The sequence below is a fragment of the Oceanisphaera sediminis genome (genome assembly GCF_039539745.1).
Classification (GTDB): domain Bacteria; phylum Pseudomonadota; class Gammaproteobacteria; order Enterobacterales; family Aeromonadaceae; genus Oceanimonas; species Oceanimonas sediminis.
This window is the reverse complement of sequence record NZ_BAABDS010000024.1, coordinates 1-115,343: the sequence shown is the minus strand read 5'-3', so window position 1 is coordinate 115,343 and position 115,343 is coordinate 1. Positions and strand designations below refer to the sequence as shown.

The following is a 115,343-nucleotide window of genomic DNA, read 5'->3' as shown; positions in this document are numbered from 1 at the left end:
AAGCCATCCCCACCGGATCTCGTTCACATAAGGCCTTTGTCATGACCCGACTGTTTTTGCTACCGCTGATCCCGGCCCTGTTCTGGTATCTGTTTTTACTCTATAACCGTATTCCCATCAAACAGGGTGCCCGGGTGTTTTACTGGATTATAGGCCTGGGTTGGGGACTGGCGGCTTTTCTGAGTCTGATGATAGTCTTAACCCGGTAACCCCGGGGATTAGGGACTCGGGATTAGGGAATTAGCAACCCCAGTCCCTATTCCCCAGTCCCGAATCCCTTCTTTTACCAATAATTTTCCATCAGGATCTGACCGGGCTTGCGCCGCAGATGTTTCGCCAGCCCCTTGTGCTTGAGTTCGGTAACGGTGTCGCGCACCATTTGCGGGTTACCACAGAGTAACACCCGGCTGTGCTCCGGGGTGAGCGTCAGGCCGACTCTTTGTTCCAGGCTGCCATCGGCAATGGCGTGGGTGATACGGCCCGGCTCGGCACCGGCCACCGTCTCTCGGGAGACAAAGGGGACATAGTGAAAACGGGGCTGGCCTTGCGTTAGCTCGATGATCTGCTCTCGGTAGCTCAGCTCTTCGCCCAGGCGCACCCCGTGCACCAACACGATATTATCAAACTGCTGCCAGCAATGACCTTCCGCCAAAATGGATACAAACGGACCCACTCCGGTGCCGGTGGCCATCAGCCACAAATCACGGCCCGGTGGTACTTCATCCAGAGTCAGAAAGCCGGCCGCCGTGCGCTGCACCAGCAGTTCGTCCCCCACCTCGAGTCCGGCCAGATAAGGCGTGAGCTGACCTTCGGGAATGGTCACCAGATAAAACTCGCAGTCCTGCCCCGGCGGATTGACGTAGGAATAGGCCCTGGCCACTTTTTTATCTTCGCCGTGCCAGGCCAGCTTGGTGAACTGCCCGGCCTTGAATGGCTCGACGTCGGCATCCACCACCAGAGAAAACAGCGTATCCGACCATTGCTTGCGGGCCTTGACCCGGCCTGTGATCCAGTCTGCCATGCAGTGCTCTCCCCCGTTAGACCCACCCCCACTGTAGCCTTATTGCAGGCAATAAAAAACCCGCGACAAGCGCGGGTTTTTTTAACGAGCGGCCTGATTTAGGCAGCAACGACCTGAATTTTAACGATCGCTTTAACGTCGGCGTGCAGCTGCACACCCACTTCGTACTCACCAGTGTTACGCAGAACGCCGTCGTACAGGCGAACTTCGCTCTTGGCAACGGCAACACCGGCAGCGGTGATGGCGTCGGCCACGTCGCGGGCACCGATGGAGCCGAACAGCTTGCCTTCGTCACCGGACTTGGATGCGATAACCACATTTTCCAGACCAGACAGCTGGTCGGCACGGGCTTGCGCAGCAGCCAGTTGCTCGGCCAGTTTGGCTTCCAGTTCAGCGCGGCGAGCTTCAAAAGTCGCTACGTTGTCTTTGGAGGCCAGAACGGCTTTGCCCTTGGGCAGCAGGAAGTTACGAGCATAACCGGACTTAACGGTTACCTGGTCGCCCAGGTCGCCCAGTTTGGCGATTTTATCAAGCAGAATAACTTGCATTACCTTTCCTCTATAAATATTGGCGAGTTAGGCCGCTGCTTACTTGTGCAGATCGGTGTAAGGCAGCAGGGCCAGGTAACGAGCGCGTTTGATCGCACGAGCCAGCTGACGCTGAAACTTAGCGCAGGTGCCGGTGATGCGGCTCGGTACAATTTTACCGGACTCGGTAACGTAGTTTTTCAGGGTTGCGATGTCTTTGTAATCGATCTCGGTAACACCATCAGCGGTGAAACGGCAGAACTTACGACGACGGAAAAAACGTGCCATGATTCTATTCCTCAGCTAAAACGTGGATTACTCTGCAGCTTCTGCACGAGCGTCGTCACGACGGGGTTGACGCTCTTCTCTGACCTTGGCCATTTCAGAAGGCTCAGTGACCGCATGCTTGGTGCGCATAATCATGTTACGCAGCACGGCATCGTTGAAGCGGAAGTTAGTTTCCAGCTCATCGATAACAGTCTGGTCGGCTTCTACGTTCATCAGAACATAGTGAGCTTTGTGCAGCTTGTTGATCGGGTAAGCCAGCTGGCGACGGCCCCAGTCTTCCATGCGGTGAACTTGACCGCCTGAAGTGGTGATGGCGCTGGTGTAACGCTCGATCATACCGGGAACCTGTTCACTCTGGTCAGGGTGAACCATAAATACGATTTCGTAATGACGCATGGATTGCTCCTTACGGGTTAATAGCCTCTGCGTGGGCTCAGTCACACCATCGGAGGCAAGGAACTTGTAGCTAAAAACGACTGATTTTAAGGTGGCGCAGTATAAGGGATAACCAATCGGGCGGCAAGAAATTAAATGCTGGGGAATGGGGAATGGGGAATGGGGAGATTTTACCAATCCCCAATCCCGGCTTTTACCGCAGCCTGCGTTGCAGACCGATGGCGATGATCACCACGGCGGCGCCGAGGTAGACATTGAGCGCCGGAAACTCGGCAAACAGCACCATACCCATCAGGGTAACGAAGATAAGCCCCGAATATTCGCTGGCGGCAATCTTGCTGGCATCGGCCATGGCGTAGGCCAGGATGCAGATGCCCTGATAGATGATGCCGATAAGACTGGCGCCAATCAGCAGCAACCACACCTCACCCGCCACCGGCTGCCAACCGGGCAAAGCCAGGGCAAAACTCACCGGTATGGCCAGCGCCTGGGTCAGAAACAGCGTCGCCAGTACAGAGCGCCCCTGGGGCAGCCGACGTACCAGCACGTTGCTGGCCGCCATGGAAAAGGCGGTCAACAGCGCTACCCAGCCGGCCCAGTGCCATTCGGCCGGGTTCAGCACGATCAGTATGCCGCCAAAACCGAGCAGACTGATAACATAGGCCGGCAGCCGTACCTGTTCCTTGCTCAGCAGTGCGGCCAGCGGCAGTGTCATCAGCGGCGAGGCATAAAATACCGCGTTGGCGGTAGCCAGCGGCAGGTAGATCAAACTGATGAAGACACAGGCCGATCCCATCAGCAGCAGGTGACCGCGCAGCAGGTGGATTTTCCACTGTCCCCAGCCCTTCTTCGCGCGCGGCAGCCGCCACCAGAACGGCAGCAGCAACACCGAGGTCATCAAAAAGCGCAGCGCCACATACTGATACGGCGTCGCCTCGGTCTGGCCCAGTAATTTGACCAGCACATCGCCGAACGAGATCATCAGATTGCCCAGCACCAGCAATAAAATAGCCAGCATCTGCCGGTCGGCCGCCAGACGGCCCATTATGCGCTGCATGTAAATTCCACCGCCCGATTAACAAATTTGTTGTGAAAAGTGAGGTGTAAGGAGGTAAGGTGTGAGATTCCCCCCTCGCCCCTCACAATCATTGCCCGCGCTGACGAACCATTTCGAACAGACAGACACCGGTGGCGACCGAGACATTCAGGCTGGATACAGACCCGCCCATGGGAATGCTGACCAGCTCGTCACAGTGCTCCCGGGTCAGGCGACGCATGCCCTTGCCTTCGGCCCCCATCACCAGCGCCAGGGCGCCGCTGAGCTTGGCCTGATACAGGCTGTGATCGGCCTCACCGGCGGTACCAACCACCCAGACGCCTTTGTCCTGCAGCTGACGCAGGGTACGCGACAGATTGGTTACCTGAAACAGCGGCACCACTTCGGCGGCACCACAGGCCACCTTGCGCACCACAGGGCCCAGGCTGGCAGACTTGTCTTTGGGGACTATGACGCCATGCACACCGGCGGCGTCGGCGGTACGCAGGCAGGCACCTAGGTTGTGCGGGTCGGTCACGCCGTCCAGCACCAGCAACAAGGGATTGCTCTGGGTGGCGAGCAGCTGGTCCAGATCCGTCTCGTTCAACACCGGCTGAGCCTTGACCTTGGCCACCACACCCTGGTGCTGACCACCCTTGGCCTTGTTATCCAGCGCCGAGCGGCTCGCCGGCTGGGCCTTGACACCTACCGCCAGCAAGCGGGCCTGCAGTGCGTTCAGCCGCTCGTCTTCACGGCCCTTGAGCAACCACACCTCCAATACCTGCTCCGGATGAGTTTCCAGCAGGGCATCGAGGGCGTGAATACCAAAAATCAGTTCATTACTCATTTAAATTCTCGGGATTGGGGATTGGGGATTAGGGAATGGTGAATCGGGACCAGGGATTAGGGATTAGGGAATGGGGCGGGATGAGTTCACCAGTCCCTATTCCCTATTCCCAGGTTTTAATCAGCGGCGCTTTCTGCCGCCTTTGGGCTTGTTACCGCTCTTGCCTTCAACCGGCTTGGCCTCGGGCTTGGCACCGCTCTTTGGCTTGGCGCCGCTTTTCGGCTTGGCACGCTGGCGTGACTTCAGGTTCTTGGCACCCTTGCCGCTTTTGGCACCGGCCGGCAGTGGTTCTTCCACGGTTTCGAAGTCGATCTTGCGATCGTCCAGGTTCACCGCCATCACCTTGACCTTGATCTTGTCACCCAGACGATAGCGGCGACGGAAGTTCTCGCCGATCAGGGTCTGACGCGCCGGATCAAACTGGTAGTAATCGTTCTGCAGGCTGGAAATATGCACCAGACCGTCGATATGGATCTCGTCCAGCCGCACGAAGAAACCGAAGCCGGTCACGTTGGCGATGGTGCCGCCAAATTCGCTGCCCACATGATCGAGCATGTATTCGCACTTGAGCCAGTCGGCCACGTCACGGGTGGCGTCATCGGCACGGCGCTCGGTGGTGGAGCAATGATCGCCCATGGGAGCGACTTCATCATACTGATAAGGCACGCCGCCGGTCTTGCTGCCGCCGTTACCCTGTATCTTGCTCAGCTGGGCCTTGATGGCACGGTGCAACACCAGATCCGGGTAACGGCGAATGGGCGAGGTAAAGTGGGCATAAGACTTCAGCGCCAGGCCGAAGTGACCCATGTTGTCGGCCTGATAAATCGCCTGCTTCATGGAACGCAGCAGCATGGTCTGGATCAGCTCCGCATCGGGTCTGTCCTTGATCTGCTCGGCCAGCAGCGCGTAATCCGCCGGCTCCGGCTCCAGGCCGCCTTTCAGCTCCAGACCCAGCTCGCCGAGGAAACTGCGAAAACCGGTCAGTTTCTCTTCACCGGGCTTGTCGTGCACTCGGAACAGGGCATGGGCATCCTGCTTTTCGATAAAGCGGGCGGCCGCCACGTTGGCCATGATCATGCATTCTTCGATGATCTTGTGGGCGTCGTTGCGCACCACCGGCACGATTTGCTCGATCTTGCGCTGAGGGTTGAACACGAAGCGGGTTTCTTCGCTCTCGAACTCTACCGCGCCGCGCTGATGGCGTGCCGCCTTCATCGCATGATACATCTCGTTCAGCGCTTCCAGATGCGGCACCAGCGGCGCATAACGCTCGCGCAGGGTTTCGTCTCCCTTCAGCATGGCCGCCACCTTGTTGTAGGTCAGACGGGCATGGGAGTTCATCACCGCTTCATAGAACGTGAAGTCGGACAACTTGCCGGAGGCAGACACTGTCATCTCGGCCACCATGCACAGTCGATCAACCTGCGGGTTGAGCGAGCACAGGCCGTTGGACAGCACCTCGGGCAGCATGGGAATCACCTGCTCGGGGAAGTAAACCGAGTTGCCGCGCAGATAGCCTTCGTTGTCCAGTGCCGTGCCGGGACGCACATAGTAGGACACATCGGCAATGGCCACCCACAGGCGCCAGCCGCCGGAAGCCTGGGGCTGACAGTAGACCGCATCATCAAAGTCGCGGGCATCTTCGCCATCGATGGTCACCAATGGCAGATCACGCAGATCCTTACGGCCCAACTTGGCTTCTTCCGGCACCTGTTCGGTCAGCTTGGCAATTTCCTGCTTCACTTCTTGTGGCCACACATGGGGAATACCGTGGGTGCGCAGGGCAATGTCGATTTCCATGCCCGGATCCATGGTTTCACCCAGCACTTCAATCACTTTACCCACGCCGGTCATGCGCTTGGTGGGGCGCTGGCTGATGGCAATCACTACCACCTGGCCCATGCGTGCACCCATGGTCTCGCCCTGCGGGATCAGAATATCCTGCGCGATACGGCTGTCGTCCGGTACCACATAGCTGACGCCGTTTTCCACGAAATAGCGGCCAACCACTTCCAGATCGCGGGACTCCAGCAGGCGCACCACCCGAGCCTCGCGTCGGCCCTTGGAGTCAAAACGCAGCGGCTGCACCAGGGCGTGGTCGCCGTGCATCAGGGCGTCCATCTCACGCTGGGAGAGGAAGAGATCGTCGCCGCCATCTTCCGGGCGCAGAAAACCGAAGCCTTCCCGGTGACCGATGACACGGCCCTTGATCAGATTCAGCTTGTCGGGCAGGGCGTAACTCTTGTTACGGGTGAATACCAGCTGGCCGTCCCGCTCCATGGCGCGCAAGCGGCGACGCAGGGCTTCGGCCTGCTCTTCGCCATCCAGCGCCAGCTCGGCAAAGATATCGTCCCGGGAAACCGGGCCTTGCTTGGTTTTAATAAGCTCGAGAATAAACTCCCGGCTGGGAATGGGGTTTTCGTATTTTTCGGCTTCCCGCTTAAGGAAGGGGTCTTGTTGTTCTGACATAAAGTGGTCCATTTGAGCACTGTAATAAGGGAAGTATATCTAAAGGATAAGAATAACAAGTGACAAAGCGCCCGGTTAAGCCAGTGCTGCTTAAACGGGCGCTTTTGTCACGAGGGGAAGCCGCTTGTCATTACAGTGATTTCAGCATCTCTTCCGGCAACGCCAGTGTCTGGTTGCTGTTCACACCGATGCCACGCTCGATAATATTGCGCGCTATGGCCTTGGCTTCGTCCAGCGAATGCATCACATAGGTGCCACACTGGTATTCGTTCAGCTCGGGGATCTGCGACTGGTTTTCTACCTTCAGCACATCTTCCATCGCCGCCTGCCAGGCCGCCGCTACGCGTTGCTCGTCGGGTTCACCTACCAGGCTCATGTAAAAACCGGTACGGCAGCCCATGGGCGACAGATCGATAATTTCGACGCCGTCACCATTGAGATGATTGCGCATAAAGCCGGCGAACAGGTGCTCCAGAGTATGGATGCCCTTCTCGGACAGGATTTCCTGGTTCGGCAGGCAGAAGCGCAGATCGAACACGGTAATGGTGTCGTTATGAGGCGTGGCCATGGTTTTGGCTACCCGCACCGCCGGTGCTTCCATTCGGGTATGGTCAACGGTAAAACTGTCCAGCAGTGGCATATGTTATTCCTTGATTCGATGTTAATAAGCAATTGTGACAAAAAAGCCGGCTGGTTGAAACCAAAGGCTGGTGATTAGGGATTGGGGACTAGGGGAGCCCTATTCTCTATTCCCTATTCCCCCCACTTTCACACCGCTTCTTCGTTCTGTTCACCGGTACGAATGCGGATCACCTGGCCCACATCGAACACGAAGATTTTGCCATCACCGATCTTGCCGGTGCGCGCCGTGTTTTCGATGGCTTCGATACAAGCTTCAACCAGATCGTCCTGCACCACCAGCTCCAGCTTCACCTTGGGCAAAAAGTCCACCATATACTCGGCACCGCGATACAGCTCGGTGTGACCTTTCTGACGGCCAAATCCTTTTACTTCCGATACCGTCATGCCGGTAATGCCGCGCTCGGCCAGGGCTTCACGCACGTCATCCAGCTTGAAAGGTTTGATGATGGCTTCAATTTTCTTCATCGGTGGCTCCTTACCAATTTATTTTGCCAAAACCCGAGGTAATGGGGTAACGCCGGTCTTTGCCGAAGTTACGCGGGGTGATCCGCGGCCCCACCGCACTCTGACGGCGTTTGTATTCGTTGATATCCACAAGCTTGATCACCCGGCGCACATCGGCTTCGTCGTAACCGGCCGCCAGCAGATCATTCAGCGATTGGTCCTGCTCCACATAGGCTTCGAGCATGGCATCCAGCACATCATACGGCGGCAGGCTGTCCTGGTCGAGCTGATCCGGCGCCAATTCGGCCGAGGGCGGCCGGTCGATGACCCGTTGCGGTATTACATAGCCCAGGGTATTGCGATAACGGGACAGCTCGAACACCAGGGTCTTGGGCACGTCCTTGATGGGAGCAAAGCCGCCGACCATGTCGCCGTACAGGGTGCAATAGCCCACCGCCACCTCGCTCTTGTTGCCGGTGGTCAGCACCAGGCGGCGGCGCTTGTTGGACAGCGCCATCAGCAACACGCCCCGGGAGCGCGCCTGCAGGTTTTCTTCGGTGGTGTCTTTTTCGGTACCCTCGAACATGGGCGCCAGCTGGCCCATGAAGGCATCGAACATCGGCTCGATGGACACAATATCGAACTCGATATCCAGCAGCTCGGCCTCCTCTTTGGCGTCTTCCACGCTGATGGAGGCGGTATAGCGAAACGGCATCATCACCGCCTGCACCTTGTCCTTGCCCAGCGCATCCACGGCAATGGCCAGGGTCAGCGCCGAGTCGATGCCGCCGGACAGCCCCAGCACGGCGCCGTTGAAGCCGTTCTTGTTGACGTAATCCCGAGTGGCCAGCACCAGCGCCTGATACACCTCGGCCAGCGGTTCGAGCGGCGGCTGAACGTCGGCAGACACGGGCGCGCCCTGCTCGAACCGCACCAGTGCCAGCTCGGTGTCGAACGCTTTCAGGCTCTGGGTCAGTTCACCTGCGGCACTGAAGACCTTGGAGCGACCGTCGAACACCAGCTCGTCCTGGCCACCCACCTGATTGAGATACACCAGCGGCAAGCCGTTATCGCGGCTGCGCTGGGCCAGTAAATCCTTGCGGATCCAGGCCTTGCCTCTGTGATAGGGCGAGGCATTGAGACTGAGCAGCAGCTCGGCCCCCGCCGCCTTGGCCGCCGCCGCCGGGCCCGCTTCCCACACGTCTTCGCAGATCAGCAGGCCCAACCGATGGCCCTTGAACTCGACCACGCAACTCTCGTCGCCGGCGCCGAAATAGCGTTTTTCGTCGAACACGCCGTAGTTGGGCAGCAGTTGCTTGAAGTAGCGGCCCTGCAGTTTTCCCTGAGAGAAGAAGGAAGCGGCGTTATACAGGTTGCCGTCTTGCCGCCAGGGGTGGCCGACCACCAGGGCGGTATTGGCGCTGGCTGCGGCCAGTTGTTCGAGGGCGGCATCGACACGCAGGTAGAGATCGTCACGAAACAGCAGGTCTTCCGGCGGATAGCCGGTGATGGCCAGCTCGGGGAACAGCACCAGCTCGGCGCCCTCTTGCTCGGCGTCACGAGCGGCGGCCAGCATGGCCTGGATATTGGCTTCGATGGCGCCGACGGTCAGATTCAACTGCGCCAGCGCCAGGGTCAGATGTGAGGACATGGATTGCCTGTAAGCTCATGGAGTTGCAAGCATGATAAAAAAAAGGCGCCGGGGTTACCAGCGCCGGTTGTCTCAGTCCGTCTTGGGGGTGCAGGTCAGGGTGCTGTAATTTGTGACGTACTTACTTACCTGCAAGACACAGGGAATATTTCCGCTAGCAATATCGGCTTCACTCAGGCTGATGGCTTTAGGATTGGTAGCTCCAACATTAAACACAAAGTTACTGTTATTTGAGTTTTCACTGAAGGTTACCGTTGCTCCCACTCCAGCCGAAACCGTGCACTGATAACTGGCAGTCGCCACATCCGCTTCTTTATTGAGAGTGCAGCTACCATTGGTGGCGGTGACCGTCGTCTTGCCGAAGTCATTTTTCGAACATGATATAGCCGTTGTAGAATTCTTATTCGCCGTGGTCAAACATTGAATTATCCCGTCAAAGGTCACTTCTGAAAGGGATCCGGCTTTGATCTCCACATCCAGGCTGGAACTGAACACATTGCTGCCATCAAAGGCGGAAATAGCGCTTTTGCCCGTTAAGCCCGCTAGCCCACTGTTATAGCGCGTCATCCTGACCGTCACCTTGGGCTTGTCCAAAGGCGTTATCAGCTCACCGGTCACATAACCTCGCGAATAGGTACCAAAATAGTTGTTGTCAGGATCGACAATGGTATTGATATCCTCGTTGGTTACATCCAAATACAGATCATCTGCTACACTCAGCCCCCAATCCGCCAACAGGGTGACATTCACCTCATTAAAAGACACCCTGGTCAGCCAGTCATCTTTGGTAAGATCGATGTTATCCAGCAAAGCCTGGGGCAGTATGTCGACATAGATAGCCCTAGCGGCAAACTGGTAAGATGATGAGACAAACAACCCGGTCAAATCATCAAAGGCTGTCAACTGCTCCGCAGTACTATTGGTGTCCAACCAGTCACGATAATTTGTCGCCGTATAATCGACGGTTTGCGTCCCCTCCTTTAGCTCTGATACATAAGCCTGCACGACATATTTTATATAAGATTGATAGAGCGTGACATTATCCACATCTGTCAGATAGCCGGGAGGAAACACGTTCAACGAAACCAGGTTCCAATCCGGCATCACCTGATAATAACCGTCGATCCGCAACATGCGACAGGACTCAAAATATGTGGTCCCGGTATGAGTATGCCCCGGATTGAATTGATTATAGTTATCGGTAAACAGGCTGCTGGAGGGCACATCGTAATGATCTTTGCAGCAGGTGGTACAATCTTCATTGCTGCTACCTCCCCAGCCTTTATCCGCCAGCTCACCGTTTTCCCAATAAATACCTTGCGACAAGGCGATGGGAGCGGCCGGCTTTCTGGTGGACTTGGTCCCGATCTGCGCATCACAGGAACAATATAGGGTCCTGCTATTACTCTTGATCAGGCTATCGCTGCTCGCATCATAGATAACGGAATCAAAGCTAACCACCACATCGTCGCCTTTCTTGCTGATTTCAGGCGCGGGCTTGGTGGTTTCCTGTTTAATGCCGGTATTGGGATCAAGTTCGATGGAAACAATATCCGGAATCGCGCCCGGAGTATGGTTCACCTCGGGGCCGCCCTGCCCCAAACCGGTATTGTCCCCGCTGCTGCCGAAGGGGCCGCCGTCGATGGAAAGATTGGGCGAGACCACCGACGCCAGGGTAAAGCTTTGCGGCGCTCCGGTGTCGTTCCAGTCGACGGTCACCGCTACTTCTTTTTTACCCGAGATAGTGGGATTCTTAACCCAGGCTGTGCCATCCCAGCCATAATCATCCACCGTCCAGCCGAGGTCGTAGGTCACCCCATCCAGAGTCGTCGATTCGGTGCCACCGGTGATATCCTGATATCCCTGCTGGTCCTTGAAGTACCTGAGCTCGTCCAGCCTGGATTCGGCCAGCCGCAGGGCCACCTCCCGGCTGCGACCGTCCCGGCTGTATTCCAGATAGACCTTGTTCAGCTGCAACAGCGAGCCCGCCGTGACCGCCACCACGATAAAGGCGAGCAATACCTCGATCAGGCCAAACCCTTGTTGCCGTTTCATCCTGCCTCCTGTTACCAGTCTTTCCAACTGCCGGGAATTGTGCTCAGGCTGATGAAGGGATTTCCCACTCCTCCGCCACTGCCATCGCAGTTGGTCAGGGTACAGAGCACGCCTGCATCATAAACTGCATCGAAGGTGCCGTTTAAATTATCGCCACCATGATTGGTTGAAATGGCGCCAAATATCTGGGCGCCGCCATTCAGTTTCACGTCAAATTCGGTGGCGTCGGTAGGGTCTGAGTCATAAGAAAACAACAAGCCATAAAATTTATCCCCGCCATTCGCCGTAACATCGGCGTCCTTGACAATAACGATGGCGGGGCTTGATGCCGAGCTGGTGATATTACCGAGATCACATCCACTCCCCCCATCAACAATAAAAAAGCCCGGTGGGGCGACATCATTACAACTGGACGCTATTCCCGTGGCCATGGCTTCGATTTTGTCCCAGTCTCCAGCGCCGTAACCGAACATATACTCCAGCATATCGGTCGGGAAATCGGGATCGTTGTCGACCACATCGGTGCCGAATACCACGGTGCCGCCACTCTTGGTACTGATGCTGGCGCTGCAGCCGGAGCCGCTGTCATAATCCCCCAAGTGACAAGTCTGCATGCTGCCACCGCCAGATATATCCTCCCCGGACCAGATCGCCACCGGTATTCCGGGCCCGCCACCATTAGGGTTGCCCACCACCGTCATATTACCGCTGATCCCCGTACTGGCCCCGCCCACCAGCAACGGCGCCGCCGGCCCGGAGTTGTTGGGGTTGAGGATGCTGCGCTCGGCCACCTGCACGCTGATGGTGGTGGTGCCACCATTGGCCAGGGTGGCAATAGATACGATCTCTTTGACCCCGGAAACTGGAACATCCTGGGCTATGGTAACTTGGTAAGAGGCCGTGGCCGCCGAGGTGCTGATCGAACCCGAAGGGATGGTAGTCGCGGCTCCGCTAACCTTGAGCGTGGCCATGGCCTCAGCTACGCCCTTTTCGGCGGCGGCATAGGCCAGCCGGTACTCGATTTCGTTGAGCGCGATGCGCTTTTCTGACACCAGTGCCTTGCCGATAAATACCGACACCGATATCAGAATCGATACCAGCATCAGCGTCACGGTCAGGGTGGTAAATCCGTTTACCTTGTGCATGGCCTAATATCCGTCGTTGCGTAGTTTTATCTGCCGCTGCAGGCTCATGGAGAGTGCAGGCCTGGTGGCATGCGAAGCGGAAATAGCCAGATCGATGGCGCGCATGCCGGTCGCACTGGCGCCGGAGGCCAGCGCAAAACTCAGACTGTCGATCAGCACTTCTTTTTCCGAAACCAGCTTGTTGCCGGTACCGCAGAGTGTATTCAGAGCTACCGTAGTGGGTTCGTTATAGTCGGTGGTTACTTTCAGCTCTTTACCGGCCTTGTCGTAACTGTATACCCGAACCACGGCACCGGTACCGCTCGGTGGATCCGGATCCCAGTATTTAATACGAATACAGTCAGGTTCGGTGGCGCCCGAAGAAGTATGCAGATCGGCTACTGTTGAAAATACGTACTTGGGCGAGCTGGCACCGGAGGGCGGTGTTCCGAGAGCTAATTCTGCCGCCGCACTGGGGTGATAGCCCGCCCGCTGAATATCCCGTACCATAATATCGGTGATACTTTGCACATCCTGATTGAGGCGAGACAGCATCAGGGTGGTATTGCCGGACACCATGACGCTGGTAAACAGGGAAATGGCGCCCGCCACCACCACCAGGCCCGCTATCAGCGAGACCAGCATTTCCACCACCGAAAAACCACCTTGCCGACCGGTATTCAGCATTTTGGCACCCCTATCAACTGATCATCGGAACAGGTGCGAATGCGGCCATAGTTGGAAGTAATGATGCTCATATGCTGAGTTCCATTAGAGGCAATAATACTACCGGGACTCAGAGTGTTACGTCTGGGCCTGAAAGTTAGCTCAGCATAGGGAAACTTAAGGCTAACGGACGGATAATGGCTTGCCTTGATTTCTTCTATGACACTACCGGAACAATCCGTAGAGTTTTTGATTTGATATTCCCAGTTAACACTTTCAGACCCACTAAAACAGACGGTAATGTCTTTATTGCGCTTGATCGCCTCGCTGCGCGCCAGCTGCAAATCCGCATAAATGGCCATGCCGGCACTGCGCACCGTATACTGCTGACGCAGAGTCTGAAAGCTGGGCACGGCAATGACCAACAATACCGCCATCACCACCAGGCCGATCAACAGCTCAATCAGAGTCAGCCCTGCCTGACGCTTTTTCATTGGCTTCCTCCCTGAAGACAAAATCCCGCGACAAGCGCATTTGCAGTGACTAAGCTTCGTTCATATCTGGCGTTTAGACAAGGATGTTCTGGATGCAAAAGAGTACCGGTTTTACCCTGATAGAGCTGATGATAGTGGTCGCCATCGTGGCCATTCTGGCCACGGTCGCCTACCCCTCCTTCACCGGCTACCTGTTGAAAAGCAAGCGGATAGAGGCGATACAGAGTCTGTACGGCATGCAATTGAAACAGGAAGACTGGCGTATTTCTCATGCCACCTATGCCACTACCAGTCAGGCGAGCGGCACCTTTCTCCCCACCCATGCCGATTACACCTTTGAAGTCAGTGGCGCCAGCGCCAGTAATTATGAGCTGATTGCCACTGCCAAGAGCGGATCCAGCCAGTTGAACGACAAGGAAGGGGCAACCAGTTGCAGCCCGCTGACGTTAAGCAGGGACAACAGCAAGGCACCGGCCATCTGCTGGCAGTAATAGCAAGGCCAGTAAACAAATGATCTATTTCATTTCTGTGTAAACGTCGGACAAAGGGCCCGGGAATAACCGCCTCATAAAACAACACTTTGAGGGATACAAGAAGGCCTCCGATATCGGAGGCCTTGTCAGTCAATCAAGTACCATGTCTGATCAGGTGTCGTGTCAGGATACCTGTTTGACCTTGAGCTCGGCCGGTACTTCAAACACGATGTTTTCTTCCCGCCCCGGATGCTCGGTGACGGTGTGGCCACCCAAAGACTGCAGGTGGCTGATCACTTCCTGCACCAGTACTTCGGGTGCCGAGGCCCCGGCGGTCACGCCGATGCGCTGTGCCCCTTCCAGCCAGTCCGCCTCGATCATTTCCACGCAGTCGATCAGATAGGCTCGAGTGCCGATCTTCTCGGCCAGTTCGCGCAAGCGGTTGGAGTTGGAGGAGTTCTTCGAGCCCACCACCAGCATCACGTCCACCTTGGCTGCCAGCTCGCGCACCGCATCCTGCCGGTTTTGCGTGGCGTAACAGATGTCGTCCTTGCGCGGCCCCTCTATGGTGGGGAAGCGCGCACGCAGGGCGTCGATCACGTCCGAGGTTTCATCCACGCTCAGGGTGGTCTGGGTCACGAAGGTCAGGTTATCGGGGTTGTTCACCACCAACTGCGCCACGTCATCCGGATTTTCCACCAGATACATGCCGCCCTCGGCGCTTTCGTACTGACCCATGGTGCCTTCCACTTCCGGATGACCCGCATGGCCGATAAGAATGGTCTCTATGCCCTTCTTGCTGGCACGGTGTACTTCCATGTGTACCTTGGTCACCAGCGGACAGGTGGCGTCAAACACCTTGAGGCCCCGGCGCTTGGCTTCTTCCCGTACCGCCTTCGACACGCCGTGGGCGGAAAAGATAACGATATTGTCGTCCGGCACCTGATCCAGCTCTTCCACAAACACGGCGCCCGCGTTCTTGAGCCTGTTGACCACATAACGGTTGTGCACCACTTCGTGGCGCACGTAGATGGGCGCCTCGAATTTTTCCAGCGCGCTCTGCACTATGCTGATGGCCCGGTCGACCCCGGCGCAAAAGCCGCGTGGGTTGGCGAGTAGAATATCCATGTCAGGCTCCTTATTTATCAACATCCTGTTGCTCGACGGCCAGGATCTCAACCTCGAAGGTGACCTGACAACCGGCCAGCGGATGGTTGAAGTCGACGGTGACCGAATCGCCGGCCACGCCGCGCACTATGCCGGGGATCTCGGCGCCATTAGGCTGGGTAAAGGACAGAATAGCCCCTTCTTCCAGACTCATGTCGGCGGCGAAGCGGCTGCGCTCCATATGATGAATATTGTCCGGATTGACCGGCCCGAAGGCATCGTCCGGCCCCAGCTCAAAGCTGTGGCTGGAGCCTTCGGTCAGGCCCAGCAAACAGGCCTCGAAACTCGGCGTCAGGCTGCCGTCGCCCATCTTCAACTTGGCGGGTTTACCGTGCAGCTGGGTGCTGTCGGCCACCGAGCCGTCTTGCAGCTTGATGGTAAAGTGAAACAGGACTTCGCTCTGCGGGCCTATCTGTTTGCTCATTGGGGGCTGTCCTTCTTGAAGCTGTCGATAATGATCATGGCGGCACCGACGAAGATGAAGCTGTCGGCCAGGTTGAACGCCGGCCAGTGCCAGTTGCCGACGTAAAAGTCGAGAAAGTCCACCACATGGCCCAACATCAACCGGTCGATCACGTTGCCGATGGCCCCGCCGATGATCAATGCATAGGCCACCGGTAACCAGCGCGCGGCTCTGGGCAGTTTGTGCATCCAGACGCTTAGCAGCACGGTCACCGCAAAGGCCAGGCCGGCAAAGAACCAGCGCTGCCAGCCGCCCTGATCGGCCAGAAAGCTGAACGCCGCGCCCGGGTTATAAACGTGCACCAGGTTGAAGAAGGGGGTAATCTCCACCCCCGGGTAGCCATAGGCCAGGTTGGATACGGTGAGCCATTTGCTCAGCTGATCCACCGCTATGGCCACTATCGCCAACCACCACCAGCGCAGGCCGGTTTCCCGCAGCATCGCCATCAGGCAAACCGGCGAACTTCGCCGTCTCCGGCCACGTTGGATACGCAGCGACCACAGATACCCTCGTGGCCCTCATGGCTGTTGACGTCATCCACATGGTGCCAGCAACGAGCACACTTTTCGGCGTCACTTTTGGCGACCTTCACCTTGAGTCCGGCCAGCTCGGTGTCGGCGGCGTCACCGGCCTCAATCAGCGGCTGCACCGTCACGCTGGAGGTCAGCATCACGAAGCGCAACTCGTCACCCAGTTGCTTGAGCTTGGCTGCCAGAGAGTCTTCCACATAAAGGGTGATGTCGGCTTCCAGTGCGGCGCCAATCACCTTGTCTTTACGGGCGGCTTCCAGCGCCTTGTTCACCGCCTGGCGCATCTTGAGCAGCTCGGCCCAGTAGCCATCGTTCAGCTGCTCGTCACCGGCCAGACCGAACAATCCGTCGTAGAACTCTTCGGTGAACACGAATTGTGACCGTTGGCCGGGCAGCAGATTCCAGATTTCGTCGGCAGTAAAGCTCATGATCGGCGCCATCCAGCGCACCAACGCTTCCACTATGTGGTAAAGCGCGGTCTGGCAGGAACGACGGGCCAGGCTGTCGGCCTTGGCGGTGTACTGCCGGTCCTTGATCACATCCAGATAGAAGGAGCCCATTTCCACCGAGCAGAACTGCATCAGCTTCTGGGTCACCAGATGGAAGTTGTACTCATCAAAGGCGGTGGTGATTTCCTGCTGAATGGCCTGAGCACGACCCACGGCCCAACGGTCGATCAACACCATGTCATCGGCGGCGACCATGTCGGTGGCCGGATTGAAACCGTTCAGGTTGGCCAGCAGGAAGCGAGCCGTGTTACGAATACGGCGGTAGGCATCGGCGCTGCGCTTGAGGATTTCGTCGGACACCGTCATCTCGCCGGAATAATCGGTGCTGGTGACCCACAGACGCAGAATATCGGCACCCAGCTTGTTCATCACCTGCTGCGGGCTGACCACGTTGCCGATGGACTTGGACATCTTGCGGCCATTGCCGTCCACGGTAAAGCCGTGGGTCAGCACCTGCCGGTAAGGGGCGTGGCCCTTCATGGCGGTGGAGATCATCAGGGATGACATGAACCAGCCGCGATGCTGATCCGAGCCTTCCAGATACATGTCGGCCGGGTGGCCCTTGAACTCGGAACGCACGTCCACCACAGAGGAATGGGTCGAGCCGGAGTCAAACCACACATCCAGGGTATCCAGCACTTTTTCGTACTGGTCGGCGTCGTCGCCCAGCAGTTCGGCCGGGTCCAGATCCCACCAGGCCTGAATGCCGGCTTCTTCCACCCGCTTGGCCACGGCTTCCATCAGCTCGGTGGCACGGGGGTGCAGCGCCTGGGTTTCCTTGTGCACGAACAGGGCGATGGGCACGCCCCAGGTGCGCTGGCGGGAGATACACCAGTCGGGACGGTTTTCTACCATGGCCTCGATACGGTTCTGGCCCCACTCGGGCACCCACTGCACCTTTTTGATCTCGGCCAGCGCCTGGGTGCGCAATCCGGCCTGATCCATGCTGATAAACCACTGGGGGGTGGCACGGAAGATAATCGGCGTCTTGTGGCGCCAGCAATGCGGGTAGGAGTGCATGATGGCCTGATGGTGCAACAGGGCGCCACGCGCTTTCAGCGCTTCTACCACCGCATCGTTGGCCTTGAACACATGCTGACCGGCAAACAGCTCGGTGTCGGGCAGGTAAACGCCGTTGCCACCCACCGGGTTGGCCACTTCCAGACCGTAATGCTGACCCACCACGAAATCTTCCTGGCCGTGGCCGGGAGCGGTATGCACGGCGCCGGTACCGGATTCGGTGGTGACGTGCTCGCCCAGTATCGCCGGCACATCGAAGTCGTAGAAGGGATGCTGGAAGCGCTTCAGCTCAAGCGCCGCGCCCTGACAATAGCCCAGGTTGTGATAATGGCTGATGCCGGCCCTGTCCATTACGTCCTTGACCAGATCGGCGGCCAGGATCAGACGTTCCGGCTTGTCCCCTTCCACCTGTACCAGAGCGTAGCTCAGCTCGGCATGCAGCGCTACCGCGCGGTTGGCGGGCAGCGTCCAGGGAGTGGTGGTCCAGATGGCGACCGACAGCGGGCCCTGACCGGTATGGCCGTCGGCACAGTCGAAGCTGGCCGCCACGGCCGCTTCGTCTACCGCCTTGAAGCGCACGTCGATGGCCGGCGAGCGTTTGTCTTCATATTCCACTTCGGCTTCGGCCAGTGCAGAGCCACAATCGGTACACCAGTGCACCGGCTTGGAGCCCTTGTGCAGATGGCCGTTGTCGATGATCTTGGCCAGCGAACGAATGATGTTGGCTTCGGTATCGAAGTTCATGGTGAGGTAGGGATTTTCCCAGTCACCCAGCACGCCGAGACGGATAAAGTCGGTTTTCTGTGCTTCAATCTGCTCTTTGGCGTAGGTCCGGCAGGCGGCGCGGAATTCGGCGGCAGACACCTTGACGCCGGGCTTGCCGACCTTGCCTTCCACTTTCAGTTCGATGGGCAGACCGTGGCAGTCCCAGCCCGGAATGTAGGGCGAGTCGTAACCCAGCAGTCCCTTGGACTTGACGATAACGTCTTTCAGGATCTTGTTGACCGAGTGACCGATATGAATGCTGCCGTTGGCGTAGGGAGGGCCGTCGTGCAGAATAAACGGCTGCTTGCCGGCCTTGGCCTGACGCACGGCGCCGTACAAGTCCTGCTCAATCCAGCGTTTCAGCATCTCCGGCTCGCGTTGAGCCAGGTTACCGCGCATGGGAAACTCCGTTTCGGGCAAATTCAGGGTATTTTTATAGTCGCTCATGAATCCTACATTCCGTTCGGTTCTGATGACGCCAGCCCGAACCATTGGCGGGCTTCGGCGGCATCGCGTTGAATTTGCTCCTTCAGCAGCGCAAAGGAAGCGAATTTTTGCTCGTTCCGCAGTTTATGGCGGAGCTCTACTTCCACTTGTTTGCCGTATAGATCACCGGAAAAATCAAACAGATGGACTTCCAACAGGGCGCGGGTGCCGCAGACCGTGGGCTTGTCACCGATATTGGCGACCCCGGGGTAACGCCGGCCGTTCAATAACAGCTCTACCACATAGACGCCGGACACCGGTATCACCTGCCGCTTGAGCGCCACATTGGCGGTGGGAAAACCGATAGTTCTCCCCAGCTTGGCGCCGTGGGCCACTCGACCACAAAGGGCGAAGGGACGCCCCAGCATATTGGCCGCATCATCCAGCCGGTCTGCCGCCAGCGCCTCGCGGATCAGGGTACTGCTGACCCGCCGGCTGTTCATGCGCCAGCTCTGGGTGCTGACCACCTCGAAGTCGAAGGCCTTGCCGGCCCGGGTCAGCAGTTCGAAGTCTCCGCCCCGGTTCTGGCCGAAGCGAAAATCGTCGCCCACCACCAAAAAGCGCACCCCCAGCTTGTCTACCAGCAGGCCACGAATAAATTCATCCGGAGACTGGGCGGCAAAGTCGGCATTGAAGCGCACGCACAACAGACGATCGATACCGAGACGCGCCAGTTGCTGATATTTCTCTCGCAGCCGGGTCAGTCGCGGAGGCGCCTCGGCACCGGTAAACAGCTCCTGCGGCTGTGGCTCGAATACCATGACACAGGCCGGTACCTTGAGCCGACGAGCCTGCTCGACCAGACGGCTTAATACGGCCTGGTGCCCCAGGTGCACCCCATCAAAATTACCAATGGTCAGCACACAGCCGCGATGCCATGGTTTGATGTTGTGAATCCCGCGAATAAGCTCCATAGACTCCGATGCCAGCCTGTGTAAATCGGCGGATTATACCCCAGCCGGCCCTCGGGATCAGCCTTTGCTATGCGGTTTTAAGATGCTTTATGCGCACGCCACTCACCAGCAACAAGGCACCGTAACACAAGGCACCGGCCCCGATATAGCTCAGCAGGTGCAAACTGCTGCTCAGCAGACTCCACTCGGCCCACACGGCCAGTGACGGTGACAGCCACCACAACAGTGCCGCCATGCCGCTACTGGCCAGCGTCACCTTGAGCGCGAACCCCAGGGTCTGCCGACTGGGATGATAGATATCGCGCCGGCTCAGGCCCCAGGCCAGCAGGCCGGCATTGAGCATACCCGACATCGCCGTGGCCAGCGCCAGCCCCACATAGCCGAGCGGAAAAATCAGCAGCGCATTGAACACCATGTTGGCCACCATGGCGATAATGCCGAAACGCACCGGCGTCCTGGTATCCTGTCGGGCGTAGTAGCCCGGTGCCAGCACCTTGATCAGCATAAAGGCCTGCAGTCCCACTGCATAGGCCACCAGGCTCTTGCCCGCCGCCGTCACTTCGATCACACCGAACTCGCCGCGCATGAACAATACCCGCAGCATGGGCTCGCTCAGTACAATCAACCCCAGCATGGCGGGAAAGCCCATCAACAAGACCATGCGCACGCCCCAGTCCATGGTGGCGGCAAAACCGTCTTTGGACTGATCCACATGGCGGCTCGACAACGCCGGCAAAATCACGGTCGCAATGGCGATGCCGAACAGGCCGAGCGGAAATTCCAGCAACCGATCGGAGTAATACAGATAACTGATGGAGCCGGTGGCCAGAAACGATGCCAGCATGGTATCGAACAACAGGTTAACCTGACTGACCGAGACCCCGAACAGGGCCGGAATCATCAGGGTGCGAATCTTCACCACCCCGGGGTGACGCCAGGCCCAGCGCGGCCGTACCAGCAGCTGCAGCTTCGCCAGAAAGGGAAACTGAAACAGAAACTGGATCAAGCCGCCGAGAAAGACACCGATGGCCAGCCCCATTTCCGGTTGCGCCAGTCGCGGCGACAGCCAGAGTGCGGCAGCAATCAAGGCTACATTGAGAAAGACCGGCGTAAAGGACGACACCGCAAACTTGCCGTAGGTATTGAGTATGGCGCCCGCCATGGCGGTAAAGCTGATAAACCACAAATAAGGAAAGGTGATCTTCAGCAATAACGAGGCCAGCTCGAATTTGTAAGCCTCGGGGCCGTCGTTAATCCACTCCATGAACCAGCCCATACCGAACAGCGCCGTGACCAGCCCGGAGCCAATCATCCCGACCAGGGTGACCAGGGTTACGATTCCTCCCAGGGTGCCGGAGACCGCCGCCAGCAGATCCTGAGTGTCCTTGAAGCTGCGGGTTTGCTTGTATTCGGTCATCACCGGCACAAAGGCCTGATTGAAGGCGCCTTCGGCAAACAGCCGGCGCAGAAAATTGGGAATACGGTTGGCAAAAAAGAACACGTCGGCCGCGGCTCCGGCCCCCAATAGGTTGGCGATCACCACGTCGCGCACCAGCCCCAGCACCCGGGATACCAGGGTCATGGCAGACACAATCAGGCCTGATCGCAAAAGCGCCTTGCTCAAAATGAAAACCTCGCGGTAAGAAAATTGCTGAATGCAGGGGAATGCTGCTAGAATCCGGCCGACAGTTTAACCCCCCGCCCTGTATCTGACCACAGGGCGGTGTTTATTTGCACAAATCAATTGACAATCTGCGGTGAAAAAGGCATATTCCTCGGCCTTTTATTAACACTCGCTAAGACAGTTTCAGGAGTTTTACCTTGGCTAATATCAAGTCTGCTAAGAAACGCGCGATTCAAGCAGAGAAACGCCGTAAGCACAACGCCAGCCGCCGTTCCATGGTTCGCACCTACGTGAAAAAAGTAGTTGCAGCCATCGCCAGCGGTGACAAGGCGAACGCACAGAAAGCTTTCGACGTCGCTCAGCCTCTGCTGGATCGTATGGCCACTAAAGGTCTGATCCACAAGAACAAAGCTGCTCGTCACAAGAGCCGCCTGAACGCCAAGATCAAGGCTCTGTAATTCAGAGACTTATCCGCAGCGTCAAAAAAACCGGCTTAATGCCGGTTTTTTATTGCCTCGATTTTAGTGTGAGGTGAAGGTGCGGAGCAGGTATTATCCTGCCCCCCCTCAGTACTCGCTCCTCACACATCACGACAATACAGTTTGTGCAGCAGGGCGATCACTTCCCGCACTTCCTCGCTTTTCAGCGAATAATATACCGTTTGCGCTTCTTTGCGGGTGCACACCAGGTCGTCGTTACGCAACAGGGCCAGGTGTTGCGACAACGCCGACTGACTCAGCCCCAGATGCTGGTTCATTTCTCCTACCGACAGCTCCTTGTCGAGCAAATAGCACAGGATAAACAGCCTTCGCTCATTGGCCAGCGCCTTCAACAGCTTGACCGCCTGACTCGCACTGGCTTCCATTGCTTCCATATTCAATGCCATCATGATGTCCACGTTCTAGGGCCTGTTAACCCTAATGTTTAACTAAATTCATCGTCAAAGGTGACGGGCGGTGTGACCGCAGAAAAATCGTCCAGACCGGAAAACAGCGAGCTGAAATCACTTTCACATAATCGCTTTACCGCCGGATGCTGGATCATCCGCTCGGCAAAAATGACGTAATACTCTTCTTTCAGCTCTTCGACCCGGCCAATCTCGACCACCGGCTGATATTGCAGAATGGCGTCGCGATAAATCGCCGGGGCCACGAAGATCCCCTGATTGAAAAAACCGAAGGCCTTCATCAGTGCCGCGTCGTCGAATTCCCCCAGGATCTGTGGCTTGAGACCCTGCACCTCCAGCCAGTGCCGCAGCTGCCGGCCCATGGCGGTGCGCCGCCCCGGGATCAGCAGCCGTCGTTCTTCCAGACACTCGGGAAAAGGCCGGGTCGGTAGCGGTTCACGGCAATAAAAGCCGATCTCGCACTCCCCCAGTTTTTTCGAGAGCAGCCCCGCATGCTGGGCCGAGTCTACCGGACAGTCCGACAGAATCATGTCCAGCTTGTGCTCACTGAGCTGCTCAAGCAGCATTTCGTGGGTCGACTCGTAGCAGCGCAGATGAATGGAGCCATCGTTGGGGATCACCGACAGCAGCACCCGGCTCGCCAGTCGCTTCGACAAGGCATCGGCAATGCCGACGTCGAAAACAAGGTGATCTTCCTTGCGGTAATGCACGATATCCAGCATCTCGTACGACAGGCTGAACATGCGGTCTGCATACTTGAACACCAGCTGCCCCAGCTCGCTGGCCTCCAGCTGGCGTCCCTTGCGCTTGAACAACTTGCCACCGAGGCGCTGTTCCAATTGACGGATCTGACCGGTGACCGTCTGAGGTGTCAGAAAAAGCGCCTCGGCCGCCTTGGTGACCGAACCTTTCTTCTGCGTCATCCAGAAATAATACAGGTGGTTGTAGTTAAGGTGTGACAAAGGCCATCTCCAATGCGTATTGGCTCCATCATAATGAAAGCGGCCGGGTTTGAATACCCGACCGCTCTGTTGAGGACCACAATTGCCATAGAGATGATCACATCGCCGACTACAGCTGCAGCACCGGCCTGGATTGCTGGCGGGGCAGAATATAATTCAGCATGCCATAACCCGCCAGCGCCGCTATTGTCGAGCCCATCAGGATGCCGAGCCGGGACAGATTAGCCAGTTCGGCATTCCCGGTGAAGGCCAGCGATGCGATGAAAATCGACATGGTGAAACCGATGCCACAGAGCACGGACACCGCAAATATCTGCTTCAGGCACACGCCGGCGGGCAGCTGCGCAATACCCAGCCGTACCGCCCCCCAGCTGAACAGGAAGATCCCCATGGGTTTACCAAACAGCAAGCCGGCCATGATGCCCAGCGGCAATGCCGACGACAGATCGGCAAACGAGAGTCCTTCCAGCGAAACGCCCGCGTTCACGAAGGCAAACAACGGCAGAATAAAAAAGGCACACCAGGGATGCAGGAAATTTTCGAGTTCACGGGCCGGTGAAAACCGGCGGCCATACAGCGGGATCAAAAAGCCCAGTATTACCCCGGCCAGGGTGGCGTGTACGCCCGACATGAGTACGGCCACCCACACTATCCAGCCCAGAATAAGATAAGGCACCAGACTGTGAACCTGGGCCCGGTTCAGCCAGTACAGGCCGGCAATACCGATAACGGCCACCGACATGGCAGGCAGCGACATGCCGTGGTTGTAGAACAGGGCGATAATGATGATAGCCCCCAGATCGTCGATGATCGCCAGCGCTAGCAGAAACACCTTGAGGCTGAGCGGCACCCGATTGCCAAGCAAGGCCATGACCCCCAGAGCGAAGGCAATATCGGTAGCGGTAGGAATAGCCCAGCCATTCAGGCTGGACACTTCACCGGCGTTGAACAGTAAAAACCACAGGGCGGGAAACAGCATGCCACCCACAGCGGCCAGGGCTGGAAACATGGCTTTTTCCCGGCAGGAAAGAGCGCCGGATACCAGCTCGCGTTTCACTTCCAGGCCGATCACCAGAAAGAACACCGCCATCATGCCGTCATTGACCCAATGGAACAGCGTCTTGTCCAGATCCAGGCTGCTGATCCGCAGCTGGATACGAATACTAAGCAGTTCCTGATAAAGATCCACCAGACCGGTGTTGGCCATCACCATGGCGACGATCGCCGCCACTATCAGTAAAATCCCGCCGGCAGATTCCATTGCCAGAAAACGTTTCAGTACGTCCGTCATACGATTGAGGCTCCCTCTCATCAACTAGATGCTCGAGTGTAATCAGGCCCTCCGCCGGCGAGTAATCGATTGTTTCTGCTTAACACCTCGGCAAAACCGAGCATTAACAGGCTAATTGGCTTATATCGTCACTCCGAAAGTAAAACTTAACACCAACGCAAAATAAAAATTACATTTTAAATGCTTTTTAAATCGCGACCGGCGCCTTGATATGCGGATGCGCCTGGTAGTTTTCCAGCACAAAATCCTCGAAGGCATAATCAAACAGAGAGTCGGGTGTACGCACCAGCCGCAGCGTCGGCAGAGCGAGTGGTTCTCTACCCAATTGTAGCCGAGCCTGCTCCAGATGGTTGCGATAAAGGTGTACATCGCCACCGGTCCAGACAAAGTCGCCCACCTCGAGTCCCGCCTGCTGGGCCAGCATATGAGTCAGCAACGCATAGCTGGCAATATTGAAGGGCAGGCCCAGAAACACATCACAGCTGCGCTGATAGAGCTGGCAAGACAACTTGCCGTCGACCACGTAGAACTGGAACAGGGCATGACAGGGCGCCAGCGCCATTTGATCCAGCTCACCCACGTTCCAGGCCGAGACGATGATACGACGGCTGTCCGGATTGGTCTTGATGGTATCCAGCGCCTGGCTTATCTGATCGATGGTGCGACCGTCCGCCCCTTGCCAGCTGCGCCACTGGTGTCCGTATACCGGGCCCAGATCACCCTTGTCGTCGGCCCATTCGTCCCAGATCCGTACCCCGTGCTGCTTCAGATAGCCGATGTTGGTGTCACCGTTCAGAAACCACAACAGCTCATGAATAATCGACTTCAAATGACACTTTTTGGTGGTGATCAGCGGAAAGCCCTCACTCAGATCGAAACGCATCTGATGGCCGAATACCGACAGGGTGCCGGTGCCGGTTCTGTCTTCTTTGACGGCACCCTTGTCCAGGATATGTTGCATCAGCTCCAGATAGGCTTTCATGCTGTTTTTTCTCCATTACCAAACCATTGGGGGCGACGACAGGCCGCCCATAACATCAGTGCACCGGCCAGCATCATCGGCATCGACAACAGCTGCCCCATGCTGAACAAATCGAGGTAGAGCCCCAGTTGGGCATCCGGCTCCCGTACAAACTCCACCATGAAACGAAACAGGCCGTAGCACAGCAGGAAGAGGCCGGAAATCACGCCGCGAGGCGGACGCGCTCGCCAGGCCAGATTCAGGATAATCAACAAGGCCACCCCTTCGAGGGCAAACTGGTACAGCTGGGAAGGGTGACGTGGCAGCATGCCCGCCGCCGGAAAAATAATGCCCCAGGGCACCTCCGTCACCCGACCCCAGAGCTCGCCGTTAATGAAGTTGCCGATGCGACCGGCCCCCAGCCCGAAGGGGATCAGCGGTGCGATAAAATCGGATACCGCAAAGAAGGTTTTGTGCTGCTTGCGGGCAAACAGCCAGAGTGCGGTGATCACCCCGACCAGGCCGCCGTGAAACGACATGCCACCGGTCCAGATCTTGACGAGGTAAAGCGGGTCGGCGAGAAAGGTGTCGAACTGGTAGAAAAATACGTACCCGAGGCGGCCACCGAGGATCACCCCGAGAAAGCCGTAGAACAGCACGTCGGAGACCTGATCCCGGGTCCAGTCCGAGCCCGGTTGTGCCGCGCGACGATTGGCCATCAGCCAGGCAAACAGAAAGCCCAGCAGATACATCAAACCATACCAGTGCACCGCGAGGGGACCGATTTGTATGGCAATGGGATCGAAACCGGGAAACACCCAGTGGCTCTGAGACATGCACTTACCCCGTCAGCAATAAAAGCGGGTATTGTGCAATTCGACAGGAATAAATACCAGAGTTTAACTCCGAGCTTAACGTCCGGCGCGCAGCAGTCCGCCCAGTCCACGCTCTTCCAGATAACGGCCGAACAGCCCCTTGAACAGGCCGGTATTCTGGTGACTCAGGGCTTCCTGCAACAATTTCTGCAGTTCGTCGCAACGGGACTGACGCACGATATATTTTATGCGCATCAGGTTGCTGTTGTTCATGCTGAAACGCCGATAGCCCATGGCCAGCAACACCAGCACCCCGATGGGATCACCAGCCAGCTCGCCACAAATGGACACGGGTTTGGCATGGCGGCGAGCCGCATCGATGATCTGCTGCAAGGCACGCAATACCGCCGGATGCAGAGCATCGTAAATATCGGCCACCCGGCCGTTATTTCTGTCTACCGCCAGCAGATACTGGGTCAGATCGTTGGTACCTACCGACCAGAAGTCCACCAGCGGGGCCATGTCCTGTAACTGGTAGAGCAGTGCCGGCACCTCTATCATCACCCCCAGGCTGGGGTAACGGATGATGCCCTGCTGATCGGCGGTTTCGGCCGACACCTCACGCCAGGCGCGATCCAGCATTCTGCGCGCGACCCGTATCTCATCCAGACTGGTGACCATCGGCAGCATGATCGACAGGTTGTCCAGCCCCTGACTGGCCCGCAGCATAGCCTTTAGCTGTACCAGAAAGATTTCGGGATGATCCAGGGTCAGGCGAATGCCTCGCCAGCCGAGAAAGGGATTTTCTTCCACGATCGGGAAGTAAGGCAGCTGCTTGTCACCGCCCACATCCAGGGTACGCATGCACACCGGCTTGCCGACATAACTGCTCATGACCCGGCGATAGCTGATCACCTGCTCCTGCTCTGAAGGGAAGCGATCGCGCATCATGAAGGGAATTTCGGTACGGAACAGCCCTACCCCATCGGCGGTGTCGTTCATGGCGATATCGGTATCCGCACTCAGACCCGCATTCAGCAGCAACGACACGGTAACGCCGTCCAGAGTAACCGAGCTTTCATTACGCACCGTGTCAAAGAGCTCGTCCATCTGCTCTTCTTCGGCCATCAGGCGGCGATATTCGCGCAACACCGAAGGCACCGGCTCCACCAGCAAGTCACCGTTGTAGCCATCGACGATCAGGGTGCGATCTTCCAGCAGTTCGAAGGAATGATCGATGCCCATCACCGCAGGAATGCCCATGGCACGAGCCAGAATGGCGGCGTGAGAGTTGATGGAGCCCTTGGCGGAAACGATGCCCTTGAGCTTGCTGCGGGGGATTTCCGCAATCAGGGTAGCGCTGATTTCGTCCGCCACCAGAATGATGGGCTCATCCAGGGTCAGCAGCCCATCATCTTCGTGGATTAGCCGGGTCAGCAATCGCTGGCCCAGATCGCGAATGTCTGCCGCCCGCTCACGCAGGTAAGGATCGGACATCACCGAAAACTGGGCTATCTGTTTTTCACAGACCCGCTTGACCGCACTGCCGGCAATCCAGCCCCGCTCGATTTGCTCCCGGATCAGCCCGATGAACACCGGATCCTTGAGGATATACTGATACACCTCGAACACCGCCACCGACTCGCTGGCCTGCGACTCCTTGAAGCGCAGCGCCATGCCGTTCAGCTCGTCTTCTACCTGTACCAGTACCCGGTCGAGGCGTTCGTGCTGTACGGCGGCGTTATCGGCCTTGCGCTCCTTCACCTGGCTCAGCTCGACGCGAGGGCGCCACACCCAGGCTCGACCAATCGCCACACCGGGAGAGCCCGCCAGGCCACGCAGCATGCCGTGCCAGTTGGGCGAGCGCAGGTTACCCTTGGCCTCGGCATGAGCGATGACGGTGGCCAGCTGAGAGGCCAGTGTCACCAGAAACGATTCTTCTCCCTCTTCAAACAGTCGCACCTGCTTCTGCTGCACCACCAGCACCCCCAGGGTTTTACGCTGATGAATGATGGGAGCACCGAGAAAGGATTTGAAAGCGTCTTCACGCGCTTCGGGCAGATACTTGAATTTGGGATGCAGCTGGGCATCGGCCAAGTTGATCAGTTCTTCCTTTTCCCCGATCAGGCCGACGATGCCCTCGCCCAGCGGAATGCGTGCGTGACCGACGGCCTTGGCAGCCAGGCCATCGGTCGCCGCCAGCAGATAATTCTGCTCATGTTCCTGGCGCAGATAAATAGAGCAGCAGTCCACTCGCATGGCATGACGGGTCTGGCGAACCAGTTCACTCATGGCACCATTGAGGTCAGAGCTGGCCGTTACCTGCTGAACGATTTCCCGCAATTCCTTTAACACTGCCGCCTACTCCTGTGTCGATGGGTTACCGATGTCGCTTGCGACCGTCTCGGCGGCCTTGCTCTGCCATCACAATGGGCGCAAATTCCCTCAGCACCCGTCGATATACTTCCCGTTTGAAAGAAACCACCTGTCGTACCGGGTACCAATAGCTGACCCAGCGCCAGTCATCAAACTCCGGATGCCCATGACAACCAAACTCGATGTGTGATTCATGATCCGATTCCAACCGCAGCAGAAACCATTTCTGCTTTTGACCGATGCAGACGGGATTACTGTCCCATCTCACCAGACGCTTGGGTAGCTTGTACTTCAGCCAGTGGCGGGTAACCGCCAGCAAGGTGACATTTTCGGGCCTGAGCCCGATTTCTTCGTACAGCTCCCGGTACATGGACTGCTCCGGCGTTTCGCCGTCGTCCACCCCGCCTTGGGGGAACTGCCAGGAATGTTGCCCGTAGCGTCTGGCCCATAACACCTGGCCTTTGCGATTGCAGATCACTATGCCTACATTGGGACGAAAACCGTCGCCATCTATCACGCAATCACCAGACTAAAAAAATAACATAAAGACGATTGTTCCATATTCCCCTATTCCCGGCAAATGATGCTGTCGGCGCCAGCTTGATAATCGATGTTGAATAACTTGTGTTCTTGTCAATAGTTATAAACAGAAAAAGGATCGTCGTGGGATCGCTTTCCCCCAATTTATGTGGATAAGCTTGTGATAAAGGCTGTATAGCTTGAGATCAGCTCTTTCTTCCAGCTTGAACAACAGGGAGATCAAAACATAAGACCGGATTAAAAACACTAAAAAATCAGACAATTAACTTATAAAAAAAGGATCGAGCTGGATCTTTTCACAGTCCGACTCAAATTGACTATCGTGTTAGTAAGTCTCGGTGCTCAAAGATCGAACAACGGCAACTTATCCACAAACGCCAGGTAAACAAAGCGTTAACGGTAAGAAAAAAAAGCCGGTTTTTGTCGTTTTGAGCGCCGTAAAATCGTCGGATGGCAGTGGTACGCAGTTATCCAGAATTTCTGTGGATAAGGCTGTGCAACAGCATGTTTATACTCGGGTAAAACCGGTATATCATGCGGCCGCTGAAAAGAGCAATAACATGCCACCGATAAGCCATTTTGAATCATGTGGTTATAACAATTACTGGCTCACTGGTCAGATTTTTTCCTACCTGTGGAGGGCGGTTATATTTTGAACAATCCTGATTGCCGTCCTGCATCGATTCCGGCGCTGCTGCTGCGCGCCGAGCAACTGGCCGGTCTGTCACTGAGAGAGCTGGCCCAATCATTTGATATTCCGGTGCCTTCCAATCTGCGGCGAGACAAGGGCTGGGTGGGCCAGCTGCTTGAACTGGCGCTGGGCGCCAGCGCCGGATCAAAGCCGGAGCAGGACTTTCCCGAGCTGGGGGTCGAGTTGAAAACGATTCCCATAGACGGTCGTGGCAAGCCACTGGAGACTACCTTTGTCAGCGTGGCGCCGCTGACGAACATCGGCGGCCTGCGCTGGGAAGACTCCAACGTGCGCAACAAGTTATCCCGGGTACTATGGATACCGGTGCTGGGTGAACGCAGTCTGGCCCCCGGCGACAGGATCATCGGTCAGCCGTTGCTGTGGAGCCCGAGCGAGCAGGAAGAGCGGTTATTACGCCAGGACTGGGAAGAGATCATGGAGCTGATAAGCCTGGGAGAGGTGCAGAACATCAGCGCCCGTCACGGCCAGGTACTGCAGCTCAGGCCCAAGGCCGCCAACGGCCGGGCATTGACCGAGGCGGTGGGTCAACAGGGTCAGCCCATCATGACCTTGCCACGCGGCTTTTATCTTAAAACCGGCTTCACCGCGGCCCTGCTGGCCCGGCATTTCATGCTGTAAGCGGCTCCGGCTCCCTTAGCCGCCAGATCAACAGTGCCACCAGCAGGATCCAGGGGATCGCAAACAGGTTAAGCCAGGCCCAGCCCAGCATCACCAACCCCTGACCGGCAAACAGACTGCCCATCGCCGCCGCCGAGAACACCATAAATTCGTTGATTCCCTGCACCTTGGCCTTTTCCGCCGGCTGATAACTGAAGGTCAGCAGGTGGGTAGCGCCGATAAAGGTAAAGTTCCAGCCGATGCCCAACCACAGCAAGCCCCACCAGTAATTCCAGAACCCCTGCCCCGACAGGTTGATCATCACACTCAGCAGCAAGGCCGAGCAGCCCCAGAGGATCACCCGTCTGGTAGAAAAGCGGCGGATCAGGGCGCCGGTGAAAAAAGCCGGCACAAACATGCCCAGCACGTGCCACTGGATCACCTGGGCAGTGGCGAAAAAATCATGCTGATGATGATTCATCGCCAACGGCGTGGCGGTCATGATCAGCACCATGATGCCGTAGCCAATCATGCCCGACGCCACCGCCGCCAGCAGTAACGGCTGGCGGAACAGTTCCCGATAACTTCTTACCCGCTCATGCCGGTTCACCGGTACCGCCCTGGGCAATGGCAACAGCAGGATCAGCAGCAAGGCCACCACATAGAGCCCGAACAGACCATAGAAGGCACCGGCATAGGGATTACCCTGGTACCATTGCTGGGACCAGATAGCCAGGTTGGGCCCGATTACCGCCGCCAGCACGCCCCCGGCCATCACCATACTGATGGCTCTGGGATGAAATTCGACGCCGCAGGACTCCAGCGCCGCAAAACGATACTGCTGACCCACGCCGATGGCGATACCGATCAGAAAGGTCCCCAGGGTGAACATCCCCAGGCTCGACTGCAGCAGCCCCTGCATCGCTACCCAGGTACCGGAGAGTCCCACCAGATTACCGATTACAAAGCCGATCTTCCTGCCCAGCTTCTGCATCAGATGTGCAGCAGGCAGTGTCGAGATAATAAGGCCGAGAAACTGGCAGGCTATCGGCAGGGTGATCAATGACGGATGCGCCGCCAGTTGCTGGCCGATCAGCGCCGAGATCGACACCAGCAGAATATTGCCCGACATCAACAGCGCCTGAGCCACGGCCAGACCCCAAACGGAAATAGGCATGAGGCCCCCGAATCAAATAGAAAACACCATGCTAGCCCCTTTCCGGTAGCCTGTCTAAAGCGGTAAAAACAAAAAGGCCCGCAAATGCGGGCCTTTTGACACAACCGGTCGGCTTATTACTTTCTGCCGCGGGGAGTAAGGCGCTCTTTGATACGAGCAGACTTACCAGCACGGTCACGCAGATAGTAAAGCTTGGCACGACGCACGGCGCCACGACGCTTCACTTCCACGCTGCCGATCAGCGGGCTGTGAGTCTGGAAGGCACGCTCAACGCCTTCACCGTTGGAGATTTTACGCACGGTGAATGCAGAGTGCAGGCCGCGGTTACGCTTGGCGATAACAACGCCTTCGTAAGCCTGCAGACGCTCTTTGCCGCCTTCGGCAACGCGTACCATTACACGCACGGTGTCACCCGGACCGAAGTCGGGGATATCGGTGCGCAATTGTTCGTCTTCAAGCTGCTTAATGATGTTGCTCATGATATTTCCTTACCTAGGGTAAACTGAAAACTCTACTGTGCTGGCTCGCGATAATCGCGAACAAATTGGGCAAGAAGCTGCTCTTGCTCGTCAGTCAGAGCTAGGTTGTTCAAGAGTTCCGGCCTTCTTAACCAGGTCCGGCCCAATGACTGCTGCATTCTCCAGCTGGCTACCTCGGCGTGGTTGCCACTCAACAACACTTTGGGAACGGCCATTCCCGCCAGTTGTTCAGGGCGTGTGTAGTGAGGATGATCCAGAAGTCCTTCGCTGAAGGAGTCCTGCTCCGCACTCGCCATGTCACCGAGAACGCCGGGCACCAAACGGGCCACCGCATCCACCAGCACCATGGCCGGCAATTCGCCGCCACTAAGCACGTAATCTCCGACCGACCACTCTTCGTCGACATCGGCCTGAATCACGCGCTCATCCACTCCTTCATACCGCCCGGCCACCAGAATCAACTTCTCGTGCTTTGCCAGTTCGGTCACGCCTTGCTGATCCAGCTTGCGGCCCTGAGGAGACAGGTAAATGACCCGTGCTCCCTCGCCGGCTGCCTGTCGCGCCGCCGCTATGGCATCGCGCAGTGGCTGAACCATCATCAGCATCCCGGGTCCGCCCCCATAGGGTCTGTCATCGACAGTGCGGTGTTTGTCCCGGGTGAAATCCCGCGGATTCCAGCATTCAAATGTCAGCAGGCCATCTTTAACGGCCCGCCCGGTTACACCAAAGTCGGATACTGCCCGGAACATCTCCGGGAAGAGGCTAACGACCCCTATCCACATGATTCTCTCCGCGCGGTTCGACTCGGGTTAAAAATCCGGATCCCAATCAATTTCGATGATGCTGTCCTGAATATTCACGGACTTTATTACCTGGTCTTCCACAAACGGAATCAACCGCTCGCGTTGACCAAAAGCATCCTTGGCATTGGCTTTTACTACCAGCACGTCGTTGGAGCCGGTTTCCATCAGCTGAGTCACCAGACCAAAATCATAGCCTTTGGTGTTCTTCACCCGACAACCGATCAAATCGCGCCAATAGAATTCGTCATCCGGCAGGGCAGAAAACAATTCTGCACTTACCGCGATGTCGGCACCGGTCAGCATTTGTGCCTGCTCGCGCTCATCAATATCGATAAGCTTGCAAATCAGACCCTTGCCATGACGTTTCCATCCAGTTACCTGAATTTCACGCCAGTTGCTGCCGTTCTTTATCAGCCAGGGCCGATATTCGAAAATGCCTTCTGGTTGGTCGGTAAAGGAGTTGACCTTCAACCAACCTTTAATGCCGTACACGGCGCCCAGTTGGCCTACTACTACAGGTTCGCTCACTTTAATTCCCTACCTGTCAAGACTTAGGCCGCTGCTTTGGCTGCGTCTTTGATCAATTTGGCTACGCGCTCGGATACGGTTGCACCCTGGCCAACCCAGTGATTAACACGCTCCAGGTCCAGACGCAGTTTTTCTGCCTGACCGGCGGCGATCGGGTTGAAGAAACCCACTTTCTCGATGAAACGACCATCACGAGCATAGCGGCTGTCTGCAACTACTACCTGGTAAAACGGACGCTTCTTAGCGCCACCACGTTGTAAACGAATGGTTACCATATCGTCCTCTATATACTGAAACAAACAAGGCCCGCAGACAATGCGAACCCTGGCTTAAAATAAGCTGCGCAATTGTACTCTGATGCGGTGAGAATGCAACCAAATTGGCATTCGTCGGCAAGGGGCATTCGCGCAGCAATCAGGCCCTTATCATCACCGCCGCAGATTCAGGGGCCCCCATTATCAGGCGGCCACCGCCGCCTACCCGTGGTCTTTGCTTCAGAAGGGACCGTGCCGGCCGCCACCGCCCATGCCACCCGGCCCCATCATGCCCTTCATCTGGCTCATCATCTTGCGCATGCCGCCCTTGCCGGACATTTTTTTCATCATTTTCTGCATCTGGGTAAACTGCTTGAGCAGCTTGTTGACTTCCTGCACCTCGGTACCGGAACCCAGCGCAATACGCCGCTTGCGTGAGCCCTTGATCAAGTCCGGATGACGACGCTCTTTCGCGGTCATGGAGCCGATAATGGCTTCCATACGAACCGTCAGCTTGTCGTTGACCTGATCCTTGACGTTGTCCGGCAGCTGGTTCATGCCGGGCAGCTTGTCCATCAGGCTCATCATGCCGCCCATGTTGCGCATCTGCGCCAGCTGATCGCGAAAGTCTTCCAGATCGAAGCCCTTGCCCTTCTTCAGCTTCTGGGTCATTTCGGCGGCTTTGTCTTTGTCGACCGAACGTTCCATCTGATCGATCAGCGACAGCATGTCCCCCATGCCCAGAATACGCGAGGCGATACGGTCCGGATGGAAGGGCTCGAGGGCGTCCACTTTTTCGCCCATACCGATAAACTTGATCGGCTTGCCGGTAATATGACGTACAGAAAGCGCGGCACCACCCCGGGCATCACCGTCGGCCTTGGTGAGGATCACCCCGGTCAGCGGCAGCGCTTCGCTGAACGCCTTGGCGGTGTTGGCCGCATCCTGACCGGTCATGGCATCCACCACGAACAGGGTTTCGACGGGATTGATGGCCTCGTGCAGTTGCTGAATTTCGGTCATCATGTCTTCATCGACATGCAGACGGCCGGCGGTATCCACCAGCACTACATCGAAGAATTGCTTGCGGCCGTACTCCAGCGCATTACGACCTATGTCTACCGGCTTCTGCTCTATGTTACTGGGGAAGCACTCAACATCCAGATCCGCCGCCAGGGTTTCGAGCTGCTTGATCGCCGCCGGACGATAAACGTCGGCACTGACCACCAGCACTTTTTTCTTGTGTCGTTCCTTGAGGAACTTGGCCAGCTTGCCAACCGAGGTGGTTTTACCCGCCCCCTGCAGGCCCGCCATCAGGATCACCGCCGGCGGGGTCACCGACAGGTTGAGTTCCTCGTTGGCCTCGCCCATCACCGACACCAGTTCGGCGTTGACGATTTTGATGAAGGCCTGGCCCGGACTCAGGGATTTTGACACTTCCTGGCCAACCGCCCGCTCCTTGACCCGGTTGACGAATTCACGCACCACCGGCAGGGCCACGTCGGCCTCCAGCAGTGCCATGCGTACTTCACGCAATGTTTCCTTGATGTTTTCTTCGGTCAGCCGACCGCGGCCACTGATGTTTTTCAGCGTACGCGACAGTCTTTCGGTGAGATTTTCAAACATGATGTGGTCCGCAGTTGGCGAAAATTACCACCAGTATACCCAAGTTATCGGCCGAACTTAAGCGAGGCCGGGTAGCGATGTGCTTTGTCTTAGGGGTATACTGGCCGTTCTTATCTATTCACCGGTTAATGGCTTAAATTCATTATGGAATTGCTTGCTGTTTTGGCGATGGCATTTTATCTGTTGGCGGCCTTCGCCTGTGTGCATAATCTGCTCAACCCCCAGAACAAAGGGCGCAGCTACGGCCTACTTGCTGCGCTGTGTGCTCTGCTGCTGCATGGCCTCTGGTTGTTCAACACCGTGGTGCAGGTGCCGGGGCAAAACCTGAGCATGCTGAATGTGGCCTCGGTGGTCAGCCTGATTATTTCAGCCTTGATGACGCTGCTGGTCACGCGCTTCAGGGTGTGGCTGTTGATGCCGCTGGTATATGGCTTTGCCGGTCTGCTGCTGGCGACAGATCTGCTGTTGCCCGGTTATTACAGCATGCACCTGGAAACCCGCCCCGAGGTATTGCTGCATATCGGCCTGGGGTTGATGTCTTATTCGTTGCTGGTGATCGCCAGCCTGCTGGCGATTCTGCTGGGTTTTCTCAATCACCGGTTGAAAACACACAAATTATCCAATCTGCCGGCCATGCCGCCACTGATGACCATAGAACGCTATCTGTTCCGGCTGATTGTGGTCGGTGTGGTATTGCTGACGCTGTCTATTTCGACCGGCCTGTTCTTTCTGCAGGAAATGTTCAGCCCCGGCAAGGCCCATAAAGCCATTCTTACCATTCTGGCCTGGTGTGTCTATGTGGGCCTGCTCTGGGGTCATCATCGCCTGGGCTGGCGTGGCCGCAAGGTAATCTGGACCAGCGTGGCCGGCAGCATACTGCTGACCCTCGCCTATTTCGGCAGTCGCTTCGTGCGCGAGGTATTGCTGGGCTAACCGACTTGACAGCACCCGGTCAAACCCTTAGTAATTGATCAGTTTCATGACACAGGACGGTCTGCTTGGACGACATATCCACGGGTACCCTTACGGGCATCCTGATAGCTTTACTCTTTATTTCCGCTTTTTTTTCGAGTTCCGAAACCGGCATGATGTCGCTGAACCGCTATCGGCTGCGTCATCTGGCTCAAGGTGGCCACACCTCGGCCACCCGGGTTGAAAAGCTGCTGTCTCGTCCCGACAGGCTGATCGGCCTGATCCTGATCGGCAACAACCTGGTCAATATTCTCGCCTCGGCCATCGCCACCCTGATCGCCATCCGCCTGTACGGTGACTATGGCGTGGCCATCGCCACCGTGGCCCTGACCGTGGTGGTACTGATTTTTGCCGAGGTCACGCCCAAGACCCTGGCGGCGCTGTATCCGGAACGGGTGGCCTTTCCGGCTTCCTTTATTCTTCGGCCCCTGATGGTGTTGCTGTATCCGGCGGTATGGACCATCAACGCCATTTCCAACGGCCTGCTGGCGCTGCTTCGCATCAATCCCCATGGCGGTGAAGACACCGCCATCAGCTCGGAAGAACTGCGCACCATCGTCAACGAAGCCGGCGCCCTGATCCCGCGCCGACATCAGGACATGCTGGTGTCCATTCTGGATCTGGAGAAAGTGACCGTCGATGACATCATGGTGCCGCGCAACGAGATTTATGGCATCGATGTGACCCAGGACTGGAAAACCATCAGCCGCCGCCTGATGCAGAGCCCGCATACCAAGGTACTGCTGTACCGGGACAATATCGACGATGCGCTGGGCTTTATCCACGCCCGTGATGCCCTGCGGCTGCTGGCCAAGGACGAACTAAGCAAGTCCAGCCTGATGCGGGCCTTGCGCGAGCTGTACTATATTCCCGAGGCGACGCCACTGAACGTGCAGCTGGTCAAGTTTCAGCGCAACAAGGAGCGTATCGGGTTAATCGTCGATGAATACGGCGATATTCAGGGGCTGGTCACGCTGGATGATATTCTGGAAGAAATAGTGGGTGACTTCACCACCACCATCAGCCCGACCCTGAGCGACGAAATCAAGCCGCAGGATGATGGCTCCTATCTGATTGAAGGCTCGGCCAGTATTCGGGACCTCAACAAGGAGCTGGGCTGGGAACTGCCGAACGACGGCCCACGCTCCCTCAACGGCCTGATCCTCGAGTATCTGGAAGACATTCCCGAGGCCAATATCGGCCTGCGCCTGGCGGGTTATCCGATTGAAATTCTGGAAGTGGAAAACAACATGGTAAAACTGGTGCGGGTGCTGCCGCACTATTACCAGGGGTAGTGATCAGGGTTGGATAGCAGAGTTGAGTACCAGGGCCCGGTCTCTGAATCCGGCTTTCAGGATGACGAGTTGCCGGCCTGTACTTCCAGCTGGCTGAAAATGACCATCAGCTCTTCCCGGTTACCGGTCAGATCCGCCAGCGTATACCCTTCCATGACCTGCAGAAAGGCATCCATCGCCAGCCTGAGCGCATCACGCAACCGACAGGCCGGCACCAGATAACAGGCCGGGCTGCCGCAGTCGACACCCTTCAGGTTGTTTTCCAGCGCACGAATGACCTTTCCAACGTTGATTTCTTCTGGCGACCTTGCCAGCCGAATTCCGCCATTCTTGCCGCGCACCGCATGAAGATAGCCTTCCCGCGCCAGCTGATTCACCACCTTGACCAGGTGATTGCGCGAGATGTCGTAAAGTCGGGATACCTGAGCCACACTGGTCAACTCCCCTTCCGGCAGGGTGGCCAGATACATCAGGGTTCTCAAGCCGAAATCGGTATAGGTGGTCAGCTTCATGCTGCGGGTATCCTGAACGCGAAAGAATATATATACATGATACACATTAGCGGCGAAAGGTGACATTAAATGTCAATCCGTCCCGCCGGTATCTGCCGTGAGCAGCAAGAGCCGGTTCGAAACACGGATGCAAAACACCGGAATTCAGAACAACAGGCGCTGATCCAGCTCCCTGACCTTGCTGGTCGGCATTCTGGCTGCCAGCGCGGTACTCAGCCGCTGCGCTTCCTGATGCAGTTGCTTATCGGCAAGCACCATCTGCTTCAGCCACAGATAGGCCTGAGGATAGTCGAGCGGACTACCGGTGCCGTCCAGCAGCCAGCGCGCCCAGATGAATTGTGCCTTTTCCAGCCCCAGGCTGGCGGCCTCCTGCATCAGCGGTGCCGCCCGCTCCCGGTTTTGCTGCACCAGGGTTCCGTCGTAGTAGTAACGCCCCAGCTGTTCCAGCGCCGCCGGCAGCCCCTGCTCCGCCGCCTTCCACATCATGCCCAGCCCTCGGCGCGATTGCTGGGGCACGCACACTCCCCAGGCCAGCATGTCGCCCCATAAAAACTGATAAGCCGGCAGACGCAGCACCTCGGCCCTGGCCTCGATATCCTGCACCAGCTGACACTGATCCCGATCGCGCACCTGTTGCAGATGACGATTGGCATTGATCCACTCGATAAGCTCGTATTCTTCATACAAAGGCACCGCCTGCAGCTCGCTGATATCCGACGGCGTCGGCGCGGCCGGCGGCTCCGGGGCAGCGATTTCCTCTTCTGCCACTACCTGCAGACTCAAGCACAACAGTAACAACCCGAACAGACGCTTCATAGGTGATCCTCCCGTGCTGTTTATCGGCACGGCAATATAAAAATTGAGCTGACAGACCCTTATACCAATTTGAATAAACATCTGATCATTTTAACCCCGAGATCAGAGGCAACACAGCCGTCTCCCACGACACGCCATAAACTCACCCCTGAGGGCTCGGGAAATGCCGTCCATGGCATTTCACGGTCGTGGGAGTCGATCTCTGTTGCCTCTTCTCGAGCACCGAGTTGCCTGTAGACGACGCCAACAGGAAACTCCCTGGCATCAGGGAGGATAAAGGGATCTGCTCCGCCGACCATCACATGACAGGGATGTCATGTGTTGAGCGTCACATGGAAGTGCTTGAAGCGTGTCGGCGAAGCTGGCCCTTTGTCCGACCTTTGCAGAGCAAGCAAATAGATCAGTTATTTAATCTGTTTGGTATTATTCGCCGGCCTTTATCTGTCGCCAGTAAGCGTCCAGCTCGTCCAGACTGCAATCCCGGCTGTCTTTGCCATCGGCCTGCAATGCCTGCTCTACGCCGCGATAACGCCGTTCGAACTTGTCGTTGGCCCGGCGCAGTACCGCCTCGGGGTCCTGCTTGAGGTGGCGCACCAGGTTGACGCAGGCGAACAACAGATCGCCCAGTTCATCGGCCACCCGATCCGGGTCCTGCTCGGGCTGGTCAAGCTCGGCCATCACTTCGTCCAGCTCTTCATGGATCTTGTCCACCACCGGCGGCAACTCGCGCCAGTCGAAGCCCACTGCCGAGCAGCGTTTCTGAATCTTGTTGGCCCGGCTCAACGCCGGTAGGTTGCGGGGAATATCATCCAGTGCGCTGGTCGCGGTCGCATCCTTGCTGCGCCGCTCGACGGCCTTGGTTTGCTCCCAGTTGGCCTTGACCTGCTCTTCGCCGTCGAGTTCGGCGTTGCCGAACACATGCGGGTGACGGCGCACCAGCTTGTGGCTGATGGACTGCACCACATCGCCGAAGTTGAACAGCGACTGTTCTTCTCCCAGCCGGGAATAAAACACCACCTGAAACAACAAATCACCCAGCTCGCCCGGCAGCTCGTTCAGGGCGCCCCGCTCTATGGTGTCGGCCACCTCATAGGCTTCTTCCAGGGTGTGCGGCACTATGCTGGCAAAGTCCTGTTTCAGATCCCAGGGGCAGCCGTTTTCCGGATCCCGCAGGGCCGCCATGATGGCCAGCAAGTCGCCGAGTGAGTAGTTATAGTGCTCCATCCGTGCTCCCGTTACAGCCGCTTGGCTTCCAGTATGTCCGGCAACTGACCTATCTTGGCCAGGGTCCGGCTCAGGGTATCGATATTGTATATTTCCAGCTGCATGTCGATGGTCGCCGTCTGCTGCTTGTGATTGGAGCGGCTGTTGACGCCCATCACATTGATTCTTTCGTTGGCCAGAATGGTGGTGATATCACGCAACAGGCCGGAGCGGTCATTGGCCACCACCCGCAGGGTCAGCCGATAACCGCCGGCGTTGTTTTCGCCCCACACCGCATCGACCACCCGTTCCGGATGCTGCACCACCAGTTCCTTCAACTGCTCGCAGTCGGAGCGATGAATCGAGATACCCCGCCCCTGAGTGATGAAGCCGACGATCTCGTCGCCCGGAATCGGCTGGCAGCAACGGGCGGTGCTGGTCAGCAGGTTGCCCACGCCCTGCACCACTATGTGCCCCTGTCCCTTGGCGTTGGGGGCCTTTTTCGCCGCCTTCAGCTCCAGCTGACGCAGCACCGCTTCGTCCTGCTCCTCGCTGGTCGGCTTCTTGTACAGTCCCTGCAGGTAGTTAAGCAGCTGATTGATGCGCAGATCACCGCCACCGATACCGGCAAGCAGGTCGTCGAGATGGCTGACGTTGAAGCGTTCCAGCACCGCCTTGTCGATCTGGGAAAAGCTCAGTCCCAGTCGGTCCAGCTCTTTATCCAGCACATCACGACCGGCGAGAATGTTCTTGTCCCTGTCCTGCTTCTTGAACCAGGTCGCCACCTTGGAGCGCGCCCGACTGGTACGCAGAAACCCCTGATGGGGGTTCATCCAGTCCCGGTTGGGGTTGGGCTGTTTCTGGGTGATGATCTCCACCTGATCGCCGGTTTGCAGCTGATAGGTGAACGGCACTATGCGACCGTCGATCTTGGCGCCGATGCAGCGATGGCCGATCTGGCTGTGCACGTAGTAGGCAAAGTCGAGCGGGGTGGCGCCCAACGGCAAGTCGACCACTTCGCCCTTGGGGGTAAACACATAGACCCGGTCTTCAAACACCTGGCTGCGCAACTCGTCGACCAGGGAGCCACTTTCGGCCATGTCTTCCTGCCAGGCCAGCAGCTTTCTGAGCCAGGCAATCTTGTCTTCAAAGCCGCTCTGTTTGGTGGCGCCGGCGCCTTCCTTGTATTTCCAGTGCGCCGCCACGCCCAGCTCCGCATCCTGATGCATCTGATCGGTACGGATCTGTATTTCGACCGTCTTGCCCTCGGGGCCGATCACCACCGTATGAATCGACTGATAGCCGTTGGGCTTGGGGTTGGCCACGTAATCGTCGAACTCACGCGGAATGTGCCGCCATTGAGTGTGCACCACACCCAGGGCGCCGTAACAGTCCTGCAGGTGCCGGGCGACCACCCGTACCGCGCGCACATCGAACAGCTCGTCGAAGTCCAGGTTCTTCTTCTGCATCTTGCGCCAGATGCTGTAGATATGTTTGGGTCGGCCATACACCTCGGCATCGACCCCGGCTTCCTGCAGCGCCGTCCTGAGCCCGGACACGAAATCGTCGATATAGAGCTCCCGCGCCCGCCGCTTTTCGTCCAGCAGCTGCGCGATGCGCTTGTAGGTATCCGGGTGCAGATAGCGGAACGACAGATCCTCCAGTTCCCATTTGAGCTGGCCGATGCCCAGTCGGTTGGCGAGCGGGGCATAGATGTTGGCGATCTCCTTGGCCACCAGCACCCGGGTTTCTTCGTCGGCGTTCTTGACCTCGCGCAGGCAGGTGATGCGCTCGGCCAGCTTGATCACCACGGCCCGCACGTCTTCCACCATCGCCAGCAGCATGCGGCGCACCCGGTCGACCTGCACTTCCGAGCTCTTGTCGCCGTGCACGTGCTGCAGCGAGCGAATGGCCTCCATATCGGCCACCCCTCGCAGCAGGCGCGCTATGGTGTCACCAAAATCCTCCCGTACCCGCTCCGCGTCCAGATGACCGAACTCGAGAAACGGATACAGCAGCGCCGCCGTCAGGGTATCCAGATCCATGCTCAGAGTGAGCAGGATCCCGACCATTTCCACCCCTTCGGCCTGCAGCCGGTGTTGCGCCTCGGGCGGAGCCTTCAACTCCAGGCAATACTCGTACACCGCTTTCAGTTGCTCCCGCTCATGAGCATCGAGCGGCAGGCCCGATGCCCACTCGGTCAGGCTGAAGCTTGTTTGAAGGTGAGTATCGCGCACGGCAACCATAAGTATCCCTTAATTTAATTCGAACAAGGCCATCGCTTCGCAATGCACCGTATGGGGGAACATATCAATCAGGCAGAGGCGGCTGAGCCGGTAACCCGCCGCCAGCAGTGCCTCGCTGTCTCTGGCAAGGGTCGCCGGATTACAGGACACATACAGCAACCGCTCGGGTGATAACTGCTGCAGGTAAGGCATTACCTGCTCGGCACCGGCCCGGCCCGGGTCCAGCAAGACCCGCTCAAAGCCCTGTCGCGCCCAGGATTCCCGAGTGAAGTCGGCGGCCAGATCGGCACGATAAAACTGCGCCAGCGGCAGAGCGTTATCTTCCGCGTTGCCCCGGGCCTGCTCGACCATCTCCATCACCCCTTCCACTCCAGCCACCGGATGCCCGGCCGCCGCCAACGGGAGCGAGAAATTGCCGACCCCGCAGAACAGATCCAGTATCGGCTGGCCCGGCTCGGCGGCCAGCCACTGCTGCGCCAGGCGCACCATTCGCTCGTTAAGCCCGGCGTTAATCTGGATAAAGTCACCGGGGGTAAAGGCCAGCCTGATATTATCTATCTGATAGTAAAGTGAAAAAGGAACATGTAAAGGTCGTCTGGCGCTATCGTCCTGCAAAAACAGGGCAAGATGTCGCGTCTGGGCAAAGGTGAGTAATAGTTCCAGATCCCGAGGCGACAGGGATCCCGTGTGCCGCAGCAGAAGAGCGACCCCTTCGGCCGCATCATAGAGCTCGATATGCCCGAGCTGTTTCACCGCCTTCAGCCGGTTCAGCAACTGGCGCAAGGGGGCAATCAGCTCGGAAAGCGCGGGGCGCAACACCCCACAATGCTCGATTTCCACCAGATCGTGCGACTGGCCACGGCGAAAGCCGAGCGATACGCCCTTGCCCCGACGACGAATCGCCAGTCGTGCCACCCGCCGATATCCCTGATGCTCGTCATCGTTCAGCCAGTGTGGCTCGGGCAGTTCATCGATGCCGTGGCGGGCAAACAGCTGCGCCACGGTACGCGCCTTCAAGGCACGCTGATGCGCAACCGGCAGGTGCTGCAACGAGCAGCCGCCACAGTCGGCACTGTAGGGACAAAACGGCTTTTGCCGTTCGGGCGATGGCGTCAGCACCTTGAGCAGGTCGGCGGTCCGGTATTTGTTGTTTTGCACCAGCAAGCGCACCCGTACCCGCTCGCCCTTGAGCGCGCCGGGCACAAACAGCGGCTTGTCCTGATACCGGGCCAGCCCCACCCCATGAGCATTCAGCTCGACAATGGTCACCTCCAGCGGCGGCTGTGCCTGAGCTTTGGGCTTGTTTTCCTTGAAGAACTGAACCATAAAACGTGGAGCCCTCGAACCGGCTATGTCATCATAAGCGTCTGTTGATTTGATGCGCGCATTGTCCCACATTAGCCCACTATGACCAAATACGGCCTGCGAGCCCGGATACTGGCTTACACCATCATCCCCACCCTGATTATCGGTATCCTGCTGGCCGGTTATTTTTCCGTGAGTCGCTATCAGCAGCTGGAAGAAGTGCTGATCCGTCAGGGCGTCAACGTGATAGAGCCACTGGCCCTGGCCAGTGAACTGGCGCTGACCAGCCGTAACCGGGAAGCGCTCAACCGCCTGCTCAGTACCATTCATCGCAACAACAGCCCGCTGGTCAAATCCATCGCCCTGTTCGATGCCCAGGGCCGGCTGCTGGTCACTTCCAACTACCATCGCGACTTCAACATCATGCGGCTGCCGGAAGCTGTGCCGATCCCTCGTACCACCCAGGTGGCCAGCAGCGACGAAGAGATTATTCTGCGCACCCCGGTACTCACCGACAATATTCAGGCCGACTCGTCCTGGGAAGACGTTTCCGCCGTGCCCATCGGCTACATCGCCATGCAACTGACCAACGACTCGGCCATGCTGGCGCATTATAAAGACAGCTTCTTTGCCGGCCTGATCGTGCTGCTCGGGGTCAGCCTCAGCACCCTGTTCGGCATTCGCCTGATCAGAGGCGTATCCCAGCCGATCACCGACATGGTCAGCGCCATCTACAAGATCCGTGAAGGCCGGCTCGATACCCGGGTCAACGGTGAATTCACCGGCGAGATGGAGATGCTCAAGAACGGCATCAATGCCATGGCCAAGTCGTTGTCCGAATACCACGACGAGATGCAGCAGAACATCGATCAGGCCACCTCGGATCTGCGCGAGACCCTGGAGCAGATTGAAATCCAGAATATCGAGCTGGACATGGCCAAGAAGCGGGCGCAGGAAGCGGCCCGGGTCAAAACCGAGTTTCTGGCCAACATGTCGCACGAGCTGCGCACGCCGCTCAACGGCGTTATCGGGTTTGCCCGCCAGCTGCAAAAAACCCGCCTGACTTCCAATCAGCTCGACTACCTCAAGACCATCGAAAAGTCGGCGCAAAACCTGCTTGGCATCATCAACGATATTCTCGACTTCTCCAAGCTCGAAGCCGGCAAGCTGAAGATGGAACAGTTGCCGTTCTCGCTGCGCGATACCCTGCAGGAAGTGATGACGCTGCTGGCCCCCAGTGCCCACGACAAGGGGCTGGAGCTGTCGATGCGGGTCGATGCGGCCGTGCACGACGCCGTGATCGGCGACCCGTTGCGACTGCAACAGGTGCTGACCAATCTGGTGGGCAACGCGGTCAAGTTTACCGAGCAGGGCAACGTGGATGTGCGGGTCGATGCCCGCCCCGCCAGTCAGCCGGATCGGGTCGCCCTGCGCATTCATGTGCAGGACACCGGCATCGGTATTTCCGACAGTCAGCGCCGCCAGCTGTTTCAGGCCTTCAACCAGGCCGACTCCAGCATTTCCCGCCGCTACGGCGGTACCGGGCTGGGCCTGGTGATCACCCAGAAACTGGTGCACCAGATGTCCGGCGATATCGAGCTCTATTCCGAGCTGGGCTCGGGCTCGGTGTTCAGCTTCACCCTGGAGCTGAATAGGGCCTCGTTGCCGTTGGCCGAATCGCTGCCGCTGGCCGAGCTGTGTGACAAGACGGTGCTGTATATGGAGGAAGACAACTTCAGCCGCCGGGCCACCACCGCCCTGCTGCGGGAATGGGGCATACAGGTGTTGCACGAACCCTATCCGGGCGTGGTCATCGATTGCGCCCTGCTCGGCTTTGGCCCCAATACCCTGCCCAGCCAGATGGAACAGGCGATTCAGCGGCAGCTGGCTTATGACAACAAGGTCGTGGTACTGCTCAGCTCCACCGATCCGACTCTGACCGATGCCCTGCAGGGGGCGGGGGCCGAGTTCTGCCTGAGTAAACCGGTACACTACCAGAAGCTGGCTCAGGCGCTGATGGGACAGGAAGTGGCCGAGCCCGAGGCCATGCTGCAGATCACCCTGGCGCCGCCTGCTCAGAAACAGCCGCTGCGGGTGCTGGCGGTGGACGACAACCCGGCCAATCTGAAGCTGATCAGTGCCATGCTGAGCGAACAGGTCAGTCAGGTGGAAACCTGCTCCAACGGCCAGGAAGCGCTCAACCTGGCCACCATCAATCGCTACGACATCATTTTCATGGATATTCAGATGCCGCTGATGGACGGCATTCAGGCCACCCGCGAAATTCGCTCCCAGGACGGTCCCAACGCCAGCACCCCCATAGTGGCGGTGACCGCCCATGCCATTGCCGGTGAGCGCGATCGGCTGATGCATCAGGGCATGGACGATTACCTGGCCAAGCCGATAGACGAGAGCATACTGGCCCGCATCATAGAGCGCTTCGCCCACCGCCCCACACCGCCGGGGCAGATAGACTGGTCGCTGGCGGTGAAGCAGGCTGCAGGCAAGGAGCCGCTGGCCAAGGAGATGCTTGCGTTGCTGTTACAGAGCTTCGACGAATTTGCCCCCTTGCTGGGGGCCGCCCTGTCCGGTGAGCTGGACGAGCAACGCCTCTACCCGGCATTGCACAAGCTGCATGGCGGCACCGCCTATTGCGGCGTGCCACAGTTGCAGGCGCTGGTGGCCCAGCTGGAAAAAGCGCTGCTGGCCAAACAGGGGGTCGACGAGCTGGAGCCCGAGCTGCTGGAGCTGGAAGAACGAATGGGGCAGGTACGGGAAGAAGCGAAATTCTATTTGTAACAATAAGCGGTAAGCTATCAGCTATAAGCCGTCAGTAAAGCAACCAGAAAACGGCCTGTTTTGGCCGTCATTCCGGTACTGAATCTTCGTCATGCTGAACTTGATTCAGTATCAGCATGACGTATAAATCATCATCAATCGTAGGGTCGAATTCATTCGACCTCTTGTAGGCCGTGCCGCTATTTTTGGTCGAATAAATTCGACCCTACAAAAAACCCCGAGCGCGTCATGGCTCGGGGCTTTGTCTGAAAGCTTACAGCTTACGGCTTACAGCTCAAACACCCTGGCGGGCTTCGCGCATCAGTCGTTTCATGTCGCGAATGGCCTTTTCCAGACCGTCGAAGGCGGCGCGGGCGATGATGGCATGGCCGATGTTCAGCTCCAGCATCTCGGGAATGGCGGCAATCGGCTTGACGTTATGGTAATGCAGACCATGGCCGCCATTGACCTTGAGGCCCTTATCGTGGGCATAAGAGGCGGACGCCGAGATACGTTTCAGCTCGGCCAATCGTTCGGCTTCATTGGGCGCATCGGCGTAATGACCGGTATGGATCTCGATATAGGGGGCACCGGTGGCGACCACCGCATCGATCTGCGCCCGATCGGCGTCGATAAACAGCGACACCTTGATACCGGCTTCGGTCAGGCGGGCCACGGCGGCTCCCACCTTGTCGAGCTGGCCGGCCACATCCAGGCCGCCTTCGGTGGTCACTTCTTCCCGCTTTTCCGGCACCAGGCACACGAAGGCCGGCTTGATGCGACAGGCGATATCCACCATTTCATCGGTGACCGCCATTTCCAGATTCATTCGGGTTTGGATGGTCTGGCTCAGAATCTCCACGTCCCGATCGATGATATGACGCCGGTCTTCACGCAGATGCACGGTAATACCGTCGGCGCCCGCCTGCTCGGCCAGGGCCGCCGCCTGCACCGGATCCGGATAGCTGGTGCCCCGGGCATTACGCAAGGTGGCAATGTGATCGATATTAACGCCTAAATACAATTCACTCACTGCGACTTCCTCTCTTTCCTTTGATAAACAGGGCGCGACTGCGCAAGGCCCGGCCGCCGAGATAAGGCCCCAGCGCCTGTCGGCTGAAACGCTTGGCAGAGACCAGCACCTCGGGACGGGTTAAATCGAGCTCGGCCAGGGCATGAAGATGGCGGCCCGAATAGGCCCCCGGCTCATCCCTTTCCAGGGCAATGAAACCGGACTCCGGCTGATAGCGATACCAGCCCTCGGGCCGAATGGCCTCGCCGCTCAGGGCGTCCAGGGTAAAATCGACGCCATAACCCAGTATGTTTAACATATAAAACTCGAAATGACGCAAGCAGGGTTCAATACCTTCGCCATTGGCCAGTTTTTTCAGGGTATTGTGATAGGCGTCAAACACTTCGTCGAAGGGGGTATGCGCTTCCAGCAGGTAGTAGATCAGCTCGTTGAGGTAGAGGCCGCTGTACAGGGCCGTTCCCGTCAACCGGATGGCCGGGGCCGTGGCTTCCGCATGGTGCAGGTTCTTCAGCTCGCCCTTGCCGGCAAAGGTGAGCCTTAACGGCACAAAGGGCTGTAACAGCCCTTTGAGAGGTGAACGCGGCTGGCGGCTGCCCTTGGCCACCAGACTCTGGCGGCCCAGTTCCCGGGTGAATACCTCAACCAGCTGACTGGTTTCCCGGTAGGGCCGGCTATGAATGACGAAGGCGGCGTGCGCCATGATCAGTCGTCACCATACCCCAGACTGCGCAAGGCCCGCTCGTCATCGGCCCAGCCGGATTTGACCTTGACCCACAACTCCAGAAACACCTTCTGCTCCAGCAAGCGCTCCAGATCCAGTCGCGCTTCGGTACCGATCACCTTGATCTTCTCGCCCTTGTTGCCGATGACCATGCGCTTCTGGCCGCTGCGCTCGACCAGGATCAGGCCGTTGATGTGCACTATGCCCTGCTCGTTAACCTTGTAGTCTTCAATTTCTACCGTCACCGAGTAGGGCAGCTCGTCACCCATGAAGCGCATCAGCTTCTCACGGATAATCTCCGCTGCCATGAAGCGTGAAGAGCGGTCGGTGATGTAATCTTCCGGAAAGTAATGCAACGACGGCTTCAATCGGGCACGGGCCAGCTTGGCGATGGTGTCGACATTGGTGCCCTTTTCCGCAGAAATCGGCACTATGTCGGCGAAGTTCAACTTGGTAGCCAGCCACTGCATGTGGGGCAGCAATTCTTCCTTGCTCTCGACGTTGTCGATCTTGTTGATCGCCAGTACCACCGGGCAGTCCATGCGGCGCAGCTTGTTCACCACCATGTCGTCGTCGGCGGTCCATTTGGTGCCTTCCACCATGAACACCACCATCTCCACGTCGCCCAGCGAGCTGCTTGCTGCCCGGTTCATCAGCCGGTTGATGACGCGCTTTTCCTCGATGTGCAGGCCCGGGGTGTCCACATAAATGGTCTGGTAGGCCCCCTCGGTGTCGATACCCATGATGCGGTGGCGCGTGGTCTGCGGCTTGCGCGAGGTAATGCTGACCTTCTGCCCCAGCAGATGGTTGATCAGGGTCGATTTACCCACATTGGGTCGGCCGACAATGGCGATAAAGCCACAATAGGTTTGTTCTTGATCTGTCATAGCAGCACTTCCAGGGCATGTTCGGCGGCAGATTGCTCGGCCTTGCGACGGCTGGTACCAATACCCACCACCGGCTCGGGTACACCATCAATCTGACAATGTACGGTAAATTTCTGATTGTGGGCTTCGCCAATCACGTCCACTACGGTGTAGGTCGGCAACGACTTGCGCTTGCCCTGCAACAACTCCTGCAACCGGGTCTTGGGATCTTTCTGATCGATACCCGGCTGAATGTCGTTGAGTCGCTCTTCATACCAGGACAACAGCATGGTGCGCATCTGCTCGATGTCCGTATCCAGATACACGGCGCCAATCAGGGCTTCCACCGCATCGGCCAGAATGGATTCTCGCCGAAAGCCGCCGCTTTTCAGCTCGCCCGGGCCCAGGATCAAATAATCGCCCAGCTCGAATTCACGCGCCAGCTCGGCCAGGGTTTTTTCTCGCACCAGGGTGGCACGCATGCGTGACATGTCGCCTTCGTTCACCTTGGGAAAACGATGAAACAGGGCATCGGCAATCACCATGCTCAGCAGGGAATCACCCAGAAATTCCAGTCGCTCGTTATGGCGAGCGCCGGCGCTTCTGTGAGTGAGCGCCCGTACCAACATGGCTTCATCGTTGAAGGTATGGCCCAGTTTTTTTTGCAGAATATTCAGTTTTTTCATTAACGAATTGCGCCTATACGGCTGAAACGCACATCGCTCGGCACCCAGGAGGGCAACCAGCTGTCGGCGTTACGTTCAAACTCAAAGCTAATCCAGATAGCCACCGCCTTGCCCACCAGGTTCTCTTCGGGCACAAAGCCCCAGAACCGGCTGTCGGTACTGTTGTCCCGGTTGTCGCCCATGGTGAAATATTGGCCTTCGGGTACGACCCATTCATTCCGCGCCGTGCCCGGCTGGCGGTAATACATGGATACCCGGTCGGGTAACAACGGGTTGCGCAGTATGTCGTGGGACTCGTCGGTCAGACGCTCGGCGTAATGCTCGAGCGGAATGCCCATCTGGGTAAACTCTCCACTTTTTTCATATTCAAGGTCCACCGGCGTAAAGTCGGGGCAGTTGTCACCGTCACAGGCCGGCTGGATAAACAGCTGCTTGTCCTGATAAACGATGCGATCGCCGGGCAGGCCGATCACCCGCTTGATGTAATCGATACGGGTATCTTCCGGGTACTTGAACACCACCACATCGCCCCGCTCGGGCTTGCCGGTCGGGATCAGGGTGGTATTGCTGACCGGCTCTTTCAGGCCGTAGGCAAACTTCTCCACCAAGATGAAATCCCCCACCAGCAGCGTCGGCATCATGGAGCCGGACGGGATCTGGAACGGCTCATAGATAAAAGAGCGCAATATCAGTACGGTCGCAATCACCGGAAAGATGGAACGGGCCTGCTCTATCCAGCCGGGCACCTTTGCCGCCCGACTCAGTACCGCCGCATCCACTTTATTGCCATGAGCCAGCTGGGCCTCGGCAATTTTACGGGCGCGTTTCGGCGCCCATATCCATTTGTCACAGGCCCAGACAATGCCGGTGACCAGGGTCACCAGCACCAGTATCAGGGCAAAGTTACTCGCCATGGTTACTTGTCCTTACCAACATGGAGGATCGCCAGGAAGGCATCCTGGGGAATATCGACCCGCCCCAGGGACTTCATGCGCTTCTTGCCTTCTTTCTGTTTGGCCAGCAGCTTTTTCTTGCGGCTGACATCGCCGCCGTAACACTTGGCGGTGACGTCCTTGCGCAGGGCCTTGACCGTGCTGCGAGAGATAATCTGGTTGCCGATAGACGCCTGAATGGCGATATCGAACATCTGCCGCGGGATCAGCTCGCGCATTTTCTCCACCAGCTGACGGCCTCGGTACAAGGCGTTGTCCTTGTGGGTGATAATGGCCAGCGCATCGACCCGGTCACCGTTGATCAGAATATCCAGTCGCACCATGTCGGCGGCGTCAAACCGCTTGAAGCCGTAATCCAGCGAGGCATAACCCCGGCTGCAGGACTTGAGACGGTCGAAGAAGTCGAGCACCACTTCCGCCATCGGAATGTCATAGCTCAGCGCCACCTGGTTGCCGTGATAGACCATGTTGGTCTGCACGCCCCGTTTCTCGATACAGAGGGTGATGACGTTGCCCAGGTATTCCTGCGGCACCAGAATATTACATTCGGCGATGGGCTCGCGCAGCTCTTCGATGTTATTGACGGCCGGCAGGTTGGACGGGCTGTCGATGTGAATGGTTTCACCGTTGGTCAGCACGATCTCGTAGACCACGGTCGGCGCCGTGGTGATCAGATCCAGATCGTATTCCCGCTCCAGACGCTCCTGAATGATTTCCATGTGCAGCATGCCGAGGAAGCCACAACGAAAGCCAAAGCCCAGCGCGTTGGAAGTTTCCGGCTCGTAGAACAGGGAAGCATCGTTCAGTGACAGCTTGTCCAGCGCATCACGGAAGGCTTCGTAGTCATCGCTGGAAATCGGGAACAGACCCGCATACACCTGCGGCTTGACCTTCTTGAAGCCGGGCAGCGCTTTTTCGGCACCGTGCTTGGCATGAGTCAGGGTATCACCCACCGGCGCACCGTGAATTTCCTTGATGCCACAGACCACCCAGCCTACTTCACCGCAGTTCAGGCCGGCGGTGTCTTTCTGCTTGGGCGTAAAGATACCGATGCGATCCACGCCCCACACCTGGCCGGTGCTCATCACCTTGATCTTGTCGTTTTTCTTCAGGTTGCCGTGCTTGATGCGCACCAGCGACACCACCCCCAGGTAGGGGTCGAACCAGGAGTCGATGATCAGCGCCTGCAGCGGTCCTTCCGGGTTGCCTACCGGCGGCGGAATCTGGCGTACTATGGTTTCCAGTACTTCATCCACACCCAGGCCGGTCTTGGCCGAGCAGCGCACCGCATCGAGGGCATCGATACCGACGATGTTTTCAATTTCTTCGGCCACCCGCTCCGGCTCGGCCTGGGGCAGGTCGATCTTGTTCAGTACCGGTACCACTTCCAGATCCATGTCCAGAGCGGTGTAACAGTTGGCCAGAGTCTGTGCCTCAACGCCCTGACCCGCATCCACTACCAGCAACGCGCCCTCACAGGCGGCAAGAGAGCGGGAAACTTCATACGAGAAGTCGACGTGCCCCGGGGTATCGATAAAGTTCAGCTGGTACTGTTCGCCGTCGTTGGCCTGGTAGTTCAGGGTCACACTCTGGGCTTTGATGGTAATGCCGCGCTCCCGCTCCAGATCCATGGAGTCGAGAACCTGCTGCTGCATTTCTCGATCGGTCAAGCCGCCGCACACCTGGATCAAACGATCGGACAGGGTGGACTTGCCGTGGTCTATATGAGCGATGACGGAAAAGTTACGAATATGCTTCATGATGCGATAAGGAGTCCGTTGTCTGAAAGCGAGAGTCAAAGGCGGGATTCTACTGGATTAGCACTACCGTGGCCAATCCTTAGTCGATATTGGCAACCGGGATCACCGGCCCGATAATGACCGGCTCTGCCAGTATCTTGCCGGAGCCTTTGGCCCAGCGGGACGCCAGTGCAAAACCGACGATACCGCCGACAGCGGCCCCCGCCAGGGTACCGCCGTCACCCAGCCCCAGTCCGGCGCTAGCCACCAGGGCACCGCCCAGCAACAGCAGCAGCGGCAGCAGATATACCAGCAGGGCGCTGGTGATCAGGCTTTGTTCGGGAATGCCGATGCGCACCTGCTGATCCACCACCAGCGGCAACTCGGTCGCAATCACGAAGCGGTGATCGCGCCCGGGCAGGGCCTTGGAGACCAGGCCGGTACCGCAGTTGCTGTTTTGCTTGCACTGGCCGCAGGCCGATTTACTGAAACAGACCACTTCAACGCCGTTTGCATGTACCGCCAGCACGGTGGCAATCTCTTCAATCATGGTGTGATCCTGGGCTCAATGGACTCGGCGATGCGACGGGCGGTATCGGCGGGAATCGCCCCCACCACGGTAATTTCGACCCGCGCCGGACTGATGAGGCTGACCAGATGGGTGGCGCCCTGGCGTACCAGCTGCTGCCGGGGCTCGGTATTGGCGCCGGCCTGGGCCACATACACGGATACGTCTACCAGGCCATTGGACAGCATCAGGTAATTCACCAGCCGCTCGGTGACCGGCAGCTTGTGTTTATCCTCCGAGCGTAACTCGAAGCCGGCGGGCAGCCAGCCGGTTTGCCAGGGCTGGGATTGTTGCGGGGTCGGGTACACATCCGCCACCGACATCGCCGGCGGCAAGGCGGCGGTTTTCAGCTCCTGGATCAGAGGGCTGGGCTGATCGCTGATCCGCAGCGCCACCCCCATGCTTTGTTCCACCACACCGGCGTCCCGATCCAGGGTATCCAGCTTGAGCAACAAACCGGTTTCCTGATCCAGCCACAGCACATAGCCGTAATAGCCTTCGGCCTTCGGCACCAGCCGAATTACCTGCGCCACCCGCCCCAGCACTCGACTGCGCCCGGCGACAACCGCATCATAGTGGCTTGTCACCGGTGCCAGTGGCATCAGCTGCAAACGATGAAACAGCCCCGGCAGGGTGGCGTCCTTGAGGGTATAGCCATCGTGGCTGGCATCGAAGAAACTGGTTTCATCGTCGCGCTGCACGAACTCGCGCGGCCGGCCATTGAGGTGAGTAAGGTGGGTAAATACCTGACCGTCGATATGCCCCCGGGTCAGACGTTTGGGTTCGAGCTGCCCCTGGCTGGAATCAACCAGCGTCAACTCGAAGTTCAACTGCTGATAGGCCTGTTGCATACGCTGCAACAAGACCTCTGCCGATTCATTCTCGGCGGCGGCCACACCAGACCATGCCCATACAATTACCAGGATAACGGCATTAAAGCCCTTTATTCTCAAAGCCGATTACCTTCAGTTCTGACGCAGACGTTGCTGCAATTCGTGATCCATCAACAGCTCATGAATATGACGCTGTTGTTCCAGCAGGGCCTGTTCCTGTGACCCCTGGCGTGGCGTTATCTGATAATTCAGGCTGACCGGAGCCGCACCACCGTTCATGGGCACCGTATTCAGCACCGGCGACGGCAGCTCGTTCTGACCGTATTGCTGCACCCCGAAGATCAACGCCGCCGATACCGACGCCGCCACCGCAAACTGGCCAACATAACGCAGCATGGGAGTAACACGACCAAACAGCGGCCGCACCACACCGGCCTGCTCTGCCTGTGCGGTATGGGTAGAAGACGCCGCCGGAGCCGCGATCATCGCCGGTTCGTCGGCCAGCGCCGCCGCGATTCTGTCGCTCATGTCCAGCTGAAGATGACTCGGCAGCTCGCGACGCAAGGCATCGCCGTACAGATGATAACGGCCAAAGATATCCGCCAGCTCGAGATCATCTCCCAGCTGTTCCAGCAAGACCTTGTCCTGAATTTCTCCGTCTACCAATGCCGAAATCTGTTCCTTGTTTGCCATAACGTTAGCCATAACAGTTATTCTCCGTTCAACCCTGAAGTAACGGCTGGACCCGCTTGTCGATCGCCTCGCGTGCCCGGAAAATCCGGGAACGAACGGTCCCTACCGGACAGTCCATCACCTTGGCAATATCTTCATAGCTCATCCCTTCCAGCTCGCGTAAGGTAATCGCCGTTTTAAGATCTTCCGGAAGGACCTCAATGGTCTCGAATACCGCCCGCCTGATCTCTTCCGACAACATGAGATGTTCCGGTGACGCCTGATCTTTCAACCCTTCGCCGCCGTCGTAAAACTCTGCATCCTCGATACCGACATCGCTGCCCGGAGGTCGCCGCCGCTGGGCGACCAGGTAGTTCTTGGCGGTGTTCACCGCAATCCGGTACAGCCAGGTAAAAAACGCACTCTCGCCACGAAACCCGGGCAAGGCACGATACGCCTTGATAAACGCCTCTTGCGTCACATCCGGTACGTCTCCTGGATTAGACACAAATCGAGACACCAGGTTCGCCACTTTGTACTGATATTTTTTTACCAGCAGGTTGTATGCGTTTTTATCGCCACGCTGCACCCGTTCAACCAGTTGCTGGTCCGTTAAATTATCGCTCATGCGAGCCGCGTAACCTCCGAATAATCCGATGCGTTGCCACACCGGCCCGTAATAAGCGCACCTTGATAGACTGCGGATGCGGACAAAAGTTCTGAACTCATTTGAGAAAGGTGATTCCAGCTGCACCTGTCGGCGGCTTGGGATAACATAGAAAGATTATCCATACTGGGCCAATGATACTTTATGAAGGATCCCGTTGAATACCTCTGCGACGTACTCATCATTGGCAGCGGTGCCGCCGGACTGTCGCTGGCGCTGAAACTGGCCGATCATGCCAGGGTTCATGTGCTCAGCAAGGGGCCGCTTGCCGAAGGCTCGACCCTCTATGCCCAGGGCGGCATTGCCGCTGTGTTCGATGAAACGGATAGCATTGAATCCCATGTTGCCGACACCCTGATTGCCGGCGCCGGACTCTGTGACGAAGCGGTGGTGGAGTTTACCGCCAGCAACGCCCCCGGCGCCATTCAATGGCTGATTGGCCAGGGCGTGCCCTTCGATACCGAAGAGTCGGCCCAGGGAGAGGCTTCCTATCACCTCACCCGGGAAGGTGGCCACAGCCACAGACGCATTTTTCATGCCGCCGATGCCACCGGCAGAGCGGTACAGCTTACCCTGAACGAACAGGTGCAGCGACATCCCAACATTCATATTCTGGAACGGGTCAACGCGCTGGATTTAATCACCAGTGCCAAGCTGGGCCTGCCCGGCAACCGGGTGCTCGGTGCCTACGTCTGGAACCGCAACAAAGAGCGGGTAGAAACGGTACGGGCCCGCTTTATCGCCATGGCCACCGGCGGTGCCTCCAAGGTGTATCAGTACACCTCCAACCCGGACGTCAGCTCCGGTGACGGTATCGCCATGGCCTGGCGCGCCGGCTGCCGGGTCGCCAACATGGAATTCAACCAGTTCCATCCCACCAGCCTGTTTCATCCGGCAGACAACAACTTTCTGCTGAGCGAAGCGCTGCGCGGTGAAGGGGCCCTGCTCAAGCGTCCCGACGGCAGCCGCTTCATGCCCGATTATGACCAGCGGGCCGAGCTGGCCCCACGCGACATAGTGGCGCGGGCCATCGACCATGAAATGAAGCGTCTCGGTGCCGAATGCATGTATCTGGACATCAGCCATCAGCCGGCCGACTTCATTCTCAAGCACTTCCCCACCATTTATGAGCGCTGCCTCAAGGTGGGCATCGACATTACCCAACAACCGATGCCGGTGGTGCCCGCGGCCCACTATACCTGCGGCGGCGTCATGGTGGATCGCAAGGGTCATACCGATATCGAGGGCCTCTATGCCATCGGCGAGGTGTCCTACACCGGCCTGCATGGCGCCAATCGCATGGCCTCCAACTCGCTGCTGGAATGTATAGTGTTTGCCCGCGCCGCCGGTGAAGACATGCTGGCCAAGCTGGCAACCACGCCGGAGCCGCCGATATTGCCGCTGTGGGACGAAAGCAAGGTCGCCGACTCGGACGAAGAGGTGGTGATCCACCACAACTGGCACGAGCTGCGACTGTTCATGTGGGATTACGTCGGCATCGTTCGCTCCGACAAGCGACTGGAACGGGCCAAACGCCGCATCGATCTGCTGCAGCAGGAAATTCAGGAGTATTACGCCAATTTCCGGGTCAGCAACAATCTGCTGGAGCTGCGCAACCTGGTACAGGTGGCCGAGTTGATCGTGCGCTCGGCGATGGAGCGCAAGGAATCCCGCGGCCTGCATTACACCCTGGATTACCCGGAGCAGCTGGCGGATCCCAAGCCGACCATCATGGTGCCGAGCAACTATATGGATGAATAGACAGCTAGCTGGCCAGCAAGACCTTCTGTGACAGGCGGCGGAACACCGACTCCGGTACTGCATCCTGAAACAGCCACAGCGGCGGCCAGGGATCGTCTTTCAGCACCAGCAACAAAAAGCCGGGCCCGGCCCGGCTATATCGCGACAAGACGCCGCTGCGCCCGTTCAGGCTGAGCACGCCGTTGTTGTATTCCCCCTCCAGACGGTAATCGCCACCGCGAATCCACAGCAATACCAACACCAGCAGCCAGCCGGGGGCAAACCAGAGCAAGCGGTCGGCGTCCAGCAACAGGCTGGCCGGCAACCACAAGGCCGTGGCCGCCGCCAGCAGATAACAGCGATGCAAACGGGACGGCTCAGCGCTGATTGCGAACCTGGTTACGCTCAAGAATATATTCCACCATAGCCTGCAGTTGTGCGTCGTCGGTGCGCTGATGGCCCATAAACCAGGCGAACAGGTCCGGATCATCGCATTCCAGCAAACGGCGGAATGCCGCCTTGTGCGCTTCGCTCAGCCCGTCGTATTCGTGTTCGACAAAGGGGGCAAGAATCACGTCCAGCTCCAGCATGCCACGGCGGCAGGCCCAGACAAGACGCGGTTTATCAGAAAGTTTGACCATGGTGGCTTCCAGAAAATAAAACAAAGCTCATGGTATAAGGTCGAATGAGTACTGACAAATGTGTTGGCCATCTTTACCATGAAGGTCACACTTAATTTATTGATAGCCAATCAAGGGAGCGTCCCGTGTTGACTCTTGCTTCTTCTCCCATGCTTTACCCCCTGACCGACAGGGCCGTGATCGGCCTGACCGGCGCAGACAGAACCAAATACCTGCAGGGTCAGGTTACCTGTGATGTAAACCAGCTTAATCCCGGTGATGCCACCGCCGGCGGCCATTGCGACAGCAAGGGCAAACTGTGGGCCTCGTTCTGGCTGGCCAACCTGGGCGAGCAACTGCTGCTGGTGCTCAACCGATCACTGGTGGCACGTCAGTTGCCGGAACTGAAAAAATTCGCCGTGTTCGCCGATACCGAGGTCGAAGACGTCAGCTCGCAATGGCAGGTGTTCGGCCTGGCCGGCGAAGGCCTGTCCCACTGGCTCAACCATCAGCTTGGTGACGGCAATCTGTTGCAGGGCGGCATAGTGATACCGGTCGCCGCCGAGCATGCGCTGCTGCTGCTGCCCCAGGGTGTTGAGTTGGCCGAACTGGCCGAACTGCCCCGCGGCAGCGAGCAGGAATGGCAGGGGCTGATGATTCATGCCGGCCTGCCGGACATGAGCGCCGAACATCAGGGCGAATATATTCCCCAGATGCTCAACCTGCAGGCCATTGGTGGTATCAGCTTCACCAAGGGCTGTTACATGGGCCAGGAAACCGTGGCCCGCGCCAAGTATCGGGGCGCCAACAAGAAGGCGATGTTCGTGCTGACCGGCACCGCTGCCGGCGATATTGGCGTCAACCAGGATCTGGAGCTGCAACTGGGCGACAACTGGCGCCGGGCCGGCACCGTGCTGAGCGTCTGGCAACAGGGTGAAAGCTGTCTGCTAACGTCGGTGTTGAACAAGGATATGGAAGCCGACGCGGTATTTCGCATCAAGGGCCAGGATGACAGCCGGCTGAGCCTGCAGCCCCTGCCCTACGAACTGGTCGATTGAGCCGCGGCAATTGCCGCCTCTTTCAACCAGGCAGCGGCCTTGCCCAGAGGCCGCTGCTTGTGCCAGATCAGTTCCAGAGCCACCGGCCAGTCCTGATCGTCAAACTCCAGCGCCGGCGAGACCAGATAACCATTAGCCAGAGCGCCGGCCACCACGTGGCCGGGCACAAAGGCCCAGCCCAGATTACGCTGTACCAGCTCGACAATGACCCAGTGGCTTTCTACCCACCAGACATCGGCGGCCAGCCTTAGCCGGACTTTTTCTTCACTGTCGTTGCGGGTTGCCACCATCAGTTGCCGGTAACGCTTGAGCTCTTCCCACCCTACCCGCTGGCGGGCCAGTTGATGCTCCGGCGCACAGACAATTTTCAGCGGCACCCAGCCAAGCGCATGAAAGTTCAGGGCCGAAGGCAGAATCTCCTGACGCCACATAATGCCCAGATCGACCCGCTCTTCCAGCACCATGCGGCTGACATCCTCCATCAGTGGAAACAGCAGCTCCAGCTCGACGCTGGGAAAACGGCGGGCAAATTCATCCATCAGGCCACCCAGTAGATCCAGCGGGTAAAGTTCATCAACCGCCAGCACCAGCCGGCTTTCCACCCCTTCACCCAGGCTTTTGGCGACCCCGCGAAAATGCTCGCAGCGCTCGAGTATCACCCGCGCTTCCGCCAGTAACCGCTCCCCGGCCGGCGTCAGGCGGGGATAACGGCCACTGCGCAAAAACAGGCTGTTGCCCAGATCGATTTCCAGATTGGACACCGCGGTACTGATCACCGACTGCGCCTTGCCCAGTCGCCGGGCGGCGGCAGAGAAAGAGCCGGTATCCACGGTCGCCACAAAAGCCTGCAACTGCTCCAATGAAAAACTCATCTATCTATTAATCCGATACATTCCAACTTTGATATAGGATATTAGCAGATAGAATCAGCCTCTAAGACGATAACATCAGCAAGGAGTTTTCATGCGTACCACCAAAGATCGTATTCGCCATACCCTGGGATTCGAGATAATAGGTCTGATTATCTTTGCCCCGCTGGCCAGCTGGATCTTCGGCTTCGAACTCCACCTGATGGGCACCATGGCGGTGGTTGGCTCCATTATCGCCACCTTGTGGAATTATGTTTACAACCTGCTGTTTGATCACGCCATGCTGAAACTGCGCGGTGATGTGCGCAAGACAGTCCCGATTCGGGTGTCTCACGCCCTGCTGTTTGAAGGGGGTTTGCTGCTGCTGTTCATGCCGATGATCGCCTGGTATCTGGGTATTAGCCTGTGGGAGGCCTTCATGATGGACATTGCCATGGCCACTTTTTATCTGGTGTATGCCTTCCTCTATAACCTGGCCTACGACAAGGTTTTTCCCATCCCACATCCAACCCGCCGGGTACCCGGCTAGGATAGCCTGAACAAAAAAACCGCCTTTCGGCGGTTTTTTTTCAATTCACTTTGTTATGACTTCTGGGTGGTTGGCGCCAGTTCGGCACCGTCTTCCAGCGCTTGTGGGTTGCCTTCCATCTTCGCCACTATGGTGTTGACGGCGGTATCGCCCACCACGTTGGACGCGGTACAGAACATGTCGTTGATGCGGTCCACCGCCATGATAATGGCCATGGCTTCAATCGGCAGGCCCATCTGATGCAGCAGTACACCGGCCATGACCACGGCACCGCCGGGTACACCGCCCACGCCCACCGACATCAGCAGCACGGTCACCCCCACGGTCAGCAGGTCACCGGCCGGAATCGGCGTGCCGGAAATGTTGGCGGCAAACATGGCCGCCAGAGTGATGTAGATGGCCGAGCCGGACATGTTGATGGTCGCACCCAGCGGCACACCAAAACCGGCGATGGCACGGGACACGCCCAGCTTCTCGGTCAGGGTACGCATGGTCACCGGAATGGTGGCGTTGGAGCTGGCGGTAGACAGCGAAAACAACAGCTGTTCACGAGTGGCCTTGCGGAACTCGCTCGGCTTGACGCCGGTAGTCAGCCATACGGCCAGCGGATACACCACCAGAATCCAGAACGCCAGCACCAGTACCACCATACCAACGTAGCCGGCAACCGACATCAGGGTGTTGGCTTCCAGGGTGGCACCCAGGCTGATCATCAGCGCAAACACACCGTAAGGAGCCAGGGTCATCACCAGACCCACCAGCTTCATCATCACCTGGTTGGCCACGCGGAAGGTGCGCATCGCGGGGGCGGCGGCGCTGCCCATGGCCTGAATGGCCAGGCCGGTAATAATGGCCATGAAGATAATCTGCAGCATGTCACCGGAGGCAAAGGCCTGCACCGGGTTGCTGGGCACTATGCCGATCAGCATGGCGCCGATATCGGGTGTTTCGGTGGTGGCCAGCTCAACGGTAGTCGAGGCACCGTGCGGCAGAGTGGCGCCCATGCCCGGCTGAAAAATAACCCCGACCAGAATGGCGGCGGCAATCGACAGCATGGTGTTGATAACGTAAAGCCCGAAGGTTTTGCTGCCGAGGCGACCGAAGCTGGCAATATCACGCAGCTCGCAGATACCGGTCACGATGGAGATATAGACCAGCGGCACCACCATCAGCTTGATCAGTGACACAAACATACCGCCCAACCCTTCGGCCAGGCCCACCACGTTGTCGTTTAAAAACGAGACTCCAGTAAAAAGATACTGGATCATGCTGCCGATAATCAGACCGGCAAAAAGGCCGGCGAAAATGCGGGTAGAGAGAGAACCTTTCATTGTGTATTCCTCAGCAAAACCTGAACGATTGATCTGCTATTGATTGTTTTTATAGATAAGTAAACTGGCTCAGTTGGCAAGTCGCAGAATTTTACATTTAAAAAACAGATCGGCAACCCCGCAAGCGGCACAACTGGTTACATCGTGAACAGAATCACAATTTTTTATCATTTATAAAATAAATTTAATATTCGAATGAGGCTGGCTTGACCTCGTTCTGCCCCATCGGCAGCCTGAACTGCGCCTCCTCTACCGATGCGATTGCCGGGAGCGGTATTCAAGCATTCAACCGTCTTGATGCAGGCGCCGGGTTCGTTGCTATGCTGAAAAAAAGGATGAGTACCACTTGAGCACCATGGGCCGCGGGCCCCTTGAGGTCATTCGCATGAAGAGAGATCGCCAGACAATCACCTTGCTTCCTGTCATCTGCGTGCGAGCCGGCATTCGCCGGTGCTACCGGTCGTTGCCGTCAACGTCGAGTATGCCTTCGGTTGATCGCTGAGCGGGGTTGTGGCGCCCCCGGCACAACCGTCCACAGATTCAATCACAACCGCCTGTCGAGGCAGGCCAAGGTCCGATCATCGGCTATCGCGAGGCGCTACATGCACAATCCACTGCCCAGCTTTTCCATCGAGGAATATCAGCAACGCCTGACCAAGGTCAGAGACGCCATGACAAGGCAGGATATCCAGACGCTGATCCTGCACGATCCCTCCAATATCGCCTGGCTGACGGGTTACGACGGCTGGTCTTTTTATACCCCTCAGGTGGTGGTGGTCGGCCCGGCCGGTGAACCCATCTGGTATGGCCGACAGATGGATTCCAACGGTGCCAGACGTACCGTCTATCTGCAGGAAGAGAACATTACCTGGTATCCGGACTATTACGTGATGAATCCACCGATGCATGCCATGGAGTACCTGGCCAACCAGTTGCTCAAGCCTCGCGACTGGGCCTACGGCAACATCGGCGTCGAAATGGATAACTACTATTTCAGCCCCACCGCCTACCTGGCCTTGCGCGACAACCTGCCCGACGCCGACCTGGTGGACGCCACCGCTCTGGTCAACTGGTGCCGGGCGATAAAATCGGAAACCGAGCTGCGTTACATGCGCATCGCCGCCCGCATCGTCGAGAACATGCACAGAGCCGCGCTGGAGATGATAGAGCCCGGCCTGCCCAAGAACCGGCTGGTGGCCGAAATCTATCGGGTGGCGATGGAAGGTCATGACGGTCATTACGGCGATTATCCGGCCGTGGTGCCCATGCTGCCCTCGGGCAAGGATGCCTCGGCGCCCCACCTGACCTGGGACGAGCGCCCCTTCAATAACAACGAAGGCACCTTCTTCGAGCTCGCCGGCTGTCATCGGCGCTATCACTGTATTCTTTCGCGCACCATCTATCTGGGCCAGCCGACCAACGACTTTCTGCGCGCCGAAGCCGCCCTTAATGCCGGGCTGGAAGCCGGCCTGGCCGCCGCCAAACCCGGTAACCGCTGCGCCGATATTGCCAATGCCCTCAACGCCACCCTGGCGGAATACGGTTTCGACCGGGAAGGCGCCCGCTGTGGTTACCCCATCGGCCTCAGTTATCCGCCAGACTGGGGCGAGCGCACCATGAGCCTGCGCAACACCGACCAGACCATACTGGAGACGGGCATGGCCTTTCACTTCATGCCCGGCCTGTGGCTGGACGACTGGGGCATGGAAACCACCGAGAGCATCGTCATCACCCACACCGGGGTAGAAACCCTGAGCAACTACCCACGGCAACTGTTTGTGAAGAGGTAACAGACATGCAGGCAACCACCATCACCGCTACCGTCGACCTTGAACAACAGGGTAAACAGCACGGCTTTCTCAAACTGCCCTACTCCAGCGATCATTCCGCCTGGGGCTGCATCATGATACCGATAACGGTGATCAAGAACGGAACCGGCCCCACCGCCCTGCTCACCGGCGGCAACCACGGCGACGAATACGAGGGCATGACCGCCCTGTACAAGCTGGCCAACAGCCTGGAGACCGGGCAGGTACAGGGCCGGGTCATCATCATACCGGCGATGAACTATCCGGCAGTACAAAACGGCAGCCGTACTTCCCCCCTCGATCGGGGCAACCTGAACCGCAGTTTTCCCGGTCATCCCGGGGGCAGCATGACGGAGCGCATCGCCGACTATTTCAGCCGTTATCTGGTGCCCTTGTGCGACTATGCTCTGGACATTCATTCCGGTGGCAAGACGCTGGACTTTATTCCCTTCTCGGCCGCACACCGGTTATCGGACCCGGCTCAGGAAGCCGCCTGCATCGAGGGCGCCATGCTGTTCGGCACCGCCAATGTGATGGTGATGTTCGAGCTGGACAGCGCCTCGCTGTATGACACGGCGGTAGAATCCCAGGGCAAGGTATTCGTCACCACCGAGCTGGGCGGCGGCGGCACCAGCACGCCCGAGACCATAGGGCTGGCCGAACGGGGAGTGCATAACTTTTTGCTGTTCGCCGGCATTACCGGAGGCGACTATCTGCACGCCGACACCCCGCCGCGGCTACTCGACATGCCCGACGGCTCCTGCTACATGATGAGTGAACACAAGGGGCTGCTGGAGCTGTGCATCTCGCTTGGCGATGAAGTAAAAAAAGGAGATCTGGTGGCGCGCATTCATCAGCTGGAGCGCACCGGGCAAGCGCCGGTGGAATACCGAGCTAAACGGCATGGCATTCTGGCGGGGCGGCGTCATCCGGCCCTGGTGGATATCGGCGACACCTTTGCGGTGCTGGCCGTCGAACCGAATGGCTGAGGCGGGGCGTTGTGTCTCTGGCCCAGGCTCTGCTACGGTAACCACACAGAAAGCCAGACTAACCCCTTGATAAAATAGGCTATCGATAACAAGAGTTCGCCTTTTGCCTACGGGATTCATCATTTTCACAGCCATCGGGCTGGAGGAAAACATGCGACTGGATCGTTACGACATCAAGATTCTGCAGATACTGCACCGGCAGGGCCGCATCACCAAGTCGGGCCTGGCCGATGCCATCAGCCTGTCGGTCAGCCCCTGCTGGGAACGGGTAAAGCGGCTGGAAGAAGCCGGCATCATCGAAGGCTATGGCGTACGCATCAACAGCGAAGCCCTGTTTCGGTATACACCGGTGCTGGTGGAAGTGAGCCTCAAACAGCACAGCGCCGAGGCGTTTCAGCGCTTCGAACAGGCCATGATCGACTGCGAACAGGTGGTGGACTGCTACGCCACCGGCGGCGGCGTGGATTACATACTGCGGGTGATGTGCGAGGGCATAGATCAATACCAACGACTGATCGACGGCTGGCTGGAGTCCAATATCGGCATCGAGCGTTACTTCACCTACATCGTCACCAAAACCATCAAGCAACAGCCGCCCGGGCTGGTATTCGACGCAGACGCACTGGCCTGATATTGCCGTTTGCGGCCCGCCAGAAGAAAACCGTTTTTTCGGCGGGCGGATCAGAAAAATCATCACCTTAATACCACCGCAACAAAAAGTATCTCGCCACCTTCCCTCCTAGAATGACCTCATGGCAACCATGCTGTGGCCCGACGCCACATTCAATAACCCATATTCAATAACCTATGTTCAATAGCCCGGGAGGTGCCGCCGATGAGCCTGTCCTTCAACACCACAACACACAGCAAGGTGACCGACGCCATCATGCCTTATCTAAAGGATGCCCGGCTGGTGCGCGAGCTGGCCTACATCAACGGCAAATGGGTGTATGGCAACGACGATATCGCCGTGTTCAACCCCGCCACCAATGATGTGATTGGTCACTGCACCCAGTTGCAGCCGCCGCAGCTTGATGACGCCATTGCCGCCGCCGCCAACGCCTTTCCCGCCTGGCGTGACTTGCTGGCCGATGAGCGCGCTGCCCGGCTGTTACGCTGGCACGACCTGATTCTTGAGCACAAGGAGGATCTGGCCACCCTGATGGTGCTGGAACAGGGCAAGTCGCTGGCCGACGCCCTGGGCGAAATCGACTACGGCGCTTCATTCGTACGCTGGTTCGCGGAAGAAGGCCGCCGCGCCTACGGCGACACCATTCCCAGCCATATTGCCAACGCCCAATTGGCGACCCTGCGCGAGCCCATCGGCGTGGCGGCGCTGATCACGCCCTGGAACTTTCCCCATGCGATGATCACCCGCAAGGCCGCCGCCGCCCTGGCCATCGGTTGCACCGTGCTGATCAAACCGGCCAGCGAAACCCCGTTTTCGGCGCTGGCGCTGGCCGAACTGGCCGAGCGTGCCGGTTTTCCGCCCGGGGTGATCAACGTGGTCACCGGCCGGGGCGCCGACATCTGTGCCGCCCTGTGCCGCGCCGATCCGGTGCGGGCGCTGTCGTTCACCGGCTCGACCCGCGTCGGCAAACTGCTGTTGGAACAGGCCGCCGGCACCGTGAAAAAGTGCTCGATGGAGTTGGGCGGCAACGCGCCCTTTATCGTGCTGCCGGATATGGATATCGCCGAAGCGGCCAGGGCGGCGGTGGCCGCCAAGTTTCAGACCGCCGGGCAGGACTGCCTGGCCGCCAACCGCATTTTCGTGCCCCGCAGCGGCTACGAGGCCTTTCTTGAGGCCTTCGCCGGCGAAATGGCACATATCAAGGTCGGCAACGGCTTTGAGCAGGGCGTGACCATGGGGCCGCTGATTTCACACCGGGCGGTGGCCAAGGCACAGGAAATTGTGGATGACGCCGTCACCAAAGGCGCGCGCCTGATCGCCGGCAGCCAGCACTCCGCACCGGGCCCCAACTTCTTTATGCCGACCCTGCTGGCCGACGTGACCCCGCAGATGAAGGTGTTTCGCGAAGAGAACTTCTGCCCGGTGGCCGGGGTGCTGGCCTACGACCACCTTGATGAGCTTATTCCCCTGGCCAACGACACCGAATATGGCCTGGCCGCCTATGTTTATGGCCACGATATTCGCCACATCTGGCAACTGCTGCGCGGGCTGGAATTCGGCATGGTGTCGGTCAACTCGGTGAAGATGACCGGCCACGGCATTCCCTTCGGCGGCATCAAGCAGTCGGGCCTGGGCCGGGAAGGCAGCCGCCACGGCTTCGACGAATACAGCCAGATCAAATATTACTGCCTGGGCAACCTGCCCGGCGGACGCTGAACTAGCACTATCAAGGAGTGACGACCATGACCATAGATACCAGAAAACTGCTCGACATCGACCGCAACACCGTGTTTCATGCCTCGACCCACCTCAAGCAATATGCCCATGGTGAAATGGGCGGCCGCATCATCACCGGCGCGCAGGGCATTCGCATTCAGGACTCGGAAGGCATAGAGCTGCTGGATGCCTTTGCCGGCCTCTATTGCGTCAACATCGGCTACGGCCGCACCGAAATGGCCGAGGCCATCTACGAGCAGGCCAAGAAGCTGGCCTACTATCACACCTATGTGGGCCACACCAACGAGGCGCTGATCGAGCTGTCGGACCGCATCATCAAGATGGCACCCGCCGGCATGAGCAAGGTGTATTACGGCATGTCGGGCAGTGATGCCAACGAAACCCAGCTCAAGCTGGTGTGGTACTACAACAACGCCCTGGGCCGCCCCGAGAAGAAGAAGATCATCTCGCGGGATCGCGGCTATCACGGCTCCAGCATCGCCTCCGGCTCCATGACCGGGCTACCGCTGTTTCATGCCCACTTCGATCTGCCGCTGGATCGCATCAAGCACACCCTGGCGCCGGTGTATTACCGCCGCCCCGACGACAACATGAGCGAGGCCGAATTCTCCCGCTACTGCGCCGCCAAGCTGGAAGAGATGATTCTGGCGGAAGGGCCGGACACCGTGGCCGCGATGATCGGCGAGCCGGTGCTGGGCACCGGTGGTATAGTGCCGCCGCCCCAAGGCTACTGGGCCGAGATCCGCAAGGTGCTCGACAAGTACGACATTCTGCTGATTGCCGACGAGGTGGTCTGTGGCTTCGGGCGCTTAGGGTCAGACTTCGGCTCCATTCACTACGACATGAAGCCGGACTTGATGACCATCGCCAAGGGCCTGACCTCGGCCTACCAGCCATTATCGGGGGTGATCGTCGGCGATAAGGTATGGAGTGTGCTGGAGCAAGGCACCGACGAATGGGGCGCCATCGGCCACGGTTACACCTATTCCGGCCACCCAATGGGCGCGGCCGCCGCGCTGTGCAACCTCGACATTATCGCCCGCGAAAACCTGACCGCCAACGCCCGCGATACCGGCGCCTACCTGCAACAGCGCATGCAGGAAACCTTTGCCGATCACCCGCTGGTGGGCGAGTCTCGCGGCGTCGGCCTGCTGCACGCGCTGGAATTCTCCAGCAACAAGGCCAAACGCACCCATTTCGATCCCAACCTCAAGGTGGGCCCGCAAATTGCCGCCGCCTGTCTGGAGCAGGGCCTGATCGCCCGCGCCATGCCCCACGGCGACATTCTGGGCTTTGCCCCGCCACTGGTGGTGACTCGCAACGATATCGACGACATAGTGGAACGCACCGCCCGCGCGGTAAACAAGGTCACCGACAAGCTGCTCAGCAGCGGCGACTGGAAAGGGTGATAGTCTGAAGTAACGGCAAGAATGGTGTTGTAGGTCGAATTTATTCGACCAAAACAGGGGCACAGCGTAAACCGGTTTAATGACGTCGGACGCTGTGCCCACTTGTGACTGTTGGAGGTATTCATAGCGAGTCGGCGGAGCGGGCCCTTTGTCCGACTTTTGCAGAGTAACCGCATAAATCATCCTGCTTCGCAGTCCCGCCAGCTACATTTAATAGCGCCAAGCGTCGAGCCAAAAGCGAGATCCTGACGTTCGTTAGGATGACGGCAAAAATATCCCGCCGAAGCGGGACTGGCTAATCTGTCGTTGGTTTTTATGTTTTGCTACGCAAAACCGGCCAGCTAAAGCGGCCTCTACACTTATCAGGAGGCGGCCTTTCAGCCGCCGGAGGGCGCCGCCTGAAGATCCACCGGGGGCAGCCGAGTGGCTCCCCAGCTGCGCGTGGTATAGCCGGTTACCCGCTCCAGCTCTTCCCGACTGATGCTCGCCAAGTCACCCCGTTCCAGGGGATCGTAGTGAAAGATATACAACCGTGATGCGAGCTGCTCGAACGGCAGTGACGCTTCGCCGAAGCGTTCCCCGTTGCCGGCGGTGCTGACCACCACACCGTCGCCCCAGTTTTGCCCACTGTCGTTATTGGGATTGTAGAAATACACCCGCATCTCATCCTGCGGATCCAGGTTAACCCTGAGCAGGGTAATGGCATGCCAACCGATGAATCGCGCCGCACTGTCGGTAACCGCAATGCCGGCAGGCTGGGGATGAACCACCGGTTGGTTGCCGTTGTAATAGGGATGGTAGCTGGCATAGAAATGGCGCTGAAAATCTTCCAGCTCGGCCAGTTTGCCGGTTAACACATCCACGTTGATACGAAAGCCACGCCCCGTCCACCAGCCGTGAAACTCGGGATTGATCCAGCGATGAGGATCGCCCTCCCGCTCGGCACAACGGCGCCCCATCTCCGCATAAATACGGTCCAGGTGCGGTACCACCAGCAACGAAACCGGGTCCAGATCGACCGGCAGTTCACGGGCCACCCCGCCAACACTGTCTCGCGATGAGATGGCCTGACCTTCAAAGTGCATGATCACTTCATCGTCACGCACGGCCCACACCACTATCTGCAGCAGGTAGTCCGGATCATTGTATGACCACATCGACAAGGCCCGGGCAGACTGGCAAGTCGGGTTGTTGCCCTGCCCGACTCCCAACGGCAGGCCCAGCATGGACAGCACCCCCGCCAGCAACCAGGCACCAGGCGATACCGCCGTGCCGAATGCCAACGCCAGACGCTGCTGCGAATAGGGCGAAAGGGGCAAGGCCAACTGACGCCAGAGCGCCGGCGCCAGGGGTGGCTGATACAAAATGCCCCGTTCCAGCGTCAGCGCCAGTCCGAGCAGAGCCTGAGCGGTTTGCGGATGAATGGCTTCGCGGATCAGGCTGTGTACCAGTTCACGGTAGCAGAGCATGCAGTCCCGCCCCGTGGTAGACAGGCCCAGCGCCTCGCCCAGCAGATGATCGTCCTGCTCCAGCAGAAAGCGCACCAGCACCGTATGGTAGGGCGACACCAGCCCGGTATCGTGCATGGCACGGGCAAAACCGGACGCTTCATACTGAAGCTGGCCTCGATCCATGGTCTCCAGACGCTGCTGATACACCTCGATGCCTGGGTCTTCCCGGCAGCCCTGAGTGGTACCGTAAAGACTACTGATCAGGCGGTCGGCCCCGGCACCGCTTGCGCCCAGGTCGATCTCCGGGTTGTTTCGATAAATGGCAATCTGGGTAATCATCTGCTTGACCTGCTCCACCTGAATGGGTCGCTGTTGCAGAATACGCCAGATCTCGTCGACCAGCTGATCGAGCACTTTCTCGTAGCCGATGACGTCACTCAGGTGACGAAACAGCTCCCGGGTCATCAACGCCAGTTTGCCCTGCTGCTCCCGCTCCGCTTCCGTCGGCGGCGTAAACAGCAACGACAGGTTGATGGCCATCACCTGAGACAGATAATGATGTGCCTGCTCCGATGAAATCAACGAATGGGTAAACTGGCCCCGGGCAACGGCCAGCAGCCGCAGCTCGCTGAGTGCCTCCATCACCACCGTATCGGGCTCGGCACTGCCCAGCGCATGCGGGGTCAGCGACGGGATCAGAATGTGCGGGTAGGCCCAGTCGGTTCCCAGAAAAATACCGGCTTCTTCCAGCGACTGGGCCCGGGTTTCCATGGCGGCACAACCACCGGACAGCAGTAGCACTCGCCGTGCCGCATCCAGCACCCGGCGTAACTTGAGATGTTTGGCATAATCGCGGGTATCGGCCATGGCCTGCACCGCGTCATCCAGGCTCGCCAAACGTTTTGTCAGGGTAGCATGGTCACTACTTGGAACGTCTTGCGCGGAACTCACTCGGATACCTCACTTTTGATTGAGCGGCCTCTGTGCGAGGCCGACTCAATTGACTCATTAATAGATGTGTTCATCGCTCCTAGACGTAGAAATCCAGGTCTTCCTGATGCTTGAGCAGATCACGCATCACGTAGGGATCGTCGCCAAAGAAGTACACCAGTCCCCAGTGCGTACCAAAGGCGGTTCGCTTGGTGACCGTCTCTTCCAGCGGCGCGGTCAGTTCATGGGATTCAAAATAGTCATGCTCTTCCGTTTCTTCCGGAATAGCCAGATGACTCACCACCCGACGTCGCGGATACACACCAAAGCAACCGGCATAGCCCTTGGCATCGACCACCTCTTTGGGGAAAAAGGCGGCAATCTCTTCATCGGTGGTTTTGGGATCGAACGCCAGCACCAGGCCCTGATAGGCGTTGAATCCATAAGCCCGCTCAAGCAGCTCGAACACCTTGAAACCGGGCGGCCGGTAGGCCACTTCGCCGAAATACATTTCACCGTCGCTGGTCACAAAATATTCCGGGTGCACAAAACCGAACTCGATATCGAAGGTCTTGATCAGCTTCTCGATCTGGGCGGTGATCTGGGGGCGATATTTCTCCAGCTCCGGCGTTGCCGGCACAAAGACCGAATAGCCTAGGGTGACATATTCCGAGATGTTCAGGAACATGATCTTGCCCTTGTGTATCCAGGCCTCAACGGCGAATTCCCAGCCGTCCAGGTGAGACTCCATCAGCACCGGAAATTCTTCATCGGGGATGGAATCCACCTCATCCGGGGTACGGATCACCCGGTGCCCCAGACAGCCGGCCTTGTCGAACGCCTTGAGATGAATAGGATCGTTGGGATCGCCGTCCAGCTTCAGCAGGGTTTGATTGACTCGTTTGAGGAAGCGAATCACGTCGTCTTTATCGTGGGCCTCCTCGAAGATACCAACCCGAATTCCCCCCAGCTGCGCCCGGCGTTTCATCAACGCCTTGTCGCGCAGCAACATGGCCTGCCCGAACAGGCGGGGGTTGCCCAGCAGTACCGAGTTGATGGCTCCGGCCCACTCAACGGTTTCTTCATACAGGGGAATCGCCACATTTACGCCCATTTCCTGTAATTTATGGGCAATTTCCAGGGAGCGATCATTGAGGCGTTCAAAGTTCCAGGGAACGTAGGGAATGTCATGCTGCTGGCAGTACTCCTCGGCCCAGTCGGGCGCGACCACCACATAACGTCGATCAAAGCGGTCCACCGCCTCAATCGCATTCAGGCTCCAGCCCAGCAAGGCCACATAGCCCTTGTCGGGATTACGGGGAGTCGGTGTTGCATCTGTCATTAAAAATATCCCTTTTCTGCCAAATGTTTATACAACGTACATCGTCTGTACGCCAATTCCAACCCTTCGGGGTTCTCTGGAATTCTCCGGGCAAGTCACCGGCAAGAACCTGCAGCACGGCTGCGCGCGCCCCGGAAGGGCCCTTGCAGACCCGCCAGCTAACGCCGGCAGCGACATTTCATAACACCGATTGCCAAGCCAAAAACAAGATTCTGACGAACGTCTGGATGACGGCAAAAACATCCCGCTGAAGCGGGACGGGCAGCTGAAGCGGGACGGGCAGCTAAAGCGCCAGCCTACAGGAATACGGTGTCTGTTTCTGGTTTGGCCACAGGCCACTCCACTATTTAAAGGAGGATGAAGGGATCTGCTCCGCCGACCATCACATGACAGGGATGTCATGTGCTGAGCGTCACAGGGAGGTGCTCGAGCGGGTCGGCGGAGCGGGCCCTTTGTCCGACTTTTACTGAGCAACGCAACAGCACGCCAGATCCCAGAAACAACAAAGCCGACCCCAGGGTCGGCTTTGTTTATGGCACTGCTCTCCCCTTGCGGGAAGCCAACTTAGCGCTGTGGGCGCAGGGTCGGGAACAGGATCACGTCGCGGATGGTGTGCGAGTCGGTCAGCAGCATCACCAGACGGTCGATGCCGATGCCCTGGCCCGCGGTCGGCGGCAGGCCGTGTTCCAGCGAGGTCACGTAGTCTTCGTCGTAGAACATGGCTTCGTCGTCGCCGGCGTCTTTCTGGTTCACTTGGTCGCGGAAACGCTGGGCCTGATCTTCGGCGTCGTTGAGCTCCGAGAAACCGTTGGCAATTTCGCGGCCACCGATGAAGAACTCGAACCGGTCGGTAATGGTCGGATCGGTGTCGTTGCGGCGCGCCAGCGGCGACACTTCTTCCGGATATTCGGTGATGAAGGTCGGCTGGATCAGGCGGTGCTCGGCGGTCTCTTCGAAGATCTCGGTGATCACCCGACCCAGACCCCAACTCTTCTCGATCTTGATCTTCAGATCCTTGGCGACTTCACAGGCACTTTCGAAAGTAGCCAGCTGATCCAGGCTCACTTCCAGGTTGTACTTGAGGATGGCATTTTTCATGCTCAGCCGTTCGAACGGCTTGCCGAAATCGAAGGTCTCTTCGCCGTACTGCACCTCGGCGCTGCCCAGCACCTGAGTGGTGACGGTGCGCAGCATCTCTTCGGTGAAGTCCATCAGATCCCGGTAGTCCGCATAGGCCCAGTAGAATTCCATCATGGTGAATTCGGGGTTATGACGCGGCGACAGACCTTCGTTACGGAAGTTGCGGTTGATTTCGAATACCTTCTCGAAACCACCCACTACCAGCCGCTTCAGGTACAGCTCGGGCGCGATACGCAGGTACATGTCCATGTCGAGCGCATTGTGATGGGTAATGAAAGGACGGGCCGAAGCGCCACCCGGAATTACCTGCATCATCGGCGTTTCCACTTCCATGAAGCCGTGGCCGTTCATGAACTGGCGAATCGCGGCCATTACCTGCGAACGCACCTGGAAGGTACGGCGCGAGTCGTCATTGGTGATCAGATCCAGGTAACGCTGGCGATAGCGGGTTTCCTGATCCGACAGGCCGTGAAACTTCTCGGGCAGCGGGCGCAGCGCCTTGGTCAGCAGCTGGAACTGATCCATGTTGACGTAGAGATCGCCCTTGCCGGACTTGTGCAGCACACCGGTGACACCGACGATGTCGCCGATATCCAGACCCGCATACTGATCCTTGATGATCTGCTGGGCTTCCTTGGTGGCATAAGCCTGAATGCGACCGCTCATGTCCTGCAGCGCCAGAAAGGGGCCACGCTTGGCCATGATGCGACCGGCAACGGATACGGTTTTACCCAGGGCGACCAGGGCGTCCTTGTCGTGCTCGCCGAATTCGGCTTGCAGATCGGCGGCCAGGTGTTCACGCTGAAAATCGTTGGGGTGGCCGTTGGCCGGGCAATCTTTACGGATCTGGTCGAGCTTGGCGCGGCGCTCGGCGATCAATTTGTTCTCGTCTTGTAGCTGCTCTGTCATGATTAAGCCTTGTTTGAATCTTTTCGATAAAATAACTTGAGTCCGAGTCACGCCACGGCGATCAGCACTGCACGCAGACACGCCGTAAACCCTTCCATGGGGGCTCCACCGCGCTTTCTGACCGCCATGGATGGCGGAAATGTCTAAAATGCAGGAGCATTTTTAGACCTTGGCGCGGAGGGTCTGCTTGGCAGCATCTGACCGTCGTGTCGACGGTGTCACCAGCTACTTATTACAGCCCGGACTTGAGGCTGGCCTCGATAAACTTGTCCAAACCACCATCGAGTACCGCCTGGGTATTACTGGTTTCTACCCCGGTTCGTAAATCTTTAATGCGCGAGTCGTCCAGCACGTAAGAGCGGATCTGACTGCCCCAGCCGATGTCGGACTTGCTGTCTTCCATCGCCTGTTTTTCTGCATTCTGCTTTTGCAGCTCAAACTCGTACAGCTTGGCTTTCAGCTGTTTCATCGCCTGATCGCGGTTTTTATGCTGGGATCTGTCGTTCTGACACTGCACCACTATGCCGGTGGGTTCGTGGGTCAAACGCACCGCCGAATCGGTACGGTTAACGTGCTGACCACCGGCACCCGAGGCGCGGTAGGTATCTACCCGCAAATCGGACGGATTGATATCGATCTGGATATTGTCGTCAATTTCCGGATACACGAAAGCCGAGCAGAACGAGGTGTGGCGGCGGCCACCGGAATCGAACGGCGACTTGCGCACCAGGCGATGTACGCCGGATTCGGTGCGCAACCAGCCAAAGGCGTATTCACCGCTGAATTTAATGGTCGCCGATTTAACGCCGGCTACGTCGCCGTCGGATAATTCGATAATCTCGGTTTTAAAGCCGTTCGCTTCACCCCAGCGCAGATACATGCGCAGTACCATGCTGCACCAATCCTGTGCTTCGGTGCCGCCGGAGCCGGACTGCAGATCCAGATAACAGTCGGAGGCATCATTCTCGCCAGAAAACATGCGACGGAACTCCAGCTCGGCCAGCTTTTTATCCAGCACGGCCACATCGGCCTTGGCTTCTTCGAAGGTATCTTCGTCGTCTTCTTCCACCGCCAGCTCAACCAGCTCGCCAATATCGACAATGCCCTGGTCCAGCTCGTCCAGAGTGCCAACAACGCCTTCCAGGGTGGATCTTTCCTTACCCAGAGCCTGGGCACGCTCGGGCTGGTTCCACACATCCGGCTGTTCCAGCTCGGCGTTTACCTCTTCTAGACGCTCTTTCTTGGCATCATAGTCAAAGGTACCCCCTAAGAAGCTGTGCCCGTTCAGACAGCTCCTTAAGTTTATTATTCACAGGGTTTACTTCAAACATGGGTCGACAGACTCTCTGTTGTACTGAGTGAATGGGTGAGACTGGCGTAAGCCAGCATCAAGGCCTTGATTCTACCGAAAGCCAAGGCCAAACGCAGCAAGGAGCTGGCACATTTCGGCAAAGCGGCCCTACTAAATTCCAGTTAAACTTTTAATGGCAGCGGTCGATATCGAGATACCCCACCAATGCAACATATAAAAAATGAATAATTTAAAATTAAAGCACAAGATTCTATTGAGTTTTATCGCCGCCATCACGATCACCGTTGCCGCGCTTAGCACCATCAGCTTTTACAACATGAAAACCCAGCTGTATCAGGGCAGCACCGAGCTGGTTTCCGGTCAAAGTCTGAAAGAAGCCGACAAGATTGCCGACTGGGTCGGCAGCCGTCAGAACATACTGGCCGCCGCGGCCCAACAGCTCGACCAGGCACTGTTGCCGGCCCTGCAGCAGGCTCAGGATGCCGGTAATTTTCAGCTCAGTTATTTCGGTTCTCGCGATGGCGTGATGTTTGATGCCGATCCCGGTATCGATCGTACCGGTTACGACCCTCGCAGCCGCCCCTGGTATCAGCAGGCAACGCAAGAAAGCAAGGCCATCGTCACCGCCCCCTATGAAGATGCCACCGGTCTGGGTACCGTGGTCACCCTGGCCGCGCCGGTACAGGTTAATGGTCAGCTGACCGGTGTGATTGGGGCCGATGTGGGCATTACCCGTCTGGTCGACGATATCAACGCCATTCGGCTGCCGGCCGAGGGCTACGCCATGATGTTGAGCAAAGACGGCACCCTGATCGCCTATCGGGATACCACGATGAATCTGCAGCCCGCCACCCGTCTGGATGCCAATCTGACGGCCCGCAACCTGCAACAATGGCGCCAGAACCAGCTATTGTATCCGGTGCAATTGAACGGTGAAGCCAAGCTGGTGTATGCCCGGGACGTGCCCGACACCAACTGGCAGCTGCTGCTGGTACTCGACCAGAAAGCACTCGAAGCTCCGCTTGGCCCCATGTTATTGCAACAGCTGGGCATGGCGGCGCTGGCGATTGCCGTGGCCGGCGTGCTGATCAACCTGCTGATCAATCTGCTGCTGGCCCCTTTGCTGCGCGTGTCGTTGGCACTGGAGCAAATTGCCGGTGGCCGGGGCGATCTGACCCGCCGCATCACCATTCAAAGCCAGGATGAAGTGGGCCAGCTTGCCGGCAACTTTAACCGCTTTGTGGCCAGTCAGGCCGAGCTTATCAGCCAGATCCGCAGCCAGGCCGAATATCTGGGCAGCAACGCCGAACAGGCCTCGGTACGCGCCAACCAGACCGTGACCGAACTGGGCCGTCAGCAACAGGAAGTCAGCATGGTGGCCACCGCCGTCACCGAAATGGCCTCGGCCACCCATGAAATTGCCAACAACGCCGAGCAGACCGCTACCGCCGCCCAACAGTCCAGCAGCAGCACCGAGCTGGGCAAGCAGCAGGTGAACAAGACGCGGGATTCCATTCAGCTACTGTCGCGGGAGATGATTCAGGCGGCGGCGGTGATTCAGCGTCTGGATCTGCACGCCAAAGAGATTTCCAGCGTCTTGTCCACCATTCAGGGAGTGGCCGAGCAGACCAACCTGCTGGCATTGAATGCCGCCATCGAGGCGGCCCGGGCCGGTGAGCAGGGCCGAGGCTTTGCGGTGGTGGCCGACGAGGTACGAATTTTGTCTCAGCGTACCCATGCTTCTACCGAAGAAATTCAGGTCACCATCAACACCCTGCAACAGGCCACCGCCGAGGCGGTAAAACTGATGGACACCAGCCGCAACCTGGCCGAGCTGAGCGTGGAAGATGCCGAAGCCGCCGCCGGCGCCCTGACCGAGATCACTACGGCCGTGGGCCTGATTTCAGACATGGCCAGCCAGATTGCCACCGCCGCCGAAGAGCAGAGTCAGGTAACCGGTGAGATCACCCAGAACACCACCGCCATCAAGGACGTGGCCGACGAGCTGGCCAACGATGCCGAACAATCGCTGGCACAATCGAAAGACCTGCACAAGCAGGCCGGTGAACTGAACGGTCTGGTCAGTGCTTTTATTCTGTAAATACCGACATTCTGTAAATACCGACGAGTAAAAAACGCGGAACGGGCCGGGATCGAGATAAACTCTTGCTCCCGGCCCCACCTCCGGCCCTGTTATTTACGTTTGCAGGTCTTGATGCCGAAAATGGAATACGCCGGGCATACTCCCACCAATGCCGTCAACAACGGCACCACACCAATCCAGCCCCAGGGCGTCTGAGGCCCGACAAATACCAACGCAATCAGCACCACGCCCACAACAACACGCAGTATTCGGTCGATAGAACCTATGTTCATGGTCATATGGTTTTCCTCTGTAATGGCTCGGGTTTCTTGTTCACTCTATGCCTTGGCTTTTGTTTACTCAGTGATAAAGTCACATAACCCCATGTTTCTTTGAGTGACAGGCCCGATCATGAACCATGCAATTTTTGATTCTCTCTCACCGGCACAGCTAACGCTGGCACAAAGCCAGTGCCAGCTGCTGGAACTGGCACCGGGGCAGCGAGTATTTGGTGCCGGCGATCATTGTCAGGGTTTGCCGGTGGTACTGGCGGGATCGATCAAGGTGCAAATGATCGGCGCCTCCGGTAACGGCATTGTGTTGTACCGCATGGGGCAGAATGACATGTGCACCCTGTCTATCGGTTGTCTGATGACGGGGCTGGGCTACCGGGCGGAAGCGATTGTAGAAGAAGCGTCCCGAGCGCTGCTGGTGCCACGGCCGCTGTTCGAACGCATGATGGCCGAGTCTATCGACTTCCGCTATCAGGTGCTGGCTTCTTACGGCAAACGGCTGGACGACTTGATGCTATTGGTAGAGGAAGTCGCTTTTCAGCGTATGGATCAACGGCTTGAAGAATGGTTACAACATCACGGTGCTAATGGCTGCATTCTGATCACTCATCAACAACTGGCGGTAGAGCTGGGTACCGCCAGAGAGGTGGTGAGCCGATTGCTGAAAGAGCTGGAGCGTCAGGGCCGATTAAAGCTGGGCCGAGGTAAAATCGAACTGCTGACAACGCCTTGAAACGGTAGCCACCGAGCAGTAGGCCCGGCGTCTCTGGTGTTCTGTTTCCAGCCGCTCCCTGGTGTGTGCGATTACAGCGGTGCCAGTTGCTCCACCATCAGTTGCAGTTGGCGCTTGCCCCGCCACTCGTTGACATCCAGCTTGTAGGCCAGCTGCACCTGCCGAATGGCGGCGTTGGGCCAGACGCTCAAGTCCACGTTGAAGGCGATGGCGTCGATCACGGTACGGCCCTCGTCCGGGCTCAGCACCAGCTTGAGGTGCTTTTCGCCCACCAGCCGCTGCTGCACGATACGAAATTCACCGTCGAACAGCGGCTCGGGAAAGGCCTGCCCCCAGGGGCCGGCAAAGCGCAGCTGCTCGGCCAGCTCCAGGCTCAGTTCATTCACCGCCAGCTCGCCGTCACTCAAAATCTCGCCGGCCAGCAACTCGGGGCTGACCCATTCGTCCACCACCTGCTCGAATGCCGCCTTGAATGGCGCCAACGCCGCCTTGGTCAGCGACAGCCCCGCCGCCATGGCATGACCACCGAACTTGGTGATCAGCCCCGGGTGCCGGCTGTTGATGGTTTCCAGCAGATCCCGCAGGTGCACGCCGGGAATGGAGCGGCCCGAGCCTTTCAGCTCGTCGTCGCCCGCCTCGGCAAAGGCAATCACCGGGCGAAAGTAGCGCTCCTTGATGCGCGAGGCCACCAGCCCCACTACGCCCTGATGCCAGTCATCCTGATGCAGCACCAGACCGGACGGCAGCTCACCGTCGCTGATGCGTACCTGGGTCAGGCTGGCCAGCGCCTCGTGCTGCATGCTGGCCTCGATGGCTTTGCGCTCGCGATTGAGCTCATCCATCATCGACGCCAGCTTGCGGGCTTCATCCAGGTTGTTGCTGAGCAGACAGGCCACCCCCATCGACATGTCGTCGAGCCGCCCCACCGCATTGAGCCGGGGGCCGAGGGCAAAGCCGAGATCCGTGGCCACCAGCCGCTGCTGGTTGCGCCCCGAGATATCGATCAGCGCCTGAATGCCGGGCCGCAGCCGACCCGCCCGCATCCGCTGCAGGCCCTGATGCACCAGCACCCGGTTGTTTTCATCCAGCGCCACCACGTCCGCCACCGTGCCCAGCGCCACCAGATCCAGATACTCGCCCATGTTGGGCGCCGTGATGCCCAACTTGCCGAACCAGCCGTGCTCGGTCAGCGCCGCCCGCAGCGCCAGCAGCAGATAAAAGGCTACGCCCACGCCCGCCAGGTTCTTGGAAGGAAAATCACAGCCATGCTGGTTGGGGTTGACGATGGCATCGGCATCGGGAATTTCTTCGCCCGGCAGATGGTGATCGGTGACGATCACCTGCATGCCCACCGCCCTGGCCGCCGCTACTCCGGCGATGCTGGAAATACCGTTGTCGACGGTGATCAGCAGCTCGGCTCCCAGAGTGATAGCCTCCTCCACCACTTGCGGGCTGAGGCCATAGCCATAATCGAACCGGTTGGGCACCAGATAGTTGACCCGTTGGGCACCCATGGCGCGCAGGCCATGCACCATCAGCGCCGAACTGGTGGCGCCGTCGCAGTCGAAGTCGCCCACTATCAAGATGCTGCGCTGTTCTGCCAGCGCCTGCTCCAGCAACACCACCGCCTCGGCCATGCCCTTGAAGCCGGGCTTGAGCAGAGCACCGGCCTGCAAATTGAGCTGCTCGGGCCGCACCAGACCCCGGCTGGCATAGAGCCGCTGCAGTATGGGCGACAGGTCGCCGGGCAGTTGATGAGGAACGGTTTCACGTCGACGAATGGGCAGTCGCGAACGGGCAGAATCGGTGGTGGTATTGTTGGTGGCAGACATGGGGCTGACTTGTTTTTTGAACAGGCCGCAAACACTAACCGCGCCGGGGTGGATTTGCAATGACCGGCTAGTTCAGCAGCCAGCCGCCCGTCGGACAAAGGGCCCGCTCCGCCGACTCGCTATGAATACCTCCATGTACGCTCTCTGTTTCATCCCTGAAACAGAAGGTCGGTGGAGCAGATCCCTTTTTCCTCCTTTCTACTCCGGCGTCGCCTGTTTGTGATGACAAACAGCCAACTCGGGCGTAAAGAAGAGGCAACAGGAATTGCCTCGGCCGACCATCACATGACAGGGATGTCATGTGCTGAGCGTCACATGGATGTGCTCGAAGCGTGTCGGATGAGGCAAACCTGTTGCCTCTTTCTCCCCAACGGCAACAAGTCGTTTCACCCCCGCGGGTGGTGCTCTTCGTGCAGGGCGTTGAGTCGGTGGGTGGCGACGTGGGTGTAGATCTGGGTGGTGGACAGGTCCGAGTGGCCCAGCAGCAACTGTACCACCCGCAGGTCGGCGCCGTGGTTGAGCAGGTGGGTGGCGAAGGCGTGGCGCAGGGTGTGGGGTGACAGTTCGATGCCGATGCCGGCGCGCTGGGCGTACAGCTTGATACGGTGCCAGAAGGTCTGGCGGGTCATTTGCCGACTGCGACGCGAGGGAAACACCACGTCGGACGACTGCTCGCCCAGCAAGGTGGCTCGGCCCTCTTTCAGGTAACGGGTCAGCCAGTGCAGCGCCTCTTCACCCATCGGCACCAGCCGTTCCTTGTTGCCCTTGCCGGTGACCCGCACCAGGCCCTGACGCAGACTGACACTTTCCATCGACAGGCTGACCAGCTCGGTCACCCGCAGTCCGGTGGCATACAGCAGCTCCAGCATCGCCTTGTCGCGCAGCTCCAATGGATCTTCTACCTCGGGCGCTTGTAACAGGCTGGATACCTGCTGTTCGCTCAAATCCTTGGGCAGCCGCTTCGGCAGCTTGGGACCGGCAATCAGGATGCTGGGATCGTCCTCCCGCAGCTGTGCCCGATGCAGATACTGAAAAAAGCGACGCAGCACACTCAGCATGCGGGCGGTGCTGCTGGCCTTGAAGCCCAGATCCAGCCGATGCCCCAGATACTGCTGCAGCGTCAGGCCGTCCACCGCCAGCAGGCTGCTGCCCTCGTCGTCCAGCCAGGCGGCAAAGTGCGACAAATCGCTGCGGTAAGAGGCCAGGGTATTATCCGCCAGGCCTTTTTCCAGCCAGAGCGCATCCACAAATTGTTCCACCAGGGGGTAACTCATCAGTACTCCGGCTCTGCCCTGTTCGCGGGCTTCTGTTATGATAGGGCCATTGTCTGAAGCGATAACGGAACCCCATGAATATCGGTTTATTTTACGGCTCTACCACCTGCTATACCGAGATGGCGGCCGAAAAAATCGGAGCCCAGCTCGGCGCCGATCTGGTCGACCTGCATAATATCAAGGATGTGCCGCTCAAGCGCGCCGAAGACTACCCCATCCTGATTTTGGGTATTTCTACCTGGGATTTCGGCGAGCTGCAGGAAGACTGGGAATCCCACTGGGATGACATCGACGACCTGAACCTGGAAGGTCACGTCGTGGCCCTGTTCGGCATGGGCGATCAGCTCGGTTATGGCGAATGGTTTCAGGATGCGCTGGGCATGCTGCACGACAAGGTGGCCGCCCGTGGCGCCACCCTGGTGGGCTACTGGCCCAACAAGGGCTACGAGTTTGAAGCCTCGAAGGCGCTCACCGCCGACGGCGATTACTTCGTGGGCCTGTCGCTCGATGAAGCCAACCAGTACGACGACACCGACAGTCGAATTCAGACCTGGGTCGCGCAGATACTGGAAGAAATTTCCGCGCTGTAAGCAGAACGGCGAGCACAAAAAAAACCGGGGCGGCCTGTGGCCACCCCGGTTTTTTTATTGCTGCTGTCTGTTAGCTCAGGCCACCGCTTGTTCACGCGACTTGCCCGCCGCCAGGCCAATCACGGCCGCGGCAAAGGTCGGCAATACCCAGGCCATGCCGATATCGAACATCGGCAGAAAGGTAAAGGCGCTCATGTTCAGACCCGCCGCCTGCATACCGTCGATCAGGCCGAAGGCGAAGGCCACCGTCATGATCAGACGGAAAGCAAATACCGGCGAGCGCATCAGCGGGCGCAGGTAGGTCGCCAGCACCAGAGCCACCGCCACCGGATAACAGGCCACCAGTACCGGAATGGATACCGAGATCAGGGTATTCAGGCCCACGTTGGCCACCAGCATGCAGGCCACGGCATTGATGGCAACCCAACGGCGATAGCTGCCCTTGCCGGTAAGACGATGGAAGTAATCGGCACAAGACGACACCAGCCCCACGGCGGTGGTGATGCAGGCCAGCGACACGATAGCCGCCAGAATCCACAGGCCCGGTGCACCAAACAACGACAGCACGTAAGCGCTGATGATTTCACCGCCGTTGCTGGCCGACTCCACCACACCCAGGCTGGTACCGCCCAGAATAAACAGCGATACATAAACGAAACCCAGACCCGCGGCGGCAATCAGCGCCGCTATCATCAGATAACGGGACTGGACGCGCTTGTCGGTTACGCCCTTCTGACGCAATACATCAAGAATAAGCATACCGAACATCAGGGCGGCGAAGGTATCCATGGTGTTATAGCCTTCGATGAAACCTTTCACGAACGGCTGCGCCATATAGGCCTCGGCCACCTGGGGCTGAGTACCCTGAGGGCTGACAAATACCGCCACCGCCAGTGCTACCAGCAGCAGCAACAGGATGGGAGTCAGCACCTTGCCCACCGCATCCAGCAACCGGCCCTGATTGAGCGACAGCAGCAGCACCAGACCGAAGAAACCGATGGTATACAGCGTCAGCGTGGTCTGGCCCGGATCATTGAGAAACGGTTTCAGTGCCATCTCGTAGGCCACCAGGCCGGTACGGGGGGCGGCAAACGCCGGACCTATGATGATGAAAATGGCGGTGGCCATCACGCTCACCACGGCTGCGGGCAGATAACGACCCATGGTCGGCAGACCACCACCGGCGAGGGCGGCGGCAATCAGGGTCACCAGCGGCAGGCCGACCGCGGTGAGCAGAAAACCGAACATGGCACTGTTCAGGTTTTCACCGGCCAAAAAGCCGGCCAGGGGCGGAAAGATGATATTTCCGGCCCCCAGGAAGAAGGCGAAGGTCATAAAACCCAGGCCCATCACGTCAAAGGTGGATAAGGATCTGTTCACTGCAAACCTCATTGCGGCTGCCCGCATAATGAAAGTTTCGTTTGGAAACTAACAACATTAACAATACGGCCTGCCACCAGAAAGTTGCGGTAAAATACTGAAATCCGGCGGCCGCCGAGCATCGCAGTAGCATAATGATGTGAAAAACAGATTCAAGGCGAAATTTACATCTTCAAGTAGAAGGGCGCCACCAGTCTTACATATGTATCGCCATGTACATCATTTATAGTATTAATGACAATCTCGCTCGCCTTTTCACAGTGTTTAACTCTGGAAAACAACATTAAAAAACGAGCCGGATCCTTACCCTCTTTAGTGATAACGTCTGCTCTTTCACACAAAACAAAGCCATTTGAGTCAGCCTGCTTCATCGCCTCCGTCAGCGCCTGCACCGGTAGCACCAGCGCCAGATTGCCATCGTCAGCCAGCAGCCGTCGGCCATGACTAAACAGCTCTGCCAGTGTCAGGCTGACCGTATGCCGTGCACCGGCCCGGGCGGCGCAGTCGAAATTCTGACCATGCACGAAGTAAGGCGGATTGGAAACTATCAGATCGAACACAGGCGCCGAGTACTGCTGCAGTGCGCCTCTTTCTATGCTGACCTTCTCCGGCCAGGGTGACGCCAGCGCATTTTCCTCGGCCTGAGCGGCGGCGGCTTCGTCCAGCTCCAGGCCGACGATGTTTACCGCGGCCTCACTGCGCTGAGCCAGCATCAGCGCCACCAGGCCCGAGCCGGTGCCCACGTCCAGAATACGGCGCGCCGCGCCCAGCGGCGCCCAGGCCCCGAGCAGAATACCGTCGGTGCCGACCTTCATGGCACAACGGTCGTGATTGATGTGAAACTGCTTGAAAGTAAAACCGCGGCTGCTCATGCTGATCCTGTCAGGTTTTTTTGTCCGAGTTCCCCTATAATACCCGCCTTTTACAGGCTGACGAGACCGATCATGAGCAGTATGACCTTCGAGCAACTGGAACTGGATCCCATCCTGGTCCGCGCACTGGCTGGCATGGGCTATGCCAAACCAACCACCATTCAGAGCCAGGTCATCCCCGAAGCCATGAGCGGACGGGATATTATGGCTTCCGCCCCCACCGGCACCGGCAAGACGGCGGCGTTTTTGCTGCCCATTTGTCAGCACCTGCTGGACTTTCCTCGTCGCCAGCCGGGCCCGGCCCGCATCCTGATCCTGACGCCGACCCGCGAACTGGCCATACAGATTGCCGGCGATGCCAGAAAAATGCTGAAAGACACGCCCCTGCGCGTGGAAGTGATCACCGGCGGCGTGCATGAAAGTCAGCACCTGCCCGCCCTGACCAAAACCACCGACATCGTGGTGGCCACCCCGGGGCGCCTGCTGCAATACATGGACGAAGAGTCGTTCGACAGCCGCGATATCGAAATGCTGGTGCTGGACGAAGCGGATCGCATGCTGGACATGGGCTTTATCAACGACGTGGACCGCATTGCCGCCGAAGCCCGCTGGCGCCGACAGACCATGCTGTTCTCCGCCACCCTGGAAGGCCACGGCCTGATGAAGTTTGCCGCCGATCTGCTGAAGGATCCGGTAGAAGTCAGCGCTGCGCCGCCACGCAGCGAGCGCAAGAAAATCAATCAGTGGGTACACCTGGCGGATAACCCGGAGCACAAGTTTGCCCTGCTGCTTCATCTGTTGCGCCAGCCCGACGTGACTCGCAGCATCATTTTCGTCAAAACCCGGGATCGCCTGATGGAGCTGGCCAGCCGCCTGCAACAGGAAGGGCTGCATAATGCCTGGCTGCGCGGTGAAATGGAGCAGGAAAAACGCGTCGAGGCACTCGGTCGTTTCCGTATCGGCAGAGTCAATATTCTGGTGGCCACCGATGTGGCATCCCGTGGTATCGACCTGCCCGAAGTCAGCCACGTGATCAACTACGACATGCCGCGCACCGCCGATGTGTATGTGCATCGCATCGGTCGTACCGGCCGCGCCGGTCAGAAGGGGACCGCCATCAGTCTGGTCGAAGCCCACGACATGCCGCTGCTGGTGCGAGTAGAAAAATACACCGAAGAAGTGCTCAAGCGTCGGGTTATCGACGAACTGCGCCCCAAACACAAAGAAGCCAAGGTCGCATCACGCAAGAAGAAAGACGGTGACAGCAAAGGCAAGAAAGCCAAGGCCCTGCTGCCCAAGAAAAAAGAGAAGGTGCGTCTGCGGGACACCAAGGCCAAGGGCAAGCCCAAATGGGCGGGCGCCAAGCCGGATGCCACCAAGAAGCCGGCAAGCGCCAAAAAGGCCGCCGGCAAGAAGGTGGAAGGCAATCAGGACGCCGAATAAAGGCCTCGATTCCCGACAGGCGGCACCCGACGCGGCGGCCGAATCATGCTCGACTATGCTTTAGAAAAACAGGCATGGAGGCATGGTCATGTTGAAGCATTATTCGGGCACGGAACGACGACAGCAATGCCGGCGGAAGATCCTGGACAGACGGGATCTGATCCGCTGGGAACCGGATCACCACGAGCGTCGCCAGCTGCGCGGGCGCCGCACCGTCGATAACGCTCGAACCCTGTGGGATCAGTAAAAGGCTGTAAGTAAAAGCCGCGAATAAAAAAACCAGCCCATCAGGACCGGTTAAAAAATGAAGAAGAGAGAGAATTCAAATTCAGTAAGCACATATACTCAGAGAGCGGCCGGACCGAAAGGTTCCGGCTTTTTTTGTTTTTATTGTTCTTCCCGCCTGAGCTACTCGCATTAATACCAATTCGACTCACATGTCATCTGAGTGTAAGCGTCGGACAAAGCGCCCGTTCGGCCGTCTCGCCCATAAAAAAACCGGCCCATCGGGACCGGTCAAAAAATGAAGAAGAGAGAGAATTCAAATTCAGTAAGCACTTCTATTCAGAGGGCACCCGAACCGAAAGGTTCAAGGTTTTTGCTATTTATTTGCTGAGGGCTCTTTTTTTCTTGCTGAAGGCGCTTTTATTGCTCTTCCCGCTTGAATACCAGCTCGGTGGCCGTCGATTCCGCTTCCACAAAGTAATAACCGGCGGTATCGAAGGCGGTCAGCTGGCTCACCTCGGTCAGTCGGTTTTCGATGATGTAGCGCGCCATCATGCCCCTCGCCTTCTTGGCATAGAAGCTGATGATCTTGTACTGACCCTTCTTGCAATCCTTGAACACCGGCGTGATGATTTGTCCGTCCAGCTGTCTCGGTTTCACCGCCTTGAAGTATTCGTTGGAAGCCAGGTTGATCAGCACGTTGTCGCCCTGCTCCGTCAGTGCCTGGTTGAGCTGGTCGGTGATGATGTTGCCCCAGAACTGATACAGATCCTTGCCGCGCTCGTTGTCCAGTTTGGTGCCCATCTCCAGTCGGTAAGGCTGCATCAGATCCAGCGGGCGCAATAAACCATACAACCCCGACAGCATGCGCAGGTGAGATTGAGCGAAGGCAAAATCATTCGGGGTCAGGCTCTCGGCATCCAGTCCGGTATACACATCACCCTTGAACGCCAGCAACGCCTGCTTGGCATTACTCGGGGTAAAGTCCGGCTGCCAGTCGGCAAAGCGGGCGGCGTTGAGCCCGGACAGCTTGTCGCTGATGCTCATCAGCTTGCCGATCTCGGCCGGGGTCAGCCGGCGGGCACGCTCGATAAGCTCGGACGAGTGTTCCAGCAGTTCGGGCCGGGTAAAATCGGCGATCACCGGTGGCGTGTCAAAATCGAGGGTCTTGGCGGGGGAAACCACTATTAGCATGAAGGGCCTCTGAATAGCTGTCACAAACAGCCCCGTTCCGGCATGGGCCGAAATGGGGCTGTGCAGAATACGGGTTAATCGGTGTCTATGGTCACGTTGTCGAGCAGGCCGGCGTCCATGCCACCGCCGCCCTGCAGCTTGATCATCAGGCGCAAGTCGTTGGGCGAGTCGGCGTAGGCCAGTGCTTCGGTGTAGCCTATATGGTTCTGGCTGTAGAGATCAAACAGCGCCTGATCGAAGGTCTGCATGCCCAGCTCGCGGGACTTGCTCATCACTTCTTTCAACTTATGCATGTCGCCCTTGCGGATCAGATCCGAGATCAGGGGCGTATTGAGCAGAATCTCGAAGGCGCCACGACGCTGCCGGCCGTCCTGGGTTGGTATCAGCTGCTGGCCCACTATCGCCTTGAGGTTGAACGACAGATCGAACTGCAACTGGCGATGCTTGCTTTCCGGTACCAGGTGCATGATCCTGTCCAGCGCCTGGTTGGCGTTGTTGGCGTGCAGCGTCGCCATGCACAGGTGCCCGGTTTCGGCAAAGGCCAGCGCATAGCCCATGGTCTCTTCCGAGCGAATTTCGCCGATCAGAATCACGTTCGGCGCCTGACGCAGCGAACTTTTCAGCGCCGCATCGAACGACTCGGTATCGGTACCCACTTCCCGCTGGGTAACGATGGATCTGTCGTGCTGATGAATAAATTCCACCGGATCCTCGATGGTGAGGATATGACCGTCCGAATGGCGGTTACGGTGGCCAATCATCGCCGCCAGCGAAGTGGACTTGCCCGAGCCGGTGCCACCCACGAACAGCACCAGACCGCGTTTGGCCATGGCGACCTCCCGCAGCACTTCGGGCAGATACAGTTCCTCGAAGGTCGGGATCCGGCTTTCGATGCGCCGAATCACCATGCCGGCCTGATCCTGCTGCCAGAAGGCACTGACCCGAAAACGGCCCAGTTGTTCGTCGCTGATGGCGAAGTTGGCCTCTTTCTGCCGATGAAAGCGTTCGCGCCAGTCATCGTTCATGCAGGACTCCACCAGCGCCAGCGCCTGTTGCGACGTCAACGCCGTTTCGGTCACCCGCACCAGTCGCCCCTGGCTTTTGACCGTCGGCGGTACGCCGACGGAGATATACATGTCCGAGGCCTGGTGATCCAGCATGGCCTGCAGTAACGGCGTTAACTCCATCGTTATCTCCGGTTTATTGAATACTTTGCGGATCTGTCGCCTTGGCGCGGGCTTCCACCGGGGCGACCATGCCGCTGCTGACCAGCAGCTTCAGACACTGATCCATGGTTTGCATGCCGTGGGCCATGCCGGTCTGGATCACCGAGTACATCTGCGCCACCTTGTCTTCCCGAATCAGGTTGCGGATCGCCGTGGTGCCCAGCATGATTTCGTGGGCGGCGATACGGCCGCCACTCTCCTTTTTCAGCAGGGTCTGGGAGATCACCGCCCGCAGCGATTCGGACAGCATGGATCGTACCATGTCCTTCTCGGCACCCGGAAAGACATCGACGATACGGTCTATGGTCTTGGCCGCCGACGAGGTATGCAGGGTGCCAAACACCAGATGACCGGTTTCGGCCGCGGTCAGCGCCAGCCGAATGGTTTCCAGATCACGAAGCTCGCCCACCAGAATGATGTCCGGATCTTCCCGCAGGGCCGAACGCAGCGCATTGCTGAACGAATGGGTGTCTCTGTGCACTTCGCGCTGGTTGACCAGGCATTTCTTGTTGCTGTGCACGAATTCGATGGGATCTTCGATGGTGAGGATATGCTTGTTATAGTTCTCGTTGATATGGTCGACCATGGCCGCCAGTGTGGTTGACTTACCCGAGCCGGTTGGCCCTGTCACCAGCACCAGACCTCGCGGATATTCGGCGATACGACGAAAGATATCCGGCCCCCCCAGTTGTTCCAGACTCCAGACTTCACTGGGGATCACCCGAAACACCGCCGCCGCGCCCCGGGCCTGGTTATAAGCATTGACCCGGAAACGGGCCAGCCCCGGCAGCTCGAAGGAAAAGTCGGCTTCGAGGTTCTCTTCCAGCTCCTTGCGCTGACGATCGTTCATGATGTCATACACCAGCCGTTGCACTTCCCGATGATCCATCTCCGGCAGGTTTATCTTGCGCACTTCGCCATCCACCCGAATCTGCGGCGAAACGCCGGCGGACAGGTGCAGATCCGATGCATTATGCTTTACACTAAACGCCAATAATTCCGTAATATCCATATCCTATCCCCGTCGCTTCTGGTTTATTACTCATATGAATACTATCGTACAGCACCTGCACACAGTCCACGACAGAATCGCCACCGCTGCCAGGGCGTGCGATCGCCATCCCGATGATGTTCGGCTACTGGCGGTCAGCAAGACCAAGCCCGCTGCCGATGTGCGCTCCGCCTACGCCGCCGGGCAACGCCAGTTCGGTGAGAACTACGTGCAGGAAGCCGTCGATAAAATCGCCACTCTCAAGGCCGACTGCCCCGATATTCGCTGGCACCTCATCGGCCCACTGCAGTCCAATAAAAGCCGGCTGGTGGCCGAGGCCTTCGACTGGGTACAAAGCGTGGACCGGCTCAGAATAGCACAGCGACTCAGCGCACAGCGGCCGGGCAACATGCGCCCGCTCAATATCTGCCTGCAGGTCAATGTCAGCGCAGAAGACAACAAATCCGGTTTACCACTCGATCAGGTCGAAGCACTGGCACTGGAAGTCAGTCAGTTGCCCGGATTATGCCTGCGCGGCCTGATGACAATACCGGAGGCAACCGACAATTCCGACAAGCTGCGGACGCAATTACTAGAGTTGAAGCAACTCTTTGATAGAATGGCGGAAAAATATCCTCAAATGGACACACTGTCGATGGGGATGAGTAATGATCTCGAACTCGCAGTAGCTTGTGGCAGCACCCTGGTACGGGTGGGCACGGCTATATTTGGCTCTCGCAACCCTTGAGTGATCGTTGATGGAACACAGAAAACTCGCCTTTATTGGCGCGGGCAACATGTCACGCAGCCTGATTTCCGGGCTTATCCAGTCCGGCTACCCGGCCGACGCCATCATGGCCGCCAACCCGTCTCGTCCCAAACTGGATGCGCTGGCGACCGATTTCGGCATTCACACTAGCCAGGATAACGCCGAAGCCGCCAACTGGGCCGAGGCCCTGGTACTGGCGGTCAAGCCGCAGATGATGGCAACCATGCTGGAAGCATTACTGCAATCAAGCGGCGGCCTCGACGGCAAGTTGCTGATCTCCATCGCCGCCGGCATCAGCGTCACTCGTCTGGAGCAGATGGCGGGTCAGAATCGCATCGTGCGTACCATGCCCAATACCCCGTCGCTACTGGGGCTGGGCATGACCGGCCTGTATGCCAGAGACCACATTGAACAGGCGGACCGGGATTACTGCGACCAGATGATGCAGGCGGTGGGCAAGACCCTATGGGTAACGCGAGAAGACGGTATCAATCAGATTATCGCCGCCGCCGGCAGTGCCCCCGCCTATTTCTTTCTGTTCATGGAGGCCATGGCCGCCCAGGCCCAAGAGTCCGGTTTCAGTGAAGAAGAAGCCCGTTTGCTGGTGCAGCAAACCGCGCTGGGTGCCGCCAATATGGTGGTCGCCAACCCCGATACCAGCCTGGGCGAGCTTCGTGCACGGGTGACATCAAAGGGCGGCACCACCGCCGAAGCCATTCGCCGCTTTCAGGAGCAGGGACTGGAGCAACTGGTGGCCGATGCCATGGCCGCCGCCGTGGCGCGGGCACGGGAACTGGAAACGCAGCTCTAAGGAATAATAATGAACACTGCTTACTACCTGATTAATACCGTTTTCGATCTTTACCTGATGGTGGTGCTGCTGCGTATCTGGCTGCAACTGGCCAGGGCGGACTTTTACAACCCCTTCAGCCAGTTCGTGGTCAAGGCCACCAATCCGGTGCTGAAACCGCTGCGCCGCTTTATTCCCGGCTTTTTCGGTATAGACTTTGCCGCCGTGGTACTGGCGGTACTGGTGGCCACCGTCAAGCTGATGCTGTTCAAGGCGATGAACGTACTCTACGCCGACTGGAGCACCGTGCTGCTGGTTGGGCTGATTACCGTGCTGAAAAAAGCCGGGGCCATGCTGTTCTGGATCCTGATCATTCGCGCCTTGCTCAGCTGGGTTAGCCAGGGCCGCAGCCAGATTGAATATGTGATGTTTCAGCTGACCGAACCGCTGCTGGCACCGCTGCGCCGTATTATTCCTCCCATGGGTGGCCTGGATTTGTCCATGCTGGTGGCCTTTATCGCCCTGCAGGCCCTTAACTGGCTGATGGGAGATCTGTTCGGCCAGCTGTGGTGGCAACTGTAAATTCGCCGGTCCGGCTGGAGCAGGACCGGCTTTATCTCAGTCTTTATCTGCAGCCCAAGGCCAGTCGGGATCAGTTTCTCGGCCTGCACGGCGAGGAGCTCAAGCTGGCCATTACCGCTCCACCGGTGGACGGCAAGGCCAATGCCCACCTGTTGAAGTGGCTGGCCAAGCAGTGCCGGGTTGCCAAGTCTCAGGTGATCTTGCTCAGCGGTGAAAGCAGTCGTCACAAGAGGCTGGTGATCGAATCCCCTCGGGAAATCCCCACCGCATTGGCGGAACTCCTCGCCAACTCGGCCTAAACTAACCATAACGCTCTCAACAACAAGGAACGGTTATGTTCAAATTTATTCTCTCGGCGCTGGTATTGCTGTTTGCATCCCTCGGCCAGGCCACGGAAACCAGGGTGGGTGACTGGACAGTGCATTACAGCGCCCTGCCCTCCACCTTTCTCACGCCCGAGGTCGCGCGCAGCTACCAGATAGAGCGCAGTCGCTACAACGGTATCCTGAATATTGCCGTGCTCGATAAAGATGGAAAATCCCAGCAGGTAAACCTCAGCGGCGAGGGCAAGACCCTGATCGGCACCATACGCCAGCTGGAATTCCAGACGGTACGGGAAGGCGACGCCATCTACTACATTGCCGAGTACCCTTATCGTAACGAAGACAACGTACTGTTCACCATCGACATTCAAGGCCCCAGCCAGGGTGGCGAGTTTTCCTTCCGCCATACCTTCTATACCGACTGAGGATATGACGTGAAGGGTGAGGAGTAAGGGGGAGCTCCCCTCACGCCTTACCCCTCACACCTCACGTTTCACTCCTCACATCTGGCTGCCACGGTGTTATCATGCGCGCTCAGACGCCTGACAGGAGCTCAAAGGTGAGCAAGCAGATAGTACTGGCCTCCGGCAATGCCAAAAAAGTTGCCGAACTGCAAAGTCTGCTCGGTGAGCTGGGCATGACAGTGATCCCCCAGACCGAGCTGGCCGTGAATGACGCCGATGAAACCGGCACCACCTTCGTCGAAAACGCCATCATCAAGGCGCGTCATGCCGCAGCCGTGACCGGACTGCCGGCCATCGCCGACGACTCGGGGCTGGCAGTCAGTGCACTCGACGGCCGCCCCGGCGTGTATTCCGCCCGCTTTGCCGGCGAAGGAGCCAGCGACCGGCAGAACCTGGAACTGCTGCTGTCCGAACTGAACGGCGTACCGGCTGAACAACGCCAGGCCACCTTCTGGTGTGTGCTGGTCTATATGCGCCACGCCAATGATCCTACCCCGCTGATTTGCAGCGGCTCCTGGCAGGGCAGCATTACCGAACAACCACAGGGTGAACAGGGCTTCGGCTATGATCCCGTCTTCTTCGTGCCCGAGGCCGGTAAAACCGCCGCCGAGCTCGGTGCCGCCGAGAAAAACCGCCTCAGTCACCGCGGCCAGGCCTTGCGCCAGCTGCTGACCCTGCTGCAAGAGCAAGCCTGATGCTGCAATTACCGCCGCTCAGCCTCTATATTCATGTTCCCTGGTGTGTGCAGAAGTGTCCCTACTGCGACTTCAATTCCCACGCCATGAAAGAAACGATTCCCGAGCAGGCCTATATCACGGCACTGCTGGATGATCTGCGCCAGGATCTGCACCTGGTACAGGGGCGACAGCTTCACAGCATCTTTATCGGCGGCGGCACCCCCAGCCTGCTGACACCCGACGCCATCGGCCGGCTGCTGAGCGGCGTACAACAGCTGACTCCCTTTGACGACCAGATGGAAGTCACCCTGGAAGCCAACCCGGGCACGGTGGAGGCCGGCCGCTTCGCCGGTTTCAAGACCGCCGGCGTCAATCGTATTTCCATCGGCATTCAGAGTTTTCAGTCCGAACAACTGCGCCGCCTGGGCCGTATTCACGATCCGGAGCAGGCCCGCTTTGCCGCCCGCGAAGCCGCGAGCGTCGGTTTGAATACCTTCAATGTGGATCTGATGCACGGCCTGCCCGAGCAGAGCCTGAGCGATGCCCTGTCGGATCTGGAACAGGCCATCGCCCTGGCACCGCCGCATCTGTCCTGGTATCAGCTCACCATAGAGCCCAATACGCCCTTCGCCTCACGTCCGCCGGCCTTGCCGGAAGACGAGGTGTTGGCCGATATCTACGAGCAGGGCCACGAGCTGCTGCTGGCGAACGGCTACCACCAGTACGAGGTATCCGCCTACGCCAAACCGGGCCATGAAGCGAAACACAACCTCAACTACTGGCGTTTCGGCGACTACCTGGGCATCGGTTGTGGCGCCCACGGCAAAATCACCCTGCCGCTCGAAGGCAAGCTGGTGCGCACCGTCAAGGTCAAGCACCCCAAGGGCTATCTGGAGCCGGGTCGCCCCTATCTGGATCAATACTGGCCCATAGCGGCGCAGGAACTGTCGCTGGAATACTTCATGAACCGGTTGCGACTGTTCGAACCCATCCCCCGGCAGGAGCTGACCAGCCTCACCGGGCTGTCTGCCACACAGCTGCAAGCCCCGCTGGCGGAGGCGCTGCGCCTGGGCCTGCTGGAAGACGATGGAACCCACTGGCAAGTGACGCCCCTGGGCCGACGCTTTCTTAACCGACTGCTCGATTTGTTTATGACCGACTGATACGGGTAAACTTGCCGTTATTACAGCCTTCACTCTGCGGGCCGGAGCCTTATGTCATCACTGGTTTATGAATACCCTCTCAATGAAAAGTGTCGCAACTATTTGCGCCTCAACGAGCTGCTGCAGCAAATTCACCAGTGCCGCAGCCTGACCGCCAGCGGCCAGACCATAGCGCTGTTCAAGGCGCTGCTGGATATCATGGAGCTGCTGGAGCGCTGCGATGTGCGCACCGATCTGGCCAAGGATCTGGATATCCAGAAAAACAAGCTTGCCGCCTGGGCCCAGGTTCCCGGTATCGATGCCGCCGCCCTGTCCCAGCTGGAACAGCAACTGGCCAGCCTGAATCAACAACTACCCCGCGCCGCCCGTCTGGGCCAGCTGCTGCGCGAAGACAAGCTGCTGTCGAGCGTGCGCAGCCGTTTCGCCATTCCCGGTGGTCTCTGCGCCTTCGACGTGCCCCAGCTGCATTACTGGTTGCATCAGCCCACCGCCAACCAGCAACAGGACATCGACGGCTGGCTGGCACAACTGCAGTTGCTGCAACAAGGGCTGGAATTGCTGCTGACCCTGTGGCGGGAAGTCGGTCAGTTCAAAAATCAGCAAGCCAGCAATGGCTTCTTTCAGGACAATGCCGAGCAGACCGAGATGATCCGCCTGCGTCTGCCGACCGAGCTGGCCGCCTACCCGGTGGTCAGCGGCAACAAATACCGCTATACCATTCGCTTCATGCCGGTCGGTAACACCGAAATCGGCAACATCGACTTTGAACTGGCCAATATCAAATGAACAAGATCACCACAGTACCCTGCCCTACCTGTAAAAAAACGGTGGAATGGGGCGAGCAGAGCCCCTTTCGTCCCTTCTGCAGCAAACGTTGTCAGCTGATCGATCTGGGTGAATGGGCCGACGAAGAGAAGCGCATTCCCGGCGACCCGGCCTGGCTGCCGGATCAGGATGATGAAAATGAGGTCTGATACCGTCAAAAAGTCGGTGCTGGTGGCGGTGGGCGTGATTGAAAATACCGAGGGCGAGATATTCATCTGCCGCCGTGGCGCCGGCCAGCATCAGGCCAACAAGTGGGAGTTTCCCGGAGGCAAGGTCGAAGCCGGCGAAACCGTGGCCCAGGCCCTGGCCCGCGAGCTGGCAGAAGAAATCGGCATTCGAGTTACCGACTGTCATTCCTTCATGCGCATCGAACACGACTACGGCGACAAGCAGGTGACGCTCGATATCCGCAAAGTCACCGCCTTCACCGGCGAGCCGCACGGCCTCGAAGGCCAGCCCAGCCGCTGGGTACCGGTCACCGAGCTGCACAGCTACGACTTTCCCGCCGCCAACAGCCCGATTGTCAACAAGCTGCAGACCGAAGCCGGACACTGAAGCCACTCCATATCAACAAGAGGTGTTCGGCGACCGTTTTTATTCCGCCGGATATCACAGCAAATAATAACGAGTCAACACAGCGCCAGATGTCCTCTGGCGCAACGCGAATGCAGGCTCAACTCGTTGCCGGAATCACCGCCCCCATCTGCATCCCAAACAAACTGCCCCGGTACACATCTTTCACAGACAGAACAACAGAAACATCACGCAAACAATGTTAAACAAAACAGATAAAAACTAAACAAAATATTAACAAGCATTCTTGACACTCTTCGCCTGGCCTGCCTAAGCTAGCTCATTCTCAACTCGTCTCGTGAACCATCTCCCCCATGCGTATTCAACATAAACTGATCCTGGCCTTGCTGCTGACCACGCTGCTGCCGATAGGACTGCTGTCCGCCTTCACCATCCACCAGGCCCGCCAGTTGGCAGGGGAGCGTTTCCTGGAGCAGGGCCAGAGTGAAATTCACAAGCTGGATCAGGCGTTCAGTGCCCATTTCGAGCAAATAGGCCAGGACGTAGCGTTTCTCGCCACCTCTCCCTTGCTGGCTCGGGCCGACAACAGTATCAGCTCTTATCACCAGGGCCCGGATCGGAAGATGACACCGGATCGTAACGGCGGCATCGAGACCGAGATATACCGGGAATTCGAACGCTTCGCCGACAGCCATCCGGGCCTGGCCTACGTCTACATGGGTACCCGGGACGGCGGCTATGTGCAATGGCCGCTGGGCGAGGTCACCGCCGGCTATGACCCCCGCCCGCGGCCATGGTATCAGAAAGCCCAGGAAGCCCCCGGCCAGGTAATGCGCACCGGCGCCTTCTACTGGCCGGTGGACGACAACACCATGATCGGGATAGTGCGCAGCTTCAAGAACCAGGATGGCCAGGATTATGGCGTCATGGCGATGGACGTGTCCCTGAAAGAGCTGACCAACATGACTCAACAGACCCAGCTCGGAGAGAAGGGCTACCTGATGCTGATCGAAGACGGTGGCACCGTGCTGGTGGATGCCGCCCGGCCGGAACACAATTTCCGTCTCCTGTCCGAGCTGGAAGGCGAGGGTTACCGCCGTCTGTCCGACACCAACGCAGGCCAGCTTGAGCTGGAGCTCGGCGGTGAGGACTTCCGGGCTCTGGTATATCCTTCCCCCTCCCTCGGCTGGAAGTTCATTGCCCTGATGCCGGAACACGAGATCCTGGCTCCGGCCCAGCGGATGCTATGGACCACGCTGGGCAGTACCGCCCTGGTGGTGGTTCTGGTATTACTGCTGGCCTGGTGGCTGTCCGGACTGCTGGTCAACCCCATACTGGCGGTGAGCCGCGGGCTCAAGGACATCGCCCAGGGCGAAGGAGATTTGACCCGCCGCCTCACCATCGGCAGCCGGGACGAAACCGGCGAGCTGGCTCGCTGGTTCAATCAGTTCCTGGAGTCCATCCAGCAGCTGGTTGTCCGCATCAAGGATACCGCCCATCAGGTCGATGCCGTGTCTACCCTCGGTCGTGAGAATGCGACGGCGGTAGACACCGCCAGCGGTCATCAGCTGAAGGAAGTAGAACGCATGGCCACCGCCCTGACCGAGATGTCGGCCTCCGCCAACGAGGTAGCCAACAGCTGCAACAGGTCGGCCCAGGCGGCGGCCCAGGGCCAGCGTGCTGGCGACCAGGGCAAGGCCGTGATGCTGGACACAGAGGCAAGCGTGCGGGCCCTGAGCGAGCAGCTGGGTCAGTCGGCGCTGCATATCCGCCAGCTGGAGGCGGAAAGCGGTCGAATCAACTCCATTCTGGATGTTATCCGCGGCATCGCCGAACAGACCAACCTGCTGGCGCTCAACGCCGCCATCGAGGCAGCACGGGCCGGGGAGCATGGCCGGGGCTTCGCGGTGGTGGCAGACGAGGTGCGCACCCTGGCACAACGCACCCAGGTATCCACCGCCGAGATCGACAGCCTGCTGGCCGGCCTCAACCAGCAAACTCGTCAGGCAGTGGAAAACATGGAGGCCAGCCAGCAGCAGTCGGAGCAGGTGGTGCTACGCTCGGGCCAGGCACGAGATGCATTCGAAGCTATCAAGGTATCGGTAGACGAAATCACCGACATGACCACCCAGATCTCCAGCGCCGCCGAGCAGCAGCACCAGGTGGCGGAGAGCATCAACGCCAATATTGGCGCCATCCATAGCGCTGCCAACGAGGTCAATCAGGTCTCGACCCAGGTGGCCGATACCGCCGGGCGCCAAGCCGACCTGGCCGGTGAGCTGGGCAAGCTGGTCAATCAGTTCCGGATCTGAGCATAAGCCGTAAGCCTGTCTCTTAGTCACAAGTTTTTGTTGATCTTAATGAGGCCATCAGGCAAAGCGCACTGCTCAGCCGACACGCCGTAAACCCCTCCCTGGGGGCTCAGACCGCGCCATCCTTGGCGCGGATGGTCGGTTGAGCAGACACCCTTTGCCCTCCCGTCGGCAACGGAGTGGTCTGTCAGTGGTGCTCACCGACGACTCTGAGCCCGAAAAGAGGCGGCTGGGATAGACTCAGCCGGCCATCACATGACAGGACGTCATGTGCTGAGCGTCGCAGGGATGCAGTTTAGCGTGTCGGAAGAGACTACCCAGTTGCCTCTGAGCATATCTTATGGACTGACAGACTGGTGACTAAGAGACAGGCCGTAAGCCGTAAACCGTAAGCCGTAAGCCGTAAGCCGTAAGCCGTAAGTCGTAAGCCGTAAGCCGTAAGCCGTAAGCCGTAAGCCGTAAGCCGTAAGCCAACACAGCTTGCGGCTTTTTTGTGGCCGAGAACAAATCCACGGTTTTATGTAGGCCCCGTTTTAACGGGGAAATCCCACCGCTGATGATGGAATTTCCCGAATAAATTCAGGCCTACATACAATAAGCGCTTGTTTTACTTACAGCTGACCGCTTACCGCTGCCTTTTCAGGCTTCTATTTCCAGGCTGTCTACCCGTTGCAGGCCGCGAGGCAGCAAGGCACCGCGACGACCGCGTTCGCCCTGATAATGGGCCAGGTCGGCGGGTTTGAGGGTCAGCTTGCGCTTGCCCGCATGCAGGGTGACATTGGCGCCTTCCGGCACCACCACCAGCTGCTTGATGAAGTCTTCCCGCGCCTGCACCTTGGCACCGGGAATGCCGATGATCTTGTTGCCCTTGCCCTTGCCGAGCAACGGCAGATCCTTGAGCGGAAACAGCAACATGCGGCCCTCGTTGGTCACCGCCAGGCACTGGCTGCTGTCCAGCTGATCGATGGCCATCGGCTTCAGTACCACACCGCCGGCGGGCACCGTCAGCAATGCCTTGCCGTTCTTGTTGCGGCTGACCATGTCACCGAAGCGGCAGACGAAGCCGTAGCCGGCGTCGGAGGCCAGCAAAAACAGCCGGTCATCGTCCCCCATCAGCACATAACGGGCCTGCTCACCCGGACTCAGGCTGCAACGCCCGGTCAGCGGCTCGCCCTGCCCCCGGGCCGACGGCAGGCTGTGGGCATCCTGACCGTAGGCACGACCGATGCTGGACAGAAACACCGCCATCTGGTTGCTGCGCCCGGAGGCTGCATCCAGAAAGCTGTCGCCCGCCTTGTAGCTCAGGGTGGCGCCGTCCACATCCATGCCCTTGGCCGAACGGATCCAGCCTTTGTCCGACAGCACCACCGTTACCGGCTCGCTCGGAATCAGCTCTTTCTCGCTCAGGGCCCTGGCTTCTTCCCGCTCCACCAGCGGCGAGCGCCGGTCGTCACCGTATTTTTCGGCGTCGGCCAGAATCTCTTTTTTGATCAGGGTATTGAGCCGACGCTCCGAGCCCAGCAACAGGGCCAGCTTGTCGCGCTCGGCGGCCAGCTCGTCCTGCTCGCCGCGAATCTTCACTTCTTCCAGCTTGGCTAGGTGGCGCAGTTTCAGCTCCAGAATGGCTTCGGCCTGGATCTCGGTCAGATCGAAGCGGCTCATCAGTACCGGCTTGGGCTCGTCTTCGCTGCGAATAATCTCGATCACTTCGTCGATACTGAGGAAGGCGACCAAGAGACCGGCCAGAATATGCAGCCGGGCCTCGACCTTGTCCAGGCGGTATTGCAGCCGGTTGCGAACCGTCTGCCGACGGAACTGCAGCCATTCGCCGAGGATCAGATCCAGCGTCTTGACCTGGGGCCGGTTGTCCAGCCCCAGCATGTTCAGATTCACCCGGTAGCTCTTCTCCAGATCGGTGCTGGCAAACAGGTGCTGCATCAGCTGATCCACGTCCACCCGGTTGGATCGGGGAATGATCACCAGCCGGGTCGGGTTTTCGTGATCCGCCTCGTCACGCAGATCCGCCACCATCGGCAGCTTCTTGGCCTGCATCTGCCCGGCGATCTGCTCGAGGATCTTGCCGCCGCTGGCCTGATGCGGCAGCGCGGTGATCACGATGTCGCCCTGCTCCATCTGGTAGACGGCCCGCATCTTGATGCTGCCCCGGCCGGTTTCGTAAATTTTGCGAATATCGGCTCTGGGGGTGATGATCTCGGCCCGGGTCGGGTAGTCGGGGCCGTCCACGAAGGTCATCAGCTCTTCAACCGTTGCCTTGGGATTGTCCAGCATGTGCACACAGGCGGCGGCGATTTCGCGCACGTTGTGCGGCGGAATATCGGTGGCCATGCCCACCGCAATGCCGGTAATACCGTTGAGCAGTATGTGCGGTAAGCGGGCCGGCAGCATGCGCGGCTCTTTCATGGTGCCGTCGAAGTTGGGGATCCATTCCACCGTGCCCTGACCCAGCTCGGACAACAGCAATTCGGAGAAGCGGGACAATCGCGCCTCGGTATAACGCATGGCGGCGAACGACTTGGGATCATCCGGCGCCCCCCAGTTCCCCTGACCGTCGACCAGCGGATAGCGGTACGAGAACGGCTGGGCCATCAGCACCATGGCTTCGTAACAGGCGGAGTCGCCGTGGGGATGATACTTACCCAGCACGTCGCCCACGGTACGGGCGGACTTCTTGTGCTTGGACAGGGCCGACAAGCCCAGCTCGCTCATGGCGTAGATAATGCGGCGCTGCACCGGCTTGAGGCCATCGCCGATATGCGGCAGAGCCCGGTCCATGATCACGTACATGGAATAGTTGAGATAGGCCTGCTCGGTAAAGGTGTGCAATGGCAGGCGTTCTACGCCTTCCATGGTGAAATCGTTGTTGTTCATTCTGTCTCTTTCCTCAGGCCAGCGGGTCGACCAGGTTGCCCTTGGTTTCCAGCCATTCGCGGCGATCGCTCGAACGCTTCTTGGCCAGCAGCATGTCCATCAGTTTCTCGGTAGCTTCCATGTCGTCCACCGTCAGCTGCACCAGCCGGCGGGTATTGGGATCCAGGGTGGTTTCGCGCAGCTGCTTGGGGTTCATCTCACCCAGGCCCTTGAAGCGGGTCACCTGCACCTTGCCTTTTTTCTTCTCGGCCTTGATCCGCTCCAGCACGCCGTCGCGCTCGCCTTCGTCGAGGGCATAGAACACCTCTTTGCCCACGTCGATTCGATACAGCGGCGGCATGGCCACATAGACATGCCCCTGCTCCACCAGATGACGGAAATGGCGCACGAACAGGGCGCACAGCAGGGTGGCGATATGCAGACCATCGGAGTCCGCATCGGCGAGGATGCACACCTTGCCGTAGCGCAGATCGGACAAGTCGGTCGAGTCCGGATCCAGGCCAATGGCCACCGAGATATCGTGTACTTCCTGCGAGGCCAGCACCTGGCCGGACTCCACTTCCCAGGTATTCAGAATCTTGCCGCGCAGCGGCATGATGGCCTGAAACTCCCGATCCCGCGCCTGCTTGGCACTGCCGCCGGCCGAGTCACCCTCCACCAGAAACAGCTCGCCCCGCATCGGGTCTGAGCAGGCACAGTCGGTCAGCTTGCCGGGCAACGCCGGCCCCTGGGTCACCTTCTTGCGTACCACCTTCTTGGCCTGGCGCAAACGGCGCTGGGCACTGCTGATACACAATTCGGCAATCTGCTCCGCCAGCTCGGTATGCTGGTTCAGCCACAGGCTGAAGGCGTCCTTGACGATGCCGGAAACGAAGGCCGCACTCTGGCGCGACGACAGCCGCTCCTTGGTCTGACCGGCAAACTGCGGATCCTGCATCTTGACCGACAGTATGTAGGCGCAGCGCTCCCAGATGTCGTCCGGCGTCAGCTTGACGCCCCGCGGCAGCAGGTTACGGAATTCGCAGAAGTCGCGCATGGCGTCGAGCAGGCCCTGACGCAGGCCGTTGACATGGGTACCGCCCTGAGCGGTGGGGATCAGGTTGACGTAACTTTCACCCAGCCCTTCACCGCCGTCGGGCAGCCAGGTCAGCGCCCATTCCACCGCCGACTGCTCGGTAGAAAAATTGCCGGTAAACGGCTGTTCGGGCAGGCAGGTAAAGTCTTTGACCGACTCCACCAGATAGTCTTTCAGGCCGTCCTGATAACACCATTCCAGGGTTTCGTCGTTGACCTTGTCCTGAAAGCGAATGCTCAGGCCCGGGCAGAGTACCGCCTTGGCCTTGAGCAGATGCTTGAGCCGGGAAACGGAGAACCGGGGCGAGTCGAAGTAGCTGGCATCGGGCCAGAACCGCACTCGGGTGCCGCTGTTGCGCTGGCCGCAGGTGCCGGTGACGGTGAGTTCACTCACCTTGTTGCCGTTCTCGAAGGCCATCTCGAACACCTGGCCACCACGACGCACGGTGACGTCCACCCGGGTACTCAGGCCGTTGACCACAGAGATGCCCACGCCGTGCAGACCACCGGAAAACTGGTAGTTCTTGTTGGAGAACTTGCCGCCGGCGTGCAGCTTGCAGAAGATCAGCTCGACCCCGGAGATGCCTTCCTCCGGATGAATGTCCACCGGCATGCCACGGCCGTCGTCGATCACTTCCAGCGACTGATCGGCGTGCAGTATCACCTCAATCTTGCTGGCGTGGCCGGCCAGGGCCTCATCCACGCTGTTATCGATGACTTCCTGACCCAGGTGGTTGGGCCGGCTGGTGTCCGTATACATGCCGGGGCGACGACGCACCGGCTCCAGACCATTGAGGACTTCGATGGCGTCGGCAGTATATTGACTCGATGTCATATTGACCTTCGGTAATCAGAATTCGTTGGCCGCATCTTACTACCTGCGGGCGCAGGCGGGAAGGCGGAAGCAGAGAGCGGAAACGGAAGCGAGTACCGGAAGAGAGCTGCACGCCTTAAGCTGGTGTATTGCTCACCTGTTTTTACCGATTTTTGATAAAGGCAGAAAGTCGGATAAAGGGTCCGCTCCGCCGACGCGCTATGAATACCTCCATGTACGCTCTCTGTTTCGTCCCTGAAACAGAAGGTCGGCCGAGCAGATCCCTTTGTCCTCCCTCAAGCAGCGGAGCCGCCTGATGACTCATCCAACAGACAGCTCCGGTTCATGGGAGAGGCTACAGGGATTGCCTCCCACGACCGTGAAATGCCAGGTATGGCATTTCCGAGCCCCATGGGGCAGCTTGCTGCCGTATATCTTTGTTGGGTAATGGACCGAATATCCAGTGAATATTCGCAGTCGTTACCCAGCAAAGATGGCTAGCCCAGTGGCGTGTCGAGGGAGGCAACTCTGTTGCCTCTTTAATACGGTAAATTTGTGACTAAGAGACAGGCCTATAACTGCAGAAAACGAATAAGCGGGGCGCAGTAATGCTCGAAGCCGACGAAGGAGTGATCGCCGCCCTTCTGAATGCAGACCCGGGCAAAACGGTAGTATTCCAGCGCTTCCCGGTAATCGAGCACCTCGTCGCCCTGCTGCTGCAACAGCCAGAGTCGCTCCATGCAGCTGGGCGCCTCGACCCGCAGTTCCGCCAGCTCTTGCATGTGGGCGGACGTCAGCAGGTAACGCTCGTCGGTATAGGGATTGATTTGCTCGCCCAGGTAATCCTGCAGCAGCACATGAGGATGCACCGCCGGATTGATCACCACGGCCCGCACCCCGAACTGCTCGGCAACACGGGTGGCCCAGAAACCGCCGAGTGAGCTGCCGGCCACGCCGAAAGGCCCTTTTATTCCATCACAGATGGCCGCAATCTGCGCCCAGGCCGCCGCCGGGGTCGCCGCCAGTTGCGGACAGATAAAGTGAATATCGGGCCGCTTCTGCTGCAGATATTCCTGCATCAGTCGGGCCTTGATGGATTGGGGTGATGAATTGAAACCATGCAGGTACAACAGCGTTGGCATTATCAATATCCCTTGGCACTGAAGTCGGGTACGAAGGCATCGGGCGGCAGGCGCCACACCTGGGTGCTGAGGCGCCCATCGGGATAAAGCGACAAGGCTCGCCAGCCCGGTGCCGTGCTGTCGAGGGCAAAATCGTCGGACAGCGGCTTGAACTGAATACAGGTAGACGGGCTGGCCAGGTAGCGCACCCCATCATGGTGCAGATCGAAGCCCTGATGCACATGACCGGACAGCACCACGCAAGCAGCACCATGGCGGGCCAGCAGGCCTCTCATGTCATCCGCATTGCGCAGATTGTGCTGATCCAACCAGGCACAGCCCACCGGCAGCGCCTGATGATGCACCGCCACCAGCAGGTGATGATCCGGATAACGCTCAATGGCCAGCTCAAGCAATGCCAGCTGGGAGTCCGACAGCCTGCCATGGGTTTCCCCGGGAAGCTGGGTGTCGAGCAGCAGTATCTGCCATTGACCACACAGCAGGTGCTTGGCATTGCTGATACCGGCACGGTCCAGCTCGGCCTGCATCAGGGGGGCATCGTCGTGATTGCCCGGCAGCCAGAACACCGGCGGCGCCAGCTCACTCATCAAGTCGGTAAAGTGGCGATAGGAAGCCCCGCTGTGATCCTGTGACAGATCACCGGTCGCCAGGATCAGATCACGCCGACTGACAGTGTCCTCATCCTGATCTTCGAGCATGGCGTTCACCACCGCCCGGCAGCTGTGCCAGGGGGCTATGCCCAGCAAGTCTGCGTCTTTATCGGCAAAGAGGTGGGTATCGGTGATTTGCAGCAACTCCACCACCCCGTCGGCGCGGTGGGTGCTGATCTCTGTGGTATCTAATGGGGTGCGGGCCTGGTTCAAAGCTGTTTAACCGTACTGAATCCGTGGTATAGGCAACATTTCAGCCACTCGGCCAGAAAGAGGTTAACCTGCTCTTTTTCATTGGGATGATGCATTTTTTCATTGGGGTAATGGTAACTCGACTGCAGGGTAAAAATCTGCTGACTGGCACACACTTCGGCCATGCGCACATCGTGATACAGCCGAACCTTGATCTTCATCCGCATAAAAGAGGGCAGGCCCGGCGTGCATTGTTCGATGGAAACATGCCAGGTATAAGGCGCCGTTTCCAGCACCCGCAGCACGAACAGCACCTGCTCACTGATGCCGACCGACACGCTCTCACCTACCGTCGCCCCACTGGGCAACAGTTTCATCAGGGCCAGATAATTAACGTCACAGGTGCGCTGCAACGCCTTCAAATCCGGTACGTGTTTGCGGGTAGACCCCCTGGGAATCACACTCAACTCTCCTTGCCGCCGGCGCGCTGACACGGCATTCATCTGCTGGCGGCCATGGTGATCAGGGCCGTTCATCTGTATCCATTACAACAGTTTTTGCCGAGTCTGGTCAAAGACAGCACTTGTTACTGCCCCTTCACAGCTCGCCCTTGAGCCGCTGCAGCTCCAGCCACTGCAGGGCGATGATGCTGGTGGCATTGTCTATCTTGCCCTCGGCCAGCCACTGCATCGCCTGCTCCCGGGGCAGACGATGCACCCGAATATCCTCACTTTCGCTGTCCAGCCCCGCATGGCTGGCCGCCTGGCTGGCGTCCACCTCGCCGACAAACACGGTGATGCGCTCGCTACAGCCACCGGGGGTGGAAAAGTAACTCATCACCCGGGTCAGGGTGTTCAGGGTCAGGCCCGCTTCTTCCTGAGCTTCGCGGCGTACCACCTCTTCTGCCGACTCGCCTTTCTCCACGATGCCCGCCACCACTTCCAGCAACCAGGGGCTGCCCTCGGCATGGACGGCACCCACCCTGAACTGCTCTACCAGCACCACCTCGTCGCGCACCGGATCATAGGGCAACACCGCCGCCGCATGGCCCCGATCGAACAGCTCGCGGGTGATCTCCTCACTCCAGCCACCGGCAAACAACTTGTGCCGCAGGCGCAGACGCAGCAGACGAAAAAAGCCCTGGTAACCCACCTCTTCGGCCACTAGCTGCAGGTCTTCCCGGCCAAAACCGGGGTGATTTTTTGTAGCCATGACGACTCCTTTCTTGACATTTAACCGGCAGATTTTAGACTAGCCCCAAAATGAATGAACGTTCATTCACACATCGCTCGACGCCGCGATGGCATCCATCAGCATGATACCGAACGAATCATAGCGATATTATCGTTATACTGAACGGATAAAAAACAACTGCCTGCACTTAGGGTCTGTTGGCCTTCCGAGGTGATTTTTGCAGCAGTTTGTGGGGGCTTGATACAAGACATCGCTTATGCCATGTAGTCACTCTACATAAATAAGCGATAACGCAGTAGCAAGCCCCCACAAGCGCTGCCCTACGGGTTCGGCTAAACGCGTTTTTCTCTTTGTTGAGAGGACTTTGCTTAGAATGACTAGGCTGCCCCCCTCTCGCCGCGATAAAAACGCGTTTAACTCGAACGAAATTTCACCGCGAAAGGTCAACAGACCCTAGCACGGCTGATAATTGCTCACCCCGAACTGTAAGGCCACACAATGAAAAAAACGCTGTTGTCGACCCTGATACTGCTCTGTGCGGCAGGCCCGGCCCAGGCCGAAGACTTGCTGGATATCTATCAGCAGGCGACACAAAACGATCCCCAGGTACGCCAGGCCAAAGCCGAGCGTGATGCCGCCTTCGAGAAAATCAACGAATCCCGTGCCCCGCTGCTGCCCCAGGTCAACCTGGCGGCCAGCGCCAATTACACCCAGAGCAATCAGAACGATCGCACCACCCGCAGCAACACCGGTGTGGGCGCCACCCTGGATCAGTCGCTGTATCGCAAGGCCAACTGGATTAACCTGGATATCACCGAGAAAGCCGCCACCCAGACCGATGTCAGCTACAAGCAGGTACAGCAGGCCCTGATTCTGCGTGCCACTCAGGCCTACTTTGCGGTATTGAGCGCCGAAGACACCCTGAGTTTTGTTCAGGCCAACAAGGAAGCGGTCAGCCGCCAGCTCGATCAGACCAAACAACGTTTCGAAGTCGGCCTGAGCGCCATGACCGATGTGCATGAGGCCCAGGCCCAGTTCGATCAGGCCCTGGCCGAAGAAATCAGCGCCGAAAACGCGGTCAACAATGCCAAGGAAGCCCTGCGTGAGCTGACCAACATGAGCTATGCCCGGTTGAACAAGCTCGATACCGAAACCTTCAGCCCGCAGCCTTCGGTAGTCGCCGCCGACGCCTGGCTGGACATCGCCCTGGAGCAGAACCTGGAGTTGCACCTGCAGCGCATCGGCAAGGACATCGCCAACGAGCAAATCGGCCTGGCCCAGTCCGGTCATCTGCCGACTCTGGATCTGAACGCCGGGCTTAACAGCAACTATACCGATAGCAAGAACAGCGGCTCAGGTTTCGGCTCCAGTGACGGCACCCTGAGCGAAGGCACCATCGGCCTGACCTTCAATCTTCCCGTCTATACCGGCGGCGCCACCAGCTCGCAGGTCAAGCAGGCCCAGTACAACTACGTGGCCGCCAGCGAGCAGCTGGAGCGCAGCTTTCGCTCGGTGCAGAGCCAGGTCTATTCCTCGTATAACGATGTCAGTGCCGCCACCGGCTCGGTACGCGCCTTCGAGCAGTTCGTGATCTCGGCCCAGAGCGCGCTCGACGCCACCGAAGCAGGCTATGAAGTCGGCACCCGCACCATCGTCGATGTGCTTAACGCCACCCGTCAGTTGTATGACGCCAAGCAAAACCTGTCTGCCGCCCGCTACAACTATATTCTGAGCCAGCTGCAGCTGAAGCAGGCCGCCGGTAACCTGACCGAACAGGATCTGATAGATATCAACAACGGCTTGAAGCGTTAACGGCCGTTACTCACGATCAAAAACGGGGCCCCGAGGGCCCCGTTTTTTTATCTGGTTAACTCTTAGCGGGTGCGAATGGCCTGAATGATGGCGGTGGTGGAACAACCGTCTTCAAAGGTGAGCACCTTGACCTCGCCGCCGTTGGCGGTGACTTCCTCGAAGCCGGCAATCTGTTCCGGCTGGTAGTCGCCCCCCTTGACCAGTACATCCGGCAGGGTCTCGGCGATCAACCGTTGCGGAGTATCCTCGGCGAAAGGCACCACCCAGTCAACCGCACCCAGACCGGCCAGCACCGCCATGCGTCTGTCTACCGTGTTCACCGGGCGGCCGTCGCCCTTGAGCGCCCGCACCGAAGCATCGGTATTCACCGCCACGATCAACCGATCACCCAATTGACGAGCATGATTGAGATAAGACACATGGCCAGCGTGCAGTATGTCGAAACAGCCGTTGGTCATCACGATTTTTTCGCCGCGCCGACGGGCCGCATCCACCACGTATTTGAGCTGTTGCTCGCTCACTACCCCCATGCCGGACTCGGGCGCACCGTACAGCACGTTTGCCAGCTCGATGGCGGAGACGGTAGAGGTACCCAGCTTGCCGACCACTATGCTGGCGGCCACGTTGGCCAGGGCGCAGGCTTCGTCCAGCGGCAAACCGGCGGCCAGGCTGGTGGCCAGGGTGGCAATCACGGTATCGCCGGCACCGGTGACATCAAACACCTCATGGGCCTGAGCCGGCAGATGCAGCTCGTCTTCATCGGCGCGGATCAGGGTCATGCCGTGCTCGGAGCGGGTCACCAGCAACGCCTTGAAGTCGAATTTTTGCACCAGTTCCCGCCCGCGGGCCACCAGTTCCTGCTCGTCTTTCACCTTGCCCACCACGGCTTCGAATTCGCTCATGTTGGGGGTCAGCAGGGTGGCGCCACGATATTTCTCGAAGTCGGAACCCTTGGGATCCACCAGTACCGGCACGCCCGCTTGATTGGCGGCCCGGATCAGCGTCTGCACCTGCGCCAGCGCGCCCTTGGCGTAATCGGACAGCACCACCACACCGGCCCGGCTCAGGGCGGCACGGGTCTTGTCGGTCAGCGGGGCCGCGTCTTCCGGGGCAAAGCCTTCTTCGAAGTCCAGTCGCAGCAGCTGCTGGTTGCGGCTCATCACCCGCAACTTGGTGATGGTGGGGTGGCTGGGCAGACGCACGAAGTCGCACTCCACCCCCACCCCCTGCATCTTGTCCTGCAGCGAGGTCGCCGCATCATCGGTGCCGGTCAGACCCAGCAGACGAGCCCTGGCCCCCAATGCCGCCACGTTCAGCGCCACGTTGGCCGCGCCGCCGGGACGTTCTTCGTTGTGCTCAACCTTGACCACAGGCACCGGAGCTTCGGGCGAGATACGTCCGGTGGGGCCGGACCAGTACCGATCCAGCATCACATCTCCTATCACCAGCACCCTGGCACTATCGAATTCCGGCAACTTGATCTTCATGGTTCCGACTCTTTTGAACATGGGAAAGGGGAAATATTATCACAGCCACCCATAATCGCACCCGTCGACCGGCCTTTGGTGGCCATTCGCGGCCGAGTTAATTAGAATTCCGTCACTTGTTGATAATGGCGACCGCAATGCACGACTCTCGACTTCCTCCCTTTACCAAAGCGCTGCTGCACCCGCGCTACCTGTTCAACTGGCTGGGCCTGGGCCTGCTGTGGCTGTTGGTTACCCTGCTGCCCTGGCGCGCGCAGATGGCGCTGGGTCGAGGCCTGGGCCGCTTGTCGATGAGAATACTGACCTCCCGGGTCAGAGTCGCCCGCCGCAACCTGGAACTGGCGCTGCCGGAGCTGGATGAGTCGGAGCGGGAACGCACCCTCAAGGCCAACTTCGAAAGCGTAGGCTGCGCCATCTTCGAAACCGGCATGGCCTGGTTCTGGCCACACTGGCGCATGCGCGCCATTACCCGTATGGAAGGCACCGAGCATGTGGATGCCGCCGTGGCCAAAGGCCAGGGCATGCTGTTGCTGTCGGCCCACTTTCTGACGCTGGAGCTGAATGCCCGCCAGTTCGGCCTCTATCGACCCGGCGTGGGGGTCTATCGCCCCAACACCAATCCGGTGCTGGAATACGCCCAGGTGCAGGGCCGCTGCCGTTCCAACAAGTACCTGGTGGACCGACTCGATATCAAGGGCATGCTCAAGGCCCTGCGCCAGGGCGACGCACTCTGGTATGCGCCGGATCACGACTACGGCCGCCACGCCAGCGTATTCGTGCCCTTCTTCGCGGTGGATACCGCCGCCACCATCACCGGCACCGCCACCCTGGCGCGGGTGAAGAAAACCGTCACCCTGCCCTGTTTCACCCTGCGCGAGAAAGACGGCTACCGGCTGTTGATCCAGGCACCCATTGCCGATTTTCCGATCGGTGACGATGTGCAGGACGCCATTACCAGCAACCGCGTCATCGAAGCCGCCATCCGTCTGGCGCCGGAGCAGTACATGTGGCTGCATCGCCGCTTCAAGACCACCCCGGAAGGGGTGCCTTATCGGTATTAACTTCCGGGATTGGGGACTCGGGAATGGAGCAGCCGCTGTCAGCTCTCGAGTTTCCTTTTGATGCTGCTCTGCAAGCCGTTGAGCAAGCGAAAGGTACGCTCCAGCTGTTGAAAAACATCATGTGTCTTCGACAGCAGACCCAACATGCAGGCTATCTCCATCTGGGTATCAAGCTCATTCAGCGAGCCTCGGGCAATACTCAGAAAATGCGCGTATTCACGCGTACTCGATCTGGCAACGCCTTCGGCAATGTTGGAAGGCACCGAGATGGCCGCCCTGCGCATCTGGGATGTCAGGCCAAACAGCTCGGCCCGGGGAAATGCCGACGAGACCTCATAGGTCAGTTTTACCAACAGCATGGCCTCACGCTAAACATCCAGTCGCTTGTGCGTCTTCATACTTCACCCCCAGTCCCGAATCCCTAGTCCCCAATCCCGGTCTGCTGCAGCCACTTGTTCCAGCTGGCGACCACCCACTCCCGCTCCTGTGTAAGTTCGGTATCCGGTAGCAGACCCGGCTTGTCCGACAGGCTCAACCGGTGGCCCCGGTCACGGATGGCACAGTAGGCGGTTTTCAGCCGCCGGGCTTCGTCTTCTTCCAGCAGCCCCACTTCCACTGCCGACTCCAGAATGCGGATATTGTCCGACCAGCGAGTCAGGGCTTTGGGGTGCTCATGGCCATGGGCCAGCACCAGGTACTGGGTCAGAAACTCGATATCGACCAGCCCGCCCGCCGACTGCTTGAGATGAAACTCGCCGGCACCGGCCTTGCTCAGATGGTTACGCATCTTCTCGCGCATCTTGATCACCTCTTGCGCCAGCGCGGTATGATCGCGCATGGCGCTGAGGGTTTCCCGCCGAATGCGCTCGAATTCCCGGTGCAGCGCCGCATCACCCACGATCAGCCGGCTGCGCACCAGTGCCTGATGTTCCCAGATCCAGGCCTCGTTCTGCAGATACTGCTGATAGGCATCGAGCGGGCTCACCAACAGGCCGGCGTTGCCGCTGGGCCGCAGCCGCATGTCCAGCTCGTAGAGCACGCCGCTGGGGGTGCGGGTGCTGAACAGGTGAATGATGCGCTGGGCCAGCCGCAGATAGAACTGGCGCACGTCCAGCGGCTTGTTGCCGTTGGTCTGGCCCTTGAGCCCGGCCTGCTGCACAAACACCAGATCCAGATCCGAACTGTAGGCCAGCTCGATCCCGCCCAGCTTGCCGTAGGCCACCACCCCAAAGCCGCGGCTCGGGCTGTCGGCCAGCACCTCGGGCACCCCGTGACGCTCGCTTATCTGGATCCAGGCCTGGTTGACCACCTCTTCGACGATGGCTTCCGCCAGCCAGGTCAGGTGATCGCTCACCTTCATCAGCGGCAGGGCTCCGGCGATATCGGCGGCGGCGATGCGCAGCAGATGGATCTGCTTGAACTGGCGCAACGCCTCCATCTGTTGCTCCACATCTTCTTCCGGGACCCGCAACAGAAACTGGCGCAACTCCCCCTTGTAGGCCTCGAGCGGCATCGGGTTGTACAGCAGCTCCGGCACCAGCAGTTCGTCCAGCAATATCGGATAACGGGCCAGCTGTTCGGCCACCAGCGAGCTGGCCTCGCACAGGCGGATCAACTGGGTCAGGGCGCCGGCGTTTTCGACCAGCAGTTGCAGATAGGCGGTACGGGTGACGATTTGCAGCAGCAATTTCTGCAACCGGGCAAACAGAATACCGGGGGTGTCCGACTGGCTGACCTTGTCCAGCAACACCGGCATCAGTTTTTCCAGCGCCTGTCGTCCCTGGGGCCCCATGGCACGGCGCGGGCATTCCTCCTTGAAGGTATTGAGCGCCCGGGCCAGCCGCATCGCCTTGTCTTGGTCCATGCCCTGCTCCTGCAGCATCGGCAGCAGCTCCGCCTCGTCCAGCTCGGTCTGCCACAGATCGAACCAGATCTGGGCCACTCCTTCGTCTTCCACCTCGGTACTGTCACCGATGAGGCCGCCAAACTGTTCGTGTACGCCGTCCATGGCCTGACGCAATGCCTGATAAAAACCGTCCCAGTCACCACATCCCATCAACCAGGCCAGTCGGCTGCGGTTGAGTTCATCCTGAGGCAGGGTCTGGGTTTGTTGATCGTCAAATGCCTGCAGGAAGTTCTCGACCCGTCGCAGCAATCGATAGCTCTGGTGCAGCTGGTCGGCCTCGGCTCCGGTCAGTGCCCCCGACGCCTGAATCGCCGCCAGCGCATCCGGCAGGTGGCGCACCTGCAGCGCCGGCTCTCGTCCGCCGCGGATCAGCTGAAAGACCTGAGCGATAAATTCCACCTCGCGAATGCCACCGGCACCCAGCTTGATGTTGTCATGCAGACCCTTGCGCCGCACTTCGGCGGCGATCATCGCCTTCATCTGACGCAGCGAGTCAATCACCCCGAAGTCGATATAGCGGCGAAACACGAAGGGTTTGAGCATGGCCCGCAACTCGGCGGTATATTCGCCCTCGTCGTTGAGGATGCGCGCCTTGACCATGGCGTAACGCTCCCAGGTACGACCATGATGCTGATAGTAATCTTCCATGGCGGCAAAGCTGACCGCCAGCGGCCCCGACTCGCCAAAGGGCCGCAGGCGCATGTCGACCCGATAGACCTGACCGTCGACCGTGGTCTGGTGCAGGGCGTTGACCAGCTTCTGCCCCAGACGGATGAAGAACTGCTGATTGGCCAGCTCGCGACGCCCGCCTTGAGTGACGCCGTTATGGGGAAAGGTAAAGATAAGGTCGATATCGGACGAAAAATTCAGCTCGCGCCCGCCCAGCTTGCCCATGCCCAGAATCAACATCGGCACCGCCTCGCCGTCGGCGTCGGTGGGGGTACCCAGCTCGGCGCACTGGCGTTGATACCACCAGCGATAGGCGGCCAGGATCAGGGCATCGGCCAGCGCCGAGATATGGGCGAAGCTTTCTTCCACCTCGGCGCCCAGCAGCATCTCGCGCCAGGCAATCAGCAGCAATTCGCGGCGGCGAAAACGGCGCAGGGTGCGCTGCAGGCCGGGCTCGTCATTCACCTCGGCCAGCAACTGCGCCAGCTCGGGCTGGTAACGACCGGCCCGGTCGGCGTTATGCAGATCCCGCTTGTCGTCCAGCTCCAGCGCCAGCTCCGGTTGCCGGCACAGGCTGTCGGCGGCAAAATCGCTGCAGGCAAACAGGGTGCGCAACTGGTCGCGACGTGCGTCACTCAGTTGCGCCACTACGTCGGCGGCGCGTTCTTCGAAACCGGACCAGTGCTTGTCGGCCTGGGCTTGCAGCAGGGTGGGCATCTCAACCATATCGTTATCCTTAATCCTTGGCGGCGGCATCTGAGCCCAGATTATCATTGTTGTGCGCCTTGCACAGCGCGCCGAAGCAGATTGTGGTGCGCCCGGTGCATCGCAGTGCATGCTTGCGCTGAGGGTAACAGCTGATTTAGTCTGTAACGGACTTATTATGTCAGGACTTCTTGATGGATCTTTCAGTTATCGGCCACCACCTCGAACGGCTCGACGAGCAATCGACCACCGGCTTTCGTTTTCAATGCTTTCCCATCTCCGGCGACGTCGAGGTGCTCAAGGTCACGGTCGAAGGCCGGGAAGAGCTACCGCTGTTTATTTCGGTCTCCGACGATCAGATTCTCTGCATCAGCTACCTCTGGGATGAACGCCAGGTTGATCCCGGCCGCCGTCAGGCCATGCTTGAGGCCATGCTCGACATGAATATCCCCATGCCGCTGTCGGCCTTTGCCCGACTCGATGACTGGTATGTGGTGTTCGGTGCCCTTTCACTGACCTCCGCGCTGGTTGATATCGAACACGAGCTGGCGGTGCTGAGCGACAACTGCCTGGAAGTCATCGAAGACATGGCGGAGTTTCTACTATGAGGGCCGTCCGATGAGCACCCTGGGTCAGGTACTGCGCAGCCTGCATAACGCGGACAATGGCGATCTGGAGTCGGATCGGGTCTGTGTGCAGCTGCTGCGCGATGGTCGCCATGCCGAACAGCATATGCAGGGGCTGGCACGCCAGTGCCGACAGCTCGACCTCGATATCGAGCAACTGCGCCGACAACTGCCGGTGTTGCAGCAACAGCGGGCAGAGCGGGAACAGGCGGTACTGACCGCATTGGCCGCCGGAGAGCAAGACCAGGCCCGCCAGCTGGCCATCGAGCTGGCTCGCGAAGAAGACCGGCTCGACGCCGGCCAGCTGGCACTGACCGGGCTGCTTAAACGACAAAGCTACTATCAGGGCCGCTGGCTGAGTGCCGAGCGCCATTATCACGACTTGTGCCGCCAGCTGGCCATGGCCAAAACCACCGCCTGTGTGCGCAAGACCATGACCGCCATTCGCCGGCACCCGGCGGTAACGCTGATCGATGCCAAGCAGGCGCTGGCCGATATACGGGCGCGCGAGCGACAGCAGGCGGCAGACGCGGAGCCCGAGGCCACGCCCGCCACCCTCGAGGAGCGCAGTGCCGATCAGGTACTGGCACGACTGGAGCAACAACTGAGGGGCCGCTCATGAGCCAACGCAAGCTGCCGGATAAATGGCAAAGCTCGGTGCGTGCCGCCAAGGCGGTGCAGGTGGCCTTTGATATGGACGAAACCCTGCAGTATCAGATCCGGCGCGAGGCGCTGGATAACGGCCTGAGTCCATCAGATCAGATCCGCCATATTCTGACCCTGCCCACCGCCGACAAACCCAAACGTCCCCGGCTGACGGTGTCGCTCAGCCCGGACGATTATGTTCATCTGGCCGAGCGCTACGGCCTGCAGCCCGAGCAGCAGCTGGAAATCAAACACAAGGTGATGGATGAATTGCTGAGCTATAGCCAGCAGATGCTGAAGTCCTAAGTTGCCAGCCGCGCAGTATCGTTACCCCCGCGAAGGCGGGGGCCCAGTGCCTTTGCAGACCCCCCTCAATCTGACCACTCAACGCCATAACACCTGTCAATTAAGCGTAAAACGGGATCAATTGACTTCCCACCGACACGCGGTAAACCCATCCATGGCGCAGAAGGCCGGCTTGAAAGCCAATCGATCCCGTTAACTGAACGGTGTTAGCTCAACGCCACAAGCCCTGGATTCCCGCCTTCGCGCTGAGGGATCCCCAAAAAAATAGGCAGACATGGTAGATTTTC

The 115,343-nt window shown here is 58.5% G+C and carries 109 protein-coding genes; 36 read left to right on the top strand and 73 right to left on the bottom strand.

From position 1 onward, the window contains the following. Nucleotides 1-41 precede the first annotated feature (41 nt). Nucleotides 42-209 carry a hypothetical protein gene (locus ABD827_RS07760; RefSeq protein WP_298720036.1) on the top strand — a complete coding sequence of 56 codons (168 nt, stop codon included), beginning with the start codon at nucleotides 42-44 and terminating at the stop codon, nucleotides 207-209. 74 nt (nucleotides 210-283) lie between these two features. On the opposite strand, the gene ABD827_RS07755 is transcribed toward ABD827_RS07760, so the two are convergent. From ABD827_RS07755 to ABD827_RS07690, 14 genes are all read right to left on the bottom strand, one after another. Further along, nucleotides 284-1,021: a ferredoxin--NADP reductase gene (locus tag ABD827_RS07755; RefSeq protein ID WP_344963821.1), complete on the bottom strand. Its 738-nt coding sequence runs from the start codon at nucleotides 1,019-1,021 to the stop codon at nucleotides 284-286. Nucleotides 1,022-1,119: 98 nt separating this feature from the next. Further along, on the bottom strand, nucleotides 1,120-1,569 hold the full coding sequence (gene rplI, locus ABD827_RS07750; RefSeq protein ID WP_344963819.1) for a 50S ribosomal protein L9: 450 nt from the start codon (nucleotides 1,567-1,569) through the stop codon (nucleotides 1,120-1,122). Between the two features lie 39 nt (nucleotides 1,570-1,608). Next, nucleotides 1,609-1,836: a 30S ribosomal protein S18 gene (rpsR, locus tag ABD827_RS07745; RefSeq protein ID WP_298720042.1), complete on the bottom strand. Its 228-nt coding sequence runs from the start codon at nucleotides 1,834-1,836 to the stop codon at nucleotides 1,609-1,611. A gap of 27 nt (nucleotides 1,837-1,863) precedes the next feature. After that, nucleotides 1,864-2,232, bottom strand: coding sequence for a 30S ribosomal protein S6 (gene rpsF / locus ABD827_RS07740; protein WP_298720044.1), 369 nt, complete (start codon nucleotides 2,230-2,232; stop codon nucleotides 1,864-1,866). Nucleotides 2,233-2,425: 193 nt separating this feature from the next. Continuing rightward, complete coding sequence (locus ABD827_RS07735) at nucleotides 2,426-3,289, bottom strand: DMT family transporter (RefSeq protein WP_344963817.1); 864 nt, start codon at nucleotides 3,287-3,289, stop codon at nucleotides 2,426-2,428. An 88-nt stretch (nucleotides 3,290-3,377) separates the two neighbouring features. After that, nucleotides 3,378-4,115 carry a 23S rRNA (guanosine(2251)-2'-O)-methyltransferase RlmB gene (gene rlmB, locus ABD827_RS07730; protein WP_298720047.1) on the bottom strand — a complete coding sequence of 246 codons (738 nt, stop codon included), beginning with the start codon at nucleotides 4,113-4,115 and terminating at the stop codon, nucleotides 3,378-3,380. A gap of 120 nt (nucleotides 4,116-4,235) precedes the next feature. Further along, nucleotides 4,236-6,584 (bottom strand): ribonuclease R, encoded by a 2,349-nt coding sequence (rnr, locus tag ABD827_RS07725; protein ID WP_298720049.1) that lies wholly within the window; start codon nucleotides 6,582-6,584, stop codon nucleotides 4,236-4,238. Nucleotides 6,585-6,714: 130 nt separating this feature from the next. Then, entirely contained in the window at nucleotides 6,715-7,224 is a 510-nt protein-coding gene (gene luxS / locus ABD827_RS07720; protein ID WP_298720051.1) for an S-ribosylhomocysteine lyase, read from the bottom strand. A gap of 128 nt (nucleotides 7,225-7,352) precedes the next feature. Beyond that, on the bottom strand, nucleotides 7,353-7,691 hold the full coding sequence (gene glnB, locus ABD827_RS07715; RefSeq protein ID WP_071472446.1) for a nitrogen regulatory protein P-II: 339 nt from the start codon (nucleotides 7,689-7,691) through the stop codon (nucleotides 7,353-7,355). A 10-nt stretch (nucleotides 7,692-7,701) separates the two neighbouring features. After that, the gene (locus ABD827_RS07710) at nucleotides 7,702-9,321 is read right to left on the bottom strand and encodes an NAD+ synthase (RefSeq protein WP_344963813.1); all 1,620 of its coding nucleotides are present in this window, start codon (nucleotides 9,319-9,321) and stop codon (nucleotides 7,702-7,704) included. A gap of 72 nt (nucleotides 9,322-9,393) precedes the next feature. Continuing rightward, a complete protein-coding gene (locus ABD827_RS07705) occupies nucleotides 9,394-11,376 on the bottom strand; it encodes a type IV pilus modification PilV family protein (protein ID WP_344963811.1) in 1,983 nt (660 codons plus the stop codon). Nucleotides 11,377-11,387: 11 nt separating this feature from the next. Continuing rightward, nucleotides 11,388-12,521, bottom strand: a complete 1,134-nt coding sequence (locus tag ABD827_RS07700; protein WP_344963808.1) for a pilus assembly PilX N-terminal domain-containing protein — start codon at nucleotides 12,519-12,521, stop codon at nucleotides 11,388-11,390. Nucleotides 12,522-12,524: 3 nt separating this feature from the next. Then, entirely contained in the window at nucleotides 12,525-13,187 is a 663-nt protein-coding gene (locus ABD827_RS07695; RefSeq protein ID WP_344963806.1) for a PilW family protein, read from the bottom strand. Next, the gene (locus tag ABD827_RS07690; protein WP_344963804.1) at nucleotides 13,181-13,660 is read right to left on the bottom strand and encodes a GspH/FimT family pseudopilin; all 480 of its coding nucleotides are present in this window, start codon (nucleotides 13,658-13,660) and stop codon (nucleotides 13,181-13,183) included. The genes ABD827_RS07695 and ABD827_RS07690 overlap by 7 nt, the downstream gene beginning before the upstream one ends. 92 nt (nucleotides 13,661-13,752) lie before the next feature. On the opposite strand from ABD827_RS07690, the gene ABD827_RS07685 reads away from it, so the two are divergent. Then, complete coding sequence (locus tag ABD827_RS07685; protein ID WP_344963802.1) at nucleotides 13,753-14,151, top strand: type IV pilin protein; 399 nt, start codon at nucleotides 13,753-13,755, stop codon at nucleotides 14,149-14,151. A 165-nt stretch (nucleotides 14,152-14,316) separates the two neighbouring features. Here the strand turns inward: ABD827_RS07685 and ispH are convergent, their stop codons facing one another. The 6 genes from ispH to murJ form a co-directional block, all read right to left on the bottom strand. Further along, nucleotides 14,317-15,261, bottom strand: a complete 945-nt coding sequence (gene ispH / locus ABD827_RS07680) for a 4-hydroxy-3-methylbut-2-enyl diphosphate reductase (RefSeq protein WP_344963800.1) — start codon at nucleotides 15,259-15,261, stop codon at nucleotides 14,317-14,319. Between the two features lie 10 nt (nucleotides 15,262-15,271). After that, nucleotides 15,272-15,724, bottom strand: coding sequence for an FKBP-type peptidyl-prolyl cis-trans isomerase (fkpB, locus tag ABD827_RS07675; protein WP_344963798.1), 453 nt, complete (start codon nucleotides 15,722-15,724; stop codon nucleotides 15,272-15,274). After that, nucleotides 15,721-16,209 (bottom strand): signal peptidase II, encoded by a 489-nt coding sequence (gene lspA / locus ABD827_RS07670; RefSeq protein ID WP_298720074.1) that lies wholly within the window; start codon nucleotides 16,207-16,209, stop codon nucleotides 15,721-15,723. The genes fkpB and lspA overlap by 4 nt, the downstream gene beginning before the upstream one ends. Then, nucleotides 16,209-19,034 (bottom strand): isoleucine--tRNA ligase, encoded by a 2,826-nt coding sequence (ileS, locus tag ABD827_RS07665; RefSeq protein WP_344963795.1) that lies wholly within the window; start codon nucleotides 19,032-19,034, stop codon nucleotides 16,209-16,211. The genes lspA and ileS overlap by 1 nt, the downstream gene beginning before the upstream one ends. Nucleotides 19,035-19,039: 5 nt before the next feature. Further along, on the bottom strand, nucleotides 19,040-19,987 hold the full coding sequence (gene ribF, locus ABD827_RS07660; RefSeq protein WP_344963793.1) for a bifunctional riboflavin kinase/FAD synthetase: 948 nt from the start codon (nucleotides 19,985-19,987) through the stop codon (nucleotides 19,040-19,042). A gap of 67 nt (nucleotides 19,988-20,054) precedes the next feature. Beyond that, nucleotides 20,055-21,611: a murein biosynthesis integral membrane protein MurJ gene (gene murJ, locus ABD827_RS07655; RefSeq protein WP_344963791.1), complete on the bottom strand. Its 1,557-nt coding sequence runs from the start codon at nucleotides 21,609-21,611 to the stop codon at nucleotides 20,055-20,057. A 197-nt stretch (nucleotides 21,612-21,808) separates the two neighbouring features. On the opposite strand from murJ, the gene rpsT reads away from it, so the two are divergent. Further along, entirely contained in the window at nucleotides 21,809-22,069 is a 261-nt protein-coding gene (gene rpsT, locus ABD827_RS07650; protein ID WP_104485672.1) for a 30S ribosomal protein S20, read from the top strand. A 122-nt stretch (nucleotides 22,070-22,191) separates the two neighbouring features. Here rpsT and ABD827_RS07645 read toward each other — a convergent pair whose 3' ends face one another. From ABD827_RS07645 to rppH, 7 genes are all read right to left on the bottom strand, one after another. After that, entirely contained in the window at nucleotides 22,192-22,491 is a 300-nt protein-coding gene (locus ABD827_RS07645) for an ArsR/SmtB family transcription factor (RefSeq protein WP_344963851.1), read from the bottom strand. Nucleotides 22,492-22,535: 44 nt separating this feature from the next. Next, a complete protein-coding gene (gene nhaR / locus ABD827_RS07640) occupies nucleotides 22,536-23,480 on the bottom strand; it encodes a transcriptional activator NhaR (RefSeq protein WP_298720092.1) in 945 nt (314 codons plus the stop codon). 109 nt (nucleotides 23,481-23,589) lie between these two features. Further along, the gene (gene nhaA, locus ABD827_RS07635; protein ID WP_344963788.1) at nucleotides 23,590-24,771 is read right to left on the bottom strand and encodes a Na+/H+ antiporter NhaA; all 1,182 of its coding nucleotides are present in this window, start codon (nucleotides 24,769-24,771) and stop codon (nucleotides 23,590-23,592) included. 187 nt (nucleotides 24,772-24,958) lie between these two features. Next, nucleotides 24,959-25,753 carry a thymidylate synthase gene (thyA, locus tag ABD827_RS07630; RefSeq protein ID WP_344963786.1) on the bottom strand — a complete coding sequence of 265 codons (795 nt, stop codon included), beginning with the start codon at nucleotides 25,751-25,753 and terminating at the stop codon, nucleotides 24,959-24,961. Next, entirely contained in the window at nucleotides 25,750-26,568 is an 819-nt protein-coding gene (gene lgt, locus ABD827_RS07625; protein WP_298720101.1) for a prolipoprotein diacylglyceryl transferase, read from the bottom strand. Before lgt ends, thyA begins: the two co-directional genes overlap by 4 nt. A gap of 75 nt (nucleotides 26,569-26,643) precedes the next feature. After that, a complete protein-coding gene (gene ptsP, locus ABD827_RS07620; protein WP_344963784.1) occupies nucleotides 26,644-28,902 on the bottom strand; it encodes a phosphoenolpyruvate--protein phosphotransferase in 2,259 nt (752 codons plus the stop codon). 25 nt (nucleotides 28,903-28,927) lie between these two features. Next, a complete protein-coding gene (gene rppH, locus ABD827_RS07615) occupies nucleotides 28,928-29,440 on the bottom strand; it encodes an RNA pyrophosphohydrolase (RefSeq protein ID WP_298720107.1) in 513 nt (170 codons plus the stop codon). A gap of 675 nt (nucleotides 29,441-30,115) precedes the next feature. On the opposite strand from rppH, the gene mutH reads away from it, so the two are divergent. Then, entirely contained in the window at nucleotides 30,116-30,793 is a 678-nt protein-coding gene (gene mutH / locus ABD827_RS07610; protein ID WP_344963781.1) for a DNA mismatch repair endonuclease MutH, read from the top strand. Here mutH and ABD827_RS07605 read toward each other — a convergent pair. From ABD827_RS07605 to ffh, 6 genes are all read right to left on the bottom strand, one after another. Beyond that, nucleotides 30,783-31,949: an MFS transporter gene (locus tag ABD827_RS07605; RefSeq protein WP_344963779.1), complete on the bottom strand. Its 1,167-nt coding sequence runs from the start codon at nucleotides 31,947-31,949 to the stop codon at nucleotides 30,783-30,785. The genes mutH and ABD827_RS07605 overlap by 11 nt on opposite strands. A 116-nt stretch (nucleotides 31,950-32,065) precedes the next feature. Then, entirely contained in the window at nucleotides 32,066-32,428 is a 363-nt protein-coding gene (gene rplS, locus ABD827_RS07600; RefSeq protein ID WP_344963777.1) for a 50S ribosomal protein L19, read from the bottom strand. A gap of 32 nt (nucleotides 32,429-32,460) precedes the next feature. After that, on the bottom strand, nucleotides 32,461-33,210 hold the full coding sequence (gene trmD / locus ABD827_RS07595) for a tRNA (guanosine(37)-N1)-methyltransferase TrmD (protein WP_344963775.1): 750 nt from the start codon (nucleotides 33,208-33,210) through the stop codon (nucleotides 32,461-32,463). 27 nt (nucleotides 33,211-33,237) lie between these two features. Further along, nucleotides 33,238-33,759, bottom strand: coding sequence for a ribosome maturation factor RimM (gene rimM / locus ABD827_RS07590; protein WP_298720133.1), 522 nt, complete (start codon nucleotides 33,757-33,759; stop codon nucleotides 33,238-33,240). 23 nt (nucleotides 33,760-33,782) lie between these two features. Then, entirely contained in the window at nucleotides 33,783-34,034 is a 252-nt protein-coding gene (rpsP, locus tag ABD827_RS07585; RefSeq protein ID WP_104485683.1) for a 30S ribosomal protein S16, read from the bottom strand. A gap of 219 nt (nucleotides 34,035-34,253) precedes the next feature. Further along, nucleotides 34,254-35,639, bottom strand: a complete 1,386-nt coding sequence (gene ffh, locus ABD827_RS07580; RefSeq protein ID WP_344963770.1) for a signal recognition particle protein — start codon at nucleotides 35,637-35,639, stop codon at nucleotides 34,254-34,256. Nucleotides 35,640-35,783: 144 nt separating this feature from the next. On the opposite strand from ffh, the gene ABD827_RS07575 reads away from it, so the two are divergent. Together ABD827_RS07575 and ABD827_RS07570 are read left to right on the top strand one after the other, a co-directional pair. After that, nucleotides 35,784-36,572, top strand: a complete 789-nt coding sequence (locus ABD827_RS07575; RefSeq protein ID WP_298720139.1) for a cytochrome C assembly family protein — start codon at nucleotides 35,784-35,786, stop codon at nucleotides 36,570-36,572. 65 nt (nucleotides 36,573-36,637) lie between these two features. Beyond that, nucleotides 36,638-37,906: an HlyC/CorC family transporter gene (locus ABD827_RS07570; RefSeq protein ID WP_298720142.1), complete on the top strand. Its 1,269-nt coding sequence runs from the start codon at nucleotides 36,638-36,640 to the stop codon at nucleotides 37,904-37,906. 56 nt (nucleotides 37,907-37,962) lie between these two features. Here ABD827_RS07570 and ABD827_RS07565 read toward each other — a convergent pair whose 3' ends face one another. The 5 genes from ABD827_RS07565 to rlmD form a co-directional block, all read right to left on the bottom strand. Next, on the bottom strand, nucleotides 37,963-38,418 hold the full coding sequence (locus ABD827_RS07565) for an Rrf2 family transcriptional regulator (protein WP_344963767.1): 456 nt from the start codon (nucleotides 38,416-38,418) through the stop codon (nucleotides 37,963-37,965). A gap of 144 nt (nucleotides 38,419-38,562) precedes the next feature. Next, entirely contained in the window at nucleotides 38,563-39,234 is a 672-nt protein-coding gene (locus ABD827_RS07560) for a tetratricopeptide repeat protein (RefSeq protein ID WP_344963764.1), read from the bottom strand. 423 nt (nucleotides 39,235-39,657) lie between these two features. Next, nucleotides 39,658-40,458: a nucleoside triphosphate pyrophosphohydrolase gene (gene mazG / locus ABD827_RS07555; protein WP_344963762.1), complete on the bottom strand. Its 801-nt coding sequence runs from the start codon at nucleotides 40,456-40,458 to the stop codon at nucleotides 39,658-39,660. 11 nt (nucleotides 40,459-40,469) lie between these two features. After that, nucleotides 40,470-42,683, bottom strand: a complete 2,214-nt coding sequence (gene relA, locus ABD827_RS07550; protein WP_344963760.1) for a GTP diphosphokinase — start codon at nucleotides 42,681-42,683, stop codon at nucleotides 40,470-40,472. Nucleotides 42,684-42,692: 9 nt separating this feature from the next. Then, nucleotides 42,693-44,009: a 23S rRNA (uracil(1939)-C(5))-methyltransferase RlmD gene (gene rlmD, locus ABD827_RS07545; RefSeq protein ID WP_344963758.1), complete on the bottom strand. Its 1,317-nt coding sequence runs from the start codon at nucleotides 44,007-44,009 to the stop codon at nucleotides 42,693-42,695. 81 nt (nucleotides 44,010-44,090) lie between these two features. Between rlmD and barA the strand changes: the two genes are divergently transcribed. After that, complete coding sequence (gene barA / locus ABD827_RS07540; RefSeq protein ID WP_344963756.1) at nucleotides 44,091-46,787, top strand: two-component sensor histidine kinase BarA; 2,697 nt, start codon at nucleotides 44,091-44,093, stop codon at nucleotides 46,785-46,787. A 274-nt stretch (nucleotides 46,788-47,061) separates the two neighbouring features. Here barA and pdxJ read toward each other — a convergent pair whose 3' ends face one another. From pdxJ to rpoE, 10 genes are all read right to left on the bottom strand, one after another. Further along, on the bottom strand, nucleotides 47,062-47,799 hold the full coding sequence (gene pdxJ, locus ABD827_RS07535; protein WP_298720164.1) for a pyridoxine 5'-phosphate synthase: 738 nt from the start codon (nucleotides 47,797-47,799) through the stop codon (nucleotides 47,062-47,064). Continuing rightward, complete coding sequence (gene recO, locus ABD827_RS07530) at nucleotides 47,792-48,499, bottom strand: DNA repair protein RecO (protein WP_344963754.1); 708 nt, start codon at nucleotides 48,497-48,499, stop codon at nucleotides 47,792-47,794. The genes pdxJ and recO overlap by 8 nt, the downstream gene beginning before the upstream one ends. A gap of 2 nt (nucleotides 48,500-48,501) precedes the next feature. Then, nucleotides 48,502-49,407: a GTPase Era gene (gene era, locus ABD827_RS07525; RefSeq protein WP_344963752.1), complete on the bottom strand. Its 906-nt coding sequence runs from the start codon at nucleotides 49,405-49,407 to the stop codon at nucleotides 48,502-48,504. After that, nucleotides 49,404-50,072, bottom strand: coding sequence for a ribonuclease III (gene rnc / locus ABD827_RS07520; RefSeq protein WP_298720172.1), 669 nt, complete (start codon nucleotides 50,070-50,072; stop codon nucleotides 49,404-49,406). Before rnc ends, era begins: the two co-directional genes overlap by 4 nt. Then, nucleotides 50,072-50,986: a signal peptidase I gene (lepB, locus tag ABD827_RS07515; protein WP_344963750.1), complete on the bottom strand. Its 915-nt coding sequence runs from the start codon at nucleotides 50,984-50,986 to the stop codon at nucleotides 50,072-50,074. Before lepB ends, rnc begins: the two co-directional genes overlap by 1 nt. A 2-nt stretch (nucleotides 50,987-50,988) precedes the next feature. Then, entirely contained in the window at nucleotides 50,989-52,785 is a 1,797-nt protein-coding gene (gene lepA / locus ABD827_RS07510) for a translation elongation factor 4 (protein WP_298720178.1), read from the bottom strand. A 79-nt stretch (nucleotides 52,786-52,864) separates the two neighbouring features. Continuing rightward, nucleotides 52,865-53,314 (bottom strand): SoxR reducing system RseC family protein, encoded by a 450-nt coding sequence (locus ABD827_RS07505; protein WP_344963747.1) that lies wholly within the window; start codon nucleotides 53,312-53,314, stop codon nucleotides 52,865-52,867. Then, nucleotides 53,311-54,228, bottom strand: a complete 918-nt coding sequence (locus tag ABD827_RS07500) for a MucB/RseB C-terminal domain-containing protein (protein WP_344963849.1) — start codon at nucleotides 54,226-54,228, stop codon at nucleotides 53,311-53,313. Before ABD827_RS07500 ends, ABD827_RS07505 begins: the two co-directional genes overlap by 4 nt. Before the next feature lie 69 nt (nucleotides 54,229-54,297). Further along, entirely contained in the window at nucleotides 54,298-54,858 is a 561-nt protein-coding gene (locus tag ABD827_RS07495) for a sigma-E factor negative regulatory protein (protein WP_344963847.1), read from the bottom strand. Nucleotides 54,859-54,886: 28 nt separating this feature from the next. Then, the gene (rpoE, locus tag ABD827_RS07490; protein ID WP_298720185.1) at nucleotides 54,887-55,465 is read right to left on the bottom strand and encodes an RNA polymerase sigma factor RpoE; all 579 of its coding nucleotides are present in this window, start codon (nucleotides 55,463-55,465) and stop codon (nucleotides 54,887-54,889) included. Nucleotides 55,466-55,648: 183 nt separating this feature from the next. Here rpoE and nadB point away from each other — a divergent pair, with 183 nt between their 5' ends. Next, nucleotides 55,649-57,265, top strand: coding sequence for an L-aspartate oxidase (nadB, locus tag ABD827_RS07485; protein ID WP_344963745.1), 1,617 nt, complete (start codon nucleotides 55,649-55,651; stop codon nucleotides 57,263-57,265). A gap of 4 nt (nucleotides 57,266-57,269) precedes the next feature. Here the strand turns inward: nadB and ABD827_RS07480 are convergent, their stop codons facing one another. Continuing rightward, nucleotides 57,270-57,611, bottom strand: a complete 342-nt coding sequence (locus tag ABD827_RS07480) for a hypothetical protein (protein WP_344963743.1) — start codon at nucleotides 57,609-57,611, stop codon at nucleotides 57,270-57,272. Nucleotides 57,612-57,621: 10 nt separating this feature from the next. Beyond that, nucleotides 57,622-57,885 (bottom strand): FAD assembly factor SdhE, encoded by a 264-nt coding sequence (locus ABD827_RS07475; protein ID WP_298720194.1) that lies wholly within the window; start codon nucleotides 57,883-57,885, stop codon nucleotides 57,622-57,624. A 149-nt stretch (nucleotides 57,886-58,034) separates the two neighbouring features. On the opposite strand from ABD827_RS07475, the gene ygfZ reads away from it, so the two are divergent. Beyond that, nucleotides 58,035-58,922: a CAF17-like 4Fe-4S cluster assembly/insertion protein YgfZ gene (ygfZ, locus tag ABD827_RS07470; protein WP_344963846.1), complete on the top strand. Its 888-nt coding sequence runs from the start codon at nucleotides 58,035-58,037 to the stop codon at nucleotides 58,920-58,922. Here ygfZ and ABD827_RS07465 read toward each other — a convergent pair. Beyond that, nucleotides 58,904-59,794: a LysR family transcriptional regulator gene (locus tag ABD827_RS07465; protein WP_344963741.1), complete on the bottom strand. Its 891-nt coding sequence runs from the start codon at nucleotides 59,792-59,794 to the stop codon at nucleotides 58,904-58,906. The two genes, ygfZ and ABD827_RS07465, sit on opposite strands and share 19 nt — an antisense overlap. 91 nt (nucleotides 59,795-59,885) lie before the next feature. Here ABD827_RS07465 and ABD827_RS07460 point away from each other — a divergent pair, with 91 nt between their 5' ends. After that, nucleotides 59,886-60,320, top strand: coding sequence for a PACE efflux transporter (locus ABD827_RS07460; protein WP_298720200.1), 435 nt, complete (start codon nucleotides 59,886-59,888; stop codon nucleotides 60,318-60,320). A gap of 53 nt (nucleotides 60,321-60,373) precedes the next feature. On the opposite strand, the gene ABD827_RS07455 is transcribed toward ABD827_RS07460, so the two are convergent. Beyond that, nucleotides 60,374-61,651 carry a dicarboxylate/amino acid:cation symporter gene (locus tag ABD827_RS07455; protein WP_298720203.1) on the bottom strand — a complete coding sequence of 426 codons (1,278 nt, stop codon included), beginning with the start codon at nucleotides 61,649-61,651 and terminating at the stop codon, nucleotides 60,374-60,376. A 602-nt stretch (nucleotides 61,652-62,253) separates the two neighbouring features. Here ABD827_RS07455 and ABD827_RS07450 point away from each other — a divergent pair. The 5 genes from ABD827_RS07450 to ABD827_RS07430 all read left to right on the top strand — a co-directional run bounded on the left by ABD827_RS07450 (nucleotide 62,254) and on the right by ABD827_RS07430 (nucleotide 68,225). Further along, nucleotides 62,254-63,441: a M24 family metallopeptidase gene (locus tag ABD827_RS07450; protein ID WP_344963737.1), complete on the top strand. Its 1,188-nt coding sequence runs from the start codon at nucleotides 62,254-62,256 to the stop codon at nucleotides 63,439-63,441. Nucleotides 63,442-63,446: 5 nt separating this feature from the next. Next, on the top strand, nucleotides 63,447-64,448 hold the full coding sequence (doeB, locus tag ABD827_RS07445; protein WP_344963735.1) for a N(2)-acetyl-L-2,4-diaminobutanoate deacetylase DoeB: 1,002 nt from the start codon (nucleotides 63,447-63,449) through the stop codon (nucleotides 64,446-64,448). Nucleotides 64,449-64,599: 151 nt separating this feature from the next. Then, nucleotides 64,600-65,079, top strand: coding sequence for an Lrp/AsnC family transcriptional regulator (locus ABD827_RS07440; RefSeq protein WP_344963733.1), 480 nt, complete (start codon nucleotides 64,600-64,602; stop codon nucleotides 65,077-65,079). Nucleotides 65,080-65,283: 204 nt separating this feature from the next. Beyond that, on the top strand, nucleotides 65,284-66,795 hold the full coding sequence (locus tag ABD827_RS07435) for an NAD-dependent succinate-semialdehyde dehydrogenase (protein WP_344963731.1): 1,512 nt from the start codon (nucleotides 65,284-65,286) through the stop codon (nucleotides 66,793-66,795). Between the two features lie 26 nt (nucleotides 66,796-66,821). Beyond that, nucleotides 66,822-68,225 (top strand): aspartate aminotransferase family protein, encoded by a 1,404-nt coding sequence (locus ABD827_RS07430; protein ID WP_344963729.1) that lies wholly within the window; start codon nucleotides 66,822-66,824, stop codon nucleotides 68,223-68,225. Nucleotides 68,226-68,602: 377 nt separating this feature from the next. On the opposite strand, the gene ABD827_RS07425 is transcribed toward ABD827_RS07430, so the two are convergent. The 4 genes from ABD827_RS07425 to prfB form a co-directional block, all read right to left on the bottom strand. Then, a complete protein-coding gene (locus ABD827_RS07425; RefSeq protein WP_344963728.1) occupies nucleotides 68,603-70,573 on the bottom strand; it encodes a hypothetical protein in 1,971 nt (656 codons plus the stop codon). A 133-nt stretch (nucleotides 70,574-70,706) separates the two neighbouring features. Next, nucleotides 70,707-71,948, bottom strand: coding sequence for an ATP-grasp domain-containing protein (locus tag ABD827_RS07420; protein ID WP_298720220.1), 1,242 nt, complete (start codon nucleotides 71,946-71,948; stop codon nucleotides 70,707-70,709). A gap of 564 nt (nucleotides 71,949-72,512) precedes the next feature. Next, complete coding sequence (gene lysS, locus ABD827_RS07415; RefSeq protein ID WP_344963725.1) at nucleotides 72,513-73,997, bottom strand: lysine--tRNA ligase; 1,485 nt, start codon at nucleotides 73,995-73,997, stop codon at nucleotides 72,513-72,515. A 232-nt stretch (nucleotides 73,998-74,229) separates the two neighbouring features. Continuing rightward, nucleotides 74,230-75,328 (bottom strand): peptide chain release factor 2 gene (prfB, locus tag ABD827_RS07410; RefSeq protein WP_298720225.1). Its coding sequence is split into 2 segments (ribosomal slippage): nucleotides 74,230-75,252 and nucleotides 75,254-75,328, totalling 1,098 coding nucleotides; the frame shifts between segments, so codons are not numbered across the junction. A gap of 201 nt (nucleotides 75,329-75,529) precedes the next feature. Between prfB and ABD827_RS07405 the strand changes: the two genes are divergently transcribed. Then, nucleotides 75,530-77,410, top strand: a complete 1,881-nt coding sequence (locus tag ABD827_RS07405) for a methyl-accepting chemotaxis protein (protein ID WP_344963724.1) — start codon at nucleotides 75,530-75,532, stop codon at nucleotides 77,408-77,410. 92 nt (nucleotides 77,411-77,502) lie between these two features. Here the strand turns inward: ABD827_RS07405 and ABD827_RS07400 are convergent, their stop codons facing one another. After that, on the bottom strand, nucleotides 77,503-77,691 hold the full coding sequence (locus ABD827_RS07400; protein WP_344963723.1) for a YgaP family membrane protein: 189 nt from the start codon (nucleotides 77,689-77,691) through the stop codon (nucleotides 77,503-77,505). A 112-nt stretch (nucleotides 77,692-77,803) separates the two neighbouring features. On the opposite strand from ABD827_RS07400, the gene ABD827_RS07395 reads away from it, so the two are divergent. Further along, a complete protein-coding gene (locus ABD827_RS07395) occupies nucleotides 77,804-78,418 on the top strand; it encodes a Crp/Fnr family transcriptional regulator (protein ID WP_344963721.1) in 615 nt (204 codons plus the stop codon). A 71-nt stretch (nucleotides 78,419-78,489) separates the two neighbouring features. Here ABD827_RS07395 and recJ read toward each other — a convergent pair whose 3' ends face one another. Together recJ and xerD are read right to left on the bottom strand one after the other, a co-directional pair. Then, nucleotides 78,490-80,250 (bottom strand): single-stranded-DNA-specific exonuclease RecJ, encoded by a 1,761-nt coding sequence (gene recJ, locus ABD827_RS07390; RefSeq protein ID WP_344963719.1) that lies wholly within the window; start codon nucleotides 80,248-80,250, stop codon nucleotides 78,490-78,492. A gap of 386 nt (nucleotides 80,251-80,636) precedes the next feature. Then, the gene (xerD, locus tag ABD827_RS07385) at nucleotides 80,637-81,524 is read right to left on the bottom strand and encodes a site-specific tyrosine recombinase XerD (RefSeq protein WP_344963717.1); all 888 of its coding nucleotides are present in this window, start codon (nucleotides 81,522-81,524) and stop codon (nucleotides 80,637-80,639) included. A gap of 74 nt (nucleotides 81,525-81,598) precedes the next feature. Here xerD and fldB point away from each other — a divergent pair, with 74 nt between their 5' ends. Continuing rightward, entirely contained in the window at nucleotides 81,599-82,114 is a 516-nt protein-coding gene (gene fldB / locus ABD827_RS07380) for a flavodoxin FldB (RefSeq protein ID WP_344963715.1), read from the top strand. Between the two features lie 75 nt (nucleotides 82,115-82,189). Here fldB and brnQ read toward each other — a convergent pair whose 3' ends face one another. Both brnQ and ABD827_RS07370 read right to left on the bottom strand, forming a co-directional pair. After that, the gene (gene brnQ, locus ABD827_RS07375) at nucleotides 82,190-83,506 is read right to left on the bottom strand and encodes a branched-chain amino acid transport system II carrier protein (protein ID WP_344963713.1); all 1,317 of its coding nucleotides are present in this window, start codon (nucleotides 83,504-83,506) and stop codon (nucleotides 82,190-82,192) included. Between the two features lie 152 nt (nucleotides 83,507-83,658). Continuing rightward, entirely contained in the window at nucleotides 83,659-84,366 is a 708-nt protein-coding gene (locus tag ABD827_RS07370; RefSeq protein ID WP_344963711.1) for a tRNA1(Val) (adenine(37)-N6)-methyltransferase, read from the bottom strand. Nucleotides 84,367-84,438: 72 nt separating this feature from the next. Here ABD827_RS07370 and srmB point away from each other — a divergent pair, with 72 nt between their 5' ends. Next, on the top strand, nucleotides 84,439-85,809 hold the full coding sequence (gene srmB, locus ABD827_RS07365) for an ATP-dependent RNA helicase SrmB (RefSeq protein ID WP_344963709.1): 1,371 nt from the start codon (nucleotides 84,439-84,441) through the stop codon (nucleotides 85,807-85,809). A gap of 88 nt (nucleotides 85,810-85,897) precedes the next feature. Continuing rightward, complete coding sequence (locus ABD827_RS07360; RefSeq protein WP_344963707.1) at nucleotides 85,898-86,056, top strand: hypothetical protein; 159 nt, start codon at nucleotides 85,898-85,900, stop codon at nucleotides 86,054-86,056. Between the two features lie 398 nt (nucleotides 86,057-86,454). Here the strand turns inward: ABD827_RS07360 and yaaA are convergent, their stop codons facing one another. From yaaA to ABD827_RS07345, 3 genes are all read right to left on the bottom strand, one after another. Beyond that, nucleotides 86,455-87,228, bottom strand: coding sequence for a peroxide stress protein YaaA (yaaA, locus tag ABD827_RS07355; protein ID WP_344963705.1), 774 nt, complete (start codon nucleotides 87,226-87,228; stop codon nucleotides 86,455-86,457). A gap of 74 nt (nucleotides 87,229-87,302) precedes the next feature. After that, nucleotides 87,303-88,415, bottom strand: a complete 1,113-nt coding sequence (locus ABD827_RS07350) for a PilT/PilU family type 4a pilus ATPase (protein ID WP_344963703.1) — start codon at nucleotides 88,413-88,415, stop codon at nucleotides 87,303-87,305. Between the two features lie 13 nt (nucleotides 88,416-88,428). Next, nucleotides 88,429-89,466 (bottom strand): type IV pilus twitching motility protein PilT, encoded by a 1,038-nt coding sequence (locus ABD827_RS07345; RefSeq protein ID WP_298720260.1) that lies wholly within the window; start codon nucleotides 89,464-89,466, stop codon nucleotides 88,429-88,431. Between the two features lie 34 nt (nucleotides 89,467-89,500). Between ABD827_RS07345 and ABD827_RS07340 the strand changes: the two genes are divergently transcribed. The 11 genes from ABD827_RS07340 (at nucleotide 89,501) to ABD827_RS07290 (ending at nucleotide 97,884) form a co-directional block, all read left to right on the top strand. Continuing rightward, nucleotides 89,501-90,193: a YggS family pyridoxal phosphate-dependent enzyme gene (locus ABD827_RS07340; protein ID WP_344963701.1), complete on the top strand. Its 693-nt coding sequence runs from the start codon at nucleotides 89,501-89,503 to the stop codon at nucleotides 90,191-90,193. Between the two features lie 10 nt (nucleotides 90,194-90,203). Continuing rightward, nucleotides 90,204-91,025, top strand: a complete 822-nt coding sequence (proC, locus tag ABD827_RS07335; protein WP_298720267.1) for a pyrroline-5-carboxylate reductase — start codon at nucleotides 90,204-90,206, stop codon at nucleotides 91,023-91,025. A gap of 9 nt (nucleotides 91,026-91,034) precedes the next feature. Continuing rightward, on the top strand, nucleotides 91,035-91,586 hold the full coding sequence (locus ABD827_RS07330) for a YggT family protein (RefSeq protein ID WP_344963699.1): 552 nt from the start codon (nucleotides 91,035-91,037) through the stop codon (nucleotides 91,584-91,586). After that, nucleotides 91,574-91,885 carry a DUF167 family protein YggU gene (gene yggU / locus ABD827_RS07325; protein WP_425567974.1) on the top strand — a complete coding sequence of 104 codons (312 nt, stop codon included), beginning with the start codon at nucleotides 91,574-91,576 and terminating at the stop codon, nucleotides 91,883-91,885. The genes ABD827_RS07330 and yggU overlap by 13 nt, the downstream gene beginning before the upstream one ends. A gap of 35 nt (nucleotides 91,886-91,920) precedes the next feature. Further along, nucleotides 91,921-92,334: a DUF4426 domain-containing protein gene (locus tag ABD827_RS07320; protein ID WP_298720272.1), complete on the top strand. Its 414-nt coding sequence runs from the start codon at nucleotides 91,921-91,923 to the stop codon at nucleotides 92,332-92,334. Between the two features lie 134 nt (nucleotides 92,335-92,468). After that, the gene (locus tag ABD827_RS07315) at nucleotides 92,469-93,068 is read left to right on the top strand and encodes an XTP/dITP diphosphatase (protein ID WP_344963696.1); all 600 of its coding nucleotides are present in this window, start codon (nucleotides 92,469-92,471) and stop codon (nucleotides 93,066-93,068) included. Continuing rightward, nucleotides 93,068-94,213, top strand: a complete 1,146-nt coding sequence (gene hemW, locus ABD827_RS07310) for a radical SAM family heme chaperone HemW (protein WP_344963694.1) — start codon at nucleotides 93,068-93,070, stop codon at nucleotides 94,211-94,213. Before ABD827_RS07315 ends, hemW begins: the two co-directional genes overlap by 1 nt. A gap of 51 nt (nucleotides 94,214-94,264) precedes the next feature. Beyond that, nucleotides 94,265-94,999, top strand: a complete 735-nt coding sequence (zapD, locus tag ABD827_RS07305) for a cell division protein ZapD (RefSeq protein WP_298720281.1) — start codon at nucleotides 94,265-94,267, stop codon at nucleotides 94,997-94,999. Then, the gene (gene yacG / locus ABD827_RS07300) at nucleotides 94,996-95,187 is read left to right on the top strand and encodes a DNA gyrase inhibitor YacG (protein WP_298720284.1); all 192 of its coding nucleotides are present in this window, start codon (nucleotides 94,996-94,998) and stop codon (nucleotides 95,185-95,187) included. Before zapD ends, yacG begins: the two co-directional genes overlap by 4 nt. Beyond that, entirely contained in the window at nucleotides 95,177-95,593 is a 417-nt protein-coding gene (gene mutT, locus ABD827_RS07295) for an 8-oxo-dGTP diphosphatase MutT (RefSeq protein WP_344963691.1), read from the top strand. The genes yacG and mutT overlap by 11 nt, the downstream gene beginning before the upstream one ends. Nucleotides 95,594-95,925: 332 nt before the next feature. Next, the gene (locus tag ABD827_RS07290; protein WP_344963689.1) at nucleotides 95,926-97,884 is read left to right on the top strand and encodes a methyl-accepting chemotaxis protein; all 1,959 of its coding nucleotides are present in this window, start codon (nucleotides 95,926-95,928) and stop codon (nucleotides 97,882-97,884) included. Nucleotides 97,885-98,523: 639 nt separating this feature from the next. On the opposite strand, the gene parC is transcribed toward ABD827_RS07290, so the two are convergent. The 6 genes from parC to nudF form a co-directional block, all read right to left on the bottom strand. Then, nucleotides 98,524-100,773 carry a DNA topoisomerase IV subunit A gene (parC, locus tag ABD827_RS07285; RefSeq protein ID WP_344963688.1) on the bottom strand — a complete coding sequence of 750 codons (2,250 nt, stop codon included), beginning with the start codon at nucleotides 100,771-100,773 and terminating at the stop codon, nucleotides 98,524-98,526. Nucleotides 100,774-100,786: 13 nt separating this feature from the next. Continuing rightward, nucleotides 100,787-102,682 carry a DNA topoisomerase IV subunit B gene (parE, locus tag ABD827_RS07280; protein WP_344963687.1) on the bottom strand — a complete coding sequence of 632 codons (1,896 nt, stop codon included), beginning with the start codon at nucleotides 102,680-102,682 and terminating at the stop codon, nucleotides 100,787-100,789. A gap of 551 nt (nucleotides 102,683-103,233) precedes the next feature. After that, nucleotides 103,234-103,806 carry a YqiA/YcfP family alpha/beta fold hydrolase gene (locus tag ABD827_RS07275; protein WP_344963842.1) on the bottom strand — a complete coding sequence of 191 codons (573 nt, stop codon included), beginning with the start codon at nucleotides 103,804-103,806 and terminating at the stop codon, nucleotides 103,234-103,236. Further along, complete coding sequence (gene cpdA / locus ABD827_RS07270; protein ID WP_425567975.1) at nucleotides 103,806-104,630, bottom strand: 3',5'-cyclic-AMP phosphodiesterase; 825 nt, start codon at nucleotides 104,628-104,630, stop codon at nucleotides 103,806-103,808. The genes ABD827_RS07275 and cpdA overlap by 1 nt, the downstream gene beginning before the upstream one ends. 32 nt (nucleotides 104,631-104,662) lie before the next feature. Beyond that, complete coding sequence (locus ABD827_RS07265) at nucleotides 104,663-105,148, bottom strand: DUF1249 domain-containing protein (RefSeq protein ID WP_344963841.1); 486 nt, start codon at nucleotides 105,146-105,148, stop codon at nucleotides 104,663-104,665. A gap of 94 nt (nucleotides 105,149-105,242) precedes the next feature. Continuing rightward, the gene (nudF, locus tag ABD827_RS07260) at nucleotides 105,243-105,857 is read right to left on the bottom strand and encodes an ADP-ribose diphosphatase (protein ID WP_344963685.1); all 615 of its coding nucleotides are present in this window, start codon (nucleotides 105,855-105,857) and stop codon (nucleotides 105,243-105,245) included. A gap of 480 nt (nucleotides 105,858-106,337) precedes the next feature. Between nudF and tolC the strand changes: the two genes are divergently transcribed. Then, a complete protein-coding gene (gene tolC / locus ABD827_RS07255; protein ID WP_344963684.1) occupies nucleotides 106,338-107,651 on the top strand; it encodes an outer membrane channel protein TolC in 1,314 nt (437 codons plus the stop codon). A gap of 62 nt (nucleotides 107,652-107,713) precedes the next feature. Here the strand turns inward: tolC and hldE are convergent, their stop codons facing one another. Continuing rightward, nucleotides 107,714-109,138: a bifunctional D-glycero-beta-D-manno-heptose-7-phosphate kinase/D-glycero-beta-D-manno-heptose 1-phosphate adenylyltransferase HldE gene (gene hldE / locus ABD827_RS07250; protein WP_344963683.1), complete on the bottom strand. Its 1,425-nt coding sequence runs from the start codon at nucleotides 109,136-109,138 to the stop codon at nucleotides 107,714-107,716. A gap of 137 nt (nucleotides 109,139-109,275) precedes the next feature. Here hldE and lpxL point away from each other — a divergent pair, with 137 nt between their 5' ends. Continuing rightward, nucleotides 109,276-110,199, top strand: coding sequence for an LpxL/LpxP family Kdo(2)-lipid IV(A) lauroyl/palmitoleoyl acyltransferase (gene lpxL, locus ABD827_RS07245; protein WP_344963681.1), 924 nt, complete (start codon nucleotides 109,276-109,278; stop codon nucleotides 110,197-110,199). A gap of 38 nt (nucleotides 110,200-110,237) precedes the next feature. On the opposite strand, the gene ABD827_RS07240 is transcribed toward lpxL, so the two are convergent. After that, nucleotides 110,238-110,558 carry a four helix bundle protein gene (locus tag ABD827_RS07240; protein ID WP_344963680.1) on the bottom strand — a complete coding sequence of 107 codons (321 nt, stop codon included), beginning with the start codon at nucleotides 110,556-110,558 and terminating at the stop codon, nucleotides 110,238-110,240. 62 nt (nucleotides 110,559-110,620) lie between these two features. Next, nucleotides 110,621-113,500 (bottom strand): bifunctional [glutamate--ammonia ligase]-adenylyl-L-tyrosine phosphorylase/[glutamate--ammonia-ligase] adenylyltransferase, encoded by a 2,880-nt coding sequence (glnE, locus tag ABD827_RS07235; protein ID WP_344963679.1) that lies wholly within the window; start codon nucleotides 113,498-113,500, stop codon nucleotides 110,621-110,623. Between the two features lie 173 nt (nucleotides 113,501-113,673). On the opposite strand from glnE, the gene ABD827_RS07230 reads away from it, so the two are divergent. The 3 genes from ABD827_RS07230 to ABD827_RS07220 are packed head-to-tail and all read left to right on the top strand — an operon-like array spanning nucleotide 113,674 to nucleotide 115,056. Continuing rightward, complete coding sequence (locus ABD827_RS07230; protein WP_298719577.1) at nucleotides 113,674-114,087, top strand: YjfI family protein; 414 nt, start codon at nucleotides 113,674-113,676, stop codon at nucleotides 114,085-114,087. A gap of 10 nt (nucleotides 114,088-114,097) precedes the next feature. Next, nucleotides 114,098-114,727: a hypothetical protein gene (locus ABD827_RS07225; RefSeq protein ID WP_344963678.1), complete on the top strand. Its 630-nt coding sequence runs from the start codon at nucleotides 114,098-114,100 to the stop codon at nucleotides 114,725-114,727. Then, the gene (locus ABD827_RS07220) at nucleotides 114,724-115,056 is read left to right on the top strand and encodes a hypothetical protein (protein ID WP_298719580.1); all 333 of its coding nucleotides are present in this window, start codon (nucleotides 114,724-114,726) and stop codon (nucleotides 115,054-115,056) included. Before ABD827_RS07225 ends, ABD827_RS07220 begins: the two co-directional genes overlap by 4 nt. The last annotated feature ends 287 nt before the right edge of the window (nucleotides 115,057-115,343 follow it).

Bases quoted from the DNA above. Each gene is read 5' to 3' on its own strand.
- ABD827_RS07230 (WP_298719577.1), top strand. From the start codon at position 113,674: ATGGATCTTTCAGTTATCGGCCACCACCTCGAACGGCTCGACGAGCAA.
- nadB (WP_344963745.1), top strand. From the start codon at position 55,649: ATGAAGGATCCCGTTGAATACCTCTGCGACGTACTCATCATTGGCAGC.
- ABD827_RS07565 (WP_344963767.1), bottom strand. From the start codon at position 38,418: ATGAAGCTGACCACCTATACCGATTTCGGCTTGAGAACCCTGATGTAT.
- ABD827_RS07760 (WP_298720036.1), top strand. From the start codon at position 42: ATGACCCGACTGTTTTTGCTACCGCTGATCCCGGCCCTGTTCTGGTAT.
- parC (WP_344963688.1), bottom strand. From the start codon at position 100,773: ATGAACAACAACGATTTCACCATGGAAGGCGTAGAACGCCTGCCATTG.
- proC (WP_298720267.1), top strand. From the start codon at position 90,204: ATGGAACACAGAAAACTCGCCTTTATTGGCGCGGGCAACATGTCACGC.
- thyA (WP_344963786.1), bottom strand. From the start codon at position 25,753: ATGAAAGCCTATCTGGAGCTGATGCAACATATCCTGGACAAGGGTGCC.
- lysS (WP_344963725.1), bottom strand. From the start codon at position 73,997: ATGACAGAGCAGCTACAAGACGAGAACAAATTGATCGCCGAGCGCCGC.
- hldE (WP_344963683.1), bottom strand. From the start codon at position 109,138: ATGAAGATCAAGTTGCCGGAATTCGATAGTGCCAGGGTGCTGGTGATA.
- ribF (WP_344963793.1), bottom strand. From the start codon at position 19,987: ATGGAGCTTATTCGCGGGATTCACAACATCAAACCATGGCATCGCGGC.
- srmB (WP_344963709.1), top strand. From the start codon at position 84,439: ATGAGCAGTATGACCTTCGAGCAACTGGAACTGGATCCCATCCTGGTC.
- ABD827_RS07220 (WP_298719580.1), top strand. From the start codon at position 114,724: ATGAGCCAACGCAAGCTGCCGGATAAATGGCAAAGCTCGGTGCGTGCC.
- lepA (WP_298720178.1), bottom strand. From the start codon at position 52,785: ATGAAGCATATTCGTAACTTTTCCGTCATCGCTCATATAGACCACGGC.
- rpsF (WP_298720044.1), bottom strand. From the start codon at position 2,232: ATGCGTCATTACGAAATCGTATTTATGGTTCACCCTGACCAGAGTGAA.
- ABD827_RS07460 (WP_298720200.1), top strand. From the start codon at position 59,886: ATGCGTACCACCAAAGATCGTATTCGCCATACCCTGGGATTCGAGATA.
- ABD827_RS07370 (WP_344963711.1), bottom strand. From the start codon at position 84,366: ATGAGCAGCCGCGGTTTTACTTTCAAGCAGTTTCACATCAATCACGAC.
- ABD827_RS07240 (WP_344963680.1), bottom strand. From the start codon at position 110,558: ATGCTGTTGGTAAAACTGACCTATGAGGTCTCGTCGGCATTTCCCCGG.
- rplI (WP_344963819.1), bottom strand. From the start codon at position 1,569: ATGCAAGTTATTCTGCTTGATAAAATCGCCAAACTGGGCGACCTGGGC.
- nudF (WP_344963685.1), bottom strand. From the start codon at position 105,857: ATGGCTACAAAAAATCACCCCGGTTTTGGCCGGGAAGACCTGCAGCTA.
- nhaA (WP_344963788.1), bottom strand. From the start codon at position 24,771: ATGACGGACGTACTGAAACGTTTTCTGGCAATGGAATCTGCCGGCGGG.
- rpsP (WP_104485683.1), bottom strand. From the start codon at position 34,034: ATGGTAACCATTCGTTTACAACGTGGTGGCGCTAAGAAGCGTCCGTTT.
- mutT (WP_344963691.1), top strand. From the start codon at position 95,177: ATGAGGTCTGATACCGTCAAAAAGTCGGTGCTGGTGGCGGTGGGCGTG.
- ABD827_RS07455 (WP_298720203.1), bottom strand. From the start codon at position 61,651: ATGAAAGGTTCTCTCTCTACCCGCATTTTCGCCGGCCTTTTTGCCGGT.
- ABD827_RS07685 (WP_344963802.1), top strand. From the start codon at position 13,753: ATGCAAAAGAGTACCGGTTTTACCCTGATAGAGCTGATGATAGTGGTC.
- ABD827_RS07350 (WP_344963703.1), bottom strand. From the start codon at position 88,415: ATGGAGTTAACGCCGTTACTGCAGGCCATGCTGGATCACCAGGCCTCG.
- barA (WP_344963756.1), top strand. From the start codon at position 44,091: ATGACCAAATACGGCCTGCGAGCCCGGATACTGGCTTACACCATCATC.
- ABD827_RS07330 (WP_344963699.1), top strand. From the start codon at position 91,035: ATGAACACTGCTTACTACCTGATTAATACCGTTTTCGATCTTTACCTG.
- ABD827_RS07400 (WP_344963723.1), bottom strand. From the start codon at position 77,691: ATGACCATGAACATAGGTTCTATCGACCGAATACTGCGTGTTGTTGTG.
- ABD827_RS07320 (WP_298720272.1), top strand. From the start codon at position 91,921: ATGTTCAAATTTATTCTCTCGGCGCTGGTATTGCTGTTTGCATCCCTC.
- hemW (WP_344963694.1), top strand. From the start codon at position 93,068: ATGCTGCAATTACCGCCGCTCAGCCTCTATATTCATGTTCCCTGGTGT.
- ABD827_RS07265 (WP_344963841.1), bottom strand. From the start codon at position 105,148: ATGAATGCCGTGTCAGCGCGCCGGCGGCAAGGAGAGTTGAGTGTGATT.
- ABD827_RS07395 (WP_344963721.1), top strand. From the start codon at position 77,804: ATGAACCATGCAATTTTTGATTCTCTCTCACCGGCACAGCTAACGCTG.
- rnr (WP_298720049.1), bottom strand. From the start codon at position 6,584: ATGTCAGAACAACAAGACCCCTTCCTTAAGCGGGAAGCCGAAAAATAC.
- ABD827_RS07440 (WP_344963733.1), top strand. From the start codon at position 64,600: ATGCGACTGGATCGTTACGACATCAAGATTCTGCAGATACTGCACCGG.
- xerD (WP_344963717.1), bottom strand. From the start codon at position 81,524: ATGAGTTACCCCCTGGTGGAACAATTTGTGGATGCGCTCTGGCTGGAA.
- ABD827_RS07435 (WP_344963731.1), top strand. From the start codon at position 65,284: ATGAGCCTGTCCTTCAACACCACAACACACAGCAAGGTGACCGACGCC.
- rplS (WP_344963777.1), bottom strand. From the start codon at position 32,428: ATGAGCAACATCATTAAGCAGCTTGAAGACGAACAATTGCGCACCGAT.
- ABD827_RS07705 (WP_344963811.1), bottom strand. From the start codon at position 11,376: ATGAAACGGCAACAAGGGTTTGGCCTGATCGAGGTATTGCTCGCCTTT.
- doeB (WP_344963735.1), top strand. From the start codon at position 63,447: ATGCAGGCAACCACCATCACCGCTACCGTCGACCTTGAACAACAGGGT.
- ABD827_RS07475 (WP_298720194.1), bottom strand. From the start codon at position 57,885: ATGGTCAAACTTTCTGATAAACCGCGTCTTGTCTGGGCCTGCCGCCGT.
- ispH (WP_344963800.1), bottom strand. From the start codon at position 15,261: ATGGATATTCTACTCGCCAACCCACGCGGCTTTTGCGCCGGGGTCGAC.
- mazG (WP_344963762.1), bottom strand. From the start codon at position 40,458: ATGGAGCACTATAACTACTCACTCGGCGACTTGCTGGCCATCATGGCG.
- lpxL (WP_344963681.1), top strand. From the start codon at position 109,276: ATGCACGACTCTCGACTTCCTCCCTTTACCAAAGCGCTGCTGCACCCG.
- rpsR (WP_298720042.1), bottom strand. From the start codon at position 1,836: ATGGCACGTTTTTTCCGTCGTCGTAAGTTCTGCCGTTTCACCGCTGAT.
- recO (WP_344963754.1), bottom strand. From the start codon at position 48,499: ATGGCGCACGCCGCCTTCGTCATTCATAGCCGGCCCTACCGGGAAACC.
- ABD827_RS07605 (WP_344963779.1), bottom strand. From the start codon at position 31,949: ATGCCTATTTCCGTTTGGGGTCTGGCCGTGGCTCAGGCGCTGTTGATG.
- trmD (WP_344963775.1), bottom strand. From the start codon at position 33,210: ATGTGGATAGGGGTCGTTAGCCTCTTCCCGGAGATGTTCCGGGCAGTA.
- ABD827_RS07495 (WP_344963847.1), bottom strand. From the start codon at position 54,858: ATGGCAAACAAGGAACAGATTTCGGCATTGGTAGACGGAGAAATTCAG.
- rlmD (WP_344963758.1), bottom strand. From the start codon at position 44,009: ATGGTTCAGTTCTTCAAGGAAAACAAGCCCAAAGCTCAGGCACAGCCG.
- brnQ (WP_344963713.1), bottom strand. From the start codon at position 83,506: ATGAGGTTTGCAGTGAACAGATCCTTATCCACCTTTGACGTGATGGGC.
- parE (WP_344963687.1), bottom strand. From the start codon at position 102,682: ATGACATCGAGTCAATATACTGCCGACGCCATCGAAGTCCTCAATGGT.
- ABD827_RS07575 (WP_298720139.1), top strand. From the start codon at position 35,784: ATGGAATTGCTTGCTGTTTTGGCGATGGCATTTTATCTGTTGGCGGCC.
- lepB (WP_344963750.1), bottom strand. From the start codon at position 50,986: ATGGCGAGTAACTTTGCCCTGATACTGGTGCTGGTGACCCTGGTCACC.
- yacG (WP_298720284.1), top strand. From the start codon at position 94,996: ATGAACAAGATCACCACAGTACCCTGCCCTACCTGTAAAAAAACGGTG.
- ABD827_RS07465 (WP_344963741.1), bottom strand. From the start codon at position 59,794: ATGAGTTTTTCATTGGAGCAGTTGCAGGCTTTTGTGGCGACCGTGGAT.
- lspA (WP_298720074.1), bottom strand. From the start codon at position 16,209: ATGGCGATGCTGCGGGAAACCGGCCTGCGCTGGTGGTGGTTGGCGATA.
- ffh (WP_344963770.1), bottom strand. From the start codon at position 35,639: ATGTTTGAAAATCTCACCGAAAGACTGTCGCGTACGCTGAAAAACATC.
- ygfZ (WP_344963846.1), top strand. From the start codon at position 58,035: ATGCTTTACCCCCTGACCGACAGGGCCGTGATCGGCCTGACCGGCGCA.
- ABD827_RS07450 (WP_344963737.1), top strand. From the start codon at position 62,254: ATGCACAATCCACTGCCCAGCTTTTCCATCGAGGAATATCAGCAACGC.
- ileS (WP_344963795.1), bottom strand. From the start codon at position 19,034: ATGAGCGACTATAAAAATACCCTGAATTTGCCCGAAACGGAGTTTCCC.
- ABD827_RS07345 (WP_298720260.1), bottom strand. From the start codon at position 89,466: ATGGATATTACGGAATTATTGGCGTTTAGTGTAAAGCATAATGCATCG.
- ABD827_RS07225 (WP_344963678.1), top strand. From the start codon at position 114,098: ATGAGCACCCTGGGTCAGGTACTGCGCAGCCTGCATAACGCGGACAAT.
- ABD827_RS07290 (WP_344963689.1), top strand. From the start codon at position 95,926: ATGCGTATTCAACATAAACTGATCCTGGCCTTGCTGCTGACCACGCTG.
- fkpB (WP_344963798.1), bottom strand. From the start codon at position 15,724: ATGAGCAAACAGATAGGCCCGCAGAGCGAAGTCCTGTTTCACTTTACC.
- zapD (WP_298720281.1), top strand. From the start codon at position 94,265: ATGTCATCACTGGTTTATGAATACCCTCTCAATGAAAAGTGTCGCAAC.
- ABD827_RS07360 (WP_344963707.1), top strand. From the start codon at position 85,898: ATGTTGAAGCATTATTCGGGCACGGAACGACGACAGCAATGCCGGCGG.
- recJ (WP_344963719.1), bottom strand. From the start codon at position 80,250: ATGTCTGCCACCAACAATACCACCACCGATTCTGCCCGTTCGCGACTG.
- ABD827_RS07755 (WP_344963821.1), bottom strand. From the start codon at position 1,021: ATGGCAGACTGGATCACAGGCCGGGTCAAGGCCCGCAAGCAATGGTCG.
- rnc (WP_298720172.1), bottom strand. From the start codon at position 50,072: ATGAAAAAACTGAATATTCTGCAAAAAAAACTGGGCCATACCTTCAAC.
- rlmB (WP_298720047.1), bottom strand. From the start codon at position 4,115: ATGAGTAATGAACTGATTTTTGGTATTCACGCCCTCGATGCCCTGCTG.
- luxS (WP_298720051.1), bottom strand. From the start codon at position 7,224: ATGCCACTGCTGGACAGTTTTACCGTTGACCATACCCGAATGGAAGCA.
- fldB (WP_344963715.1), top strand. From the start codon at position 81,599: ATGAATATCGGTTTATTTTACGGCTCTACCACCTGCTATACCGAGATG.
- rpoE (WP_298720185.1), bottom strand. From the start codon at position 55,465: ATGAGCGATAATTTAACGGACCAGCAACTGGTTGAACGGGTGCAGCGT.
- ABD827_RS07505 (WP_344963747.1), bottom strand. From the start codon at position 53,314: ATGATTGAAGAGATTGCCACCGTGCTGGCGGTACATGCAAACGGCGTT.
- ABD827_RS07700 (WP_344963808.1), bottom strand. From the start codon at position 12,521: ATGCACAAGGTAAACGGATTTACCACCCTGACCGTGACGCTGATGCTG.
- era (WP_344963752.1), bottom strand. From the start codon at position 49,407: ATGACAGATCAAGAACAAACCTATTGTGGCTTTATCGCCATTGTCGGC.
- relA (WP_344963760.1), bottom strand. From the start codon at position 42,683: ATGGTTGCCGTGCGCGATACTCACCTTCAAACAAGCTTCAGCCTGACC.
- ABD827_RS07735 (WP_344963817.1), bottom strand. From the start codon at position 3,289: ATGCAGCGCATAATGGGCCGTCTGGCGGCCGACCGGCAGATGCTGGCT.
- yaaA (WP_344963705.1), bottom strand. From the start codon at position 87,228: ATGCTAATAGTGGTTTCCCCCGCCAAGACCCTCGATTTTGACACGCCA.
- glnE (WP_344963679.1), bottom strand. From the start codon at position 113,500: ATGGTTGAGATGCCCACCCTGCTGCAAGCCCAGGCCGACAAGCACTGG.
- ABD827_RS07710 (WP_344963813.1), bottom strand. From the start codon at position 9,321: ATGTCCTCACATCTGACCCTGGCGCTGGCGCAGTTGAATCTGACCGTC.
- ABD827_RS07420 (WP_298720220.1), bottom strand. From the start codon at position 71,948: ATGACAGATGCAACACCGACTCCCCGTAATCCCGACAAGGGCTATGTG.
- ABD827_RS07340 (WP_344963701.1), top strand. From the start codon at position 89,501: ATGAATACTATCGTACAGCACCTGCACACAGTCCACGACAGAATCGCC.
- tolC (WP_344963684.1), top strand. From the start codon at position 106,338: ATGAAAAAAACGCTGTTGTCGACCCTGATACTGCTCTGTGCGGCAGGC.
- lgt (WP_298720101.1), bottom strand. From the start codon at position 26,568: ATGTCTCAGAGCCACTGGGTGTTTCCCGGTTTCGATCCCATTGCCATA.
- glnB (WP_071472446.1), bottom strand. From the start codon at position 7,691: ATGAAGAAAATTGAAGCCATCATCAAACCTTTCAAGCTGGATGACGTG.
- ABD827_RS07430 (WP_344963729.1), top strand. From the start codon at position 66,822: ATGACCATAGATACCAGAAAACTGCTCGACATCGACCGCAACACCGTG.
- ABD827_RS07695 (WP_344963806.1), bottom strand. From the start codon at position 13,187: ATGCTGAATACCGGTCGGCAAGGTGGTTTTTCGGTGGTGGAAATGCTG.
- ABD827_RS07560 (WP_344963764.1), bottom strand. From the start codon at position 39,234: ATGAAGCGTCTGTTCGGGTTGTTACTGTTGTGCTTGAGTCTGCAGGTA.
- ABD827_RS07405 (WP_344963724.1), top strand. From the start codon at position 75,530: ATGAATAATTTAAAATTAAAGCACAAGATTCTATTGAGTTTTATCGCC.
- ABD827_RS07690 (WP_344963804.1), bottom strand. From the start codon at position 13,660: ATGAAAAAGCGTCAGGCAGGGCTGACTCTGATTGAGCTGTTGATCGGC.